This is a genomic window from Litchfieldella rifensis, assembly GCF_042646605.1.
GTDB classification, from domain to species: Bacteria; Pseudomonadota; Gammaproteobacteria; order Pseudomonadales; family Halomonadaceae; genus Litchfieldella; species Litchfieldella rifensis.
This window is the reverse complement of sequence record NZ_JBHRUG010000013.1, coordinates 23678-137882: the sequence shown is the minus strand read 5'-3', so window position 1 is coordinate 137882 and position 114205 is coordinate 23678. Positions and strand designations below refer to the sequence as shown.

The 114205-nt window shown below is 62.0% G+C and carries 104 protein-coding genes and 1 tRNA gene (1 of these 105 only partly in view); 69 read left to right on the top strand and 36 right to left on the bottom strand.

Annotated elements, in window-relative coordinates:
• The 3 genes from ACFOEV_RS06075 to leuA all read left to right on the top strand — a co-directional run.
• On the top strand, window positions 1-835 hold the 3' portion of the coding sequence (locus tag ACFOEV_RS06075; RefSeq protein ID WP_386772241.1) for a M4 family metallopeptidase. The gene continues 209 nt to the left of window position 1, outside the view; 835 of the gene's 1044 nt are visible here — the last part of the coding sequence; its start codon lies off the left edge, out of view; the stop codon is at window positions 833-835.
• Window positions 832-1167, top strand: coding sequence for a protealysin inhibitor emfourin (locus tag ACFOEV_RS06070; protein WP_386772240.1), 336 nt, complete (start codon window positions 832-834; stop codon window positions 1165-1167). Before ACFOEV_RS06075 ends, ACFOEV_RS06070 begins: the two co-directional genes overlap by 4 nt.
• Before the next feature lie 321 nt (window positions 1168-1488).
• Complete coding sequence (gene leuA / locus ACFOEV_RS06065; protein ID WP_386772239.1) at window positions 1489-3198, top strand: 2-isopropylmalate synthase; 1710 nt, start codon at window positions 1489-1491, stop codon at window positions 3196-3198.
• A 131-nt stretch (window positions 3199-3329) separates the two neighbouring features.
• On the opposite strand, the gene epmB is transcribed toward leuA, so the two are convergent.
• A complete protein-coding gene (gene epmB / locus ACFOEV_RS06060; protein WP_386772238.1) occupies window positions 3330-4391 on the bottom strand; it encodes an EF-P beta-lysylation protein EpmB in 1062 nt (353 codons plus the stop codon).
• 103 nt (window positions 4392-4494) lie between these two features.
• Between epmB and efp the strand changes: the two genes are divergently transcribed.
• Both efp and epmA read left to right on the top strand, forming a co-directional pair.
• Window positions 4495-5061, top strand: coding sequence for an elongation factor P (gene efp, locus ACFOEV_RS06055; protein WP_386772237.1), 567 nt, complete (start codon window positions 4495-4497; stop codon window positions 5059-5061).
• A 150-nt stretch (window positions 5062-5211) separates the two neighbouring features.
• Window positions 5212-6183: an EF-P lysine aminoacylase EpmA gene (epmA, locus tag ACFOEV_RS06050; protein WP_386772236.1), complete on the top strand. Its 972-nt coding sequence runs from the start codon at window positions 5212-5214 to the stop codon at window positions 6181-6183.
• Here epmA and asd read toward each other — a convergent pair.
• The 3 genes from asd to rsgA form a co-directional block, all read right to left on the bottom strand.
• A complete protein-coding gene (asd, locus tag ACFOEV_RS06045; RefSeq protein ID WP_386772235.1) occupies window positions 6167-7051 on the bottom strand; it encodes an archaetidylserine decarboxylase in 885 nt (294 codons plus the stop codon). The two genes, epmA and asd, sit on opposite strands and share 17 nt — an antisense overlap.
• Window positions 7052-7066: 15 nt before the next feature.
• Window positions 7067-7897, bottom strand: a complete 831-nt coding sequence (locus tag ACFOEV_RS06040) for a sulfurtransferase (RefSeq protein ID WP_386772234.1) — start codon at window positions 7895-7897, stop codon at window positions 7067-7069.
• A 75-nt stretch (window positions 7898-7972) separates the two neighbouring features.
• A complete protein-coding gene (gene rsgA, locus ACFOEV_RS06035; protein WP_386772233.1) occupies window positions 7973-8992 on the bottom strand; it encodes a small ribosomal subunit biogenesis GTPase RsgA in 1020 nt (339 codons plus the stop codon).
• 107 nt (window positions 8993-9099) lie between these two features.
• On the opposite strand from rsgA, the gene orn reads away from it, so the two are divergent.
• Window positions 9100-9693 (top strand): oligoribonuclease, encoded by a 594-nt coding sequence (gene orn, locus ACFOEV_RS06030; protein WP_386772232.1) that lies wholly within the window; start codon window positions 9100-9102, stop codon window positions 9691-9693.
• Between the two features lie 108 nt (window positions 9694-9801).
• Here the strand turns inward: orn and queG are convergent, their stop codons facing one another.
• Window positions 9802-10914 (bottom strand): tRNA epoxyqueuosine(34) reductase QueG, encoded by a 1113-nt coding sequence (gene queG / locus ACFOEV_RS06025; RefSeq protein WP_386772231.1) that lies wholly within the window; start codon window positions 10912-10914, stop codon window positions 9802-9804.
• Window positions 10915-11032: 118 nt separating this feature from the next.
• Between queG and ACFOEV_RS06020 the strand changes: the two genes are divergently transcribed.
• From ACFOEV_RS06020 to ACFOEV_RS05970, 11 genes are all read left to right on the top strand, one after another.
• Window positions 11033-12544 (top strand): NAD(P)H-hydrate dehydratase, encoded by a 1512-nt coding sequence (locus ACFOEV_RS06020; protein WP_386772230.1) that lies wholly within the window; start codon window positions 11033-11035, stop codon window positions 12542-12544.
• Window positions 12525-13028: a tRNA (adenosine(37)-N6)-threonylcarbamoyltransferase complex ATPase subunit type 1 TsaE gene (tsaE, locus tag ACFOEV_RS06015; RefSeq protein WP_386772229.1), complete on the top strand. Its 504-nt coding sequence runs from the start codon at window positions 12525-12527 to the stop codon at window positions 13026-13028. The genes ACFOEV_RS06020 and tsaE overlap by 20 nt, the downstream gene beginning before the upstream one ends.
• Before the next feature lie 92 nt (window positions 13029-13120).
• Window positions 13121-14530, top strand: coding sequence for an N-acetylmuramoyl-L-alanine amidase (locus tag ACFOEV_RS06010; RefSeq protein WP_386772262.1), 1410 nt, complete (start codon window positions 13121-13123; stop codon window positions 14528-14530).
• 158 nt (window positions 14531-14688) lie between these two features.
• Window positions 14689-16620, top strand: coding sequence for a DNA mismatch repair endonuclease MutL (gene mutL, locus ACFOEV_RS06005; RefSeq protein ID WP_386772228.1), 1932 nt, complete (start codon window positions 14689-14691; stop codon window positions 16618-16620).
• Between the two features lie 26 nt (window positions 16621-16646).
• Window positions 16647-17585 (top strand): tRNA (adenosine(37)-N6)-dimethylallyltransferase MiaA, encoded by a 939-nt coding sequence (gene miaA / locus ACFOEV_RS06000; RefSeq protein WP_386772227.1) that lies wholly within the window; start codon window positions 16647-16649, stop codon window positions 17583-17585.
• A 110-nt stretch (window positions 17586-17695) separates the two neighbouring features.
• Window positions 17696-17941: an RNA chaperone Hfq gene (gene hfq, locus ACFOEV_RS05995; protein WP_016418008.1), complete on the top strand. Its 246-nt coding sequence runs from the start codon at window positions 17696-17698 to the stop codon at window positions 17939-17941.
• Window positions 17942-17955: 14 nt separating this feature from the next.
• Entirely contained in the window at window positions 17956-19269 is a 1314-nt protein-coding gene (hflX, locus tag ACFOEV_RS05990) for a ribosome rescue GTPase HflX (RefSeq protein WP_386772226.1), read from the top strand.
• Window positions 19270-19364: 95 nt separating this feature from the next.
• Window positions 19365-20570, top strand: coding sequence for an FtsH protease activity modulator HflK (hflK, locus tag ACFOEV_RS05985; protein ID WP_386772225.1), 1206 nt, complete (start codon window positions 19365-19367; stop codon window positions 20568-20570).
• The gene (gene hflC / locus ACFOEV_RS05980) at window positions 20567-21460 is read left to right on the top strand and encodes a protease modulator HflC (RefSeq protein WP_386772224.1); all 894 of its coding nucleotides are present in this window, start codon (window positions 20567-20569) and stop codon (window positions 21458-21460) included. Before hflK ends, hflC begins: the two co-directional genes overlap by 4 nt.
• A 159-nt stretch (window positions 21461-21619) precedes the next feature.
• Window positions 21620-22801, top strand: a complete 1182-nt coding sequence (locus ACFOEV_RS05975; protein WP_386772223.1) for an ATP phosphoribosyltransferase regulatory subunit — start codon at window positions 21620-21622, stop codon at window positions 22799-22801.
• A 90-nt stretch (window positions 22802-22891) separates the two neighbouring features.
• Entirely contained in the window at window positions 22892-24190 is a 1299-nt protein-coding gene (locus ACFOEV_RS05970; RefSeq protein ID WP_386772222.1) for an adenylosuccinate synthase, read from the top strand.
• A 65-nt stretch (window positions 24191-24255) separates the two neighbouring features.
• On the opposite strand, the gene ACFOEV_RS05965 is transcribed toward ACFOEV_RS05970, so the two are convergent.
• The 6 genes from ACFOEV_RS05965 to ACFOEV_RS05940 form a co-directional block, all read right to left on the bottom strand.
• Complete coding sequence (locus ACFOEV_RS05965; RefSeq protein ID WP_386772221.1) at window positions 24256-27018, bottom strand: tetratricopeptide repeat protein; 2763 nt, start codon at window positions 27016-27018, stop codon at window positions 24256-24258.
• Between the two features lie 45 nt (window positions 27019-27063).
• Window positions 27064-28341: an alginate lyase family protein gene (locus tag ACFOEV_RS05960; protein WP_386772220.1), complete on the bottom strand. Its 1278-nt coding sequence runs from the start codon at window positions 28339-28341 to the stop codon at window positions 27064-27066.
• A 52-nt stretch (window positions 28342-28393) separates the two neighbouring features.
• The gene (locus ACFOEV_RS05955) at window positions 28394-29305 is read right to left on the bottom strand and encodes a polysaccharide lyase (RefSeq protein ID WP_386772219.1); all 912 of its coding nucleotides are present in this window, start codon (window positions 29303-29305) and stop codon (window positions 28394-28396) included.
• Window positions 29306-29375: 70 nt separating this feature from the next.
• The gene (locus ACFOEV_RS05950; protein ID WP_386772218.1) at window positions 29376-31055 is read right to left on the bottom strand and encodes a PilZ domain-containing protein; all 1680 of its coding nucleotides are present in this window, start codon (window positions 31053-31055) and stop codon (window positions 29376-29378) included.
• Between the two features lie 51 nt (window positions 31056-31106).
• Entirely contained in the window at window positions 31107-32672 is a 1566-nt protein-coding gene (locus ACFOEV_RS05945) for a glycosyltransferase (protein ID WP_386772217.1), read from the bottom strand.
• Window positions 32673-32682: 10 nt separating this feature from the next.
• A complete protein-coding gene (locus ACFOEV_RS05940) occupies window positions 32683-34032 on the bottom strand; it encodes a UDP-glucose dehydrogenase family protein (RefSeq protein ID WP_386772216.1) in 1350 nt (449 codons plus the stop codon).
• A 610-nt stretch (window positions 34033-34642) separates the two neighbouring features.
• On the opposite strand from ACFOEV_RS05940, the gene ACFOEV_RS05935 reads away from it, so the two are divergent.
• From ACFOEV_RS05935 to ACFOEV_RS05905, 7 genes are all read left to right on the top strand, one after another.
• The gene (locus tag ACFOEV_RS05935; RefSeq protein ID WP_386772215.1) at window positions 34643-35110 is read left to right on the top strand and encodes an SUF system Fe-S cluster assembly regulator; all 468 of its coding nucleotides are present in this window, start codon (window positions 34643-34645) and stop codon (window positions 35108-35110) included.
• A 54-nt stretch (window positions 35111-35164) separates the two neighbouring features.
• Window positions 35165-36607 (top strand): Fe-S cluster assembly protein SufB, encoded by a 1443-nt coding sequence (gene sufB, locus ACFOEV_RS05930; RefSeq protein ID WP_386772214.1) that lies wholly within the window; start codon window positions 35165-35167, stop codon window positions 36605-36607.
• Window positions 36608-36697: 90 nt separating this feature from the next.
• Window positions 36698-37450: a Fe-S cluster assembly ATPase SufC gene (sufC, locus tag ACFOEV_RS05925; RefSeq protein ID WP_386772213.1), complete on the top strand. Its 753-nt coding sequence runs from the start codon at window positions 36698-36700 to the stop codon at window positions 37448-37450.
• A complete protein-coding gene (sufD, locus tag ACFOEV_RS05920) occupies window positions 37447-38805 on the top strand; it encodes a Fe-S cluster assembly protein SufD (protein ID WP_386772212.1) in 1359 nt (452 codons plus the stop codon). Before sufC ends, sufD begins: the two co-directional genes overlap by 4 nt.
• On the top strand, window positions 38802-40043 hold the full coding sequence (locus ACFOEV_RS05915) for a cysteine desulfurase (RefSeq protein WP_386772211.1): 1242 nt from the start codon (window positions 38802-38804) through the stop codon (window positions 40041-40043). The genes sufD and ACFOEV_RS05915 overlap by 4 nt, the downstream gene beginning before the upstream one ends.
• Before the next feature lie 29 nt (window positions 40044-40072).
• Entirely contained in the window at window positions 40073-40636 is a 564-nt protein-coding gene (gene sufT / locus ACFOEV_RS05910) for a putative Fe-S cluster assembly protein SufT (protein ID WP_386772261.1), read from the top strand.
• A gap of 46 nt (window positions 40637-40682) precedes the next feature.
• Window positions 40683-41399, top strand: a complete 717-nt coding sequence (locus ACFOEV_RS05905) for a SanA/YdcF family protein (protein ID WP_386772210.1) — start codon at window positions 40683-40685, stop codon at window positions 41397-41399.
• 17 nt (window positions 41400-41416) lie between these two features.
• Here ACFOEV_RS05905 and ACFOEV_RS05900 read toward each other — a convergent pair whose 3' ends face one another.
• From ACFOEV_RS05900 to ACFOEV_RS05885, 4 genes are all read right to left on the bottom strand, one after another.
• Window positions 41417-41857: a hypothetical protein gene (locus ACFOEV_RS05900; RefSeq protein ID WP_386772209.1), complete on the bottom strand. Its 441-nt coding sequence runs from the start codon at window positions 41855-41857 to the stop codon at window positions 41417-41419.
• 110 nt (window positions 41858-41967) lie between these two features.
• Entirely contained in the window at window positions 41968-42879 is a 912-nt protein-coding gene (rimK, locus tag ACFOEV_RS05895; RefSeq protein WP_386772208.1) for a 30S ribosomal protein S6--L-glutamate ligase, read from the bottom strand.
• A 36-nt stretch (window positions 42880-42915) separates the two neighbouring features.
• A complete protein-coding gene (locus tag ACFOEV_RS05890) occupies window positions 42916-43353 on the bottom strand; it encodes an ATP-dependent zinc protease family protein (RefSeq protein ID WP_386772207.1) in 438 nt (145 codons plus the stop codon).
• Between the two features lie 12 nt (window positions 43354-43365).
• Entirely contained in the window at window positions 43366-44394 is a 1029-nt protein-coding gene (locus tag ACFOEV_RS05885; RefSeq protein WP_386772206.1) for a DUF3549 family protein, read from the bottom strand.
• Between the two features lie 332 nt (window positions 44395-44726).
• Here ACFOEV_RS05885 and ACFOEV_RS05880 point away from each other — a divergent pair, with 332 nt between their 5' ends.
• The 5 genes from ACFOEV_RS05880 to ACFOEV_RS05860 all read left to right on the top strand — a co-directional run bounded on the left by ACFOEV_RS05880 (window position 44727) and on the right by ACFOEV_RS05860 (window position 47900).
• Window positions 44727-45491 carry an amino acid ABC transporter substrate-binding protein gene (locus tag ACFOEV_RS05880; RefSeq protein WP_386772205.1) on the top strand — a complete coding sequence of 255 codons (765 nt, stop codon included), beginning with the start codon at window positions 44727-44729 and terminating at the stop codon, window positions 45489-45491.
• Window positions 45492-45511: 20 nt separating this feature from the next.
• Entirely contained in the window at window positions 45512-46186 is a 675-nt protein-coding gene (locus ACFOEV_RS05875; RefSeq protein ID WP_386772204.1) for an amino acid ABC transporter permease, read from the top strand.
• Window positions 46183-46938, top strand: a complete 756-nt coding sequence (locus ACFOEV_RS05870) for an amino acid ABC transporter ATP-binding protein (protein WP_386772203.1) — start codon at window positions 46183-46185, stop codon at window positions 46936-46938. The genes ACFOEV_RS05875 and ACFOEV_RS05870 overlap by 4 nt, the downstream gene beginning before the upstream one ends.
• A gap of 82 nt (window positions 46939-47020) precedes the next feature.
• On the top strand, window positions 47021-47353 hold the full coding sequence (locus ACFOEV_RS05865; protein WP_386772202.1) for a YqcC family protein: 333 nt from the start codon (window positions 47021-47023) through the stop codon (window positions 47351-47353).
• Window positions 47354-47399: 46 nt separating this feature from the next.
• Entirely contained in the window at window positions 47400-47900 is a 501-nt protein-coding gene (locus tag ACFOEV_RS05860; protein ID WP_386772201.1) for a gamma-glutamylcyclotransferase family protein, read from the top strand.
• 81 nt (window positions 47901-47981) lie between these two features.
• Here ACFOEV_RS05860 and ACFOEV_RS05855 read toward each other — a convergent pair whose 3' ends face one another.
• Complete coding sequence (locus tag ACFOEV_RS05855; RefSeq protein WP_386772200.1) at window positions 47982-48593, bottom strand: OmpW/AlkL family protein; 612 nt, start codon at window positions 48591-48593, stop codon at window positions 47982-47984.
• 304 nt (window positions 48594-48897) lie between these two features.
• On the opposite strand from ACFOEV_RS05855, the gene ACFOEV_RS05850 reads away from it, so the two are divergent.
• Window positions 48898-49188, top strand: coding sequence for a cyd operon YbgE family protein (locus ACFOEV_RS05850; RefSeq protein WP_386772199.1), 291 nt, complete (start codon window positions 48898-48900; stop codon window positions 49186-49188).
• A gap of 113 nt (window positions 49189-49301) precedes the next feature.
• On the opposite strand, the gene putP is transcribed toward ACFOEV_RS05850, so the two are convergent.
• The 7 genes from putP to ACFOEV_RS05815 all read right to left on the bottom strand — a co-directional run bounded on the left by putP (window position 49302) and on the right by ACFOEV_RS05815 (window position 56701).
• Entirely contained in the window at window positions 49302-50780 is a 1479-nt protein-coding gene (gene putP, locus ACFOEV_RS05845; protein ID WP_386772198.1) for a sodium/proline symporter PutP, read from the bottom strand.
• 138 nt (window positions 50781-50918) lie between these two features.
• The gene (putA, locus tag ACFOEV_RS05840) at window positions 50919-54110 is read right to left on the bottom strand and encodes a bifunctional proline dehydrogenase/L-glutamate gamma-semialdehyde dehydrogenase PutA (RefSeq protein ID WP_386772197.1); all 3192 of its coding nucleotides are present in this window, start codon (window positions 54108-54110) and stop codon (window positions 50919-50921) included.
• A 227-nt stretch (window positions 54111-54337) separates the two neighbouring features.
• A complete protein-coding gene (locus ACFOEV_RS05835) occupies window positions 54338-55147 on the bottom strand; it encodes an AraC family transcriptional regulator (protein ID WP_386772196.1) in 810 nt (269 codons plus the stop codon).
• A 120-nt stretch (window positions 55148-55267) separates the two neighbouring features.
• Complete coding sequence (locus tag ACFOEV_RS05830; RefSeq protein ID WP_386772195.1) at window positions 55268-55645, bottom strand: hypothetical protein; 378 nt, start codon at window positions 55643-55645, stop codon at window positions 55268-55270.
• A 55-nt stretch (window positions 55646-55700) separates the two neighbouring features.
• Window positions 55701-55774: transfer RNA gene (locus ACFOEV_RS05825), tRNA-Gly, on the bottom strand.
• Window positions 55775-56070: 296 nt separating this feature from the next.
• On the bottom strand, window positions 56071-56481 hold the full coding sequence (locus ACFOEV_RS05820; RefSeq protein ID WP_386772194.1) for a CBS domain-containing protein: 411 nt from the start codon (window positions 56479-56481) through the stop codon (window positions 56071-56073).
• Window positions 56482-56527: 46 nt separating this feature from the next.
• The gene (locus ACFOEV_RS05815; RefSeq protein ID WP_386772193.1) at window positions 56528-56701 is read right to left on the bottom strand and encodes a hypothetical protein; all 174 of its coding nucleotides are present in this window, start codon (window positions 56699-56701) and stop codon (window positions 56528-56530) included.
• Window positions 56702-56876: 175 nt separating this feature from the next.
• Here ACFOEV_RS05815 and ACFOEV_RS05810 point away from each other — a divergent pair, with 175 nt between their 5' ends.
• Complete coding sequence (locus ACFOEV_RS05810) at window positions 56877-57182, top strand: hypothetical protein (protein ID WP_386772192.1); 306 nt, start codon at window positions 56877-56879, stop codon at window positions 57180-57182.
• Between the two features lie 20 nt (window positions 57183-57202).
• The gene (locus tag ACFOEV_RS05805) at window positions 57203-57382 is read left to right on the top strand and encodes a YqaE/Pmp3 family membrane protein (RefSeq protein WP_386772260.1); all 180 of its coding nucleotides are present in this window, start codon (window positions 57203-57205) and stop codon (window positions 57380-57382) included.
• 52 nt (window positions 57383-57434) lie between these two features.
• Here ACFOEV_RS05805 and ACFOEV_RS05800 read toward each other — a convergent pair whose 3' ends face one another.
• Window positions 57435-59267 (bottom strand): sigma-54-dependent Fis family transcriptional regulator, encoded by a 1833-nt coding sequence (locus tag ACFOEV_RS05800; RefSeq protein ID WP_386772191.1) that lies wholly within the window; start codon window positions 59265-59267, stop codon window positions 57435-57437.
• A 306-nt stretch (window positions 59268-59573) separates the two neighbouring features.
• Here ACFOEV_RS05800 and ACFOEV_RS05795 point away from each other — a divergent pair, with 306 nt between their 5' ends.
• The 8 genes from ACFOEV_RS05795 (at window position 59574) to ACFOEV_RS05760 (ending at window position 68910) form a co-directional block, all read left to right on the top strand.
• Window positions 59574-60668, top strand: a complete 1095-nt coding sequence (locus ACFOEV_RS05795) for an ABC transporter ATP-binding protein (RefSeq protein ID WP_386772190.1) — start codon at window positions 59574-59576, stop codon at window positions 60666-60668.
• The gene (locus tag ACFOEV_RS05790; protein WP_386772189.1) at window positions 60661-61749 is read left to right on the top strand and encodes an ABC transporter ATP-binding protein; all 1089 of its coding nucleotides are present in this window, start codon (window positions 60661-60663) and stop codon (window positions 61747-61749) included. The genes ACFOEV_RS05795 and ACFOEV_RS05790 overlap by 8 nt, the downstream gene beginning before the upstream one ends.
• 4 nt (window positions 61750-61753) lie before the next feature.
• Window positions 61754-62617 carry a carbohydrate ABC transporter permease gene (locus ACFOEV_RS05785; protein WP_386772188.1) on the top strand — a complete coding sequence of 288 codons (864 nt, stop codon included), beginning with the start codon at window positions 61754-61756 and terminating at the stop codon, window positions 62615-62617.
• A gap of 10 nt (window positions 62618-62627) precedes the next feature.
• Window positions 62628-63431 (top strand): carbohydrate ABC transporter permease, encoded by an 804-nt coding sequence (locus ACFOEV_RS05780; RefSeq protein WP_386772187.1) that lies wholly within the window; start codon window positions 62628-62630, stop codon window positions 63429-63431.
• Window positions 63432-63446: 15 nt separating this feature from the next.
• Window positions 63447-63719, top strand: a complete 273-nt coding sequence (locus ACFOEV_RS05775) for a DUF2160 domain-containing protein (protein WP_386772186.1) — start codon at window positions 63447-63449, stop codon at window positions 63717-63719.
• A 218-nt stretch (window positions 63720-63937) separates the two neighbouring features.
• Entirely contained in the window at window positions 63938-65587 is a 1650-nt protein-coding gene (locus ACFOEV_RS05770; RefSeq protein WP_386772259.1) for an ABC transporter substrate-binding protein, read from the top strand.
• A gap of 83 nt (window positions 65588-65670) precedes the next feature.
• Window positions 65671-67179, top strand: a complete 1509-nt coding sequence (gene glpK, locus ACFOEV_RS05765; RefSeq protein ID WP_386772185.1) for a glycerol kinase GlpK — start codon at window positions 65671-65673, stop codon at window positions 67177-67179.
• 45 nt (window positions 67180-67224) lie between these two features.
• Window positions 67225-68910: a glycerol-3-phosphate dehydrogenase/oxidase gene (locus ACFOEV_RS05760; protein WP_386772184.1), complete on the top strand. Its 1686-nt coding sequence runs from the start codon at window positions 67225-67227 to the stop codon at window positions 68908-68910.
• Between the two features lie 31 nt (window positions 68911-68941).
• Here the strand turns inward: ACFOEV_RS05760 and ACFOEV_RS05755 are convergent, their stop codons facing one another.
• Window positions 68942-69403 carry a DUF6314 family protein gene (locus ACFOEV_RS05755; protein ID WP_386772183.1) on the bottom strand — a complete coding sequence of 154 codons (462 nt, stop codon included), beginning with the start codon at window positions 69401-69403 and terminating at the stop codon, window positions 68942-68944.
• 24 nt (window positions 69404-69427) lie between these two features.
• Here ACFOEV_RS05755 and ACFOEV_RS05750 point away from each other — a divergent pair, with 24 nt between their 5' ends.
• The 6 genes from ACFOEV_RS05750 to ACFOEV_RS05725 all read left to right on the top strand — a co-directional run bounded on the left by ACFOEV_RS05750 (window position 69428) and on the right by ACFOEV_RS05725 (window position 74571).
• Window positions 69428-70300, top strand: a complete 873-nt coding sequence (locus ACFOEV_RS05750; RefSeq protein ID WP_386772182.1) for a carboxylate/amino acid/amine transporter — start codon at window positions 69428-69430, stop codon at window positions 70298-70300.
• Window positions 70301-70370: 70 nt separating this feature from the next.
• The gene (locus tag ACFOEV_RS05745) at window positions 70371-71252 is read left to right on the top strand and encodes an NAD(+) kinase (RefSeq protein ID WP_386772181.1); all 882 of its coding nucleotides are present in this window, start codon (window positions 70371-70373) and stop codon (window positions 71250-71252) included.
• A gap of 1 nt (window position 71253) precedes the next feature.
• Window positions 71254-72258: a metallophosphoesterase gene (locus ACFOEV_RS05740; RefSeq protein ID WP_386772180.1), complete on the top strand. Its 1005-nt coding sequence runs from the start codon at window positions 71254-71256 to the stop codon at window positions 72256-72258.
• A 191-nt stretch (window positions 72259-72449) separates the two neighbouring features.
• Complete coding sequence (locus tag ACFOEV_RS05735) at window positions 72450-73307, top strand: rhomboid family intramembrane serine protease (protein WP_386772179.1); 858 nt, start codon at window positions 72450-72452, stop codon at window positions 73305-73307.
• Between the two features lie 176 nt (window positions 73308-73483).
• The gene (locus tag ACFOEV_RS05730) at window positions 73484-73735 is read left to right on the top strand and encodes a YeaC family protein (RefSeq protein ID WP_386772178.1); all 252 of its coding nucleotides are present in this window, start codon (window positions 73484-73486) and stop codon (window positions 73733-73735) included.
• A gap of 38 nt (window positions 73736-73773) precedes the next feature.
• Window positions 73774-74571 (top strand): DUF2797 domain-containing protein, encoded by a 798-nt coding sequence (locus ACFOEV_RS05725; RefSeq protein WP_386772258.1) that lies wholly within the window; start codon window positions 73774-73776, stop codon window positions 74569-74571.
• Here the strand turns inward: ACFOEV_RS05725 and ACFOEV_RS05720 are convergent.
• A complete protein-coding gene (locus ACFOEV_RS05720) occupies window positions 74550-75707 on the bottom strand; it encodes a CapA family protein (protein ID WP_386772177.1) in 1158 nt (385 codons plus the stop codon). The two genes, ACFOEV_RS05725 and ACFOEV_RS05720, sit on opposite strands and share 22 nt — an antisense overlap.
• A 153-nt stretch (window positions 75708-75860) precedes the next feature.
• On the opposite strand from ACFOEV_RS05720, the gene ACFOEV_RS05715 reads away from it, so the two are divergent.
• The 3 genes from ACFOEV_RS05715 to ACFOEV_RS05705 all read left to right on the top strand — a co-directional run bounded on the left by ACFOEV_RS05715 (window position 75861) and on the right by ACFOEV_RS05705 (window position 79487).
• Entirely contained in the window at window positions 75861-76856 is a 996-nt protein-coding gene (locus ACFOEV_RS05715) for a zinc-dependent alcohol dehydrogenase family protein (RefSeq protein ID WP_386772176.1), read from the top strand.
• A gap of 71 nt (window positions 76857-76927) precedes the next feature.
• Window positions 76928-78298, top strand: a complete 1371-nt coding sequence (locus ACFOEV_RS05710; protein ID WP_386772175.1) for a pyridoxal-phosphate dependent enzyme — start codon at window positions 76928-76930, stop codon at window positions 78296-78298.
• Between the two features lie 13 nt (window positions 78299-78311).
• Window positions 78312-79487: a cystathionine gamma-synthase gene (locus tag ACFOEV_RS05705; protein ID WP_386772174.1), complete on the top strand. Its 1176-nt coding sequence runs from the start codon at window positions 78312-78314 to the stop codon at window positions 79485-79487.
• A gap of 28 nt (window positions 79488-79515) precedes the next feature.
• Here ACFOEV_RS05705 and ACFOEV_RS05700 read toward each other — a convergent pair whose 3' ends face one another.
• From ACFOEV_RS05700 to ACFOEV_RS05690, 3 genes are read right to left on the bottom strand one after another with little or no spacing between them, the layout of a single operon-like run.
• The gene (locus ACFOEV_RS05700) at window positions 79516-79965 is read right to left on the bottom strand and encodes a hypothetical protein (RefSeq protein ID WP_386772173.1); all 450 of its coding nucleotides are present in this window, start codon (window positions 79963-79965) and stop codon (window positions 79516-79518) included.
• 20 nt (window positions 79966-79985) lie between these two features.
• Entirely contained in the window at window positions 79986-81083 is a 1098-nt protein-coding gene (locus tag ACFOEV_RS05695) for a hypothetical protein (RefSeq protein ID WP_386772172.1), read from the bottom strand.
• Window positions 81067-84096, bottom strand: a complete 3030-nt coding sequence (locus ACFOEV_RS05690) for a peroxidase family protein (protein WP_386772171.1) — start codon at window positions 84094-84096, stop codon at window positions 81067-81069. Before ACFOEV_RS05690 ends, ACFOEV_RS05695 begins: the two co-directional genes overlap by 17 nt.
• A gap of 175 nt (window positions 84097-84271) precedes the next feature.
• Between ACFOEV_RS05690 and ACFOEV_RS05685 the strand changes: the two genes are divergently transcribed.
• Entirely contained in the window at window positions 84272-85543 is a 1272-nt protein-coding gene (locus tag ACFOEV_RS05685; RefSeq protein ID WP_386772170.1) for a hypothetical protein, read from the top strand.
• A gap of 4 nt (window positions 85544-85547) precedes the next feature.
• Window positions 85548-88184: a hypothetical protein gene (locus ACFOEV_RS05680; RefSeq protein ID WP_386772169.1), complete on the top strand. Its 2637-nt coding sequence runs from the start codon at window positions 85548-85550 to the stop codon at window positions 88182-88184.
• Between the two features lie 157 nt (window positions 88185-88341).
• On the opposite strand, the gene ACFOEV_RS05675 is transcribed toward ACFOEV_RS05680, so the two are convergent.
• The 3 genes from ACFOEV_RS05675 to ACFOEV_RS05665 all read right to left on the bottom strand — a co-directional run bounded on the left by ACFOEV_RS05675 (window position 88342) and on the right by ACFOEV_RS05665 (window position 92666).
• Complete coding sequence (locus ACFOEV_RS05675; protein ID WP_386772168.1) at window positions 88342-90291, bottom strand: tripartite tricarboxylate transporter permease; 1950 nt, start codon at window positions 90289-90291, stop codon at window positions 88342-88344.
• Between the two features lie 82 nt (window positions 90292-90373).
• On the bottom strand, window positions 90374-91495 hold the full coding sequence (locus ACFOEV_RS05670; protein ID WP_386772167.1) for a Bug family tripartite tricarboxylate transporter substrate binding protein: 1122 nt from the start codon (window positions 91493-91495) through the stop codon (window positions 90374-90376).
• 55 nt (window positions 91496-91550) lie between these two features.
• Window positions 91551-92666: a 4-oxalomesaconate tautomerase gene (locus ACFOEV_RS05665; protein ID WP_386772166.1), complete on the bottom strand. Its 1116-nt coding sequence runs from the start codon at window positions 92664-92666 to the stop codon at window positions 91551-91553.
• Between the two features lie 150 nt (window positions 92667-92816).
• Here ACFOEV_RS05665 and ACFOEV_RS05660 point away from each other — a divergent pair, with 150 nt between their 5' ends.
• Window positions 92817-93719, top strand: coding sequence for a LysR family transcriptional regulator (locus ACFOEV_RS05660; protein WP_016416815.1), 903 nt, complete (start codon window positions 92817-92819; stop codon window positions 93717-93719).
• A 75-nt stretch (window positions 93720-93794) separates the two neighbouring features.
• Window positions 93795-94502, top strand: a complete 708-nt coding sequence (bluB, locus tag ACFOEV_RS05655; RefSeq protein ID WP_386772165.1) for a 5,6-dimethylbenzimidazole synthase — start codon at window positions 93795-93797, stop codon at window positions 94500-94502.
• A 56-nt stretch (window positions 94503-94558) separates the two neighbouring features.
• Here bluB and ACFOEV_RS05650 read toward each other — a convergent pair whose 3' ends face one another.
• Window positions 94559-94999 (bottom strand): YybH family protein, encoded by a 441-nt coding sequence (locus ACFOEV_RS05650; protein WP_386772164.1) that lies wholly within the window; start codon window positions 94997-94999, stop codon window positions 94559-94561.
• Between the two features lie 545 nt (window positions 95000-95544).
• Window positions 95545-96519, bottom strand: coding sequence for a GlxA family transcriptional regulator (locus ACFOEV_RS05645; RefSeq protein WP_386772163.1), 975 nt, complete (start codon window positions 96517-96519; stop codon window positions 95545-95547).
• Between the two features lie 111 nt (window positions 96520-96630).
• Here ACFOEV_RS05645 and ACFOEV_RS05640 point away from each other — a divergent pair, with 111 nt between their 5' ends.
• A complete protein-coding gene (locus ACFOEV_RS05640; protein WP_386772162.1) occupies window positions 96631-97470 on the top strand; it encodes an alpha/beta fold hydrolase in 840 nt (279 codons plus the stop codon).
• Between the two features lie 118 nt (window positions 97471-97588).
• Window positions 97589-98146: a cysteine hydrolase family protein gene (locus tag ACFOEV_RS05635; protein WP_386772161.1), complete on the top strand. Its 558-nt coding sequence runs from the start codon at window positions 97589-97591 to the stop codon at window positions 98144-98146.
• A gap of 61 nt (window positions 98147-98207) precedes the next feature.
• On the opposite strand, the gene ACFOEV_RS05630 is transcribed toward ACFOEV_RS05635, so the two are convergent.
• The gene (locus ACFOEV_RS05630; protein ID WP_386772160.1) at window positions 98208-98429 is read right to left on the bottom strand and encodes a hypothetical protein; all 222 of its coding nucleotides are present in this window, start codon (window positions 98427-98429) and stop codon (window positions 98208-98210) included.
• Between the two features lie 650 nt (window positions 98430-99079).
• On the opposite strand from ACFOEV_RS05630, the gene ACFOEV_RS05625 reads away from it, so the two are divergent.
• The 7 genes from ACFOEV_RS05625 to ACFOEV_RS05595 all read left to right on the top strand — a co-directional run bounded on the left by ACFOEV_RS05625 (window position 99080) and on the right by ACFOEV_RS05595 (window position 104562).
• Complete coding sequence (locus ACFOEV_RS05625; RefSeq protein WP_386772159.1) at window positions 99080-99289, top strand: hypothetical protein; 210 nt, start codon at window positions 99080-99082, stop codon at window positions 99287-99289.
• Window positions 99290-99535: 246 nt separating this feature from the next.
• A complete protein-coding gene (locus tag ACFOEV_RS05620; RefSeq protein WP_386772158.1) occupies window positions 99536-99682 on the top strand; it encodes a hypothetical protein in 147 nt (48 codons plus the stop codon).
• Window positions 99683-99901: 219 nt separating this feature from the next.
• Window positions 99902-100315 carry a nucleoside diphosphate kinase regulator gene (gene rnk, locus ACFOEV_RS05615; RefSeq protein WP_386772157.1) on the top strand — a complete coding sequence of 138 codons (414 nt, stop codon included), beginning with the start codon at window positions 99902-99904 and terminating at the stop codon, window positions 100313-100315.
• A 290-nt stretch (window positions 100316-100605) separates the two neighbouring features.
• Window positions 100606-100920: a hypothetical protein gene (locus ACFOEV_RS05610; protein WP_386772156.1), complete on the top strand. Its 315-nt coding sequence runs from the start codon at window positions 100606-100608 to the stop codon at window positions 100918-100920.
• A 20-nt stretch (window positions 100921-100940) separates the two neighbouring features.
• Window positions 100941-102149: a M24 family metallopeptidase gene (locus ACFOEV_RS05605; RefSeq protein ID WP_386772155.1), complete on the top strand. Its 1209-nt coding sequence runs from the start codon at window positions 100941-100943 to the stop codon at window positions 102147-102149.
• 107 nt (window positions 102150-102256) lie between these two features.
• Window positions 102257-103804 (top strand): BCCT family transporter, encoded by a 1548-nt coding sequence (locus ACFOEV_RS05600; protein WP_386772154.1) that lies wholly within the window; start codon window positions 102257-102259, stop codon window positions 103802-103804.
• The gene (locus tag ACFOEV_RS05595; RefSeq protein ID WP_386772153.1) at window positions 103804-104562 is read left to right on the top strand and encodes a creatininase; all 759 of its coding nucleotides are present in this window, start codon (window positions 103804-103806) and stop codon (window positions 104560-104562) included. Before ACFOEV_RS05600 ends, ACFOEV_RS05595 begins: the two co-directional genes overlap by 1 nt.
• A gap of 43 nt (window positions 104563-104605) precedes the next feature.
• Here ACFOEV_RS05595 and ACFOEV_RS05590 read toward each other — a convergent pair whose 3' ends face one another.
• A complete protein-coding gene (locus tag ACFOEV_RS05590) occupies window positions 104606-105469 on the bottom strand; it encodes a LysR family transcriptional regulator (protein WP_386772152.1) in 864 nt (287 codons plus the stop codon).
• A gap of 258 nt (window positions 105470-105727) precedes the next feature.
• On the opposite strand from ACFOEV_RS05590, the gene ACFOEV_RS05585 reads away from it, so the two are divergent.
• From ACFOEV_RS05585 to ACFOEV_RS05555, 7 genes are all read left to right on the top strand, one after another.
• Window positions 105728-107182: a sodium:solute symporter family protein gene (locus ACFOEV_RS05585; RefSeq protein WP_386772151.1), complete on the top strand. Its 1455-nt coding sequence runs from the start codon at window positions 105728-105730 to the stop codon at window positions 107180-107182.
• A 172-nt stretch (window positions 107183-107354) separates the two neighbouring features.
• Window positions 107355-107537: a hypothetical protein gene (locus ACFOEV_RS05580; protein WP_386772150.1), complete on the top strand. Its 183-nt coding sequence runs from the start codon at window positions 107355-107357 to the stop codon at window positions 107535-107537.
• A gap of 161 nt (window positions 107538-107698) precedes the next feature.
• Window positions 107699-109006 (top strand): serine hydroxymethyltransferase, encoded by a 1308-nt coding sequence (glyA, locus tag ACFOEV_RS05575; protein WP_386772149.1) that lies wholly within the window; start codon window positions 107699-107701, stop codon window positions 109004-109006.
• Between the two features lie 23 nt (window positions 109007-109029).
• Window positions 109030-110280, top strand: coding sequence for a sarcosine oxidase subunit beta family protein (locus ACFOEV_RS05570; protein WP_386772148.1), 1251 nt, complete (start codon window positions 109030-109032; stop codon window positions 110278-110280).
• Window positions 110281-110435: 155 nt separating this feature from the next.
• Window positions 110436-110789, top strand: a complete 354-nt coding sequence (locus ACFOEV_RS05565; protein ID WP_386772147.1) for a sarcosine oxidase subunit delta — start codon at window positions 110436-110438, stop codon at window positions 110787-110789.
• A complete protein-coding gene (locus ACFOEV_RS05560) occupies window positions 110786-113830 on the top strand; it encodes a sarcosine oxidase subunit alpha family protein (RefSeq protein ID WP_386772257.1) in 3045 nt (1014 codons plus the stop codon). Before ACFOEV_RS05565 ends, ACFOEV_RS05560 begins: the two co-directional genes overlap by 4 nt.
• Window positions 113823-114205 (top strand): sarcosine oxidase subunit gamma family protein (locus ACFOEV_RS05555; protein WP_386772256.1); only part of this gene is annotated, 383 nt, incomplete at its 3' end. The genes ACFOEV_RS05560 and ACFOEV_RS05555, both read left to right, overlap by 8 nt.

Genomic DNA, 114205 nt, shown 5'->3' with positions numbered 1-114205 from the left:
ACAGCGGACCCTGCCCGGCCAGTTGGTGCGTCGCGAGGGAGACGGCGCCAGTGGCGACCCGGCCATCGATGAAGCATACCGCTGGCTGGGGGCGACCTACCGGTTCTTCTGGGACGTCCTGCAGCGCCACTCCATCGACGGCCAGGGCATGGCACTGGTGGGGACGGTGCACTACGGGCAGGATTACGAGAACGCCTTCTGGGATGGCACCCAGATGGTTTTCGGCGATGGTGACGGCGAGCTGTTCAACCGCTTTACGATTGCCCTCGAGGTGGTGGCCCACGAAATGACCCATGGCGTGATCGAGCGCGAGGCGAAGCTGGTGTATGCCCAGCAGCCCGGGGCGCTCAACGAGTCGATCGCGGATGTCTTCGGTAGCCTGGTCAAACAGTACCAGCGTGGCGAAACCGCCGAACAGGCCGACTGGTTGATCGGCGAGGGGCTGTTCACCGAGCGGGTCGACGGGCGCGCCTTGCGTTCCATGGCGGAACCGGGCAGTGCCTATGATGACCCCGTGCTGGGACGCGATCCACAACCACGCCACATGGAGGACTATGTCGAGACCGAAGCCGACAATGGCGGCGTGCATATCAATTCGGGCATTCCCAACCATGCCTTCTACCTGGCGGCGATGACGCTGGGCGGCCACGCTTGGGAGCACCTGGGGCCGCTATGGTACGACACCCTGCTCGATCGGCGCCTGGCGCAGGAGAGTGATTTCACCACCTTTGCCGGGTTGACCCTCGACAATGCCCGACGACGCTTTGGTGCCACGAGTCGCGAGCCTCAGGCGGTGGCCGATGCCTGGCATGCCGTCGGGGTATTATTGCCATGACTCTCGAGCCACCAGTCCTGACCGCGTCCAGCGTGGTGATCATCACGCGCGAGGGGGGGCTGGCCCATTTCCCGGGGCTGGGCAGGCCCCGGCGAATCGCCTGCGCCGACTGCAGCGAAGTCCAGCGCCAGGCGCTGCAGCGCCTGCTGGTGGATATGGCACATCGTTGTGGCGGGGACAGACGGTCGGGCGGTGCCGACCGGCGCGTCTTCCGGATATGTCTCGACGAAGGACGGCAGGCGAGGCAATGGACGCTCGAAATTGCCGAAGAGCAGGCGCCCGATGCCTTGATCGCCTTGTGGAAGCGAGGCGAGGTAGGCACATCGAGCTGAACTCTCGCCCCCTTCGGCTTGACATCGAGGTGCTAGCCTGATTTTCTAAGGGCATGACCATGACATTTCATCACCTGAGCCTAGACCTACGACTACTAGCTGGCCGCTGATCGAGCCAGGCGATGTGGTGCGCATCGCATTTTCCAGTCAAGGGTAGCTGAGGTGTAAAATGTCCAAGTCCATATCGAGAGTCCAGTCGGGTCATCCCGTCAGCGCCAAACGTATCCGTCATTTTCCCGTCGACGCCCCGGCATGCCTCGTGCTGTCGGGGCGTCGCCGTATCCAACACTTGCCCCGCGTCCCGTCCAAGGAGTCCACGCCATGATGCTCAGCGATCCGTCCGTCAAATACCGCCCCTTCGTCGCCATCGATCTGCCGGATCGACGGTGGCCCGATGCGCGCATTAGCCGGCCGCCGCTGTGGTGCAGCGTGGACATGCGCGATGGCAACCAGGCGTTGATCGATCCCATGGACATGGAGCGCAAGCGGCGTTTCTTCGAGATGCTGGTCGAGATCGGCTTCAAGCAGATCGAGGTGGGATTCCCTTCGGCGTCACAGATCGACTTCGACTACGTACGTGAACTGATCGATAACGACCTGGTGCCCGACGACGTCACCATCCAGGTGCTGACCCAGGCGCGTCCGCACCTGATCGAGCGCACCTTCGAGGCCCTCAAGGGCGCCAAGCGCGCTATCGTTCACGTCTACAACGCCACCGATCCGCTGTTCCGCCGGGTGGTGTTCAACGTCGACAAGTCCGAGTGTGTGAAGATCGCCTGCGATGCCACGGCGCAGATCAAGCAACTGATGGCCGATAACCCGGAAACCGACTGGACCTTCCAGTATTCGCCGGAGCTGTTCACCTCGACCGAGATGGATTTCGCGGTGGAGATCGTCGAAGCGGTGATGGACACCTACGGCCCCAGTGCCGACAAGCCGATGATCGTCAACCTGCCGGCCACGGTGGAGGTCGCCACGCCCAACAACTACGCCGACCAGATCGAATGGTTCTGCCGCCGGGTCAAGAATCGCGACACCCTGATCGTCAGTGTGCATCCGCACAACGACCGTGGCACCGGGGTCGCCGCGGCGGAACTCGCGGTGATGGCGGGGGCCGATCGTGTCGAGGGCACCCTGTTCGGCAACGGCGAGCGTACCGGCAACGTGGATATCGTGACCCTGGCCATGAACCTTTATACCCAGGGCGTGCATCCCGAGCTCGATTTCTCCAACATCACGCCGATCATGCGCGAGGTGGAGCACTGCAACCAGTTGCCGGTACACCCGCGCCATCCCTATGTCGGCGACCTGGTCTTCACCGCCTTCTCCGGCTCTCACCAGGATGCCATCAAGAAGGGTATGGCCGAACGGCGTCAGCACCCCGACGCCATGTGGGACGTTCCCTATCTGCCCATCGATCCGCTGGACGTGGGTCGCAGCTACGAAGCGGTGATCCGCGTCAACAGCCAGTCCGGCAAGGGCGGCGTGTCCTACCTGCTGGAAAGCGAGCATGGCATCGAGCTGCCGCGGCGCCTGTCGATCGAGTTCAGCCAGGTGGTCCAGGAAGTGGCCGAGCGCACCGGCAAGGAGATCACCTCGCAGATGATCTTCCAGGCCTTCGCCGACGAGTACCTCGAGGCGGTCTCGCCCTATGCGCTGATCAATCATCGCCTGACGTCGGAGCCCGACAGCGCCCGCATCCATCTCGAGGCAACGATCGAGGAGGAAGGCAACCGCAAGACCATCAGCGGTGAGGCCAACGGTCCGCTGGCGGCCTTCATCAAGGCGCTGGCCGCCAATGGCGTGACGGCGGAGATCATCGACTATCACGAGCATGCCCGTGGCCAGGGGGCCGATGCCGAGGCCATCGCCTACGTGGAAGTGCGTATCGACGGCAAGGCAGTATTCGGCGTCGGCCTCGACGAGAGCATCACCAGCGCGTCGATGAAGGCGGTGATGAGCGCACTGAACCGTCATCTGGCGGCCAACCAACCGGTGGCGCCCAATGTCACGGCCAAGACGTTAGCCTGAAGTCATTAGCTATAAGCTGTAAGCTGTAAGCTGTAAGTAAACCCCATAGGTTGCGGCCTATGGGGTTTACTGTTTTCTGGCTTACGGCTTACGGCTTACGGCTTACGGCTTACGGCTTACGGCTTACAGCTCTAGAGCGGTGTCTTACTGGCTTCGCCGGGCACTTCGCGCACCAGGCGCGGCATCAGGAAGCCCGGCAGGCGCTGGCGCAGTTCCTCGACCAGGGTGCGCGCCTCGTGGTCGGGAACGTCGAAATGCGCGGCGCCGTTGACCGGGTCGAGCACGTGCAGGTAGTAGGGCAGGATGCCGGCCGCGAACAGGCGCTCGGAGAGCGCATGTAGCGCTGCCACGCTGTCGTTGATGCCGCGCAGCAGCACGCTCTGATTGAGCAGCGTCACGCCGATGCCCTGTAGCCGGCGGCAAGCGGCCACCACGGCGTCGTCGATCTCGTTGGCGTGATTGATATGCAGTACCACCACCTTCTGCAGGCGGGTGGCGGAGAGCCAGGCGAGCAGGGCGTCATCGATGCGATCGGGTATCACCACCGGCAGCCGGGTATGAATGCGTAGCCGCACGAGGTGATCGATCGCCTCCAGGCGGTCGAGGAGCCAGCCGAGTTGCCGGTCGCTGGCTGCCAGCGGGTCGCCGCCCGAGAGGATGACCTCAGTGATCGAGTCGTCGCCACGGATATAGTCCAGCGTGTCGTCCCACTGGACCCGCGATGGGGCATTCTCGTGGTAAGGGAAGTGGCGGCGGAAGCAGTAACGGCAATTGATGGCGCAGGTCGGGCTGGCGATCAGCAGCACGCGGCCGCGATACTTGTGGATAAGGCCGCGACGCGGCGTATGCCCGGTCTCTGCCAGCGGATCCTGGACGAAGCCTTCCACGGCATCGCCCTCCGCCGTCAGTGGCAGCACCTGCCTGAGCAGCGGATCGCGCGGATCGCCGCGACGGATGCGCGCCAGATAGGCTTCCGGGACACGCACCTCGAACAGGGCGTGTCCCCGTTCGGCACCGGGCAGCCAGGCGGGGTCGAGTGCCAGGCGTCGGCACAGTTCGCGCGGGTCGCGAAGGGCGCTGGCCAGCTGCGCTTGCCAGCCGCCTCGAGGCGTGGTCGGCAATATCGCCAGGGGCTCCTCACGGGGACTGAGTAAGGAGCCGGTCTGCACATTGGCGGGGCTTCGGGTTATCATGCGTGACACCAATCCAAGAGGCGAAGGGGGTTGTCCCTTCGTCGATGTATTCACGTGCGCGGCGTCCGTTCGAGTGGCCGCGCCCGGATATCAGTGAGGAATCATGGCGAGCTATTCTACCAATGAATTCAAGGCCGGTCTGAAGGTCATGCTCGATGGCGACCCGTGCGCCATAGTGGAAAACGAATTCGTCAAGCCGGGCAAGGGCCAGGCCTTCAACCGCGTCAAGCTGCGTAACCTGATGACCGGTCGTGTCTGGGAGCGCACCTTCAAGTCGGGTGAATCGCTGGAAGCCGCCGATGTAATGGACCTCGAGATGGAATATCTCTACAACGACGGCGAGATGTGGCACTTCATGAAGACCGACGGCTCCTTCGAGCAGTATGCCGTGGACAAGAAGGCCTTGGGCGACACCGAGAAGTGGCTTAAGGAGCAGGTGCCCTATACCGTGACGCTGTGGAACGATAACGCGATCAGCGTTTCACCGCCCAACTTTATCGAACTCGAGGTGGTCGAGACCGATCCTGGCCTCAAGGGCGACACCGCCCAGGGCGGCTCCAAGCCGGCAACCCTGTCGTCCGGCGCCGTGGTCCGGGTGCCGCTGTTCATCAACCGGGGCGAGGTGCTGAAGATCGATACTCGTTCCGGCGAGTACGTCTCCCGAGCCTAATGGTGGCAAGGCGAGCGGTAAGCTTGAAGTTATAAGCGGTAAGTCACCCCCTTAAAGCTGTTCCGGAGGTAAGTTGTAGCGGCTTACGGCTTACCGCTCCGAAGGCCACGCTTACCCGGCGTGGCCTTCGTCGTTCTGGAGGATCATGTCATGACCATCGATTGGCAGCCCACGGCCTCGATCGAGACCCTGCGCGAACGGGCGCGCCTGCTAGCCGAGGTGCGGCGTTTCTTCGCAGAGCGCGACGTGCTCGAGGTGGAGACACCGGTGTTGGGGCACGGCGGCAGTACCGACGTGCATCTCGACTCGCTGTCGCTGACGGCGACGACGCCCGCCGGGCGTGAGCGGCTATGGCTGCAGACGTCGCCGGAATTCCACATGAAGCGCTTGCTGGCCGCCGGAAGTGGACCGATCTTCCAGTTAGCCAGAAGCTTTCGCGATAGCGAAGTGGGGCGTCGCCACAATCTCGAATTCACCATGCTCGAATGGTACCGGCCGGGGTTCACGCTCGTCGAGCTGATCGACGAGACCGAAGCGCTGATCCGCCGCTTGTTGCCCGATCTCGGCCCGCGGCGGCTGCATCGCTATCGCGAGCTGTTTCGCCGGCACCTGGCCATCGACCCCTTTACGGCACCACTGGCGAGCCTGCGCCGCCTGGCAGGCGAACACGGGGGGCTGGACATGACCGGCGCCCTGCGCGACGACTGCCTGGATTTGCTGATGAGCCTGGCGATCGAGCCGGACCTGGGCGACGACGGGCTCGACGTGGTGATCGACTATCCGGCCAGCCAGGCGGCATTGGCCCGCCGGCACCGCGATGCCGAGGATGGTGCCTGGGTGGCGTCGCGCTTCGAGGCCTATGGGCGGGGGCTGGAACTCGCCAACGGTTACGACGAATTGATCGATGCCGATGAGCAGGCGGCGCGCTTCGTCGAGGACAATGCCCAGCGCCGTTGGCTGGGCAAGCCCGAGGTGGATGTCGACCAACGCTTGCTGGCGGCGCTCGACGCGGGCATGCCCGCCGGCTGTGGCGTGGCGCTGGGGATCGACCGCCTGATCCAGCTCGCCCTGGGCAAGGCGAGCGTCGCCGAAGTGATGGCCTTCGCTACCCCGCGCTGCTAGCGGCGTTGCCGTCTTGGTAGCGGATGCGCTGGATGGGCCCGACCCCGCCCAGCCGTTCGCCCATGCTGACCATGGAATCGATGCTGAGGTCGTCGAAGTCGACTTCGCGGCCAAAGCACATCACCACGGTGGAGCCCAGCTTGAAGCGTCCCATTTCGGCGCCCTTTTCCAATGTGATGGGCTCATCGAAGCGAATGCGCTGTATCTCGCCGGACAACGGCGTGATCTGCCCGGCCCATACGGTCTCGATGGCGGCGACGATCATCGCGCCCACCAGGACCATGGCCAGGGGGCCTTGCTCGGTATCGAAGATGCAGACCAGGCGCTCGTTGCGCGCGAACAATGCCGGCACGTGGTTGGCGGTGGCCCGGTTGACCGAGAAGATCCGGCCCGGCACATAGACCATTTCCCGGAGTGTACCGGCCAGCGGCATGTGCACCCGGTGGTAGTCGCGAGGCGAGAGGTAGACCGTGGCGAAGCTGCCCTGGCGGAAGGGGGCCGCACGGTGCACGTCGCCCCCCAACAGGGTGGTGAGCGAGTAGGCCTGGCCCTTGGCCTGGACCAGGGTGCCGTGGTAGGTACGCCCGTACTGCGATAGTGTGCCGTCGGCGGGCGATACCAAGCCGTCGCCGATGGGGCGCGCCTCGGCCTTCATGGCACGCGTGAAGAAGTCGTTGAAGCAGGCATAGGCCGTGGGGTCTGGTTCCAGGGCCTGGCTCATGTCGACCTCGAAGTGGCGGATGAAGGCCTGGATGAACAGATGCTTCAGCCAGGGGATGCGGCATTCGGCAAACTTGCCCACCAGGCGCGAGATCAGGTGATGGGGCAGGGGATACTGTATCAGGGCAAAGAGCTTGTCGCGGGTCACGTTCGGGGATCCATTCTATTTCTCTATCGGGGTATCGTCGCGGTTGCCCCATTCCTGCCATGAGCCGGCATAGGCGCGCATCTTCTCGAAGCCCAGCGCCTTGCCGACCAGCCAGGTGAGGCCGCTGCGGTGATGGCTCTGGCAGTGGGTGACGACTTCCATATCGGGAGTCAGGCCCAGCGCTTCGAGTTCCGTGACCAGTTCGGCATAGTCGCGGATGCGCAGGGCGCGCTCGCGGTCCATGGCATCGGTCCATTCCATGTTCACTGCGCCGGGGATATGCCCCAAGTGCTTGTTCCGGCCCTTCTTCCCGTCGTATTCCTCCTTCGAGCGGGCATCCCAGATGGCGAAGCCCTTTTCGCCCAGGCGCTCCTTGAGCTCGGTGCGGTCGATGAGGGCCTCGGGGTGCAGGTACTCGGCCTCGTAGTCGCTAGGCCGAGGGGCATGTTCAGTGGTGGATGTCTCGAGCCCCGCCGTACGCCAGGCATGGATGCCGCCATTGAGATAGGAGTAACGCTGGTGGCCGATCAATTCCAGGGTCCACAGCAGGCGCCCGGCCCAGCCTCCGCCTTCATCGTCATAGGCCACGACATGCGTATCGCGGGTCAGGCCCAGTGACGAGAACAATGCCGATAACGCGGCTTCGTCGGGCACGTCGTTGGGTACATCGCCGCTACCACACAGCAAGCGACGGTGGTCGAGGTAGATGGCCCCGGGCACATGGCCCTCGGCATAACTCTCGGCCTTGAGGGGCACGTCGATGATCAAGAGTTGCGGCTCGTCGAGATAGCCGGCCAATTGCTCGGGCTCGACGATCAAGGGCAGTAGGTTGTCTTCAGAGCTCATGGGACACTCCTCGCGAGTCATGCGGTAATGTCAGGGATAATGGCACAGCCGATGGCCAGCCTGCGAGCCACCGAGTCAACGTGATTCGTCGTCCAGGCTATCGAGGATCCGGCGGTAGCTGGCGAAGCGCTGCGGGTGGATGTCACCGCGCTCGACGGCGGCCAGCAGGGCACAGCCGGGCTCGGCACGATGGCGGCAGTCGCGAAAGCGGCAGTGGCCGAGATACTCGCGAAACTCGATGAACCCCTCGGTGACCTGTTGAGCGTCGAGATGGGTCAGGCCGAACTCGCGAATACCGGGGGAGTCGATCAGTTCGCCTCCGGCGGGCAGCGGGTAGAGGCGCGCAGTGGTGGTGGTATGGGTCCCCTTGCGTGAATCAGCGGAAAGGTCGCCGATCCTGAGAACCTGATCGGGCAGCAGTCGGTCGATGAGTGAGGACTTGCCAACCCCGCTCTGGCCGACGAATACCGAGGTGCGGCCGGTCAGTTGCCGGTGCAGAGGTGCGAGCCCGTCGACATGCTGGGTGGTGGTGGTGACCACCGGATAACCGAGTGCCTCGTAGCGCCCCAACAGCTCACGCAGTTCGCCGCCGCTGGCGGGCAGTAGGTCGACCTTGTTGAGCACCAGCACGGGCTGGATACCGGTGGCCTCGGCAGCCACCAGGTAACGGTCGATCAGGTTGGCGTAGGGAGAAGGCTCCACAGCGAAAACGATCAGGATCTGATCGATATTGGCCGCAACCGGCTTGAGCTGGCCACGCGCGTCGGGGCGTTCCAGCACGTTGTCGCGCGTGCCGCGTGCCACCACCACGCCGCCGCCATTGCCGCCTGCACGCCAGATCACGTGATCGCCGGTCACCAGGGCATCGAGATTGGCCCGCAGATGACAACGGGAGACCTGGTGGTCGGTGTCGTCCTGCACATCGAGCGTGCGGCCGAAGTGGGCGATCACTCGACCGGGGCGTTCCGGGCCGTATTCGCCGGCATCGAGCTTGTCCTGGTCATGCACATCGCGCCGGGCGGCGCGTTCGGCGCGCTCGGCCTGGATCTTCTCGATACGCCAGCGCTGTTGGCGGGATAGCTTGCGTTTGCTCATGCGGCCCCAAGGGTCTGTACAATGGTGGATATTGTAACTATCCCGGGCATGGCTGTCGCGATAGCGGCGGCGGATGGTCCGGCTTATTCACTCGAGGAGTCTTGCTCATGTCGGATGACCGCGCTGCCGTCCCCCGCCAGGATCTGCTGGTATGGATCGACTTGGAGATGACCGGCTTGGATCCCGCTTGCGAACGTATCATCGAGGTGGCCACGCTGATCACCGACAACCAACTGAATCTGATCGCCGAAGGCCCGGTGATCGCCGTGCATCAGCCCGATAGCCTGCTCGAGGCCATGGATGCCTGGAACCGGAAGACGCATGGGGAATCGGGGCTGGTCGAGCGAGTCAGGAACAGCCGCGTCGATACGGCGGCGGCTGAGCGTCAGACCCTCGAGTTCCTCAAGGCGCATGTGGCACCGGGAACCTCGCCGATGTGCGGCAACAGCGTGCATCAGGATCGCCGCTTCCTGGAGCGCGAGATGCCGGAGCTGCTGGCCTTCTTCCACTACCGCAATCTGGATGTCTCGACCCTCAAGGAGCTGGCCAAGCGCTGGAATCCTGCGGCTCTGAAGGGCTTCGAAAAGCGCAATACCCATCAGGCGCTGGACGATATCCGTGAGTCGCTGGCCGAGCTCGCCCATTACCGCCAGACGTTCCTGCGGCTGGAACCGCCGGAGGAGGACGAGGAGGAGCAATAGCCCCTACGGGGAGCGGTAAGCCTTAAGCTATAAGCTGTAAGAAAAATCTGGTTTATCAGGATGTTGTGGAAAGTTCTGGCTTACGGCTTACGGCTTACGGCTTACGGCTTATAGCTCACGGCTCACGGCGATCACTCGTTGGCGCTTGTCGCGCTGCCTGGCGAGCGCCCAGCGCACATGCTCGCGCACCAGGTCGGAGGGGTAGGCCAGGCGCGCCCGCAGGGCGGCCTCGACGCTTTCGCTCCAAGGGGCGTTGCCCAGCCCCACCGCCAGGTTGCGCAGCCAGCACTCATAGCCGATACGGCGGATGGCGCTGCCCGCGGTCTTGGCAAGGAATTCTTCCTCGCTCCAGGCGAACAGCGTCACCAGGTCGATACGGTCGAGGTCGTGGCGCGGCGCGAAGTCGTCCTCATCGCTCACTCGGGTAAAGCGGGTGAAGGGGCAGACCAGTTGGCAGTCGTCGCAGCCATAGACGCGATTGCCTATGGCCGCGCGGAACTCCTCGGGGATGGTGCCCGGCAGTTCGATGGTCAGGTAGGAAATGCAGCGCCGGGAATCGACGACCTTGTCGTCGACGATGGCCCCGGTGGGGCAGGCCGTGCGGCAAGCCGAGCAACTGCCGCAGTGTTCGGACTCGAAGGGTTCGTCCACCGGCAGCGGCAGGTCGGTGTAGAGTTCGCCGAGGAAGAACAGCGAGCCGGCCTGAGGGTTGAGCAGCATCGAATTCTTGCCGAACCAGCCAAGCCCGGCCTTCTGCGCCAGGGCGCGTTCCATCACCGGGGCCGAGTCGACGAAGGCCCGATAGCCGAAGGGGCCGACCTCGGCCTCGATGCGTTGGGCGAGTTGCGCCAGACGCTTGCGGATCAGCTTGTGGTAATCGCGGCCCAGCGCGTAGCGCGATACATAGGCCTTGTCGGGACGCCCCAGCACCTTGGTGGTTTCCACCTCGGGAGGCAGGTAGTCCATGCGCACGCTGATGATACGCAGCGTACCGGGAATCAGCTCGGCGGGACGGGTGCGCTTGCGGCCGTGCTTGGCCATGAATCCCATCTCGCCATGCCGGCCGGCCGCCAGCCAGCGCTCGAGATAGCGCTCGTGCACCTCGAGATCGGTGTCGGTGATGCCGACCTGCTGGAAACCCAGTTCACGTCCCCAGGTCTTGATGGTGTCGGCGAGTGCGTCCAGGTCGGTGGTATCGAGTGCGGTAGTGGGTGACGACATGGAAATGGAGTCGAAGGGCTCGCGCGTAAAAACCGTGAAAATGTAACGCAAGGCGTTTGGCGGCCGGGAAGAACACCCTACACTAGAAGGCATGTCGACGTCATATGCGGAGAAGCCGATGTTGGAGCCTTCGGGACGCCCCTTGTATCTGGCCGAGCAGGTGCGTGAGCTCGATCGACGCGTCATCGCGGGCGGTATCGAAGGATTCGCGTTGATGCAGCGAGCCGCCACGGCGGCCTATGATGCACTACGAGAACGCTGGCCCCGGGTGCGGCACCTGAGCGTGTTCTGTGGCAGCGGCAACAATGCCGGCGATGGTTATGTGATGGCGGCCCTGGCGGTATGCGATGGTCTGAGCGTGCAATTGATCGCGGTACGTGACCCACAGAGCCTCTCGGGCGATGCCGCACGCGCCCTGGAGATGGCGGAAAAGGCCGGGCTGCGTGTCCAGATCTGGCACCCGGAGCTCGACCTGGCCGGCGATGTGGTGGTCGATGCCCTGTTGGGTACCGGGCTGTCCGGTGAGGTGCGTGAGCCCTACCGGGGAGTCATCGAGGCGATCAATGCCAGTGGCAAACCGGTATTCGCCGTGGACATCCCCTCGGGACTCTCGGCGAACAGCGGAGCGGTCCTGGGGACTGCCATCGAAGCGACCCTGACGGTGACCTTCATTGGCGACAAGCCGGGCCTGCATACCGGGGCCGCCGTGGCGCATGTCGGCGAGCACCGGCTCGCCTCGTTGGGTGTCGATGTTCACCAGCATGCCGACGTCCCTCCGGTGGCCACACTGCTCGATGCCGGATTGGTCGACGCCTTGCTGCCGCCACGCCGTCGCGACAGCCACAAGGGCGACCAGGGACATGTGCTGGTGCTTGGCGGCGCGCCGGGGTTCGGCGGCGCGGCGTTGCTGGCGAGCGAGTGCGCGGCACGCCTGGGAGCCGGCAAGGTGAGCCTGGCCACGGCCCCCGAGCACGTGGCCGCGAGCCTGGTGCGCTGCCCGGAAGTCATGGTCCATGGCGTGCGTTCCGCCACCGAGGTCACGTCGTTGCTGAACGCTGCCGAGGTTCTGGTCGTGGGGCCCGGGCTCGGTCAGGGGGCCTGGGGGCAGGCAATGTTGCAGGTGGCGCTGGCGACGGACAAACCCTTGGTGGTGGATGCCGATGCCCTCAACCTGCTGGCCTCGTGGTGGTCGAGCCGGCGTCGTGACAACTGGATTCTAACGCCGCATCCGGGCGAGGCGGCTCGCCTGCTGGGATCCTCCGGGGCCCGGGTGCAGGCCGATCGCCTCGGCGCCGCCCAGGAATTGCAACGTCTTCGCGGTGGCATCGTCATCCTCAAGGGCGCCGGCACCGTGGTTGCTGGCCCCTCGGACGTCGGGATCTGTCCCTATGGCAATCCCGGCATGGCCAGCGGCGGCATGGGCGATGTGCTGTCCGGCATGCTGGGGGCTCTGCTGGCACAGCGCCTGCCCCTTGAACCGGCAGCTCGCCTGGGCACGATACTGCATGCGCGAGCCGCCGATATCGCCGCCGAAGCCGGTGGTGAGCGTGGTCTGCTGGCCAGCGATCTGGCATGCTATGCGCGACGATTGGCCAACCCGCGGAACGATGATGCAGGTGAAACTCGATGACGAGCAGGCGCATGTCGCCTTCGGTGAAGCGCTGGGAACGGCGTTGCAGGGGCGGGGCCAGGTCCACCTCGAGGGCGAGCTGGGCGCCGGCAAGACGACACTGACCCGTGGCGTGCTACGGGCCTATGGGCATCGCGGTGCGGTCAAGAGCCCCACCTACACGTTGGTGGAGCCTTATGAGCTGGGGGCGGTCCGGGTCCATCACTTCGACCTCTATCGGCTGGGCGACCCCGAAGAGTTGGAGTTCATGGGCGCGCGCGATCTGCTCGACAGCGACACTCTGTGCTTGATCGAGTGGCCGGAGCGCGGCGAGGGATGGTTGAGCGAGCCCGATCTGCACATTCATCTGCTGGTCAGCGATCGCGGGCGCGTGGCCAAGGTGCGCGCCATCAGCGAATATGGCACACAAGTATTGGCACGGCTGGCACCGCTCTGGCAGCACGCCGGCCAGGCTGTCGACAAGGAAGATCCAACAAGGCAATGAGTGGCATGTTCGAAACTGCGATATCCGCCGTTGCGCGGCGCAAGTCGTCGCCGCGCCTCGCCAGGCAAGGGGGGCTGCTGTCGCTATGGCTGATGGTACAGATGGCCTTGTCGAGTCTGGCGTCGGCGGCCGAGATCGATAATATTCGCCTGTGGGCGGCGCCGGATCATTCACGCCTGGTGTTCGACCTTTCGGCGCCAGCGCAGGCCGATGTCTTCACGCTCGACAATCCCGATCGCCTGGTGATCGATCTCGATGACAGCCGCTTGCAGGCCGACCCGGGGCGCTTGAATCTCGATGGCAGTGCCATCAATGCGGTACGTACGGGGATCCGCAATGGCAATGGCCTGCGGGTGGTGCTGGATCTCGATCGGCAGGTCGAACCGCGTCACTTCACCCTGGACCCCAACGATCAGTATGGCCATCGCCTGGTGGTGGATCTTGAATATCCCGGCGAGAGCGCCGTGGAGGATCCCATCGATCCCATCGAAGCAATGATCCGCGAGCAGGAAATCGCCGCCGAACGGGCGCATGTCGAGGCCCAAGCCAGCGGGCAGGCGGCGGATACCGTTACCGCCATGGTGCAGCAGCAGGCACAGCCTCATCCCAAGCGTGACATCATCATCGCCGTCGATGCGGGGCATGGCGGGGAGGATCCCGGTGCCATCGGGCCGTCGGGAACCCGTGAGAAAGACGTGGTCATGGATATCAGTCGACACCTGCAGCGGCTGATCAATGACACCGAAGGTTTTCGGGCGGTGATGATTCGCGACGGCGACTACTACGTGGGGCTGCGTCAGCGTACGCGGATCGCCCGAGAGCAGAAAGCCGATTTCTTCGTCTCCATCCATGCCGATGCCTTCTCCAGCGCCAGGCCCAATGGCAGTTCGGTCTATGCCCTGTCACAGCGCGGGGCGACCTCCGAGACGGCGCAGTGGTTGGCCAATAGCGAGAACCGTGCCGACCTGATCGGTGGCGTGGACGGGAGTCTCTCGCTCAAGGACAAGGACGAGGTGTTGCGCGGGGTGTTGCTGGACCTGACCATGACCGCCACGCTCAATGACTCCCTGGCCATCGGCGGTCAGGTGCTGGATAAACTGGGGCGCATCAATCGCCTCCACAAGTCGCGTGTCGAGCAGGCCGGGTTCATGGTGCTGAAGTCGCCGGACATTCCCTCCTTGTTGATCGAGACCGGCTTCATCTCCAACCCCGACGAGGAGCGTCGCCTGCGCGATCCTGCTCATCAGGCACAGTTGGCGGCGGCTATCCATGGTGGTCTGCTGGCGCATTTCGAGCGTAACCCGCCACCGGCGAGTCTGCTGGCCTGGCAGCGTGATCGAGGGCGCGGCAGTGCTCGCGACGAATACCGCATCCAACCCGGCGACACGCTCTCCGAGATTGCCGCGCGACACCAGATACCGTTGGCGCAGTTGAAGCAGGCCAACGAGATCAACGGCGACGTGATTCGTGTCGGGCAGGTGCTGCGGATACCGAGTTCATGAAGAGCAAGCGATTAGCTGTAAGCTATAAGCTGTAAGAAAAACCTGGTTTATCAGGGTTTTGTGGGAAATTCTAGCTTACGGCTTACGGCTTACGGCTTACGGCTTACGGCTTACGGCTTACGGCTTACGGCTTACGGCCTTGAGCTTTTTGGAGTGTTATGACAGACGGACGACGCATCCATATCCTCAATCCGCGTCTGGCCAACCAGATCGCTGCCGGTGAGGTGGTCGAACGGCCAGCATCGGTGGTCAAGGAACTGGCGGAAAATGCCATCGACGCGGGGAGCCGGCGCATCGAGGTCGAGCTCGAAAGCGGCGGCGCCCGTCTGATTCGCGTGCGTGACGATGGCTCGGGGATCGCCGAGGACGACTTGCCGTTGGCGTTGTCGCGACATGCCACCAGCAAGATCGAGTCGCTCGAGGACCTGGAAGGGGTCGCTAGCCTGGGGTTCCGCGGCGAGGCGCTGGCATCGATCAGTTCGGTATCGCGCCTGGAGCTGACCTCCAATGTCGAAGAGGATCCCCGCGGCGGCTGGCGGGTGGTGGCAGAGGGCCGTCAGATGGAGCCGCGGGTCAGTCCGGCGCCACACCCGCGAGGCACCTCGGTGAGCGTGCGCGACCTGTTCTTCAATACGCCGGCACGCCGCAAGTTCCTGCGTACCGAGAAGACCGAGTTCGGTCATGTGGAGGAGGCCTTCCGTCGCCTGGCGTTGTCGCGTTATGACATCGGCTGGACGCTGCGGCATAATCAGAAGACCCTGCATCAGTTGCGCGGGGCCGAGGATGCCGCTTCGCGGGAACGTCGTATCGGCGCCTTGCTGGGCAGCAAGTTTCTCGACAACGCCTTGCACCTCGACCTCGAGACCGGCGGATTGCGCTTATGGGGCTGGGTAGGGCTTCCCACGCATTCCCGGGCCCAGGCCGACCAGCAGTACTTCTTCGTCAATGGCCGGGTGGTACGCGACCGGCTCGTTGCGCATGCGATTCGCCAGGCCTACCGCGACGTACTCTTCCATGGTCGCCATCCGGTCTTCGTGCTCTATCTGGAGGTGGAGCCGAGCGTGGTCGACGTCAATGTGCACCCGACCAAGCACGAGGTGCGCTTTCGCGACGGTCGCCTGGTGCATGACTTCCTGTTTTCCAGCCTGCACCGGGCACTGGGTGAGGTGCGCCCCAATGCCGCGACGGCAGACGCATCGCCCGCGCCTTCGTTGGCGGTGGCGGGGCACGAGGAGACGCCGAGCGAGGAGGTTCAGCCGCGTTGGCAACAGCAGCCGATGGCACTGCGCCACGGCGAGCAGGAGGCTCGCCCAGGTGCCGACCGTGTCAGGCAGTTCATGGCGGGTTATCATGCCCTGCATCCCGATCACGAGGAGAGCCTGCTGACGCCGCAGCCAGCGGTACCGGGCGGCGGTGCCGCCGAGACGGCCTGGCGTGAGCGGCGACAGCATGCCGAGGCACCGCCGTCGTCATCTCCTGCACTGCCCGAGGACGATGCCACTCAAGCACCGCCGCTCGGCTATGCCGTCGCCCAGTTGCATGGCGTCTACATTCTCTCGCAGACAGCGCGCGGTCTGGTGGTCGTCGACATGCATGCCGCCCACGAACGCATCACCTACGAGCGCATGAAAGCCCAGGTTCACGGCGGTGCGCTGGAGGCCCAGCCGTTGCTGGTGCCGGTATCGCTGGCGGCGAGTCACTCGGAGGTTGCCACCGCCGAGGCCGAGCATGACGCCTTCGCTCGTTTGGGCGTGGAGCTGGATGTGGCCGGGCCGGAAACCTTGCTTGTTCGCCAGGTGCCGGCCTTGCTGGCCGATGCCGATGTCGAGCCGTTGATTCGCGACATGCTCGGGGACCTGGAGCGTTACGGACGTTCCGATCGCCTGGAGGTGCGCATCAACGAATTGCTTTCGACCATGGCTTGCCATGGTAGCGTACGCGCCAACCGTCGGCTGTCCCTCGCCGAGATGAATGCCTTGTTGCGCGATATGGAGCGTACCGAACGCAGTGGTCAGTGCAATCACGGTCGCCCGACCTGGACCGAGATGACCATGAACGAACTCGACAAGCTGTTCCTGCGTGGCCAGTGACCTTGAAATGACCCGCGAGGATGGTAATGGCTGACGCTCGACCACTGGCGATCCTGCTGATGGGCCCCACCGCGGCTGGCAAGACCGATCTGGCCATCGAGTTACACGAGCGGCTGGGATGCGAACTGATCAGTGTCGACTCGGCGTTGATCTATCGCGGCATGGATATCGGCACCGCCAAGCCCGTGGCCGAGGAACTCGCCCGTGCGCCTCATCGCCTGATCGATATTCGGGACCCGACCGAGATTTACTCGGCAGCGGACTTTCGCCAGGATGCGCTGCGCGAGATGCGGCAAATTACCGCAGGAGGCGGCATTCCGCTGCTGGTCGGCGGCACCATGATGTATTACAAGTGTCTGGTCGAAGGGGTGGCCGATCTACCTGCAGCGGACGCCGTAGTACGCGCCGAGCTCGAGACCATGGCCGAGGTCCGGGGGCTGGGAGCGCTGCACGACGAGTTGGCCCGGGTCGACCCTGTGTCGGCGGCTCGGATCCACCGCAATGATCCGCAGCGCCTGATGCGTGCCCTGGAGGTCTACCGCGTGAGCGGGCAGCCGATGAGCAAGCTATGGCAGGCGCAGCGCCCGGAAACCTTCCCTTGGCGCACGCTGTCGATAGGAGTGGCGCCCGCTGATCGAGGCTGGTTGCACGAACGCATCGCTCGGCGCTTCGGGCTGATGCTCGAACAGGGCTTCATCGAGGAGGTGGAGGCGCTTAGGCAGCGCGGTGATCTGCATCTGGGGCTGCCGTCGATGAAGTGCGTGGGTTATCGTCAGGTGTGGGAATACCTCGATGGCCATTACGATGCTGCCATGCTGAACCACAGAGGGATCGTGGCGACACGGCAGTTGGCCAAGCGCCAGCTCACGTGGCTGCGCAGTTGGCGAGAGATGGCGTGGGTGGACGCCCAGCGTGCCGACGCACTCGACGAGATCCTGAAAATCGTGCGCCAATGTGGCACTTAGCGTAAGATAGTCCTTTCGCTTGACGGGAATGTCGAGTCGTTGACGAAACATGCGCCACCCGGGTGGCAGAACAGAAAACATCTATCAAAGAGACAGTTAGGGAGAGCAAAATGTCCAAAGGGCAGTCCCTTCAAGACCCGTACCTGAATATCCTGCGCAAGGAGCGCATTCCGGTATCCATATTTCTGGTCAACGGCATCAAGTTGCAGGGGCAGATCGAGTCCTTCGATCAGTTCGTCATTCTGCTGCGTAATACCGTTAGCCAGATGGTTTACAAGCACGCTATCTCGACGGTGGTGCCGTCGCGTAACGTGCGTCTACCGGCCCAGGATCCTGCGGCAGTGCAGGAAAGTTGATCGTGAGGTAGTGATTGTTTTTTGAACGACCCGACGCCGGAGAGACGGCGGTCCTCGTCCATGTTGATTTTCAGGACGAACAAGAACGTGAAGATTCGGGAGAATTCCTGGAACTGGTGCGTTCTGCGGGCGCCGAGCCGGCCACCCTGTTGCAGGGTAGCCGGCATCGACCCGATCCTCGCACCTTCATCGGCAGTGGCAAGCTCGAAGAGTTGCAAGAGCTGTTGGCCATTCATCATGCCGAACTGGTGATCTTCAACCATGCCCTGAGTCCGTCTCAGGAGCGCAATCTCGAACGTGCGCTCAAGTGCCGGGTGCTGGATCGCACCGGCTTGATTCTGGATATCTTCGCCCAGCGCGCGCGTACTCATGAAGGCAAGCTACAGGTCGAGCTGGCGCAGCTTGAATACATGTCCACTCGCCTGGTGCGTGGCTGGACTCACCTCGAGCGCCAGAAGGGTGGCATTGGTCTGCGCGGTCCTGGGGAAACGCAGCTCGAAACCGACCGTCGCTTGCTGCGTGGGCGTATCAAGTCGATCCACAAGCGCCTCGACAAGGTGCGCAGTCAACGTAGTCAGAATCGTCGCGCCCGCGCACGAGCGGAGATCCCCAGCGTGTCGCTGGTAGGCTATACCAATGCCGGCAAGTCGACCCTGTTCAATGCCCTGACCGAAGCGAGGGTATATGCGGCCGACCAGCTTTTCGCTACCCTCGACCCCACGCTGCGACGTCTGGAGGTCAGGGATGTGGGGCCGGTAGTGCTGGCGGATACGGTCGGCTTCATTCGTCACCTGCCGCATAAGCTGGTGGAGGCCTTTCGCGCTACCCTGCAGGAGGCCGCCGAGGCCAGCCTGCTGGTGCACGTGATCGATGCCGCCGATCCCGATCGCGACCTCAACGTGACGCAAGTGCAGGCGGTGCTCGAGGAAATCGGCGCCAGCGAGGTGCCCACCCTGCTGGTCATGAACAAGATCGATCTGCTCGACAGTGCCCCTCGCATCGAGCGGGACGGCGATGGTCGTCCCGAGGTGGTGTGGGTATCCGCGCAACGGGAGCAGGGGCTCGAGCTTCTGGCTCAGGCCCTGTCGGAATGTCTGGCCGGCGATGTGCTCGATACGTGCGTGGCGCTCGCCCCGACACAGGGTCGGCTACGCGCCGGTCTGCACGAACTGGGGGCGGTGCGTGACGAAACCTTCGACGAGCGTGGTCGGACCCTGCTGGATATCCGCCTCCCCAGGCGCGATTTCCTGCAGCTCATGGCGCGGCTGGGCGAGAACGCCAATGATTATCTCCCCGCGGAGCATCGAGAGCGCCCCGTGTGGGAGTGACGGACGAAACATCGCAATCGATACTGTGATGCTCGATGACGTGCGTAGCCCGCGTCATTGATGCCTACGTATGAAACGCAGAGTGGAGAGGACGTATGGCTTGGAATGAGCCTGGTGGTGGCAATCAGCACGACCCCTGGAGTGGTGGTGGCCGGCGTGGCGGTGGTAGCGGGGGCGGTGGCGGCAATAACTCGGGGCCGCCCGACCTCGACGAGGCGCTGAAGAAATTTCAGGACAAGCTCAACAGGATGCTCGGCGGTGGCCGTGGCAAGCGTGGCGGTGGTGGCAAAGGCGGTGGAGGCCGTCGCAATGTCTTTGCCTTGCCAGGTTTGCTGCTCATCGTGGCGCTGGCGATCTGGGCGGCCTCCGGCTTCTACCTGGTCGACCAGGCCGAGCGTGGTGTCGTGCTACGCTTCGGCAAGTTCCAGCAGATCGTCACTCCGGGGCTGCACTGGAATCCTCCGCTGATCGACGATGTGCGCATGGTCAACGTGACTCGTGTGCGCTCGCTCAGCCAGACCCAGTCGATGCTGACCCGCGACGAGAATATCGTCGAAGTCGAGATCTCGGCTCAGTACCAGGTGGCGAATCCGCGCGACTTCGTGCTCAACGTGCGTAATCCGCAGTTGAGTATCGAGAACGCCCTCGACTCCGCCCTGCGCCATGTCGTCGGTGGCACCGACATGATCGAGATCCTCACCTCCGGTCGTGAGATCCTAGGCAGTACCGTGGCCAGCCGCCTGCAGTCCTATCTGGACAGCTATGGCACCGGCTTGAGTCTGCAAACCATCAACATCGAGTCCACGGCACCACCGAATCCCGTTCAAGATGCGTTCGATGACGTGATTCGCGCCCGTGAGGATCGCCAGCGGACCATCAACGAAGCAATCGCCTATGCCAATGCCATCATTCCGCAGGCCCAGGGCCAGGCACAACGCTTGATCGAGCAGGGCCAGGGCTATCGCGAGTCGGTGGTCGCCGAGGCCCAGGGCCAGGCCAACCGCTTCAATTCGTTGCTCTCCGAGTACCGCAATGCACCCAAGATCATGCGCGAACGCCTGTATCTGGATGCCATCAGCGAGGTGCTGGGCCAGACCAACAAGGTGCTGGTGGATGTCAGTGAGAACAGCCCACTGATGTACCTGCCACTGGATCAGTTGCGTTCCGGTAGCGCTGGGCGCAATGACCAGGCCACTGACAGTACGTCCGAAGAGAGTTCCGTCGACCCTCGTGCGCTCGAGCGCACGCGTAGTCAGCAGCAAAGCAGCAGCAGTGGCATCCGCAGGGAGGGCCGTCAATGATCAACAATCGTTCCTTGCTCATCGTTGGGGGCCTGGCCGCGGCTGCCTGGTTGGCTAGCAGCAGTCTCTACATCGTCGACGAGACCGAGCGTGCGGTGAAACTGCGCTTTGGCGAGGTCATCGAGGAAAATATCCAGGCGGGGCTGCATTTCAAGATCCCGATTACCCAGACGATACGCAAGTTCGACATTCGCGTGCTGACCCTGGATACCGATCCCAGCCGCTACCTGACCTTGGAACAGAAAGCGGTGATCGTCGACTCCTTCGTGCAGTGGCAGGTGGTCAATCCCACTCGATACTACGAAGCGACTGCCGGCGACGAGATGATGGCAGTGCGACTGATCCAGCCGCGGGTCGACGAGAGTCTGCGTAACGAGTTTGGCCGTTTGAACTTGCAGCAGATCATTTCCGAGCGTCGCGACGAACTGATGACGGGGCCGACGCAGGAGCTTGATAGGTTGCTGCGCGATGAGCTGGGGGTCTCGATCATCGACATTCGTGTCAAGCAGATCGATCTGCCGGAAGATGTCTCGACGGCGGTCTATGACCGTATGCGCTCCGAGCGTGAGCGGGAAGCCCGCGAATGGCGCGCCCAAGGGCAGGAAGAGGCCGAGCGGCTTCGTGCCAATGCCGATCGTCGCCATCAGGTGCTACTGGCCCAAGCCCGAGAACGTGCCGAGACACTGCGCGGTGAAGGCGATGCCGAGGCTGCTGCCATTTTTTCTCAGGCTTACCAGCAGGATGAGGAATTCTACTCGTTCTGGCGCAGTCTGAATGCCTATCGAACCAGCTTCGACGGTGATGGCAATATGCTGGTGCTGGAACCGTCCAGTGACTTCTTCCGCTACCTCAACAGCCCCGCGGCCCCGTCGACCAGCGGCGGTGAATGAGGTGATCGCCAAGTTGGGTCCCGGGGTTCATCCCGGGACCAAACATGATAGAATCCATCGACCGGGCGTGGCCCGGTTTTTTTGTGGCCATCGCTTTTGTGAACAGGGCTTTTGTGCAAGGGTCCTGGCAGGGCATTCATTTCAGGCAGGATAGGAAACATGACCATCGCTGACCGCTGGCTGCTTCCCGACGGCATGGACGAAGTGCTACCGCCCCAGGCGGCGCGCATGGAGGAGCTACGCCGGGCGCTGCTCGATCATTATCACCGCTGGGGCTACGATCAGGTCATGCCGCCACCGGTGGAGTTTCTCGACTCGCTGTTGACCGGCACCGGTACCGACCTCGACCTGCAGACCTTCAAGCTCACCGACCAGTTGACCGGGCGCATGATGGGCGTCAGTGCCGATGTGACGCCTCAGGTGGCGCGTATGGACGCCCATTCCCTGAAACGCCAGGGCCCGGTCCGGTTGTGCTACTGCACGACGGTGTTGCGTGCCAAGGCCGACCAGTATCAGGGGGGGCGCAGTCCGGTGCAGGTCGGCGTCGAGCTGTTCGGTCACGCCGGTCAGGAGGCCGACTTGGAGATCCTGCATTTGGCGCTGTCAAGCCTGATGGTGGCCGGGGCCCAGGAGATTCACCTGGCGCTGGGGCAGATTGGCATCTACCGTAGCCTGGTGCAGGCTGCGGATCTCGACGCCGAGCAGGAGCGGGCCATCTTCGACGCCCTGGAGCTGAAGTCACCCGCCGAGATGGCGGCTCGGGTCGCCGAGGGCGTTCGGGATCCGGCACTCGCCGAGATGTTTCTCGCCCTGATCGAGCTGCACGGCGGTCCGGACGTGTTGGTCAAGGCGCGTGAAGCCTTCGCCGAGGCTCCGCCCGCCGTAGGCGCAGCCCTGGATCAGTTGGAGGCGTTGAGCGCTGGGGTGAGGGCGGCCTATCCTGAGGTCGAACTGTATTACGATCTGGCCGAGCTGCGTGGTTATCAATATCACACCGGCATGATGTTCGCCGCTTATGTGCCGGGTTATGGACAGGCACTGGCCAAAGGCGGGCGCTATGATGATACCGGGCGAGCCTTCGGGCGTGCCCGGCCCGCCACCGGCTTTTCCATGGACCTCAAACAGCTCGCCTCGTTATCGGTGCAGGAGCCGCCCTGTGACGGCATCTGGGCACCTAGTGACGCGACGCCGGAGCTGGTCGAGGCAGTGGCCTCGCTACGCCATGCCGGCGAGCGGGTGGTGCAGGCCTTGCCGGGGCAACGCACCGGCCCGGAACAACACCGCTGCAATCGCCGCCTCGTTCACCAGGGGGGGCAGTGGCGCGTGGTGGCCTTGGAGTAGTGACGATAGAGCCTCTCGGGGATGACGTTCGTGACAAGGGCCGCGAACAACGATCAATGATTTGCAGCGCTGACGCAAGAGACGAGACCAATGGGCAAGAACGTAGTCGTACTGGGCACCCAATGGGGTGATGAAGGCAAGGGCAAGGTCGTCGACCTGCTCACCGAATCCGCCTCCGCCGTGGTGCGTTTTCAAGGCGGGCACAATGCTGGCCACACGCTGGTCATCGACGGCGAAAAGACCGTCCTGCACCTGATTCCCTCCGGCATTTTGCGTGCCGACAAGACATGCGTGATCGGCAACGGCGTGGTGCTGTCGCCGGAAGCCCTGATCAAGGAGATACGTGAGCTGGAAGCCAAGGGCGTGCCGGTGCGCGAGCGTTTGCGTTTGTCGCCGGCTTGTCCGTTGATCCTGTCTTATCACGTGCGTCTCGATCAGGCACGCGAGAAGGCTCGCGGTGTGGCCAAGATCGGCACCACCGGTCGTGGCATTGGTCCGGCCTACGAGGACAAGGTCGCACGTCGCGGCCTGCGCCTGGGTGACCTGCTGCATCGCGAGCGGTTTGCTTCCAAGCTCGGCGAGGTGCTCGACTACCACAATTTCGTGCTGACTCAGTACCACGGCGAGTCCGCGGTGGATTTCCAGCAGGTGCTCGATGAAGCCATGGAAATGGCCGAGGAACTGCGTCCCATGGTCTGCGATACCGTCAGCCTGGTACATGACCTGCGCAAGGCCGGCGAGAACATTCTCTTCGAAGGCGCTCAGGGATCGCTGCTGGACATCGATCACGGGACCTACCCGTTCGTGACTAGCTCCAATACCACGGCCGGCGGTACTGCCACCGGTTCCGGGGTCGGGCCGCTGTATCTGGACTATGTGCTGGGCATCACCAAGGCCTACACCACTCGCGTCGGCTCCGGGCCGTTTCCCACCGAGCTGTTCGACGAGTTCGGACGCCACCTGGCCGAGCGGGGGCATGAGTTCGGTGCCACGACTGGTCGTCCGCGTCGCTGTGGGTGGTTCGATGCCGTGGCTCTGCGCCATGCGGTGCAGATCAATTCGGTGTCCGGTCTATGTCTGACCAAACTCGACGTGCTCGATGGCCTGGAGACCATCCGCGTCTGTGTCGGCTATCGCAGCAAGGATGGGGAGGTACTCGATACCCCCGTGGATTCCGAGGGCTACGAGGCTATCGAGCCGCTCTATCAGGACCTGCCGGGCTGGAGCGAGTCGACCCTGGGCGTCAAACGCGTCGCGGACCTGCCGGCCAATGCCCGGGCCTATATCAGCTTCCTCGAGGAGCAGGTGGGTACCTCCATCGACATCATCTCCACCGGCCCGGATCGTATCGAGACCATCGTGTTGCGCAATCCGTTCGACACCGACTGACGGAGCAGCAATGGGCAGACAAACGAGCCGGCAGAGTGCCGGCTCGTTTGTCGTGGGCAGGCGGCCTACGAATTGGGGGAGGCCACGCCCACCTCACTGGCGGCTTTCACCGCGCTGTCATCCGTGAGCAACTGGCGCAGGGTCTCGAGGGCCAGATGGCTATCCCCCGCGATCACCTTGTCCAGCCATAGCAACGCCTGTTCGCGGTTGGCGCTTTCCAGCCCATTGGCCGACAGGTAGGCTTCGGCGAGCGCCAGGCGTGCGCTGGGGTGTCCCTGCGTCGCCGCCTGGAACAGGTAGTCGGTTCCCTGCTGGGGATCCTGTTCCAGGATCTCACCACGCAGGTACTCACGTCCCAGGGTTGCTTGTGCACTGGCATCACCCTGTTCGGCGGCATCGAGCAGCAACTGGTGACCGCGCTCGACGTCCTGGGCAAGGGCCTCTTCGCCACGCAGTAGCGCTCGTCCGAGACTGGACTGCGACGATAGGTTGCCGGCCTCGGCGGCTTGGCTCAGCCATCGCTCGGCCTGTTCCGCGTCGGGCTCGACACCGTTTCCTTCCAAATAAGCCTGACCAAGCAAGTGGGCGGCATGAGGGTTGCCCGCCTCGGCGGCGCCGGTCAGATACTCGAGCCCTTTCTCCACATCCTGTTCGACACGCTCACCCGCCAGGTAGGCTTCCCCCATTGTCAGCCTGGCACCACGATGACCGTTGGCGATGGCTTGCTGCAACAGGGCCAGGCCGCGTTCGGGGTCGGCCGGGACCAGTTCGCCCTTGAGCAACAGTTCCCCCAGGTCGGCGCTAGCTCCCGTGTGCCCACGTGCCGCGGCAGCTTCCAGATAATCGACGGCCTGGGCGGGATTGGAACCGTTGAGATACAGACGTCCGAGACTGGCCGAGGCGCCGGCGTGTCCGTCGCGATGGGCACGTTCAAGCCAGATTCTGGCCTGTTCGGGGTCGGCCCCGACGCCGTTGCCTTCCAGGAAGGCGCGGCCGAGGTCGGCCATGGCAGCGGGATCGCCAGCTTCGGCGGCCTCGATCAGCGCATGGATATCGCCACGCTCCCCCTGCTCTCGCTGGGTCTGTGTCAGGGCCTCGTAGGCAGACGGATGGCCGGCCCGATCGGCCATTTCCAGCCAGTATTGCGACTCGTCCAGGTCCTGGGGAACGCCCCTGCCTTCGCGAAAGGCGCGCCCCAGTACGACCATGGCGTAGGCGTCGCCCTGGCGAGCGGCCTCTTCCAACAGGGCACGCCCCTGGGATGGGCGCTGCTCGCGCAGCGGACCATTGAGATAGGCCTCGCCGAGCACGGTCATGGCGGTGGTATCGCCGGCCTCCGCAGCGTCTTGAAGCAGTTTTTCGGCCTGCGTCGGTTCGAAGGCCAGGACTTTGCCCTCGAGATAGGCTTCGCCCAGTTCGCGCATTGCGGTGGTCTGCCCCTGGTCGGCGGCCTCCTGGAGGAGATCCACGGCGCGCAGCGGGTCTTGCGCAACACTGCGACCCTCGAGGTAGACGCTACCCAGTTGTGCCGTGGCGTAAGGGTGGCCGAGTTCATGACCGCGTTGCAGGTAGTCGATGGCCAGCGGTGGCTGGGTCGGTACGACCTCGCCGCTGAGATAGACCTCGCCGAGTACCGCCAATGCCAGGCCATCATCCTGTTGTGCCGCTTGCTCGAGCAGGTTGATCCCACGCTGAGGGTTGGGCAGTAGCATTTCGCCACCCAGGTAGGCGCGTCCCAGGGTGACGCTTGCGTCGACGGAGCCCTTGGAAGCAGCCTCATTCAACCAGTGTTCGGCCCGGACCGGATCGGGCTGAACATTGCCTTCGCCCAGGAAAGCCTTACCCAAGAGGGCCATGGCCTCGACATCACCGCTTTCGGCGGCCTGCTCGAGCAGTGACAGACCGCGCTGTGGGTTGTTGGAGGCCAGCAGATTACGGCCGGCGTCGCGCAGTGCCGATGTATCGCCGGCCTCGGCAGCCTGCATCAGCCAGTGCAATTGACGTTCCGGCTGGGGGCCCAGCAGGCCATCCTGCCCATAGAGTTGTGCCAGCTCCTTCATTGCTGCCATGTCACCGTTGGTGGCTTGCCGCTCCTTGATGGCGGCGTAACGTTGTGCATAGGTTTTGGCCCGTGCGGGGTCTTCCACCAGCCAACCACCTGGTTGGTAACCTTCGGCCAGAGCACGCAAGGCGCTTGCATGGCCCTGCTTCGCCGCCTGCTGATAGAGATTGGCGGCCTTTTTCGGGTCGGCTTTGACATTGTTACCCCCGGTTGCCAGCAGCTCGGCGAGCATCAGCTTGGCATCGCGCCCCACCTCCGCATCGACCGCCTGGCGCAGGAGGTGGTAGGCCAGAACGTCGTTGCGTTGCACGCCGTCGCCTTCACGATACAGCTGGGCCAGGTTGAGGGAAGCATGGCCGCGAATCGATGAGGGTTGGCTGATGGCTTCGCCATAGAGTCGTGCCGCTTCGCGGGTGTTACGTTCGACACCGAGGCCCTGTTCATAGAGTTTGGCCATTTCATAATAGGCCGGCGGATAGCCCCAGCTGTTCATCATCGATTTCAGGCTCTCGATGGCTTCTGCATACTGGCCGGCTTCGATGGCTTGCTGGGCTCTGCCGATACTATCCCAGTCGATATCGGGTGTTGGACCACGGGAAAACCAGGCATGGTACTGCTCCGGAACCGGTGCGGTGGCGTGTGGGCCGCTGGGCGGTCCACCGGCGGTCGCACAGCCTCCGAGCCAGACCAGCAAGGCAGCGGTTGCCAGCCAACGGCCGGGGGGAGTGATGCCAGGGGAAGGGGAGTCGACTATCGGTGTCTTCATGGGGTTGCCTTCAGTGATGTTCGGTAGCCAGTGTCGTCTCCCTCATTACTGGGAGGAGAGGCCCTCGAATGCCGCCGCCTCGCGCTGTTCCTCGTCCAGGACGATATTCTGCTGTGCCTTGGGATCCATGAAGTACAGGGTCATATAGCCCCCGGCACTGCGGTTGTAAATCGGGCGCATGGTCTTGAGAAAGTTGGCGACTCTCGGGTCATGGAAGCGCGACTGATAGATCTCCATCCAGGAGAAGTACTGGTCGTCCTTGAGAAACCCCAGGTACTGTTCGCGGGGTGCCACCTCGCCGAGGACAGTGGGGTCCTCGAAGAGGTCCATGGCGAAGTCGACGGCATCATGGATCGTGCGTCCCTCGATACTCAGGTCGAAGATGTCGTAGCCCTGGCGAGCAATGACCTCCATGTTGGTGATCAGGTACAGCAGTGCGTAGTTCTGATAATGCGTAGCGCGACGCCCACGTGTTACCTCTCGCGGGAAGGCGCCTTCTTCGGTCATTTCGTGCAAGGCGGCATAGATGGCGCTGACGCCAAAGCGGAACAGTTCGTTGTCCTCGGTGAGCACGCCCACCATGCTGGCGTACAGGGCGCGTCGATAGAAGTGGTTGTTGCAGCAACTGTTCTCTTGGGCGCCGGGAATGGCCACGTGGCGGTGTGCCAGACGGCTGAGCCAGTCCTCGATACGCTCGCGCTCCTCGTGCATGCCGGTCAGGTCGGGGCGGACCGTCGAGTAGGCCATGGCCGCCGCGAAGATCATCGACTCCGTGGAGAACCAGGCCTGGGGATCCTTCGAGTCATAGTAGAAGTTCATCAGCGCATCGTTCGAGGCCCAGTGGTCGAGGAAACGGACCAGGCATTCGGCATAGTAGGGGTCGTTGCTCACGAGATAGGCGCCTGCCAGCTCGGAGACGCTGTCCTCGAACCGGAACAGGGGCTCCGAGGCCAGCTTCCACTGGTCCGGATTGGGGTAATAGCTCGGCACGCGCAGGCGGCTGGTGATAGGGGGAATCGCCAGTAACTGCTGACAGCTGGGGCCCAGCCGCAGTTGATCGATCCTCGTCAGCAACAGAGAGTTGTCGGTGCCCTGTAGCAGTGCCCGGCGCGCCTCGATGTCGAAGTAGGAGGCATCCGGGGCCGTGACGGTGTATTCGGAGAGATCCAGTGCCTCCCGTTCCTCCAGGGACATTTCCTTCTCGGCCAGCTCTTTCTGAGTCATCGCCGATGCCGATGAGGAGGCAGCGAGCAGCATTACCAGGCCTGCCACCAGGCTCAGACGAGAGAGAACCGACAATTCAACACTGCGTAGCAAGAACATGGGAGCCAGTGATTCCTGTGGTGATGCCGACGGTGGACGGAGCGGATCCGATTCAGGGGCCCGGCGCATAGAAGCGGAAGGCGGCGAAGTCGATGATCTGATCTCGAGGGGTTCGCCATTCCTCGCCATCGCCACCGAAGAAACTGGAAAACATCAGGCCGTCGATGGTGACGCTATCCGTGGTCCGGTAAACGATGCCGTTTTGTTCCAGCATCGGTGCGCCGTCGATCCACACGCGGGCCACGCCATTCTCCTGATCGGGGTCATTGAGGATGATCTCCTGCTCGATGGTGACCCAGCGTCCGGTGGGGAAGTGCCATAGGCCGCGTCCTACCGAGGCGCCGTAATCTTCTTCCTCGTCCTGGTTGACCACGTATTCGTAGAGCTCGCCCTGGCCATCCTCGCGCCACATGAAGCGCATCGAGAAGCCGTTCTCGCCATCGGCGGCGGTTCCGCCGCTGGGGCCTTCACCGCCGTACAGGCCCGGCAATTTGCCGCCCTTGACGAAATCGAAACCGGGTTCGAAGCGCACCCGGTATTGCAGGCAGCCCCGGTCGCTGGCCTGGAAGGCGGCTTCCTCGGTATAGAAGCCGGCGCCCCCCTCTTCGGTATCGCCGGGTGACGATGTGCCCTCGGGGTAATGCACCCGCAGACCCGGCTCGCCTAGCCCGGTAGCATCGGGTGGAAGAATCTCCACATTCTGTTCGGTGCCCCAGTCGCGATCGGTGCCGAAGCCCTGACGAATTGCCTCCTTGGCCGTTCCGTTCCCCGTTGCCGGACGTGGACTGGCGACCAATGGATAACGTTGGGAGCAGGCGGCCACTTGCGGTACGGCCAAGGCATCGTCCTCTTGGCTGTCGGCTTGTGCCGGGAGGCCCGTCGTTGCCGCGAGGAGGACAGAGGCGATGGCGAGACGACGGCTGGTGAAACAATGTGGTGCAGTCGTGGATGGCTGTCTGGGCATGGTTGTCTCCTTGGGTCGCGGCAACGATTGCCTGTTGCCGACGAGAGGGTGCTCGATACGGCGTCTATGCTCAGCCGGTTTCTTCATGGCCGCCCGTGGCCACGTGGAAGACCTGGCCGACGAACTGGGCCACGGCACGTCCGCCCTGCCAGATCCACTCTGCCGTGGCCCCCAGCAGCGGCGCCTCGGTAAAGCGAACGTCGACCGGCTGGCCAACGGCTTCGGCGGGCAAGGTGGTTTCCGGGACCAGCAACACGCTCGCCACGTTCTGCTGCTGTCGCACCCACCTGGGAAAACCGGCGCGGGGCTGGCGCTCGACATCGAGTGCCACGCTGCGTACCTTGGCGCGGATCGGCTCGGAGGCATGGGGCAGGGCGATATAGGCCATCTGATCGGGTTCGATGCGGGCGATGTCACGCATGTGCACCAGCGCCTCGACCAGGACGTCGTCCTCGTGGGTGCGGATCAGCGTCATGATGCGCTCGCTTTCGTTGATATAGGTGCCGTCGGCGCTACTCAATGCCCAGGCCACCAGGCAGTCGCAGGGACTGGTGATGTCGTTCATCGCCATGCGAGACTCGAGTGCGCTGATGCGTGAGTTTTCGTAGTCACGCGCGGTCTCGAACTGTTCGATACGCGCACGCGCGATCTCTGGCGAGGCGGTTTCGAAGCTCACCGTGTCACCACTCTGAGGTTGGGTCGAATTGACCAGGCTGACCTGCTCGGTACCGCCGGAGTCCAGGCTCTCCTGCAGGTTCTTGATCAACTGGTCGTTGAAGCGATGCGAGGCCTTCGCCAGGATCAGTTCGGATTCCAGGTCGCTGTTCTTCACTGAGGTCAGGTACTGGTCGCGTTCGACACTATCGCCGGCTTGCAGATCGTGCTCCTCCAGAATCCCCGAGCCGGGTGCGCGGATATCGATGCGCGGCGCCGTGACGGCGGCGAAGCTGGGCTCGATCAGCATGAAGTTGCGATAGGCCGTGGCGGCGGCCACCAAGGCCAGGATCCCGGCGGCCATGAACAGTGCCACATAGCGTCCCAAGGGCTTGGGTGGTCGCGTGTTCGAGGGCGGGGCGCCGTTTCGTGGACGACGCTTGCGGGGCGTCTGAGGGTCTTCGATGTCGACCAGGGTGTCGATAGTGGCGTAACGACCGCTGAGGTAGGCACGAATCACGCGCTGCAGCAGTTCCCGCTGTGGCGGTTCGATGGTGGTGATCTCGAAGGCCACCTTGTAGGTGCGCTTGCCCTCCTCCACCGGGGTGCAGCGCACGCAGCGGGCGTCGAGCGGCACATTGAGCTCCGCGGCCCCGGCTTCCAGCAATAGCGAGGCCGATACCACGCTGCCCGGCTGCATCGGGGCATCGCTATAGAGAGCAAAGCCGCCGAGCGATACGTCGGCGCCAGTCAGCACACGTCCATCGGCGAGCTTGACGTGGAAGGGTGGGGTCACACGCACATGCCGACGCTCGTCACGGCGTTCATGGACCAGCTTGTCGTCGGCCGGACGCGAGGCTGGATGCTGCCCGCCTGGGGAGCTAGGCGCTGGCCGGCGACGATAGTCGGGCTCGTGGCCATGCTCGGGTCCGCCCCTCAGGCCATGCTCGGGAGTGGGACGATGTGCGTGGTCCCCCACGCCTCTCTCGGCTTCGTGGGGCGAGGCGTGATGAGGGGTTGCCAGGGTGCGTCGCCCTCGCCCAAGGGTGGGCTCGGTACGGTTGACGCCGTCGGTGTTGGAATAGTGATCAGACATGAGTCTGCTTCTCCTAGTGCTAGCTCGTCTTCTGGGTGCCATGGGCGTCAATCAGGGAACGATCCCCCAGTCCTGCAGAATGGTCAGCGAGACAAGGTCGGGAGGCATCAGGACCCCCGTGGTGATGATCAGTACGAACAACATGCAGCTGACATAGACACCATGTATGAAGTGGCCCATGAGCCGTTGTCGACGAGCGGCCACGGGGTCACTGGGCTCCCCGGTGGAAATGCCCTGGCGCGACCATTTCTGACGGTTGAAGCGAAAGCTGACATACGTCTTGAGCAATGCCCCGCCGATCTGGTTGTAATAGAGCAAGGGAATCCACAGCAGGCTGAAACGTCCTCGTTGCCAGGCCAGGACCAGGGTGGCGAGGGTGCGCGTGAACAGGATCCACAGCAGGTAGGCGAAGATGAACGAGGGGCGCACGAACAGCGTTACCAGCAGGGCCACCATGGGACCGACCAGCGTGGTCCACATCGACAGCCGCTGGTCGACCAGGCTCCACCAGGTGAACATTCCCATCGGTCGCGGTCCCAATTGGATGGCCCGGTTGCTGGTGCGTAGCATGTTGCCGTACCAGCGGCGCATCAGCTCGATGGTCGAGGCGAAGAAGCGCTTGCGGTTGGGCAGTTCCTCGAATCCCGAGACATACACGTCGGGCAGGTAGATCATCTTCCACCCGCGTTTGAGCAGCCAGTACCAGGTCGACTTGTCGTCACCGGAGAGAAACTTGAAGTTGCCGAAGCGCCAGTGCTCGACATGGTCGCTCTCGACCAGTTCGATGAAACTCGGATCGGTCGCCAGTTCGGCGCGGAAGACACTGTAGCGTCCGGTCAGTACCAGCAGACGATTGGACAGCGACATCGAACTCATCACCAGATGGCGCTGGGCATAGCGCAGGTCATACCACTCCTTGGTGGCATCGCCGCCGGTGACGAGGGCGTTGTTGTTGGTGGTCAGGGCACCCAACGCCTCCTGGCACAGGAAGAATGGCAGCGATCGTTCCAGTGTGCCGGGCTCGAGGCGGATATCACCGTCCATCGACACCAGCAGCGAGCCTTCCGGGGGCATGCATCGAGAGATCGCGCGTAGTACCTCGGCCATGGCGGAGCGTTTGCCATCGCCTTTCTGGAACATGTAGCGGACCTCGACGTTGTCCGGCCAGCCGTTCTCGTCGAGCACATGGCTGATGACATCGACATCGGTGCGGTCGGCGATGGCAGCGAAGATGGTGGTCGGTACCCCATAGTCCCGGGCCTCTCGCACCAGCGCGTCATACACGGCGAAGGTGACCTCCGGCTCGATGCGGTAGGACGTACAGAGGACGTAGAGCGCGGGCGGCTGCTCTACCGCACCGATGGCGTCGGCCTCGGCTCGTAGCTGGGGAAAGACCCGGCGGTTGTACCACACCGAACGCAGTGCCAGGACGAACCACCAGGAATAGCGCCAGATGCCGATGGCCCCGATAACGAAGAAGAAGCTCTGCGACTCGGGCGAGAAGATATTGCGGGGCAGTTCCGCGATCAGCACGGTCAGCAGAGCGAGCCCCAGCAACAGAACCGTGAATTCCGTCACCCAACTGGCGGCGGAGGGTCTTAGCGATGAATGCGCCATCGGAATTCCCCTATATCACCGTGGCGGCGTGCAGGGAGTCTCCCCGGCCGATAGCGTAATAACGCAGGCCGGCCGCTTTGACGGTATCGGGATCGAAGAGATTGCGTCCATCGACCAGCACCGGGTGGTACAGTGTCTGGCGCAATGCCTCGAAATCCACTGCACGAAACTCTTTCCATTCAGTACAGATGACCAGGGCGTCGGCCCCCTCCAGTGCCTCGTCACGACGCCGGCTGAGCGTCAGGTCATCGCGTTGCCCATAGAGACGCCGGCACTCTTCGCTGGCCTCGGGGTCGTAGGCCTGGACTCTGGCGCCGGCAGCCCATAGCGCTTCCATCAGCGTGCGACTGGGGGCCTCTCGCATGTCATCGGTATTGGGCTTGAAGGCCAGCCCCCAGAGGGCGATATTCTTACCCCGCAGATCATGGTCGAAAGCCTGCGACAGCTTGTGGAAGAGTTGGCCTTTCTGACGCTGGTTGATCGTTTCCACGGCTTTCAGCAAATGCGACTCGTGACCGAGATCCCGCGACGTACGCGTCAAGGCCTGGACATCCTTGGGAAAGCACGAGCCTCCATAGCCGCAGCCTGGATAGATGAAGTGGTAGCCGATGCGCGGATCGCTGCCGATGCCATGACGGATCTGCTCGATATCGGCCCCCAGGCGTTCGGCCAGGTGTGCGATTTCATTGATGAAGCTGATCTTGGTCGCCAGCATGGCATTGGCGGCATACTTGGTAAGTTCGGCACTGCGTATGTCCATGAATATCAGCTTGTTCTGAAGCCGGCTATAAGGCGCATAGCACTCTTGCATGGCTTGCCTGGCGCGTTCGGAATCCGTGCCGACCACGATCCGTGCCCCTTTCGAGAAATCGTCGATAGCCGCGCCTTCCTTGAGAAATTCCGGGTTGGAGCAGACATCGAAGTCCTGTTCCACGCCGCGGGCCGAAAGGGTTTCGGCGATGGCGTACTGGACTTTCTCCGCCGTGCCCACGGGAACCGTCGATTTGTTGACCACGATCTTGTAGTCCTGCATGTGCATGCCGATCGTGCGTGCCACTTCCAGGACATGATGCAGGTCTGCGCTGCCATCCTCGTCGGGAGGGGTGCCGACGGCAATGAACTGGAGGAGCCCGAAGTTCACGGCTCTGGCCGCGTCGGTGGTGAAGCGCAGGCGTCCGGTCTTGAGGTTGTGATGAATCAGCGTTTCCAGACCCGGTTCATGGATCGGAACCTTGCCGTTATTCAGACGCGTGATCTTGTCGGCGTCGACATCGACACAGATGACGTCATGACCGACATCTGCCAGGCATGCCCCGGTAACCAGGCCAACATAGCCTGAACCAAAAATCGCGATCCGCATGTTGTGGCTCCTTGCTCGATAGCCGCTCGCAGCTTTGCGGGGCGCCAAGTGCAAGGCGTCCCCGGCTGATCAGGCAGCGAGACGGGCGAGTCCATTTGGATTCGAAGAACACTAAGATCTTAGCCAATATCATGCCGAACAGTGTTTCTAATGTCGTAAATCAACGAGTTAGCATATTTGTTTCGGTGTCGATGGCAAGGTGTTGGACGCTCAAAAGGGGGGATTGTGTCTCTATAAAGAGACACTATTGCTGAGGGGAGCTATAAGGCCGCTATAACAAGGCACTAGGCTGTCGCCATTTGGCAACAATGCCTCTTGGCATGTGAGATAATGCCTTGATTTCATTTGACTACTGACTTTGCTGCGATGCCGCGAGAAGATTTTTCAAGGATTTTTCCTAGCGTTTCCAGAGGTTATACCGTTCTGGCGATAATGTTTGCAAATAAGAATGATTGTCGTTTTTGATGCGAACGGCATCGATTGTGCTGCCATTCTCACCTGATCCGGCAGGAACGGGGTTGCCCTCTTCACATCATCTTCATACAGGACTAAAATGGTCCCCAATCGAAATGCGCGGCAAGGGAATGCCGAAGGTGAAGGAAGTGCTGGCATGTTGAAACTGTCCCGGTTAACCGATTATGCCGCTGTGGTGATGGCGCAGATTGCCCGTCACCCGGAGCAGCCGCATGCCGCCACGGAACTGGCCGAGGCCGTCCAACTGCCGCATCCCACCGTCAGCAAGACGCTCAAGATGCTGGTGCGTGCCGGCCTGCTGGAGTCCCAGCGCGGCGCGCAGGGCGGCTATCGCTTAGCGCGTTCGGCATCACAAATCACCGCCAGCGACATCATCAGTGCGATCGAGGGGCCAGTGGCGATGACCGAATGCAGCCATGCCGATGGCGATTGCGACCTCGTCGCCACCTGTGGCGTGGCCGACAACTGGCAGCGGGTCTCGCTGGCCGTGCGCACTTTGCTTGATAGCGTAACCCTGGCGCATCTGGCTCGGGACACGCCGATCAAACTGCCGGTGCAATTGCCCATACAAACCGTGACGCTGGCCGCCTCCAGCGATCTGTAAACGATATCACCCGAGCAAGGCTCGACCGTAACCGCCCGGGAGGGGAGAGACACCATGGCAAGTCAGGAAATGGAGCAGCTTGTCCGTCGCGAATATACCCAAGGCTTCGTGACCGACATCGAAAGCGATACCGTGCCGCCCGGCCTGGATGAGAATACCATCGCCTTCATCTCGCAGAAGAAGGGCGAGCCGGAATGGATGCTCGAGTGGCGTCTGGATGCCTATCGCCAGTGGCTGAAGATGACGTCGCCGTCTTGGGCGCATCTCGACTATCCGCCCATCGACTATCAGGCGATCTCCTATTACAGCGCGCCCAAGAAGCCGGAAGATCGGCCGCAGAGTCTCGATGAAGTCGATCCCAAGCTGCTCGAGACCTACGAGAAGCTGGGCATCCCGTTGCACGAGCGTGCGGCCCTGGCCGGTGTGGCGGTGGATGCGGTATTCGACTCGGTGTCGGTGACCACCACCTTCAAGGAGAAGCTGGGAGAGGCGGGCGTCATCTTCTGCTCGATCTCCGAGGCGATCCGCGATTACCCGGAACTGATCAAGCAGTACCTGGGCAGCGTGGTCCCCAAGGGTGACAACTATTTTGCGGCGCTCAACTCGGCGGTGTTCACGGACGGTTCCTTCGTCTTCGTGCCCGAAGGTGTGACCTGCCCCATGGAACTGTCCACCTACTTCCGCATCAATGCCGCCAACACCGGCCAGTTCGAGCGTACCCTGATCATCTGCGAGAGTCGCGCCCAGGTGTCCTATCTGGAGGGCTGTACTGCGCCGATGCGCGACGAGAACCAGCTCCACGCCGCGGTGGTCGAGCTGGTCGCGCTGGAAGACGCCTACATCAAGTACTCCACGGTACAGAACTGGTACCCCGGGGACGCGGACGGCAAGGGCGGCATCTACAACTTCGTCACCAAGCGTGGCGACTGCCGCGGCGATCGCTCCCGCATCAGTTGGACCCAGGTCGAGACCGGTTCGGCGATCACCTGGAAGTACCCGTCGTGCATGCTGCGCGGCAAGGACAGCGTCGGCGAGTTCTATTCCGTGGCGGTGACCAATGGCCGTCAGCAGGCCGATACCGGCACCAAGATGATTCATATCGGCGAGAACACCCGCTCCTACATCGTCTCCAAGGGCATCTCGGCCGGTCGCGCCAACCAGTCCTATCGCGGCCTGGTCAAGATCGGCCCGCGGGCGAAGAACGCGCGCAACTTCACACAGTGCGATTCGCTGCTGATCGGCGATACCTGTGGTGCGCATACCTTCCCGTACCAGGAAATCGGCAATAGTTCGGCGACTGTCGAACACGAGGCCACCACCTCGAAGATCGGCGAGGACCAGCTGTTCTATTGCCAGGCACGAGGGATCTCGGAAGAGGACGCCGTGAGCATGATCGTCAACGGCTTCTGCAAGGACGTCTTCCAGGAGCTGCCGATGGAGTTCGCCGTCGAGGCGGAAGCGCTGCTTAACGTCACCCTTGAGGGCGCCGTGGGCTGAGGCGTTATTGTGCTCGGTCACTCTGGGTTGGGTAGAAGTTCAATTTTGTGAGGGCGCCCCGGCGGCCCGTTGGAATCAAAGGTATCAAACATGCTCGAAGTTAAGGATCTGCACGTCACGGTGGAAGGCAGCGAAATCCTCAAGGGGCTCTCGCTGACCGTCAATGTCGGCGAGGTTCACGCCATCATGGGCCCCAACGGGGCCGGCAAGTCGACCCTGTCGGCGGTGATCGCCGGCAAGGACGGCTACGAGGTGACCCAGGGGTCGATCACCTTCGAAGGCCGCGATGTGCTGGAGATGGCGATCGAGGAACGTGCCCAGGCCGGCATGCTGATGGGCTTCCAGTATCCGGTGGAGATCCCGGGAGTCAAGAACGTCTACCTGCTCAAGGCGGCGCTCAATGCCCAGCGTGCCGCACGGGGGGAGGGCGAGATCCCGGCGCCGGAGTTCATGAAGCTGGTCAAGGAGAAGATCGCGCAGATGAAGATGGACGCCAGCTTCCTGCAGCGTGCCGTCAACGAGGGCTTCTCCGGTGGCGAGAAGAAGCGCAACGAAATCCTGCAGATGCTGGTGTTGCAGCCAAAGCTCGCCATGCTCGACGAGATCGACTCCGGCCTCGATATCGATGCCATGAGAATCGTTGCCGACGGGGTCAACTCGCTGCGAGACCCCGAGCGCGCCATCCTGCTGGTCACCCACTACCAGCGTCTGCTCGACTATGTCGAGCCGGATGTGGTGCATGTGCTGGTCGACGGTCGCATCGTCAAGAGCGGCGACAAGAACCTGGCACTGGAGCTGGAATCACGGGGTTACGACTGGGTAGTGGAGGACTCCGCCGCATGAGCGAAGAACAGACCTTTCTCGAGGCCCTGAAGGCACGCGAGGCGGCACGCGATGCCGCCGAGCCGACCTGGATCGCCGCACGGCGACAGGCAGCGAGTGCGCGCTTCGAGGCGGTGGGATTTCCCACCAAGCGCCATGAGGCCTGGAAGTACACCGATGTGCGCGCCATCTCGCGGGGCGAATTCGCTCTCGCCAGCGACGCCGAGTTTTCCAAGGCCACCGCCGCGGCGCTTACGCTGCCCATCGAGGCCTTGCGACTGACATTCGTCGATGGCGTGTTCTCCGCGGCGTTGTCGGATCTGACCGAACTGCCTCAGGGCGTGACCATCGAGCCGCTGTCGCAGGCGCTGGCGACCAATCATGAGGCAGTGGGGGCGGTGCTGGGACGTCTCACCGGCGTGGACTTTTCCCCCTTCGCTGCCCTCAATACCGCTTTCGCCGAGGAAGGGGCTGTGATTCGCCTGGCACCGGGAACGGTGGTCGAAAAGCCGATCATCGTGCAATTCCTGTCACGGGCGCATGAACAGCCGGTGATGAGCCACCCGCGAGTGCTGATCCAGGCGGGTGCCCGCAGCGAGGCCACTGTGCTTGAACACCATGTGGGCGAAGAGGGCGCTGCCAACTTCACCAACCTGGTGTCGGAGGCGTTGCTCGAGCGTGGTGCCATCCTGACCCATTACAAACTGCAAGAGGCCCCCGTGGGCGACCTGCACATCGCCAGCCTGCATGTCGACCAGGGCCGCGACAGTCGCTTCACCTCGTTCAATCTCAACCTGGGTGGCGCGCTGGTGCGCAACGATATCGTCGCCGACCTCAATGCCCAAGGGGCCGAGGCCATCTACTACGGGCTGTTTTACGCCCAAGGGCGCCAGCACGTCGACAACCACACGCTGGTCAATCACAATGCGCCGCATACCCTCTCCAACGAGAGCTACAAGGGCATCCTCGATGACCGCGCACGTGGCGTGTTCAATGGCAAGGTGATCGTCAAGCGCGATAGCCAGAAGATCGAGGCGCACCAGAGCAACGCCAACCTGCTGCTTTCCGACCGTGCCGAGATCGATACCAAACCCGAGTTGGAGATCTATGCCGACGACGTCAAGTGCTCGCACGGCGCCACGACCGGTCAGCTCGACGAGGAAGCCGTCTATGCCCTGAGGACTCGCGGCATCGACAAGCAGACCGCGAGGGGGCTTTTGACCCTGGCCTTCGCCGGCGAGGTGATGGAGCAGGTAGCACTCGATGCCGTGGCCGAGCGGGTCGAATTGGCGGTGGCCGGCAAGTTGCCCGAGCGTTTCAACCTGGCCGGGCTGGTAGAAGCCGCAGTGGCTCTCGGGGAGGAGAGTGAATCATGAATGCCCTCAAGGAGTGGACCCTGGATGTGGCCAAGTTGCGTGCCGACTTTCCGATTCTCGCGCGGGAAGTCCATGGCAAGCCGTTGGTCTATCTGGACAACGCCGCCACCAGCCAGACGCCACGCCAGGTGATTGCCACCTTCGACGATTACTATCGCCGCTACAATGCCAACATCCACCGGGGCTTGCACACCCTGGCGGACGAGGCCACGGCGGCTTACGAGGGCACTCGCGAGACGGTGCGGGTCTTCCTCAATGCCCGCGAGCGCCGCGAGATCGTCTTCACCCGCGGCACCACCGAGGCCATCAACCTGGTGGCCAACGCCTGGGGACGTGCCAATCTCAAGGCCGGCGATGAGGTGCTGGTGTCGCTCATGGAACACCACTCCAATATCGTGCCCTGGCAATTGCTTGCCGAGCAATTGGGTATTGTGGTCAAGGTGATTCCGGTGGACGAGCGCGGCGTGCTGGATCTGACCGCCTACCGCGACCTGTTCACCGAGCGTACGCGCCTGGTGGCGGTGAATCATGTCTCGAATGCCTTCGGGACCATCAACCCGATCCAGCAACTGGCCGCCATCGCCCACGAGCATGATGCCCTGATCCTGGTCGATGGCGCTCAGGCCGCTCCGCACGAGCCGATCGATGTCCAGACCCTCGATGCCGACTTCTATGCCTTCTCCGGCCACAAGGTCTACGGCCCCACCGGCGCGGGGGCGCTGTACGGCAAGGCAGCACTGCTCGAGGCCATGCCACCTTGGCAGGGTGGGGGGGAGATGATCAAGACGGTGTCCTTCGACGCTGGCACCTCGTTTGCCGACATTCCGCACCGCTTCGAAGCCGGTACGCCAGCGATCGCCGAAGTGATCGCGCTCGGCACGGCACTGAAGTGGGTGTCCGGGATCGGGCTGGAACTGATCGGCCGTTGGGAGCAGCAGTTGCTCGCGCATGCCACCGAGCGCTTGTCGACCATCGACGGTCTGCGCATCCTGGGCACGGCACCGCACAAGGCCGCCGTGGTGTCCTTCGTGGTCGACGGCGCCCACTCCCAGGATATCGGCTTGCTGATCGATCAGCTGGGGGTGGCGATTCGTACCGGCCACCATTGCGCACAGCCGCTGCTGACACATTTCGGTGTCGATGCCACCTGCCGGGCGTCCTTTGCCGCCTACAACACCCCCGAGGAAATCGATATCTTCGTCGAGGCGCTCGAGCGGGTGATCGGCATGGTTCGTTGAGCGGATCGGGAAGGAGAGTCATGACAGCCATGGTGCAAGTCGATAGCCTTTACAAGGGGCAGGAGATGCCACTGCAGCGGGACGTGGAGGTGATCTCCATCCCCTTCGGCAAGACCGTGACGCTGACCGAGGACAGTCTCGTTTCGGTCATGCAGGCCAAGGGCAGTTCGGTGAGCGTTGCCCATGAAGGGCGGCTGTTTCTGATCGAGGGTTCCAACCTCGATGCCTTGGGACTCGAACCCTTGCCGAAACCGACCTTGCCGGAGGATGCCAGTGAAGACGAGATCGAGCAGTTCGTCTGGGATCAATTGCGCACCTGTTACGACCCTGAGATCCCGGTCAACATCGTCGAGCTGGGACTGGTCTATGGTTGTCGTATCGAGCGTCTGTTGTCCGGCGAGCGTATCGTCACCATCCGCATGACGCTGACCGCTCCGGGGTGTGGCATGGGTGAGGTGATCGCCGCCGATGCGCGCAACAAGATTCTCGGTGCGCCGCAGATCACCAAGGTGCATGTGGAAACCGTCTTCGATCCGCCCTGGAGCCGGGAGATGATGAGTGAAGAGGCGCGGCTCGAACTAGGGATGTTCTAGGCTCGGCCGAAAAGTGGCGCGAGCCGGGCTGTGACGAGGAAGGTGAATGCGGCGAGTGCTGCAGAAAGTGCTGGTGAGGCTGTTGATGTCGCTGGGAGTGGTTGCGCTTCTGGCGACATTGCTGTCCGTGGGGGCCAACCTGTGGGTGCTGAGCCAGACCCAATCACGCATCGAACGCAACCTGCTGGAGTGCACCACCGCGCCGGTGGGCATCGTCTTCGGCACCTCGTACTGGAGCCGTGACGGCGGCCGTAACCCGCATTTCGAGGCACGCATGAGTGCCGCCTCGCGGTTGATCGGTGCGCGCCGCGTCGAGCACCTGCTGCTTTCCGGCGATAACCGCACACGCTTCTATAATGAGCCGGTGACCATGTGGCGAGATCTGCGCGGCCGGAACGTGCGCGACGAGGACATGACCCTCGACTATGCCGGCTTCAGTACCTTCGACACCCTGGCGCGCTCACGCAAGATCTTCGGTGTCCAGCGAGCGATGCTGATCACGCAGTCGTGGCACCTGCCGCGAGCAATGTTCATCGCCGATGCGCTGGGGCTGGAAGTCACCGGGTGTGCCGTACCGTCGAATCATGTGACAGGGGTATGGCGGCTGCGGGTCAGGGAATGGCTCGCGCGCATGGCGACCGTGGGCGACCTGTACCTTTGGCGGCGTCAGCCCCATTTCCTGGGCCCCGAGGAACCGCTGCAGATCGCCCCCTACCCGGCGCCACGGCCGCCACGTTACGAGACCCTCGACATGCTCGACTGACGTCAGGCGAAAGTGGATCAGCGCCGCTGTTTCTGCAGTCGGTAGAGTTCACGAATCAATGCCCGGCAGCCTTTCCAGCAACGCTCGAGAACCGGTTCGATGGGGTCGGGCAGGGGGTGGGTATATAGCGTGGCCATGGCCTGCATCAGCACGCGTTCCTGTTCGAGCAGTTCGCCGATCAGCACCTGACTGTCGTTACCGACGAAGCTCTTCAGGCGGCTCCACAGCCACAGGTAGTCGTCGCGCTCGACATCGGCGTCACGCGGTAACATGCGGAGGTGTTTCTTGGCCAGTTCCTGGAGCTCATGCATCGCTTCGCTGCGCGCCTCGTAATGCGGCTTCAATGTCTCGCGCAACGACGGGCGCAGGCGCTCGAGATTGTCCTGGAAATAGTCGAGACTGTCGGCCAGCGCTTCCAAGACGCTGTCCATCGCCACTTGGCGATTATCGAGAAACATGAGCGGTCACCTCCTCCGGTGACGCTGATTGTGCGGGGGAGAACACTGTTTTGCTACCCCTCGTGATCAATAAATTTGCTTTTTTGCAAGTTTGGTCGCTTTTGCGGCGATCACCCCTTGGGCTTTTTGGGAGGGGTCTTGCGCTGCGTGGCGGTATTCTTCTCGATATGTTCGATGATCAGTCCAGCGATATCCTTGCCCGTTGCCGTTTCAATGCCCTGCAATCCCGGCGAGGAGTTGACCTCCATGATTACCGGCCCGTGGTTGGAACGCAATAGATCGACCCCAGCGACTCGCAGGCCCATGGCCTTGGCGGCACGAATCGCCGTGGAGCGCTCCTCGGGAGTGATGCGAATGACACTGGCACTGCCACCGCGGTGCAGGTTGGAACGGAACTCACCGTCGGCGGCCTGGCGCTTCATGGACGCCACCACCTTGTCACCGATCACCAAGCAGCGGATGTCGGCGCCCTTGGCCTCCTTGATGTACTCCTGAACCATGATGTTGGCCTTCATGCCCATGAAGGCCTGGATCACGCTTTCGGCCGCCTGGTTGGTTTCGGCGAGCACCACGCCGATGCCTTGGGTGCCTTCCAGCAGTTTGATGACCAAAGGCGCGCCCTTGGCCATGGTGATCAGATCCGGGATGTCATCCGGAGAGTGGGCGAAGCCGGTGATCGGCAACCCCAGCCCCTTGCGCGACAGCAATTGCAACGAGCGCAGTTTGTCGCGCGAGCGGGTGATGCCCACCGAGTCGTTGAGGACATAGGTCCCCATCATCTCGAACTGACGCAAGACCGCACAGCCATAAAAGGTAACCGAGGCACCGATGCGCGGGATCACCGCGTCGAAAGGCTCGATTTCCTGCCCCTTGTAGTGAATCGAGGGACGATGCGACGCGATATTCATGTAGCAGCGCAGGGTATCCACCACCCGGGCGCTATGCCCGCGACTTTCCGCCGCTTCGATCAGCCGGCGGGTGGAATATAGGTTGCGGTTGCGCGATAGCAGGGCGATATGCATGTCTTTCTTCGTCCTCGGGGCAGTGGAGAGTGGGGATCAAGGTTCGCCATGCAGGAAAGCGGCACCCGGAGCGATCAGCAGGCGGCGCATGGCGCGCCGACCGAGCAGCATGGGGTGTCGCATATCGCGCCGGTCGGCCAGCGTCAGTTCCACGGGAAAGACCAGTTCGCCGAGCTCCATTTGGGTACGGATCACGTAACGCCACTCGTTCTGGCCATTGGAACTGGTGACGCGCCGGCGGTCATGCAGGTGCATCTTGAATGGGTGAGCAGGGCTCCCCAAACCGCCACCCCGTGTCACGAAGCTGACCCACACATGGCCGTCTTCCTCGAAGGACTCGATATCCTCGGCATGGAGTGCCGAAGTACGTGCCCCGGTATCGGCCTTGCAGCACAATGTCAGGCCGAGTTCGGGCAGGGTGACCATTTCACGACGACCGATCACGGCCTTGGCCTGATAAGGTAATGCTTTCATGGGATTGACTCGTCACTGACGGTGGAGTGAGGTGAGACGCCGGCCGATGGCCGAGTCCGCCGTGGCGTCGCGCAGACACATCAGCACCGGCAGACGCAGCCGGGGGATCAGTGCCAGGTCGCGGGCCAGGGCGAAGAAGTCCGCCTTGGGATGCTCGGCTGCGCGCTGCAGGAGCAGGGGTAAGCGGCGGTCGTCCTCGAGATGCTCCCAGCCCCGTGCCGCGATGGCGGCCAACAAATCGGGGCCACAGGCATGTGGATCGTCGAGCAGGTCATCGAACCAGGCGCCAACCTCGTCGGTGGGGCCGGCCCCTACGGCACGTACGCAGGCACACAGGGTTTCGAGGTCTCCCTGCTGGGCCGCTCGCTCACCGCGGCCGCGTAGCGCGCGTGTCAGAGACGACTCGACGGCCACATGCTCCAGGCAGTGGCAGAGGGCGTGCACGACCTCTACAGGCAGCTCGGGAAGCCGTGTCGCCAGCGCTGCGGCCTGGTGGGAGTCGTGACGCACGGCGAAGTCGGCGAGTCCCTGCAGGCCGAGCGCCGGCCATTGTGAGGCGTCCTGCTCGCCGGCGAGATACGCTTCGACCAGCTCCAGGTGCTGGCTGGCCGGGTGATCGAGATCGAAACTCGCCCGCGCATGCATCATGGCCTGATAAGGCAAGGGCGGCGTGAAAGCCAGCGGGTTGTCCTTCATCAGGTTGTCGACGTGACCGTCGTCCCGACCCAGATGCTCCACACTACGCCCCAGGGTTTCCAGCAGGCGCTGCAGAAAAGCGTCGCGAGGGCCTGGGTCGAGTTGCCCCTGTTCGTCCAGCGGTAGCGCCAGAAACCAGATCATGGGCTCGGGGGCGTCGCCGAGAGTGAATACGCAGGCCAGACGCGCCTGGCCCTGCCAAGGACAAGGCCAGGACTGCTCTCCTGTTTCGAAAGCGGCCAGGGTCGCAGGCGAGCAGGGCGTGACGCGCCTCCCCATATGGTAAAGAAGCACCTGGGCACCGCTGCGGATGAAGAAATCGTGGAGTGTGCGAATCGGCTGCATATCGTCTTCCCGGTCTTGAACCGCGCACTGTACCCCGGTGGCGGGCGGCTTGTCAGTAGCCTCGGCAAGCGTTCGCGCGATTGGCGCTCGAAAATGCTGGTCAAAAACTGAACGATAGTCGCCATGCCCCAGCAGTCCTCGACAAGAGACGCTTGTCCAGTGGTTATCCACAAGCTCTTTCAAGGTTTCTGTGAATCATGGCGGCCGTCGACAACAATGTCAGGCATAGCCAACGGCTATTAGCCAGCCTCAGTGTCAATCTCTAGGATATGTAACCAACTGGAATAAGTTTTATAATGCTTTATTCCTCGATAATCTTTGTTCACAGGAGAATGGCCATGTTGCGTTCCTTGTCTCTCGTGTTATTGGCGACAGGTGCCCTGGCATTGGGTGGAACCGCCCAAGGCGATGACGCGCCCCTCAAGGTGGGGATGTCCGGCAGCTATTTTCCTTTCACGTTTGTCAGGCAAGACGAACTGCAAGGCTTCGAAGTGGACGTGATGGAGGCGGTCACCGACAAGCTGGGCGTCGAGGTGGAGTTCATCACTGCCAACTTCTCGGGTCTGTTCGGCATGCTGGAGTCGGGCCGCATCGACACCATCGCCAACCAGATCACCATCACCGAGGAACGCCAGGCCAAGTATCTGTTCACCGAGCCCTACGTTTACGATGGCGCCCAGGTGGTGGTCAAGCGTGGCAATGACGATATCCACGGCGTCGAGGACCTGCGCGGCAAGTCGGTGGCCGTCAACCTGGGTTCCAACTACGAACAGCTGCTGCGTGAGTTGCCCTATGCCGATGAGATCGATATCCGCACCTATGAGCGCAATATCGAGCAAGACACGGCCCTCGGGCGCGTCGACGCCTTCGTCATGGACCGGGTCAGCGCCAGCCAGGTGATCAAGGAAACGCCGTTACCGCTGGAACTCGCCGGGCAGCCGTTTTCCGAGATCCGCAATGCCTTGCCGTTCCGCGATACTGAACAGGGCCGGGAGTTACGTGATCGGATCAATGCCGCGCTGGATGAGCTACGCGAGGACGGCACTCTGACATCGATTTCCGAGCGCTGGTTCGGTACCGACATCACGCGCCCCTGATGACAAGGAGCGCCTGATTCATGAGAGTGCTCGATATCGACTACATGCTGGGCCTATTGCCGGTGTTGTTGCGCTATCTGCCGCTGACACTGGAAATGGCGGCGGCGGGCATGGTCCTGGCCTTGGTGCTGGCCTGCCTGCTGGCGGTGGTGCGGGTGCTGGCGATACCCGGGCTGAACGCCGCGACGCTGCTGTTCATTTCCTTCTTCCGCGGCACGCCACTGCTGGTTCAACTCTTCCTCTTCTATTATGGGTTGCCGCAGTTACTGGCCTTCCTGACCCAGATCAACGGCGTCACCGCCACCATCATGGGGCTGACAATGCATTTTTCCGCCTACATGGCGGAGTCGATTCGCGCCGCCATCGTCGGGGTCGACCGCAGCCAGACCGAGGCGGCGCTGTCGATCGGCATGACCAATGGCCAGTTGATGCGACGTATCGTGCTGCCTCAGGCGACGCGTGTGGCGGTGCCGACCCTGATGAACTATTTCATCGACATGATCAAGGCGACCTCGCTGGCCTTTACCTTGGGTGTCACCGAGTTGATGGGGGCGACCCAGAAGGAGGCCGCCGGCAGCTTCCTCTATTTCGAAGCCTTCATCACCGTGGCGTTGCTGTATTGGGGAATCGTTGAACTGCTGGCCTGGGTGCAGCGGCGTCTGGAAGTACGACTGGGCGAGGCGTATCGGCGATGATCAAGGTACAAGGACTGATCAAGCGCTTTCAGGGTGTCAGCGTGCTCGATGGCATCGATCTGGAGATCCAGCAGGGCGAGATCATTGTGGTGATCGGCCCCTCGGGGACCGGCAAGTCGACCCTGCTGCGTTGCCTGAACTTTCTCGAACGTCCGGATGCCGGCTGGTTGCAGGTCGGCGATTTGAGCCTCGATGTCACGCGAGCGAAGAAGGCCGAGATTTTGGCCCTGCGACGGCGTACCGCCTTCGTGTTCCAGAACTATGCGTTGTTCGCCAACAAGACGGCGCTGGAGAACATCGCCGAGGGATTGATCGTGGTCAACCGCTGGACCAAGAGCAAGGCCCATGCCCGAGCGCGGGAGATCCTCGAGCGCATCGGGCTGGCCGACAAGGCAGACGCCTATCCGGCGTCGCTGTCCGGCGGGCAGCAGCAGCGGGTGGGGATTGGTCGCGCCATGGCTGCCCAAGCCGAGGTGATTCTGTTCGACGAGCCGACCTCGTCGTTGGACCCGGAATGGGTGGAAGAAGTGCTGGCCTTGATGAAGCAACTGGCTCGCGAGCGCCAGACCATGCTGGTAGTGACCCACGAGATGAGCTTTGCCCGGGATGTGGCCGATCGGGTGATCTTCATGGAAGGAGGGCGCATCGTCGAGCAGGGGCCGCCATCGCAGCTGTTCTACGCGCCTCATGACGCGCGTACGCGCGACTTCCTGCGCAAGATACTGGCTACCCAGGTGCCGCTGGTACCTTGAGCCTTGCCAGAACGTGGTGTCGGGGTGGTCAAGGTGGTGTCTAGCTAGGATAATGACACCATAGCCTATCCCCGGAGTCGTCATGAGTGTGTATCAGCAACTCGATGAGGCGCTGCGGCGCCTGGAAGCGACCATGAAGGCAGCCGACATGTGGCGGATGCCTCAGCCGACACCGGAGGCCTTCGACAGTGAGCAGCCATTCTGCGTCGATACCATGGAGTTGCCCCAGTGGCTGCGCTTCGTGTTCATCGCTCGCCTCGATGCCCTGATCGAAGCCGAAGCACCGTTGCCGGAAAACTGCCAAGTGGCGCCTGCTGCCGAGGTCTACCTCAAGCAATCGCAAGCCAGGCCCAGCACTCTATTGCTGGTGGTGAAGGCCATCGAGGAAGTCGATCGCGTCATCACCGAAAATTGATCGACCAGAAAACCGACCGTCACCGAGACGCAGTCAGCGACGACCTATGCCTTATTATTTCGCTTACGGCAGCAATATGAACCCGGCACGTGTCGAAGCACGAATCGGGGCCACGCGGCGTGCCATGGCCGGCGTCCTGGAAGACCACGAGCTGCGCTTCGACAAGGCGTCACGGATTCCCGGTATCGCCCATGCCAATGTGGCGAGCCGCCAGGGCGCGCGAGTGGAGGGCGCCTTGTTCCGGTTGAGCGAGCCGGCACAGATCGAGCTGATGGATCCTTACGAGGGCTATCCCCACGATTATCAACGCCAGCGTCGCACCATCGTGACTGCCGAAGGGGCGATCGAGGCCTGGGTCTATATCGCCGTCCCCGAACGGACGCGTCCCGCACTCAAGCCGGCGCGAGAATATCTCGCGCACTTGCTGGCCGGCGAGCCCTTTCTCAGCGCAGACTATCATGCCCGGCTGCGGGCGGTGGAAGCGGTCGATGGCCTGGACGATTCCATCCTGGCCATGCTCGGGTTGTCGCGCCATAGTCCCAGGTGACTGGTGGTATGACGACACGACAACGCCGGGCATAGGGCCCGGCGTTATCGTTCACGCGTGCGTCGACTCGACATCCTGTCGTTAGAAGCGGAAGGTGACACCACCACCGATGGTCATCGGATCAATCTTGGCGGTACCGATCTGGTCGCCATTCCTCCGCAGATCGGAATCCACATCGGCATAGTTGGCGAAGCCATTGAGCATGACGTTCTCGGTGACGGCCAAATCCAGGCCAACCTGACCCACGGCACCGAACGAGCGACGGGCGTCGATATCTGCTGGCTCACCGGAGATGTTGGTGTAATTGAGGCCGGCGCCCACGTAGGGCTGCACACGGGCGTCCAGGCCGCCCAGCGGGTAGTAGTTGACCATCAGGTTGACCGGAATGCGGTCAACGGTACCGAGATCCGCGCCACCAAGGCTCACGTCATGTTGGAACGATTCCGAACCGTTGAGCTCGACACCGAACTTGTCGTGAAACAGATAACCCAAGCCATAGGTAAAGCCGTTTTCGTCACTGATATCCAGATCCTGGCCCAGCGCCTCACCGTTGTCAGACTCGGGATTGACCTTGGCGATGCCACCGCGGACGAAGAAATCCCCGGCGCTGTAGCCATAGGCCATGGCGGCCTGAGTGGCGAAGACGCAGCTACCCGCGATGACCGCTGCAGAAATCCACTTGATCTTGCTCATCTGTCACTCCTTGATACGTCAGACGTACACATCAGGCCGGATGACCGGCTTTTGATTCGACAAGGCCAGTATAAAAAACAGTGTTTCCTAAGTCTCGTTAAAAATTGTTATCAACTCGATACGCATGTTGACCCCAAGATACCGGGATGCGATACAAAAGCTTTTGACTAAAGTCTGATATTGGATCATGTTGCCTTGTCTAAGAAATGTATAATTTTTATTGGGCAGAGTATGGATTCGCAGCGGGTTGGAAAATCTTCTTAACTGCAGGTGTAAGGGCGTGGTGGCACGGAAGGAGAGAAGGATGATGCGCTATGAATGGATACGTCGCTTGCCTTGGGCACCGCTGTTGTCGATGGTGATTTCGGCCACGCTGGCGCTCTGGTTGCTGTGGCGGCCCGATCTGCTCAGTACCTTGCCATTGCCGCTACGGTTGCCGCTGGTCGTGTTGGGAGCCTGGGCGCTGGGGGCGGGGTTCATGCACGGGCTAGGTCTGCAGGTCCGGCCGGGCTGGCCGCGTCGGTTGCTGGGTGAGCCGACGTGTTGGTGGCTGTTGGGCGTGTTTGCCTTGATCGTGTTATGGCGGGCTTTCTGACTATGCACCGTATCGATCGAACCCTCTCTTCTTGTGACATCGGCCAGCGCTTTCTACCCATGAAAGCGGGGCCACCCTCAGGTGGCCCCGCGATCCTCACATACCTGGTTGGCTCAAGAATGGCTCAGCGCATCGAACTCGGCAGTGATTTCGCTGCTGACGTCGCTGGTGGCCAGGCTCACCGCGACGATAGCGATATAGGCGAAGACGACGCCGGGCACGATCTCGTAGAGATCGAAAATGCCGCCGGATATTTGCGCCCAGAGCACCACGGTCACGCCGCCGACCACGATGCCGGCCAGGGCGCCCCAGGTATTCATGCGCCGCCAGAACAGTGCCATGATCAGTGCCGGGCCGAAGGCGGCACCGAAACCCGCCCAGGCGTAGGAGACCAGGCCCAGTACCGTGGAGTCCGGGTTCAGCGCCAGCACGTAGGCGATGATGGCGATGGCGATGACCGCGAAACGCCCCACCCAGACGAGTTCGTTCTGCGACGCATTCTTGCGCAGCATGGCCTTGTAGAAGTCATCGGTCAGCGCAGATGAGGACACCAGCAGTTGGGAGTCGGCGGTGGACATCACGGCGGCGAGGATCGCGGCCAGCAGCACCCCGGCGATGGCCGGGTGGAAGATGGCATTCACCATGACCATGAAGATGGTTTCGCCATCTCCCAGGTCGCGGGCCATGTAGACGCTGCCGAGCAGGCCGACGGCCATGGCGCAGACCAGGCACAGGGCCGACCAGGACACGGCGATGCGACGCGCAGTGGGGATATCGTCTTCGCTGCGGATGGCGGCGAAGCGCGCCAGGATGTGCGGCTGACCGAAGTAGCCCAGGCCCCAGGCCAGGGAGCTGACGATGCCCACGACGGTGAGGGCTTCACCGGTGGAGGCATCGGTGAACCACTTCAGCATATCCGGGTTCTCGGCAAGGATTTGCGCGCCGCTGCCGCCGAAGCCGCCGAGTTCGGTCAGGGCGATCACCGGCACGATCAGCAGGGCAACCGCCATCATCAGGCCTTGGATCAGGTCGGTCCAGGACACCGCCAGGAAGCCACCGAAGAAGGTGTAGGAGATGATCGCGAGCGTCCCGATTGTCACCGCAACGGTGTAGTCGAAGCCGAAGACGGTCTCGAACAGCTTGCCACCCGCCACCAGGCCAGAGCTGGTGTAGAACATGAAGAACATCAGGATGAAGACCGCCGACACCACGCGCAGCAGCTGAGTGTTGTCACGGAAGCGGTTGGCGAAGAACTCCGGCAGGGTCAGGGAATCACCGGACTTGAAACTGTAGACGCGCAGACGGCGAGCGACGACCAGCCAGTTCAGCCAGGTGCCCGCCAGCAAACCCACGGCGATCCAGCCCGCGGACAGGCCGCTGACATAGGCGGCGCCGGGCAAACCCAGCAACAGCCAGCCCGACATGTCGGATGCGCCGGCGGAAATCGCCGAGGTCCAAGGCCCCAGCGACCGCCCGCCGAGAATGTAATCGGAAAGGTTGGTGGTGCGTCGGTAGGCGATAACGCCGATGCCGAGCATGACCAACAGGTATATGGCAAAGGTAAAGCCAATGGTGAAGTCGTTTTGAACCATGGTCGTCTTCCTATCCTTCAGGGTTATTGTTGTCGAACGTCGAAATGACCCTGCCGCACTACAAGGAGCTTTCGCACGCTCCCGTCCAGACGAGATGCCATAGGCGGCATCCCGTCCAGACGGCCTGCCGTCCTGGGGTCAGTCATCTCCCAGGGCCAGTAGTGACGCGTTGCCGCCGAGGGCTGCGGTATTGATAGTCAGGGTCTTTTCGGTGGCGAAACGCAGCAGGTAGTGCGGGCCGCCGGCCTTGGGACCAGTCCCGGACAGGCCCTGACCGCCGAAGGGCTGTACCCCGACAACGGCGCCGATGATATTGCGATTGACGTAAACGTTGCCGACCCGGATCTTCTGCGCAATGGCATTGGCGAAGGATTCGTTGCGGCTGTGCACGCCGAAGGTCAGGCCATAGCGGCGATCATTGATCGAGTCGATGACCGCATCGATGTCCTCGGCCTTGTAGCGCACGATGTGCAGAATGGGGCCGAACTGCTCGCGCTCCAGGGTGTCGATGCCATCGATCTCAAAGGCCACCGGGGCGACGAAGGTGCCATGGCTGGTGTGCGCCGGGTCGAGACGGGTCTCCGCCACCAGGCGACCTTCCCCCTTGAGCGTCTCGATGTGCGCCATCAGGCCCTTGCGCGCGTCCTCGTCGATGACTGGCCCCACGTCGGTGCCCAGGTCGCGGGGATCGCCGACGTGCAACTCGTCCATGGCGCCCTTGAGAATCTCGATCACGCGGTCGGCCACGTCGTCCTGCACATAGAGTACGCGCAACGCCGAGCAGCGCTGGCCGGCACTCTGGAAGGCCGATTGGATGACGTCGGTAACCACTTGCTCGGGCAGGGCGGTAGAGTCGACGATCATGGCGTTCATGCCACCGGTTTCGGCGATGAGGGTCGGCAGGGCAGCGCCTTCACGGGCGGCCAGGGCGCGGTTGATGATCTGGGCGGTATCGGTGCCGCCGGTGAACACCACACCGGTGATGCGCGGGTCGGACGACAGCACGCTGCCGACGGTAGGGCCGTCACCGGGCAGTAACTGGACGACATCGCGCGGCATCCCGGCCTCGTACAGCAGCTCGATGACGCGATTGGCGACCAGCGAGGTCTGCTCGGCGGGCTTGGCCAGCACGGTGTTGCCGGCTACCGCCGCGGCGACCACCTGGCCGCAGAAGATCGCCACCGGGAAATTCCAGGGGCTGATGGCGGCGAAGACTCCCTTGCCACCGAGCATCAGCTCGTTGGACTCGCCGGTCGGGCCGGGCAGGGTGGTGGCGCCACCGAACAGCTCCTCGGCACGCATGGCGTAGTAGCGACAGAAGTCCACCGCCTCGCGGATCTCGTCGACGCCATCGGTGAGTAGCTTGCCGCCTTCGCGTGAACACAGCGTCATCAGTTCGGCCAGATGGCTCTCCATCAACCCGGCGAGACGACGGATGATGGCGGCACGTTCAGCGACCGGAGTGGCATCCCAGCGCGGGAATGCCGACCAGGCGGCGTCGACGGCCTTGGCGGCCTGCTCCCGGGAGGTCCATTGCACGCTGCCGACCTTGACCTTGCGGTCGAAGGGACAAAGCACGTCATGGCGCGCATTGGCGTCATCGGCGACGTCAAAGGCCAGCAGCGGTTTGGCGTGATACTCCTTGTCCATGAATGTCGCCATCTCGTCCATCAGGGGCTGGTACTGGCTATTGATGTTCAAGTTCACTCCCTTGGAATTCAGGCGGTTGGGCCCGTAGATATCCTTTGGCAAAGGAATCCTGTTGTTAGCATAGGTCTTGTACTGCTTGAGCGTTTCCACCGGGTGCACGCATAGCGACTCCACCGGGACGCGTGGATCCACCAGCTGGTGGACGAAAGAGGAGTTGGCGCCGTTTTCTAGCAGGCGACGCACCAGGTACGGCAGCAGGTCCTTGTGGGCTCCCACCGGCGCATAGATGCGGCAATAGGTGCCCTTCGGCGCACGCTTGAGGGCCACATCGTAGAGCGCTTCGCCCATGCCGTGCAGACGCTGGAACTCGAAGGGGCGGCCGGCCTCGTTGGCCAGCTCCAGAATGGTGCTGATGGTATGGGCATTGTGTGTCGCGAACTGCGGGAAGATGCGCCCACGGGTGTTTTCCGACAGCAGGAAGCGTGCACAGGCCAGGTAGGCGACATCGGTGCTGGCCTTGCGTGTGTATACCGGATAGCCATCGATCCCCAGCTGCTGGGATTCCTTGATCTCGGTGTCCCAGTAAGCGCCCTTGACCAGGCGCATGGGGATCTCGTCACCCTGCTGGTCAGCCAGGCGGTTGAGGTAATGCAGTACCGGTAGGGCGCGCGTGGCATAGGCTTGCACGACCAGGCCGAAATGGCCCCAGCCGCGGCAGGCATCACTCTCGTAGACCGCTCGGAAGACTTCCAGCGACAGCTCCAGACGGTCGACTTCCTCGGCATCGATGGTCATCGCCACGTCGAGCTCGCGAGCCATGGTGGCGAGCTGCTTGACACTGTCGACCAACTCGACGAGCACTTGCTCGCGGCGACCGAATTCATAGCGTGGGTGCAGGGCCGAGAGCTTGATGGAGATCGACGGTGCCGGTGTCTTGTCGGTAAGCGACTGGCTGGTCTTGCCGACGCTATGGATGGCGTTGGCATAGGAGTCGAAGTAGCGCCTGGCATCGGCACGCGTGCGTGCCGCTTCGCCGAGCATGTCGTAGGAGTAGGTGTAGCCCTTGTCGAACAGCGGCTTGGAGCGCTTCAACGCTTCATCGATGTCACGGCCCAGCACGAACTGCTTGCCCATGATCTTCATCGCTTCGTACATGGCGCGGCGAATCACCGGCTCGCCCATGCGGTTGACCAGCTTGTTGATGAAGCTGGCGGGTTTGCCGTCCTTCGGCTGGTCCATCTTGATGACACGCCCGGTCATCAGCAGGCCCCAGGTCGACGCGTTGACGAACCAGGACTCGCTCTGTCCGAGGTGAGATTTCCAGTCGGCGGGCCCCAGCTTGTCTTCGATCAGGGCGTCGGCGGTGGCCTTGTCGGGGATGCGCAGCATGGCCTCCGCCAGACACATCAACATCAAGCCTTCATGCGTGTCCAAGCTGTATTGTTGTAGCAATTCGTCGATGGAGTCCACCGCCGTGTCCATCTCGCGCACTTCGCGCACCAGCTCGGCCGCCTGGGCGGCGGTGCGCTTGAAGTCGGCCTCATCGGCGGACAGCAAGTCGACCAATTCGCCGACAAAGGTCTCTTCGTCGACCACATAGTGATCGCTGATACGGGCAAACAGCGTATCGAGGTCCTGCTGCCAAGTGGCATTGTCCAGCATATTGTTAGCATTGAGCATGTGACTACCCCATAGCGATTGGTGAGCGGGCCCCGATCGTTCACGTGGCCCACCCCCCAGTAATGATGACCTGAATGTAGGACGGGAGAGGGATGAGCGTCTTGCCGATTTCCCGGGAGGATTTGTCGAAAGGGCGGAAAGTTGGCCCACTGATTGAAATTTATAGACTTTAGTCTAGTAGTCTGGTGGGTTTGTGGATGGTCGACCAGTACTGGTCCGAAAGGCGCCTAGGAAATGGCCGGCAGGAAAGCGCCCTGGTGGTCGCTGTCGCGGCGCAGTTGACTGGGAGGATGACCGTAGGTGCGCCGGAAGGCATGCGACAAGGCACTCTGGTTGGCAAAACCGGTATGCGCGGCGATTTCTGACAGAGGAAGGCGCGTCGAGGTGAGCAGGCGACGCACGGCACCGAGACGCTGGCGAAGCAGGTATTGATAAGGCGTCAGGCCGGTCTGGGCGCGGAAACATTCGCTGAAATGCGCTTCGCTCAGGCAAGCCTGGCGAGCCAGGTCGGCGACCGTCAGGCGCTGGGCAAGGTGGCGCTGGATGAAGCGGTCGAGGGCCGGCAGGTTCAGCCGACTGTGGCCGCTGACCAGACGATCGGGGTGTAGACGGGCATACAGGCAGCCCAGAAAGGTAGCCGCCAGCAGGTCGCCTTGTCCCTGGCGTTGCTGCGGCTCCTGTTGATGATGTGGCTGACCGAGCTCTTGGGTCAGGAAGTTGAGATACGCTCGCAACGGCTCGTCGAGAGCGAAGAAGCGTGGGGCATCGAAGAGCCGGGAGAACTCATGATGGGGACCGGTCAACGGGGAAGCGTCGGCGGGCAGGTCGAGGATCAACTGCCGGTTCTCGCCGATGCCCTCATAGTAGTGCACGTGGTTGGCTGGCACGATGCACCCCGAGAGTGGAGCGATCGAGCCGCCCAGCCCTTCGATCTCGAATTCGGCATGCCCGGTGAGACCGATCACGATCTGGTGATAATCGTGGTCATGATGTCTGGTCGTATTGTCCAGCGGGATCAAGCGTATGGCACTGGGCATGCAATCACCTCAGGCGCGAAACATCCAGGGCGAATTCGAAACGTCCACCGATTGCGCCGGAACCGGTGGTGAACAATTTATATCCACATTGTAATGGGTTTGGCACGACAACGGCAGTTATCAGTCAGCGTCGTGGCCTTGTCGTTCGCGCAAGGCGGTGTGGGCCGCCAAGTGATCGCGCAGCGCCGCGAGCTCCTCTTGCCCTGCAGGGGACAGCAGCGGCTCGCCTCTGGCCGCCTTCCATGGCCGGCCGTGTTCGTCCATCAGGCGCTGTGCCCGACGTCGCACGTCCTCGAGATAGTCGTCGTGGCGCACCGGATAGCCGATGATGGTGTGCCACTCGGTCTCTCCCACGCTGCCATCGATCGCCTTGTCGAACAGGGCGAGCAGGTCCTTGGGCTCGGTGCGATAGCGAGGCGTACGAGACAATAACAAGATGCCCACCATGCCGCACAGGATCAGCAGGCAGACGGCAAAGACCAGCAGGAACAGCGCCATGACCAAGGCTCTTGAGGGGGTGGCAAGGGATGCACTGCATTGCCACCAGTACGACTGGAGCGGGTGAAGGGAATCGAACCCTCGTCTTAAGCTTGGGAAGCTTCTGCTCTGCCATTGAGCTACACCCGCAACGCAACGCGATGATAAAGAACTCGGGGCGGTTCTGGCAAGTCGGCGTCGGCAGAGGAAAATTTTTCTCGAACGGGTGAGAACTTTTTCGCTGAGTATGGTCATAGGGACATAAGCGCAATTTCACGAGTCGATAGCAGTCGCTCCAGAATTGTGTCTTATGCTCGCAGTTTCGATCCTTTAAGCCGTCATGTGGCGACACATGGCGGCTTTTTCTTTGCCTGACGGGTGGAGGTCGCGCGCGAACGGGCGCCGGCGCCTCCTGAGCGGTGCCGGGCTTCCTGCGCAATGGCCGGCTAGTGCGTGCCGCGCATCCTGAGAATCGCGCTGAGCACATCACGCCGGGTGACGATGCCTACCAGGCGTTCCTGCTCCACGACCGGATAGACCTTGGGCTTGGTGCCGAGCATCTCCTGTGCCAGGTCGGTGATGCTCTTGGTGGCAGGCACCGACAGTACTTCATGGCGCATCAGTTCCTTGACCAGGGGCGGTTCGTCGTTGAGGTAGGCGCTCTCCAGCACCTTGCCAAGGACATCCTGCTCGGAGATGAAACCGATCAAGTGATCGCGGTCATCGACCACGGGAGCGCCGGGCAGGCGGTGTAGCGCCAGCCCCTTGACCAGGGTGGTCACCGACGTATTGCCACTGACGCGGTAACAGTCACGAGACATGATCTCGCGAACGATGGTGGGCGCCTTGTGGGGCATGGCGGTTCTCCTTCTGCCAGAGGTCATGGCCAATATGAGTCGAGTGCTATGGCACCCACCATGGGGCTTGACCGCCGCGTCTGCCTTTCATGCTACGCTCGACGAAGGCCGGCCCCAGTCGCAGGTTGGCGTTGGACAGTGCGCTTTCGCCTACCGGCAGGCAATCACAGGCACCATAGCGTTTCTCGAATTCAGCATAGCCGAGTCCTACGGTTGCCATCTGGGGATCGCTAAACATTATTACCAACGGTGTGCGTTGCTGGCCGGGGTTCCGGGGAGGAACCGGGGGATGGTGTCTCGACTCGAAGGCAGTAGCCGGGCATAACGAAAATGCTGCGCCCGGCGCTAGGCGTTAGCGATGAAAGTGGCATGTGAATGACATGGGGAGGGGATCGATGGATGCGCGTGAATATCTGGCCAAGAAAGGCATTCAGCTCGATAAGGACAAGGACAGTGACAAGCCCAATACCCTGGAAGAGTTGGCCTGGTCGCGTGCGCGCGAGGCGGGGCAGCACCGCCCGAAGGCTGGCACTCCTCACGACTGGGAAGACTGGGAGCGCTATCACGACGAGTTGGCGGAGGGGGCCGACCAGTTGGTGCAGAAGATCGACCCCCAGGCCCATCTGCATTATCGGGCCGAGGAGGGGGGTGTCAGGCACTGGGAAGGCGAAAGCCCTCTGGCGCCGTCAAAAAAGCCTTGAACGCCACCGCCAGGCGAACGGTGGCGGCGAGGAGCGGCCGGGGGAATCCGCGTCGTCGCTGGTGGGTGCTTCTCCTGCCACCCGTCGGCGTCTATCGGCGGACCGGGCCGGGCTTTCATTTCTGGATCAGTGTTCTCTTGACCCTACTCGGCTATTTTCCGGGCATGGTGCACGCCGCGTGGCTCACCAGCCGGCGGTGACCCCTTCTCCTTCCAGATGTTGCAAACCGAACATCGCCGGTGAAAGCAAACGTCAGGTAATGCCCTGGTCCGGCCACCCCTGGGTCGCCTGGTCGTCCACAACACTTGCGTGGCGCTTCTCGGCATCTCGCAGCCACTTGTAGAGCGTGGTACGGCTGACGCCGAGCTCGCGGGCCAGCGACGAGACGTTGCCGTTATGCCGCGCCAGTCGTTCGCTCATGCTGTCGGCGGAAGGAGCCGTGCGAGTCACTGACGGCGGTAGCGACGCCCGTTGAGTAGCGGAAAGGGCCGGCAGGTGATCGATATCGAGCATGTTGCCGTCCGCGATGGCCATCCCCACCCGCAGCAGGTTTTCCAGTTCACGGATATTGCCGGGCCAGGCATGGGACTGGATTCGCGACCAGAGGGCGTCGCTCAGGCGGGGCGGCGGCAGTGGTGTGGCCAGATCGGAGAGTAGCGACATGACCAACTGGCGGAGATCCTCCCGCTCGCGCACGGGCGGCAACGGCAAGGATACCCCGCACAGACGGTAGTAGAGGTCGGCGCGGAAACGACCCTCGGCCACCTGCTCCTCCAGCGGCCGGTGAGTGGCGGCGACCAGTTCGATATCCACGGCATAGGCATCGGTGGCACCGAGTGGCGTGACCTGGCGCTCTTGCAGCACGCGCAGCAGACGTGCCTGAACCCCCAGGGGCATGTCGCCGATCTCGTCCAGGAACAAGCGGCCGCCATGCGCCTGACGGATGCGCCCGATCTTGCCGCGAGGATCCGCGCCGGTGAAGGCACCGCGCTCGTAGCCGAACAGTTCGGCCTCGACCAACTCGCTGGGAATGGCGGCGCAGTTGATGGCGACGAGGGGCATATCGGCGCGCTGGCTCGCCGCATGCAGAGCCCGTACGAAGACCTCCTTGCCGACGCCGGTTTCACCCTGGATCAGCATGGGGATGCCCGCATCCTTGAGGCGTTCGGCCAGCAGGATGGCGTGGTGCAGCTTGCTGTCACCCAGATCCAGCGCCCGCCAGGCGGGGTGCAGGGCAGCTCGCTGGTCCTGTGGGCGGCGAGGCGGCGATAGCCGGGCATGACAGAGCAAACGCCCGTGGAAGGTGATGTCCAGGCGGCCTTCCACGTGGGCCCTGGCCTCTCGCCAAGGGGTGCCGCATAGCTGATGCCAATGCAGGCGAGCCGGGATATGTTCGCCGAGGATCCAGCGAGCCCTGGCATTCATGGCTTGCAGCTGGCCGGCACTATCGATGATCAGCAGGCCCGCGCGCGGGCTGTCGAGATTGTCGGGAGAGTTGTTGAAGGTGAGTTGGTAGTGGCCATCGCCGTAGGCGTCGATCAGCCGGCGATTCTCCAGTTGCTGGGCCAGTACCTGGACGAACCCCTGGGTCCGGCTCCGCACTCGCCGCGGGTCGACGAACATGGCCAGACAGCCGTCGACATCGCCACGTGGATCGACCAGGGGAGCGGCGGAGCATTCCAGGTCCCGTAGCGCATGCAAGGAATGCTGCTTGCCACTGACGAAGGTCGGGAGTTGGTCATGCAGGCAAATGCCGATGGCATTGCACCCCAGTGCCGACTCGCTCCATGGCTGGCCGGGTGAAAAGAGTGGCCGGGCCGTGTCGGGAATCAGCTCACTCTGACCCCAGCTACGCAGCAGCACACCGTCCCGGTCGGTCATGACCAGGTAGCTTTTCCAGTGTTCGAGCAGTTGGGCGTAGTCGGCGACGATACTGCTTTCCAGAACCGACAGCACGGCATGCTCGTCCAGGCGTCGGCGCAGTTCGGAGCCGTGCAATGGGGATTGCTCGCCCATGGGCAGGTTCTGGCAGCGGCGCTGGGCAGCCTGCAGTCGTTGACGATGATGCACAAGCGATTCGCTCATCGGGAATACCTGGTGGCTGGCTTATTATTGATCCTGGATGTTCATTTGTGAACACAAAATGTTCATTTCTTCTGTCGTGACTGTTCACTACTTTACAGGAAGGCTAGCGAAAATCGCTATCATTTATCTTATACCAAGGTATAAGAAAGATAAAAAATAGTTTAATAACAGATGGTTAATATCTTTTTGGTCAATCGGTGGGCAAGGGGTGGCATCATTTTCGCAAATGAATAATCGTGTCGCCGCTCCCGTTCTGGCCTCGGTCACCGGGAGCCCATGCCCAACAACGATGACAACGAGTCCAGCATGTCTCTGACCCTTGAAAATGTCGATCATGTGGTCGATGGCGCCAGGCACATCAGCGAGGCCAACCTGGCGTTCGAGCCAGGTTCCTTCAATGTGCTCCTGGGGCGCACCCTTGCCGGCAAGACGACGCTGATGCGCTTGATGGCGGGGCTGGAGCCTCCGTCGCGGGGCCGCATTCTGATGAACGGTCACGATGTGACCGGGGTTCCGGTACGTCAGCGCAACGTCTCCATGGTTTATCAGCAATTCATCAACTATCCCAGTCTCACCGTCTTCGACAACATCGCCTCACCACTCAAACTGGCCAGGGTCGACCGTCAGGAAATCAAGCGTCGGGTCCGGGAAACCGCCGAGATGCTGCATATCGAGCATCTCCTCGACCGCTATCCACAGGAGCTCTCCGGCGGGCAACAGCAGCGCACCGCCATGGCCAGGGCGCTGGTCAAGGATGCCGACCTGGTGCTGTTCGACGAACCGCTGGTCAATCTCGACTACAAGTTGCGCGAGGAACTGCGCCTGGAAATGCGCAAGCTGTTTCAGGCGCGCAACACCATTGCGGTCTATGCCACCACAGAGGCCAGCGAAGCCCTGGCGCTAGGGGGCACCACCACGCTGCTGCATGAGGGCCGCATCATCCAGAGCGGACCGACGGAGGAGGTCTACGGGCATCCGTGCAATGTGACGGCGGCCGGGCTGTTCTCCGAGCCTCCCATCAACCTGCTGGATGTCCAGGTGCGTGGCGCGTCGGTGCATTTCGGCGCCGACATGTGTTTTGCCCGTCCCGCATGGCTCAGGGAACTCGAGGATGGTCGCTACCAATTGGGGGTGCGGCCGAGCCACCTGAGCCTGACCCCGCTGGCCGAGGACGATCTGGAATTCAACGTCACGGTGGATCTGGCCGAGATCAGCGGCTCTGAGACCTTCCTGCACGTCAGCAATCGCCACCTCAGCCTGGTGCTGCATCTGAACGGCATTCATGACTTCGACGTCGACGACTCGGTCAGGGTCTTCGTGCCCGGCAGCAAACTGGTGGTCTTCGATGCACAGGAAACGTTGATCAAGGCGCCACAGCGCCAGGGAGGTCACCATGGCTGAAATCAGTTTGCGCAACCTGGCCCACAGTTATCTGCCCAATCCCGTCCGCCCGGAAGACTACGCGATTCGCGAGATGGAGCATGTCTGGAAGCAGGGCGGGGCCTACGCCCTGCTGGGCCCTTCCGGCTGCGGCAAGAGCACCTTGCTCAACATCATCTCGGGCCTTCTGCAACCCTCCATGGGCGAGGTGCTGTTCGACGGCAAGCGGGTCAACGAGCAGCCTCCCGAGGCGCGCAATATCGCCCAGGTTTTCCAGTTCCCGGTGATCTACGACACCATGACGGTGTACGACAACCTGGCCTTTCCGCTGCGCAACCAGAAGTGCGATGAAGCCCATGTCCAGGCCCGGGTCATGGAAGTGGCCGACATCCTCGAGTTGCAGCCCATGCTGCACCGCAAGGCGAAGCAACTGACCGCCGATGAGAAGCAGAAAGTGTCCATGGGGCGTGGGCTGGTGCGCGATGACGTCTCGGCCATTCTCTTCGATGAGCCGCTGACGGTGATCGACCCCCAACTGAAATGGAAACTGCGCCGCAAGCTCAAGCAGATCCACGAGAAGTTCAACATCACCATGGTCTACGTGACCCACGATCAACTCGAGGCCTCGACATTCGCCGACAAGATCGCGGTGATGTATGAAGGGCAGGTGGTGCAGTTCGGCACACCACGTGAACTCTTCGAGCACCCCGCGCACACCTTCGTCGGCTACTTCATCGGTAGCCCCGGCATGAACCTGATCGACGTCGAGCTCACGCCGGGCGGCGTGAAGTTCGGCAGCACCGAACGTTCGCTTTCCGCAGACCAGTATCGGCGTCTCGAAGCGCGAAACGGTGCTCGCCTGGTGCTGGGCATTCGTCCCGAATTCGTCGTCCAGGCCTCCGTCGACGATGAGGATGCCATGCCGGTCGAGGTGCGTTTCGTCGAGGACCTGGGCACTTATCGCATTGTCGATCTCGACCTGGGTGGCCGCGATATCAAGATGCGTATCGAAGAAGACGAACCCATCCCTCAGGGAACGACCTGGATTCGTTTCCCCGATGCCTGGGTGAAATTCTACGCCGACGATTTCCTCGTGGAGTAAGGCCATGACCAAGATACACAACAATCGGGCCTGGTGGCTGGTGCTGCCCGTGCTCATCATCGTGGCGTTCAGCGCCATCATTCCTCTGATGACGGTGGTCAACTACTCCGTTCAGGATATTCTCGACCCCCGCACGCATTTCTTCGTCGGCACCGAGTGGTTCGAGGAGATATTGCGCGATCGCGACCTTCACGCCGCGCTCGGTCGCCAGTTGTTCTTTTCGGCATGTGTGTTGCTGATTCAGATCCCGCTGGGGATTGCCGTTTCGTTATGCATGCCATCGCGTGGCATCTGGGTTCCCGTGTGTCTGGTCTTGCTCGCCCTGCCGTTGCTGGTGCCGTGGAACGTGGTGGGGACCATCTGGCAGCTTTTTGCCAGGCCCGACATCGGTCTGGCAGGCGTGACCCTCAATGAGTTGGGAATCGTCTACAACTATACGCGCGGCTCCTTCGATGCCTGGTTCACCGTACTGATCATGGATGTCTGGCATTGGACCTCGCTGGTGGTGCTGCTGTGCTACGCCGGTTTGCAGGCGATCCCCGATGCCTACTATCAAGCGGCGCGCATCGATGGCGCTTCGCGCTGGGCCGTGTTCCGCCATATCCAGCTGCCACGCCTCAAGGGGGTGCTGCTGATCGCCGTGCTGCTGCGCTTCATGGACAGCTTCATGATCTATGCCGAGCCCTTCGTCCTGACTGGGGGTGGGCCAGGAAACAGCACCACCTTCCTCAGCCAGTACTTGACGACCATGGCGGTGGGGCAGTTCGACCTCGGTCGTGCCGCGGCATTCTCGCTGATCTATTTCCTGATCATTCTCCTGCTGAGCTGGGTGTTCTATACGCTGATCACTCGCTCGGAAAAAGCTTGAGGTAATCGCCATGCATTTCAAGACACGTTTCGTCGGAATCCTGGCCTATATCATTTTTCTGATGCTTCCCATCTATTGGCTGATCATCATATCCGTGCAGCCGAATGGTGAGATTCTCGGTGGCTTCAATCTATGGCCGGAAACGCTGACCTTCGATAATTACATCAAGATCTTCACCTCATCGACCTGGTATTGGGGATATCTCAATTCCCTGACCTATGTGATTCTGAATACCGCCATCTCGCTGACGGTGGCCTTGCCCGCGGCCTATGCCTTCTCCCGGTTTACCTTCACCGGTGACAAGCACTTGTTCTTCTGGCTGTTGACCAACCGTATGGCGCCTCCGGCCGTCTTCCTGCTGCCCTTCTTTCAGCTCTATTCCAGTATCGGGTTGTTTGATACCCATATCGCCGTGGCGCTGGCACATTGCCTGTTCAGCGTACCGCTGGCGGTATGGATTCTCGAAGGTTTCGTTTCCGGGATTCCCAAGGAAATCGATGAAACGGCCTATATCGATGGTTACAGCTTCCCGCGTTTCTTCCTGACGATTTTCCTGCCGATGATCAAGGGGGGAATCGGTGTCGCGCTGTTCTTCTGCTTCATGTTCAGTTGGGTCGAGCTGCTGCTGGCCAGAACCCTGACATCGGTGGATGCCCGCCCTATCTCGGTGGTCATGACGCGCACCATCAGTGCCTCGGGTGTCGATTGGGGCCTGTTGGCAGCCGCCGGTGTGCTGACGTTGATCCCCGGAGCGCTGGTGATCTGGTTCGTGCGTAACAACCTGGCTCGTGGCTTTGCCCTGGGCCGCGTGTAAGCGAGGAGAAACGATATGCAGTGGATGGTATGGACGACACCGACGGCGCTGTTCTTCGCCACCATCGCCTTGATCCTGGTGAGCATGACGGTCTGGCACGAGCTTTCGCCCAGCATTGAACGTCGCGGCTTCCTACCGCTGTCGACGACCCGTGGTGACCGCCTCTTCATCGGGCTTTTGAGCAGTGCCTATTTGCATCTGGCGTGGGTGGGAATCACCGACTTTCCGGTGTGGGTCATGACGCTGATCTGCGTGGCATGGCTCATCGTGATCATCCGCTGGGGCTGAGGAGTCGCAGCGGTAACGAGGTAGGCAGGGGTCCGCGCTGCCCCGGCCGAAGACAGTGGACGATGGCGCAATCGATGCCTCGGCTGTGCATTCGCCGAGACAATAACAAGATCGGAGGTTTGACGATGTTGAAAACACACGCCAAATGGGTCGCAGGATCCGGTGTCATATCACTGGGCCTGGCGGTCGCGTTCGCGGCAACGGCGCAAGAAGACGATATGGCCCAACGCATGGCGATCGCCGAACGCTGGGTGGACGAAGAGTTCCAGCCCTCGACGCTCTCACGCGAGGAACAGCTGGAAGAGATGCGCTGGTTCATCGAAGCCGCACGTCCCTACCGCGGCATGGAGATCAATACGGTCGCGGAAAGCATCACCACGCATGCCTTTGAATCCGAGGTGATGGCCAGGGCCTTCTCGGAGATCACCGGGATCAATGTGGAGCACTCGATCATCCAGGAGGGCGATGTCGTCGAGCGCCTGCAGACGGAGATGCAGTCGCGCAGTCCCATCTACGATGCCTACATCACCGATGCCGACCTGATCGGCACCCACTTCCGTTACGACGTGGTCCTGCCCATCGAAGACTACATGAACGGTGAGGGCGCCGACATCACGCTGCCGACCCTGGATCTGGACGACTTCATCGGCCTGGATTCGGCACGCGATCCGAGCGGCAAGCTCTATCAACTGCCCGACCAGCAATTCGCCAACCTCTACTGGTTCCGCTACGACTGGTTCCAGCGTGAGGACCTGCAGGATCAGTTCCGCGACATCTACGGCTATGAACTCGGCGTGCCGGTCAACTGGTCGGCCTACGAGGATATCGCCGAGTTCTTCACCGAGCATGTCGGGCAAATCGATGGCCAGCGTGTCTTCGGGCACATGGACTACGGGCGCCGCGATCCGTCGCTTGGCTGGCGCTTCACCGACGCTTGGCTATCCATGGCAGGCGCGGGGGACAAGGGACTGCCCAACGGTGTCCCGGTCGACGAGTGGGGCATTCGAATCGACGATGAGGGCCACCCGGTGGGTTCCAGTGTCGCGCGTGGCGGAGCCACCAACAGCCCGGCGGCGGTGTATTCGCTTAGCAAGTTCATCGAGTGGCTGGGCAAGTATGCGCCGCCCGCCGCCTCCGGCATGACCTTCTCCGAGGCGGGACCGGTACCGGCGCAGGGCAATATCGCCCAGCAGATCTTCTGGTACACCGCGTTCACCGCCGACATGGTGGGCGAAGGGCTGGCGGTAACCGATGACCAGGGCAACCCGCTGTGGCGCATGGCACCGTCACCGCATGGCGCTTACTGGGAAGACGGCATGAAGGTCGGTTATCAGGACGTGGGTGCCTGGACGCTGATGAAGCATACCGAGGCCGACCGGCGTGCCGCGGCCTGGCTGTTCGCGCAGTTCACGGTGGCCAAGTCGACCTCGCTGAAGAAGACCCATGTCGGCCTGACGCCGATTCGCGAATCCGACATTCGCCACGAGTCCTTTACCGAGCGCCAGGCCGAGTTGGGCGGGCTGGTCGAGTTCTACCGCAGCCCGGCACGGGCCCTGTGGACCGACACCGGTATCAACGTGCCCGACTATCCGCGCATGGCGCAATTGTGGTGGGCCAATGTGTCGGATGCCATCAGCGGCGAGCGGACCCCGCAACAAGCCATGGATCAGCTGGCTGAGGAGCAGGACCGCGTGATGGAACGCCTCGAGCGCGCCAACGTGCAAGCCAACTTCGGGCCGCGCCTGAACGGGGAGGAAGATCCGGAATACTGGCTCAGCCAGCCGGGCTCGCCCAAGGCCAAGCTCGACAATGAAAAGCCCCAGGGGATTACCGTCTCCTATGACGAGCTGATCCAGTCCTGGCAGTGATGCCCTTCCCGTAACGCAAGCAAGGAGCCTCCTCATGGCCGGTGCTCGCCGGGCATGAGGGGGAGGTCCGAGGTGAGAAAGGCATGAAAAACGGCTATGTACTAGCGATCGATCAGGGGACGACCGGCTCGACGGTGCTCGTGTTCGATCATGACGGCGCGGTCAGGGGCAAGGCCTATCGGGAGTTTACCCAGCATTACCCCAAGCCGGGCTGGGTCGAGCATGACGCCCTGGAAATCTGGGAGGTGACGCTCCAGGTCGCGGAGGACGCCCTGGCGCGGGCGGATGTCCAAGCCGAGGCGCTCGTCGCTATCGGCATCACCAACCAGCGGGAAACCGCCCTGTTGTGGGACAGGCAGACCGGCGAGCCGGTCCACCGGGCGATCGTCTGGCAGGACCGTCGCACCGCCGCCTTGTGTGACGAATTGCGCGAGCGTGGACTCGAGCCGCTCTTTCGCAACAAGACCGGGCTGGTCAGCGATCCCTATTTTTCCGGTACCAAGGTTCGCTGGTTGCTGGACAATGTCAGCGGGCTGCGGGAGCGGGCGGAGCAAGGCGAGCTCGCTTTCGGCACCATCGATGCCTGGCTGGTGTACAAGCTGACCGGCGGGCGAGTGCATGTTACCGATGTCTCCAATGCGTCGCGCACGCTGCTGTACAACATCTTCGAACTCGAGTGGGATCCGGAGCTACTGGAGATCCTCGACATCCCCGCCGCCATCCTGCCCGAGGTCAAGCCATCGTCGCATGTCTATGGCGAGACGGATCCCGAGGTCTTTTTCGGCGCCAGCGTTCCGGTGGCGGGAATCGCCGGCGACCAGCAGGCGGCGCTGTTCGGCGAGGCCTGTTATGGCCAGGGCCTGGCCAAGAACACCTATGGCACGGGCTCCTTCGTGCTGATGAACACCGGGACCCAGCCGGTGACCAGCCAACGCGGCCTGTTGACGACCATCGCCTGGGGAGTGGGCGACGAACCCGTGGAGTACGCCCTGGAAGGGGCCATCTTCGTCACCGGTGCCGCCGTGCAGTGGCTGCGCGACGAGTTGCAGATCATCGCCAATGCGGCGGATACCGAACACCTGGCGCTGTCCCTTCCCGCCAACGACAACGTCTACTTCGTGCCGGCGCTGACGGGGCTCGGTGCCCCCTATTGGGATCCCTATGCCCGCGGCACGCTGTTGGGGATAACGCGAGGTACCAGCAAGGCGCATATCGCGCGTGCCGTACTGGAAAGCATCGCCTATCAGACCCGCGACGTCGTGGAGGTCATGGTCGCCGAGTCCGGGATCCCGCTCAAGGAACTGCGTGCCGACGGCGGCGCCTCGGTCAATACCTTCCTCATGCAGTTCCAGGCCGACACCCTGGGAGTGCCGGTCAAGGTGCCGCGCATCACCGAGACCACGGCCCTCGGGGCCGCCTACCTCGCCGGGCTGGCCACCGGCTTCTGGAAGGATCGTGCCGAGATCGATGCCAAGTGGCAACTCGCCCAGTGCTATCGCCCGGGCATGAAGGAGAGCGAGCGCGCTGCCCTCTACCGACGCTGGCACAAGGCCGTGGAGCATGCCAGGGCTTGGGATGCCGCGCTGGAATGAACCGCCTCCGCCGCGACCTCCATCACCACTGCAATGGGCACCTACATGCAACTGCGCAAGAGCAATCTCGACAAGCTGTCACGCCGGGAATTCGACGTCCTGATCGTTGGCGGTGGCATCAACGGCGCCGCCTCGGCAGCGGCCTTGGCCGGCAAGGGAGTCAGCGTCGCGTTGATCGACCGCGGCGATTTTGCGGGCAGCACCAGCATGCACTCCTCCAACCTGGTCTGGGGCGGCATCAAGTACATGGAGAGCTACGATTTCGCCCTGGTGCGCAAGCTGTGCAAGAGCCGCAATCATCTGATCAGGAACTATCCCTCCACGGTGCAGGAAATTCGCTTCCTCACCACCATCGGCGAGGGGTTCCGCTATCATCCGCGCTATCTGTGGGCCGGCACTTGGCTGTACTGGCTGATGGGTAGCGGCTTCACGCGGATTCCCCGCTTCCTGACGCCTTCGCGCATCAAGGGCAAGGAAGCCATCATCGATGTCACCACCAGTGTCGGTGGCTTCGAGTACTCCGATGCCTATCTGCATGACAACGATGCGCGCTTCGTCTTCAATTTCATTCGTAGCGCCCTGGACCGGGGCTGCGTGACCGCCAACTATGTCGAGTCGCGTGGTGCGCGTCGGGAGGCGGGTGGCTGGGTCACCCAAGCGCGGGACATGGTGGATGGCTCGACCTTCGAGATTCGCTCGAAGGTGCTGATCAATGCCGCCGGTCCCTATGTGGACGAGCATAATGCGCTGACCGGACAGCAGACGCAGCACCAGCATGTCTACTCCAAGGGGATTCACCTGATCGTGCCGCAGCTCACCAGGAGCAAGCGTGTGCTGGCCTTTTTCGCCGACGATGGGCGACTGTTCTTCGTCATCCCCATGGGGCGCCGTACCTGCATCGGCACCACCGATACCCGGGTGGACAGCCCCGAGGTGCATGTCACCGAGGAAGATGTCCAGTTCGTGCTCGACAACATCAACAAGCGTCTTAGCCTTTCCCAACCGCTCGGCAGGCGGGACATCATCGCCACCCGTTGCGGGGTAAGGCCCCTGGTCGTCAAGAACGGTTCCGGCGGCGACCGCGATTTCCTGCAACTGTCGCGCAAGCATGCCATCGACGAGGATGCCTCCTCGGCGCATATCAGCATCTTCGGTGGCAAGCTTACCGACTGCCTCAACGTGGGAGACGAGATCGTCGAGGCGGTGCGTCGGTTCGGTGTGGGTGTCCCCTATCCGGACTATCGGTGGTATGGAGAGCCCCCCCGGCAGGTACGCGACGAATTCTTTCATCAGGCACGCCTGATGGACCTGGATGGCCTGACCTCCGCAGAGGCTTCCGAGGCGTTGAGCACCCGCTTGTGGCGACGCTATGGCATTCAGGCCCTCGACATGCTGGAGGAGATACGCGAAGACCCTCGCCAGGCGGAAGTGCTGATCGAGGGGACCGAATACCTGCGTTGTGAGATTCGGCAGGCCGAACGGCGTGAAATGGTCACCAAGCTGGAGGATTTTCTGCGTCGCCGCTCGAAGATCGCCCTGGTGGTGCGGAGCGACGATATCCGCAGGTCGCCGGGGTTGAAGGAAGCCTGTGAAATCCTGTTCGGTGACCGGGCGTCCGAGAAGTGGGAGGAGTATTTCGCCTGGCAGGCCGAATCCGCCTCCTCGGAAGTGCTCAGTGCCGACGCGCATGCCGACAATCCGGCGCACTCCGAGACCCTCAAGTGGGAGTGAGTGTTCCCCGCGTCGGGACTGGCTCGTGCCGTCAAGCGCGGCGATAGCGATACCGCAGCGTTTCCTCCTTGCGCGGTCCGGTAATGCGCCACTGTAGATCGAAGCCATCGGCCAATGGCGTCAGCCGTGCCTGGTAACGGTCGGCTCCGCAAAGGTGGGCGTCGAGGCTGAGCAGGTCGCCGGACGCGTCGTCCATGCCCAGGTCGAATAGCCATACCGCGTGGTCGGCGCCACGGCGCTCGTGGAAGAGCCGCAAGCGGTCCGTCGAGAACTCCCAGCGGTAGACATTGGTGAAGGGCACCTCCCGGGATTGACCCGTGGGCAGGAAGTGTCCGCGCTCGAAGAAGCGCACGGTATCGCCTCGGGATTCCACCTGCACGCTACCGTGGCCATGCCCCGACCATCCGCTGCGCGAGGCCGTTCCCGGGCGAGAGGAGAAATCCACTCGGTGAATTGTCGTCAGCAGGGGCTTGAAGCGTATAATTGCCGTCAACTTTTTGTCTCTCTGGAGTTCACCATGGGCTATCTGGTCGGTGTCACGGCGCTGTGGGCCTTTTCGTTCTCGCTGATCGGCGTCTATCTGTCGGGGCAGGTGGACAGCTATTTTGCGGTGCTGGTACGCATCGGCCTGGCGGCCCTGCTGTTCGTGCCCTTCCTGCGCCCGCGCCTGCTGGATCGCCGCCACAAGCTGGCGCTGATGGCTGTCGGTGCCATTCAGCTCGGCTTGATGTATGTCTTCTTCTATCAGTCGTTTCTACTGTTGTCGGTACCCGAGGTATTGCTGTTCACTATCTTCACGCCGCTCTATGTGACCCTGCTCGATGACGCCCTGGTGGGTCGCTTCACGCCATTCTACCTGCTCACGGCGGCGCTTGCCGTGGCCGGCGCGGCGGTGATTCGCTATCAGGGCGTGGACAGTGGCTTCTGGTTGGGCTTCCTGGTGGTGCAGGGCGCCAACCTGTGCTTCGCCTTCGGCCAGGTCGCCTACCGCCGTCTGGCCCCGCGGCTTCCCGACGGCTTGCCCCAGCACAGCGTGTTCGGCTGGTTCTACCTGGGAGCGCTGGCGCTGGCGGTGGTCGCCTTCGGCCTGTTCGGCAACCTGCAGATGCTGCCCACCACCGGCGTGCAATGGAGCGTGCTGGCCTGGCTGGGGCTGGTGGCCTCCGGGCTGGGCTATTTCCTGTGGAACAAGGGCGCCACCCTGGTGGATGCCGGCGCCCTGGCGATCATGAACAACGCCCTGGTTCCCGCCGGACTGCTGGTGAACCTGCTGATCTGGAATCGCGATGCCGACCTGCCGCGGCTGGCCCTGGGAGGCGCGATCATCGTCGCCTCGTTGCTGGTCAACGAGTGGTGGGTCAAGCGTCGGCAGGCCGCATCGGTGGCCTGAAGGCCATCGGTTTGCCCGGGCGCGAGCGACCCCGCATAATGGCCAGCCTCGATGGGAGAGGCTGAGGTACATGACATCCTTCAAGAATATCGGCCTGATCGGCCGGTTGGGCAGCGCCAAGGTGGTCGAGACGCTCAAGCGGCTGATTCGCTTCCTCGATGCCGGCGGCTATCACGTCATCATCGAAGAGCGCACCGCCACCGTGCTGCTCGATCACGGCCAGCAGGAAGCCAGCCGGCGCATGCTCGGCGAGATCTGCGACCTGGTGATCGTGGTCGGTGGCGATGGCAGCCTGTTGGGTGCGGCGCGGGCCCTGTGCCGCACCGGCACGCCGGTGCTGGGCGTCAATCGCGGGCGCCTGGGCTTCCTGACCGATATCTCCCCCAGTGAACTGGAAGACAAGGTCGGCGAGGTGCTGGCCGGGAACTACGAGATCGAGGAGCGCTTCCTGCTCGACGCCGAGGTCTATCGCGACAACCTCCTGGTCGGTACCGGCGAGTCCCTCAATGACGTGGTCGTGCACCCCGGCAAGGCCGTGCGGATGATCGAATTCGAACTGTTCATCGATGGCCAGTTCGTCTATACCCAGCGTAGCGACGGCCTGATCATCGCCACTCCCACCGGATCCACCGCCTATGCGCTCTCTGGCGGAGGCCCCATCGTGCATCCGCGCATCGATGCCATCACCCTGGTGCCGATGTTTCCGCATACGCTGTCGAGTCGACCGATCGTCGTCGATGCCAGCAGCGAGATTCGGATCCATATCGGCGAAACCAACGAGGCCTATCCCCATGTCAGTTGTGACGGCCAGACCAAGGTGGTGTCCAAACCAGATGACGTTCTCTATGTACGCCGCAAGCCCCAGCGCCTGAAGTTGCTGCATCCTTACGGGCACAACTTTTACGAAGTCTGTCGCAGCAAGCTCGGCTGGAGTAGCCGGCTGGGAGAGTGAGGTGACCATACGCTCCGAGAGCGAAGGCTACGACCTGATCGGCGATGTGCACGGTTGCGGTGCCGCCCTGGCGGCGTTACTCGAGAAACTCGGCTATCACCAGCGGGAAGGGGTCTATCGTCATCCGCGGCGCAAGGCGATCTTCCTGGGCGACCTGATCGATCGCGGACCGCGTATTCGGCTGGCGGTGAACATCGCCCGGCGCATGGTCGAGGCGGGGGAAGCCCAGATCGTGATGGGCAATCATGAATACAATGCCCTGGCCTACTGCCGGCGTGCCGTGAGCGGTTCGGGGCGTGAATGGTTGCGCGAACACAGCCCCCGCCACAATCGGATCATCAAGGAAACCCTGGAACAGTATCGTGACCATCCCGCCGAATGGGACGAGGCGTTGAACTGGTTCATGGAGATGCCGCTGTTTCTCGAGTTCGAAGGCTTTCGCGTGGTGCATGCCTGCTGGGATCGGGCCTTGATCGACGAATTTCGTCGCCATTATCCCGATGGCCGCATGAGCGATGCCTTCCTTCAACAGTCGATCGTGCCGGGCAGTTTCGCCTTCAAGGTTCTCGATCGCCTGACGCGTGGCAGCCATATTCCCCTGCCCGACGATGTCGAGATCCATTCCGGCGACGGTTTCACGCGGCGCAGCTTTCGTGCCCATTTCTGGGCCCGCAACCCCCGGACCTATGGCGATGTGGTGTTCCAGCCCGACAATCTGCCCGGCGATCTGGAACTGCGTCCGCTCAGCGACGAGGAGCGTGCCCGACTGAGCTATTATGGGCCCGACGAACCGCCGCTTTTCATCGGTCATTATTGGTGCGAAGGCATTCCGGCCCTGCCGGCGCCGAACATTGCCTGTCTCGATTACAGCGCGGTCAAATTCGGTCGGCTGGTGGCCTACCGCTGGAGCGGGGAATCGCGGCTCGATGCCAACCATTTCGTGTGGATTCGGGTGCCGCATGACGAGCTGGCCAGACCCAGGCCATGGGAAATCGATTTCGACTGATGGTAGGCGTCTGGTGCCCCAGGCAGGGCTTTACCGGGCGCTTCCAATCGATACAAAATATTACACAATTTTTCGTACCGGACGTGAACTCAGCGTCGCTGTCGCCATCAGAGTAAGTGTTCCCTTGAATGATCCCTTGCTCTTATCCGGCGGCCCCCTCCGCCGGATTTTTCTTTTTTAAGGGAGATGTCATGTACAAGGTGCTCATGCTGCCCCGCGACACCGACACCCGCCCTCTGCGGCAGGCATTGTGGGCACATCGCATTGGCCATCGATTCACCGAGAACGAGGACGGCTATACGCTGTGGTTGGCCGATCCAAGACAGCATGACGAGTTGATGCAACTGCTCGAGCGCTGGCAGCGTGGTGAGCCCCTGATATCCAAGTACCAGCGGCGCCATCGTCAACTGACCGGCTCACCGCTGGCGAAGCCTTTCGCGATCGCCCCGGTCACCGCCACGTTAATGGCCCTGTGTCTGCTGGTATTCGCGTTGATGGCGGTACTCGGCGATCTGGTCATCGCCTTGATGACCATCGTGCCGGTGGCGGTGGTGGGGGGCAGCCTCAGCCTGGGCAGCCTGGGGGAGACCGTGGCCTCGGGACAGGTCTGGCGGTTGATTTCACCGGCGTTCCTGCACTTCGGCTGGATGCACCTGATCTTCAATATGCTGTGGCTGTGGTACTTCGGGCGTCAGATCGAAGCACTACACGGGAGTCGGCGCATGCTGGCGCTGTTCGGCATCAGCGCCCTGGGTGGCAATCTGGCCCAATACGCGACGGGAACGGTGCTGTTCGGCGGCATGTCCGGGGTCGATTTCGCGTTGCTCGGCTATGTCTGGCTGATGTCGCGCCGCGCCCCGCAAAGCGGCTTCTTCGTGCCACAGATGCTGGTCGTGTTCATGCTCGGTTGGATGGTCTTCACCATGACCGATTTCGCCGCTGCGGTCGGCTTCGGCAATGTGGCCAACGAGGCACACCTGGGGGGACTGGCGGTTGGCTTGGTGATGGGCTGGTATTACAGTAGCCGCGCTAAAGGAAGCACTGACTAAATGCCTACGCGGGCTAATCGCTGCGTTGCGCGGTGCCGAAGCGTCGGACCGTCGGAATCCTCACATATACCGCATATGCTCCGGTTCCTGTGCTCCGTGCGCCTTGCGCTTCACACCGCTCGTCGATTTATTCAGCGCTTTCCAGACAGGCTTGATGCACGGTAAAGGACGAAACGATGAGCGAAATGACCTTCGACAGGATGATCCAGCAGATGACCCCGGCCATCCATGAAAGCCTCAAGCAGGCGGTGGCGCTGCGCAAATGGCCGGACGGCCGGCGGCTGAGCGCCGAGCAGGTCGAACTGTGTCTGGAGGCCGTGATCAAGTACGAGGCCGAACACGACGTGCCGCCAGAGCAGCGCGTGGGTTTCCTGGAACGCACGAGTTGCGGCAGTGACGGCGGGGACGATATCAAGTGGGTGAACTGATCGACACCTCGTCCGCCCTGTATGGTTGCCTGCGCAAGATGGCCATCGAGCCGGGACAGGGCGGTGAGCCGGCCCGCTATACGCTGCTCGCCGGCGAGCAGCGTGTGGATCTCAATGCGCGACTGGGGCAGCCGTTGACGTTGACCTACACCGGGGCGATCGCCTGCACCCACTGCGGCCGTGCCACCCGGAAGAGCTTTGCCCAGGGCTACTGCTATCCCTGTTTCAAGACGCTGGCCCAGTGCGACACCTGTATCGTCAAGCCCGAAACCTGCCATTTCTTCGCCGGCACCTGTCGTGAGCCGGCATGGGCCGAGCGTCACTGCTTTCAACCCCATGTGGTCTACCTAGCCAACTCCTCGGGACTCAAGGTCGGCATTACCCGCAAGAGCCAGCTCCCCACCCGCTGGCTGGATCAGGGCGCCGTTCAGGCCCTGCCGATCCTGGAAGTCGACACCCGCCAGCAGGTGGGGTTTGCCGAGGTGCTGTTCAAGGAGGAAGTGTCCGACCGCACCAACTGGCGCACCATGCTCAAGGGCGAGGTCGAGTCCCTGGATCTGGTCGCCGAGCGCGACCGCCTGCTGGCGCGTCTGGAAGGCGGGCTGGCCGGACTGCGCGAGCGTTTCGGCGGCGACGCCATTCGCGTACTCGACGCCGCGCCGGTCACGCTCGACTACCCCGTACTGGAATATCCGCGCAAGATCGTCTCGCATAATTTCGACAAGGCCCCGCAAGTCGCGGGCACCCTGCTGGGACTCAAGGGGCAGTACCTGATCTTCGACACCGGCGTGATCAACCTGCGCAAGTTCACCGGCTACGAGGTGGCGGTGGCTTGAGCATGTTGCCAGCGCAGGCGATTGTCCCTATCCACGGTCAGGGGCGGGCTACCGGGCCGACGCTCCTGGGTCAGGGTATCCCGCAGCCAGTGCGCCTCGTCCTCGCTGACATGCTCCAGGGCGAAGTGTCGGCGGCGTAGCGGCGTCATCCACAGGGCGCCTGGCGCCTCCCGGTCCAACTGCCAGCGACAGAAGATCAGCAGTGCCAGATCGGGGTGGAATTCCTCATGGCCGCCGATACCCTCGTAGTCGTTGATCAGGTCGCCACAGCCATAGAGAATCGGCTTGCCCCGGTAGACTTCCATGCCGCGAGGGTGATGGGAGGAGTGGCCGTGGATGATATCGGCGCCGGCATCGATCAAGCGATGGGCCAGGTGGCGATGGGTGGCGGGGATCTCGTAGCCCCAGTTGCTGCCCCAATGGACCGACATCACCGCGATGTCCCCGCGGCCCTTCTCGGTCTCGATGCCCCTCGCCAGCGCCTCGACCTCGGCTGGGCTGTCTTCATGGACCAAGTGGACACCTGCCTGGGAGCGCGTGGCCTGCCACTCCTCCGGGATGCCGCTGTCGGTCAGGCCGAAGCTCCAGACCAGTACCTTCCCCCCGCTGGCGAGTGGCAGGCGGGCCGGCCGGGAGGCATCGGCCAGGTTCTCTCCGGCGCCGGCATAGGCGATGCCGCTGCGCTCGAGCACAGCAAGGGTTTCCTCGAGCCCCGCATAGTGCCAGTCGAGCACATGATTGTTGGCCAGGGTGCAGCACTGGACGTCGGCCGCCCGCAAGCAACCGATATTGTCGGGATGCATGCGGTAGTTGATCCCCTTGTCCGGCCAGGGAGTGGCATGACGGGTGACAGCGGTCTCCAGGTTGATCAGGCGAATCGCCGGCCCGAAGCGGGCCAGCTCGGCCAGTGCGTCGCCCCAGATATAGTCGAAGGGGGCCGGCCGGAGGACTTCGCCGTTGGCACGCTCCGCCAGGCGCACATAGTCGCGGGCATCGCGCACGAAGGGTTCGTAGAGTTCCGGGCTGGCGGGATGCGGCAGGATCTGGTCGATGCCGCGCCCGGTCATCACGTCACCCGTCAGCATCAGCGTCACGCTCTGCTCGGTATCGGGCTCGGCCTGCGGCTGGGTAGTCATGACGACGCTCCTCGCGGTCTTCGCTAGCGACCGCCTTGTCACCAGAGTTGCTGTCCACAAGTACAGACCATCACACGACATTTCTCACATCCCCCGGGCTTGTGACAGGAGCTATGCTGGATCATGGGCAAGGTAAAGACGATGAGGGGTGGCATGAGCGACGAGATGCGGGCCATGCGCCTGGAAACGGTCGGTGCGCCCTTGGTCGTGCAACGTATCCCCCGGCCGCATGCGGGGCCCGGCGAGGTGCTGCTGCGCGTCCAGGCCTGCGCCGTCTGTCGCACCGACCTGCATGTGGTGGATGGCGAACTGCCCGATCCGCACTTGCCGCTGGTCCCGGGCCACGAGATCGTCGGCGAGGTGGCGGCCCTGGGCGGGGGCGTCACGCGTTTCGCCCTTGGCGACCGGGTCGGCGTGCCCTGGCTGGGCTGGACCTGCGGCACCTGCGAGCATTGCCTGGCAGGGCGCGAGAACCTCTGCGCCCAGGCACAATTCACCGGCTATACCCGCGACGGCGGCTATGCCGAGTATTGCGTCGCCGATGCGCGTTTCTGCTTTCCGATCGCCGGCTATTCCCCCGAAGCCGCAGCCCCGCTGTTGTGTGCCGGCCTGATCGGCTATCGCGCCTATCGCATGGCCGGCACCGACGTTCACCGGCTGGGACTGTACGGCTTCGGCGCGGCTGCCCACATCCTCGCCCAGGTGGTCGTCGCCAGGGGGCAGGAGCTGTATGCCTTCAGCCGCCCCGGCGATGACGACGCCCAGGCCTTCGCTCGCCGCCTGGGGGCGGTATGGGCGGGGGGCGCCGATCAGACACCACCGGCCAGGCTGGACGCCGCCATCATCTTCGCCCCGGTGGGGGAACTGGTTCCCGTCGCACTCTCGCATGTGCGCCCCGGCGGCGTGGTGGTCTGCGGTGGCATCCATATGTCGGATATTCCCGCCTTTCCCTATCGCCTGCTGTGGGAGGAGCGCTGCCTGCGCTCGGTGGCCAACCTGACGCGTCGCGACGGTGAGGAATTCCTGGCCCTGGCGCCCGAGATTCCGGTCACAACCCAGACCCGCGGTTACCCGCTGGAGCAGGCCAATCGGGCGCTGGACGATTTGCGCGCCGGGCGGCTCACCGGTGCGGCGGTATTGCTTCCCTGAGGACGGCGCTCTAGAAGACGTCGGGGCATCTACACTGATCATTAGGAAGCGCCATATTTTCGGAGGAGCCGATGCAACCTCGAGCGAATGCCATGGCCCTGATCGGCAACACGCCGATGGTGCGGGTCGCCACTATGGACACCGGCCCCTGCGAGCTCTACCTGAAGCTGGAGAACATGAACCCGACCGGTTCGGTCAAGGACCGCATCGGGCTGTCGATGATCGAGGCCGCCGAGGCCTCGGGCGAGCTCAAACCGGGCGGCACCATCGTCGAAGGCACCGCCGGCAATACCGGGCTTGCCCTCGCGTTGGTGGCGCAGCAGAAGGGCTACCGCGTGATCCTGGTGATCCCCGACAAGATGAGCCGCGAGAAGATCTTCCATCTCAAGGCCATGGGAGCCGAGGTGGTGATGACGCGCTCGGACGTGGCCAAGGGCCACCCCGAGTACTATCAGGACAAGGCGGCGGCCCTCGCCCGGGAGATCCCCGGGGCGATATTCATCAACCAGTTCGGCAACCCCGCCAACCCCCTGGCCCACGAACGCGGCACCGGCCCGGAGATCCTGCACCAGATGGACGGGCGCCTCGACGCCGTGGTCTGCGGGGTGGGCTCGAGCGGCACGATGACCGGTCTATCGAGGTATTTCGCCAAGGCCGCCCCCGAAGTCGAACTGGTGCTGGCCGACCCCGAGGGCTCCGTGCTGGCCGAGTACGTGCGTAGCGGGCACCTTGGCACCAAGGAGGGGAGCTGGCTGGTCGAGGGCATCGGCGAGGACTTCATTCCCACCATCGCGGACCTCTCGCGGGTCAGCCAGGCGATCACCGTCTCCGACAAGGAGAGCCTGCTGTCTGGCCGCGAACTGCTGCGTTGCGAGGGGCTTCTGGGCGGCACCTCCACCGGCACCTGCTTAGCGGCGGCGCTGCGCTACTGTCGCGCCCAGACCCAGCCCAAGCGGGTGGTGACCTTCGTCTGCGATACCGGCAACAAGTACCTGTCCAAGATGTACAACGATCACTGGCTGGAGGATCAGGGCTTCATCGAGCGGCGCCGGTACGGCGACCTGCGCGACCTGATCCGGCATCCCTATGCCGAACACGACACCGTGGTGGTGGGGCCAGACGAACCGCTGACCACGGCCTACGCGCGCATGAAGCTCTACGATGTCTCCCAACTCCCGGTCATGCAGGATGACCGGCTGGTCGGCATCATCGACGAATCGGATGTGCTGATGGCGGTGTACGGCCACGAGGACCATTTCAAGTCGCCGGTGCGCGAGGCGATGATCACGCAACTGCAAGAACTCAGCCCCGGCGCCAGCCTGGACGACCTGGTGGCGGTGTTCCAGGAGGATCACGTCGCCATTGTCACCGAGGGCGACAGCTTCCATGGCCTGATCACGCGGATCGACCTGCTCAATTATCTGCGGCGCCGGATCGACTGAAGGAGAGATGGAGATGAACGACGATAACAGGGACGGGCGAGACCGGTTGGCGACCCGGGCGATCCATGCCGGGCAGGCGCCGGACCCGAGCACCGGGGCCATCATGACGCCGATCTATGCCACCTCCACCTACGTGCAGGCCAGTCCCGGCCGGCACCAGGGCTTCGAATACTCGCGCACCGGCAACCCTACGCGGTTGGCGTACGAGCGCTGCGTGGCGGACCTGGAAGGGGGCACGGCGGGCTTCGCCTTCGCCTCGGGCATGGCGGCGACGGCCAGCGTGCTGGAACTGCTCGATCACGGCAGCCACGTGATCGCCATGGATGACCTCTACGGCGGCTCCTACCGCCTGTTCGAGAACGTCCGCCGGCGGAGTGCCGGGCTCGACTTCGGCTTCGTCGACCTGAGCCGCGAGGATGCCCTGGAAGCCGCGCTGCGCGACGACACCCGCATGCTGTGGGTGGAGTCGCCCACCAACCCGCTGCTCAAGCTCGTCGACCTGCAACGCGTCGCCGACTTCGCGCGTGATCACGGCCTGCTCAGCGTCATGGACAACACCTTCGCCACGCCGGTGCTGCAGCGGCCACTGGAGCTCGGCTTCGACATCGTGGTGCACTCCGCCACCAAGTACCTGGGCGGCCATTCCGATATCGTCGGTGGCGTCGCCGTGGTCGCCGACGATGAGCTCGCACAGCGGCTGGCCTTCATCCACAACTCCGTCGGCGGCATCGCCGGGCCGTTCGACAGCTTTCTCGCCCTGCGCGGGCTGAAGACCCTGGCCCTGCGCATGCGCCAGCACTGCGAGAATGCCCGCGCGCTGGCCGCCTGGCTGGACGCCCACCCGGCGGTGGAGCGGGTCATCTATCCCGGCCTGGCCAGCCATCCCCAGCACGACCTGGCCAAGCGCCAGATGAGCGATTTCGGCGGCATGGTCACCATCGTGGTGCGCGGCGGCGAGCCGGCGGCACGGCGTGTGCTGGAGCGCTGCCGGCTGTTCGCCCTCGCCGAAAGCCTGGGCGGAGTGGAGAGCCTGATCGAGCATCCCGGCATCATGACTCATGCCTCCATACCCGCCGAGACCCGCGAGCGACTTGGCATCGAGGATGGGCTGATCCGACTCTCGGTGGGGATCGAGGCGGTCGATGATCTGATTGCCGACCTGGATCAGGCGCTGCAGACCACGGGGTAGGGCGACGACCGCCGTCGCGGCCAGGCCCCTATGGCTGGCATTCCAGGGCGAAATCCAGCACCCGGGTCTTGCCCAGCCAGACCTTGCCCAGATAGACGCCGGGTTCGATCTCGCGGATCTCGTCGCGCACGGCCCGGAAGAAGAAGGAGGTGCGGGAGTAGTCGATGACGATGGTGTCCTTGCCGTCCATCCAGCTCGGCGCCCGATAGACCTTGGCCACCACGAAGCTGAGGCCCAGCGGCGTCACCTTGTTGACCAGTACCCCGGCCGAGCCATCTTCGGCGAACAGGTCGAAGACCTTGCCCTGCCAGGCGAACAGCCGGGCGAAGGTGGCGAAGGCCCGGGCGAAGGCACTGCCGGCGACGATGGGGGTGCCGCGGGTGTCGCCATTGGGGATCCTGCCTGGCTCGGCGCGCCGGTAGAGGTCGTCGAGCTGTTCCCGGGTCATGCCCAGCCATTGCTGCACGGTGGCGCTCATCGCATTTTGCTCCTTTGCCGTCAGGGTCCCTCGGGCGGCGAGAGAGCCGCGTTGTGGGTGGTGCGAAACTCGCCGACTTGCCGATAGAGATCGCCCCTCATCCGGTTGATGCCCCCCAGGGGGCGATGTGCCGGATGAGTGTTCCAAGGGTTGAAGGTCATGTCGTCGCAGTCTCTCAAGGCCTGCTCATCGGTTACCGATTGGCGCGGCAGGGTCAGGCGGGCCACTTCTTCGAAGGGCGAGGTCTCCTCGTCCCAGGCCACCGAGGCATCCTCGATGGGCATGCTGTCGGGGTCGGTCTGGAACTGCACCATGAACGCCAGGCAGGCTTCGCCGCTGTTCAGCTGCGCTTCCATGGCATGGCGCAGGTAGTCCGGGTCGTCACCCGCCGGGCCGGCAGCATCGCCCTCTGGTTCGCTGTTCATCGCATCACAGGGGCGTACCGAATACTTCACCGCCGAGGTCTCGTCCTCGCCGTAGCGATAGGGGGTGGTGCTCCAGTAGGGGATGGCCAGCAGGCTGTCGGGCTGGCTGCGTGCCCGCCAGGCGATCCACAGCGAGCGTGGGTGGGGATCGAGCGGGTTGACGAAGTACCACCACAAGCGGTCGTTGGCCACGGCCGCCACGAAGGCGTGGAAATCCTCCGGCGTGCCGGCGAACAGCGCCGGGTGGCTGTTCAACAGGAAGTCCTGGCGGCCGGCCGTGCCGTCGACACCGGTCGCACCGTTCACGCCGGAGAGGCGGATCGACAAGCCGCGCAGATCCTTGTCCCGATCGTCCCGAACGGTGGCATTGGCGAAGCGCAGGATGGCCGCGTATTCGCCCGCTTCGGCGAACATGCCGTGCGCCAGCCGCTCCTCCAGCTCGGGAACGTGGAAGGTGGCGACGGGGCAGGCCACGGTCTTGGGCTGATTGAAGCGCGGGATGGGCGTGTCAGGATGCGCGTTCCGATGCTCCTGGGCGAGTGCCAGGATCCGCTGCGTCATCGCCGCCTCGATGGCCGCCTCGTTGAGCGCGACGCGTTCCTCGCCGAGGCCGAGCTGGGGGGTGTCGTCACAGCCCGTCAGCAGCGTCAGCCACAGGGCCGTCGACAGTGCACGCTTACTCGGCGAAGGCATCATCGTTCTCGGCCCCCGGCCGCGGGACCCAGTCCAGCGAATAGTAGTCGCCCCGATCCCGTGCCCAGGGATCGAAGACGTTGACCACCGGCTCGAGCTCCGCAGTGAGCTCCGGGACCGTGCGTTGCAGTACGCGCTTCATCGGCGACACCGGCTGGCGGTGGCCATTGGGCTCGCCTTGCTCCATCACCACGCCGTCGGGGCCGTTGTTCATCACCCACTCGTGGCCGAGCTGGGTATAGAACTCGGGCCGGAAGCTGGAGGTGAAGAAGCGGTCGCTGAACAGGCGGCGCGAGGCGTTGAGGATGAACACCACGAACTGGGTCTCGGAGATGGCGTAGCCATGCGGCCGTACCGGCTCCGCCAGCCAGCCGACCACGGTATCCACGTCCTCGATGTTGTCCACCAGGCTGCCGTCGGGATGCCCCAGGCAGTCGTTGGGGTAGTGGCCCTCGGCGTCACGGTAGGCATGGGAAATCACCAGGCTGGCATCGCACACGTGCTGGCCATAGATCTCGCGCATGCGGGCCGCCATCTCTTCCTGGCGCTGGCGCTCGGCGGAGCCTTCCGGCAGGGTGGTGTCGACGAAATCGTCGAAGCCGGTCAACTGCCTGAGTCCGTACTGGCGGCGAAACTCGTTGAAGCGCGGCACGCCGCGTTCGCGGTCGCGGATGATGTCCAGTGCCGCGATATCCAGTCTGCTCGACTCGGAGCCCAGGTGGCCCATCGCCAGGTTCTGCAGGAACTGGCCATGATTGCCCAAGGTTAGCAGGCCCAGGCGCTGACGGCCCATGCTCAGTGCCCAGTCGGCGAGACCTTCCCGGCGCAGCATGTCGCTGGCACCGGCACGGAACCCTTCCAGGGCCGGGACCTTCTTGTCGATCCGGTTGGGGTCATCGAGATCGCGCACCTCCAGCAGGTCGGGGACCAGCGGATGCAGGCGATAGACGGTGATGAACTCCTCGGGGAAGTTGAAGGGGGAACCGAAATGATTGGTTCCGCCGTTGACATGCTCCGGATTGTCCAGTGACCAGATATCCTCGCGCTGGCCGGTCAATTTGGCGAACACCGAAGCATCCTCGTAACGCTGGCTGCCCATGCCGAAGATGCCGGGACCGGCCGCCAGCACCGAGTACCAGGCGTTGGCACGACGCTCGTCGCCGGAGTCGCGCAGTCGTTCGAGTACGCGCGCCAGGGCGTTCTCGACGAGGGGATGCTCGTCGAAGAGCCCGCTCCAGTTGGAGTTCATGCCGCGATACAGGGGTTCGTCGTAGAGCAGTTGCGGCGTCCATTCGATGGTGTGGATCTTGGCGATCATCGCCGAGACCACCAGGCGAGCGGCCTCGAACAACTCGTCGTCGGTGACGTCCGCGTAGCGAATCACCCGCTCCGGCTCGGCTGGGTCACGCAGCCCGGAATCCGCCTCCGGGGTGGCGGCGGCGCGCTCGCGGAAGGCCTCGACGAAGGCATTGTGCTCACGGGCGAAGACGTTGTGGTAGAAGGCCACGCCGACGGTCCAGTTGTCGGGAAAGGCGGTGGCGGCCTGATTCGACCAGGCGGGGTGGAGGTAATCGCACGCCTCGCCCTCGGCGGCATTCTCGCAGCGGGGACCGAAGCGCGGCAGATAGCCTTGGCCATCGACCTCGCTGGACCGTCCCCGCAGTGGGGCGAGCAGCAGGCGGGCGGGGTCCTCGGGGTCGCGCTTGACGCGCGTGGCACTGACGTCGTCGTAGCCATAGAGCTGGGAGGCATCCCACCAGGCGGTGACGGTATTGCGGAAGGTGCGGTGAGCGCGCTGTTGGTAGGACTCGCCCTCATGCTCGAAGCTCTCGGCCGGCGTGTGTTGTGCCACCAGGCTGCGCTGGAAGGCGTCGCCGGGGCGGCAGCCGAGCGCCGTTGCCTCGTCGGGGGAGAGGTCGCACCCCACCGGGTGCAACCCGGAGCGGTCGTTCTCGCCTTCCTCCAGGTGCGAGAACCAGTCGTGGGTCATGAACTGGATCCAGAACGCCGCCAGCACATTGAAGAAGGGCGCCTTGTGGTAGTCGCAGTGGGCCTCGGGCGAGTGGCCGGGCAGGCCCTGGCCACGGTTGCATCGGTCCGGCTGCGACTGCTGGCGGGTAAACAGCAGGCGGCTGATGCGTTGCGGGTCCGGGGTCATCAGGTCGAGACGGTCGCCGTGGCGGGCCTGGGTCAACGCGGTATGCCCTTCGTCGGGGAAGGTCTCGTCGAACTCGACGTTGCGGGCGAACAAGGTGTCGGTCGAGCCCATCAACGGATTGCGCAGGTCGTTGCAGATCCCGGTCAGGGTGCGATGGCGAATCAGTTCGCCCTGGCATCGCTGTTCGCCATCGCCGCCCACCGCCTGGTAGTCGGGATGGCCCGATGGCAGGCGCATGGCATCCCAGCGGGTCAGGGTGGTACCGGGCTGGCCATCGCGGCCCTGGACATACTCGCGGTAGGTGTAGTTGTCGAACAGGTTGAACTTGATCAGTTCGACCCGCTGGTACTCCAGGTCCAGCAACGCGCCGTCGATCCCTCGGTCGTTGGGGTTGAGGTGCACCCGCTCGCCGAGCCCGCCGACCAGGGAGCGAATCCAGCCGTCGTCGTAGTTGGCGTTGCGTGAGGCACCATCGCCGGTGGCCCAATAGGTTTGCCAGTCCACCCAGGGGGTATCGTGCCGATGCGCTTCCAGGGCGCGCTGCCCGCCTCGGCAATGGGCGGTGTCCTGTTGCACCTTGCCGAGGAAGCGGTCGGCTCGGTCATCCGGTACGTCCCGAAGGCCACCGGCCACCAGGCGCTTGCAGGCCCGCAGTGATGCCCAGGTCTCCAGCCAGGTGGGCTGGTCCGCCTCGGGGTGAGGAGGGGAGTCCTGCGCGCTGGCCAGCGTAGCGCCGGATGCCGACAGGGTCGAGAGCATGGCCGCCAGCATGAGGTGGCGCCAGCCTGGACGGGCAAGTGAGCGGGACGGGGGCTCGGAAACGGGGCGTGTGGCGCCCAGAAGCGAAGGTGACATACCGGCTGATCTCCCTGCGAAGCGTCCCGAGGCGCGGGCTCCAAGTGGAGGCCCGTGGATCGGCGATGAGACTTGGGTGAGTATAGTCAACGGTTTTCTTACGCTGCCATGTCAAAGTCTGACTAGACTCCTAAGAGCCGACGCTTGAGCAAGGTCTGGAATGTGGGATGGATCGATGATGAGACAGTCAGCACTGAACGTGGTCATGGAAGTCCGTCCCGGGCATGAGGCGTCGCTGCAGGCGTTGCTCGAGCGGATGCGCCAGGACCCGGGCGGCAATGACATCCTGCCCTTCGAGCGACTCGACAAGGTGCATTTCGCCCGCTGGGTGCTGTTGCCCGAGGCCTATCGCCGGGCGGGGCGACGCTATCCCCCCCAACTGGTGCTGACCGCCAACCTCGATGGCGATATCGACGCCCATCTCGCCGAGATGGCCGCCGTCGGCGGTCAGGGCTTGAACGAACTGCTCGGCCATTGCCGCGATTTCCCGGCGCAGGCGGGAGCCGAGCAAACGCGGCGCTATCTGGCCGACCATCAGCATCGAGTGGGCGCCTTCTACGTCAATACCCTGGGCCGAAGCGTGGCCCAGGTGAGCCTGGAAGCCCGTCTGCACCATGCCCTGCAACGTTACCTGGACGAGAAGGAGTGGCAGGGGCTCCCCGCCACGGCCATCCGCCAGGCACTGATTCGCTTCGTGGGGTCACGAGACGAGTTGTGCGATGCCCTGACACCGGCCTCGGGACCCGGTCGCTGGCGCTGGTTGCAGGGCTGGTCGCTGTTGGCTGGCGTGGCACTGGTCGGTCTGGCCCTGGCCGTGCTGTTGCTGCCCTTGACCCTGCTGACGGTGCTCGTGCTGCGCCTGCACGAAATGGCCAATAGCGTCCACAACCGCCGCCCGCGTGACGAGCATGTCAGCACCCTCGAGGCCGACGAGGACCAGGGCGTGCACAACCAACTGTCGGCGGTGGGACTGATCCAGCCCGGCCCCTTCCGGCGCGTGCTGCTGCATGTGGCCCTGTGGCTGCTGCAGCTCGCCGTGTCGTGGGTCTTCTATCGCGGCAAGCTCGCCGAGATCGACACCATCCATTTCGCGCGTTGGGTGATCATCGACAACGGCGCGCGAGTGTATTTCTTCAGCAACTTCGACGGCAGCCCGGAGAGCTACCAGGACGACTTCATCGAGCGGGTCGCCTTCGGCCTCAACCTGGTGTTCAGCAACGGCGTGGGCTGGCCGCGTACGCGCTATCTGCTGTTCGGTGGCGCCAACGACGAGCAGGCCTTCAAGGCCTACTATCGCGACCACCAGATTCCCACCGCAGTGTGGTACCAGGCGCCCGCCTATGCCGGGCTGACGGCAGTCAATGTGGCCAACAACGCGGCCATTCGTGCCGGCCTGTCGGGTGCCATGAGCGAGGCGCAGTGTCGCGCCTGGCTGCAACGGTTCTGATGCCATGTCAGCTCGCGACGAACATCTCGATCTCGACGATATCCAGGGTGTCGTGCTCAGCGGCTACGGCGAACTGCCCCAGGCGAGCTTCGTGATGCTGGCCTTCGGCGATCCCGAGCTGGCCCGGGGCTGGGTGGGCAGGACGGCGCAAGGAATCGCCAGCGCCGCGGTTGGCCGCCCGCAGGGGAGCAGCCGCGTGCATCTGGCCTTCACCTGGCCAGGCCTGGAACATCTGGAGCTTTCCTGGCAGGCGCTCAAGGGCTTCTCCCGCGAATTCCGCGAGGGCCTGGCGGGCTCGTCGCGGCGCAGCCGCATCCTCGGCGACAGTGGCGACAGTGCCCCCGAGCAGTGGCGTTGGGGCGGGCCGGGGGGCAGCGTGATCCATGCGCTGCTGATGTGCTATGCCGCCACGCCCGAGGCACTCGAGGCGCTGCTGGCCGAGCAGCGAGAGGCCCTCGCCGAGGCTGGCATCGAGGCGTTGGAGACCCTGTCCAGCCAGCCGCTGCCCGGGGGCAAGGAACATTTCGGCTTTCGCGACGGCATCTCGCAACCCAAGCTGGCCGGGGTCAGCACGAGCCAGGACGAGCGGCAGCGGGTGGCGCCGGGGGAATTCGTCCTCGGCTACCCCAACGCGCGCGACCAGCTCACCATGCGGCCGATGGTCGACCCCATCGAGGATCCCGACGACCTGCTGCCGGAAGTGACGCTGGACAGCGACCTGCACGACCTGGGGCGCAACGGCAGCTATCTGGTGTTCCGCCAGCTCAGCCAGGACGTCCACGGCTTCTGGTCGTGGCTCGATGCGGCCACTCCCGATGGCGAGGCGCGGCTGGCGCTGGCGGCGAAGATGGTCGGGCGCTGGCCCGGTGGCGAGCCACTGGTCAAGGCGCCGCAGCAGCCGGCGGGGGACGGTACCGACAACGATTTCGGCTACCACCATGAGGATGCCGAAGGGCTCAAGTGTCCCCTGGGCGCGCATATCCGGCGCACCAATCCGCGCGACATGCTGCCACCCAAGCCGGGCACGGAGGACTCGCTGGCGATCAATCGCCGCCATCGGCTGTTGCGTCGTGGCCGAGCCTACGGACCGCCGCTGGCGGAGAGCCTGACGCCGGACGATCTGCTGGCCGCCGCCGACGACGGCGCGGAACGCGGCCTGCTGTTCCTGTGCCTGAATGCCGATATCAGCCGCCAGTTCGAGTTCGTCCAGCAGACGTGGGTCAACAATGCCAACTTTGCCGGCCTGTATGCCGACAGCGATCCGCTGATCGGCGCGCGCGGTGAAGGACAGGCGACCTTCACCGTCCCTGCCGAGCCGGTGCGACAGCGCTGCCATGACCTGCCGCGCTTCGTGCAGGTGCGCGGCGGCGCCTACTTCTTCATGCCGGGCCTGCGGGCGCTGCGCTACCTGGCCGCATCGCCGCGCCGTCTGACCAGCGCCGTCAGTGCTCCGGCCATGCCGGCGACGCTGCTGCCGGATACCTGGTGGCTACGCAGCGCGCGGGGGCTCAATGTCGCCCTGGAGACGGGCATCGGTGTCACCCGGCGCTTTACGCGACTGCGCAACGTTTTCGACCGTGCCTTCCAGCAACCCGCCACCGATGCCGTGCAAGGCATCATTCTGCGGCGGCGACGCCGGCACGCCATCGACGCCGACCTGGCCATCGCCGCAGAGCGACGGTTGGCCGGGGAAGAGGAAGTGACCCGGCGCATCACCGAACAGATGACCGCCTTCCTGCTGCGTACCTATCGCCAGGGCACCGCCGAGCGGGCCGGCAACACCAAGACCTATGGCCTGCTCGAGGCCGAGTTCGAGGTGCTCGAACTGCCCGACGACCTGCGTATCGGCCTGTTCCGCGAGCCGCGTCGTTTCGACGCCTGGGTACGCTTCGGTGGGCCGGGGCCGCGAGTGACCCCGGACATTCGCAACAACGGCGTGCTGAGCCTCGGCGTCAAGCTGAGCGGCGTGCCGGGCGAGACGCTGCTCGACGACGAGGATCACACCCAGGACTTCTCGGGAATCAGCGCACCCACCTTCACCACCCCGGACGTGTTCGAGAACGCCAAGCTGCAGCGCTTGATCGGCGTCGGGCTGCCGGTGTGGTACTTCCTCAATCCCTTCGATTCCCACTATCTCGACATGCTGCTGCAGGCACTCTACGCCAAGGCCCACGGCAGCCCCTTCGAAGCCAGCTATTGGAGCTGCGTGCCCTATCTCTACGGCAAGGGGCGGGCCGTCAAGTACCGCTTCGTGCCGCTGCTGGCGAGCCAATCGCGAGTCCCGTTGCCGGCCCCGGACGATTACCTGCGCCTCGCCATGCTTCGCACCCTCGACGAGGTCGAAGAGGTGGTCTTCGAGATGCGCATCCAGTTCCAGGAAGACCCGGTGACCATGCCCATCGAGGACGCCTCGGTGATCTGGACCTCGCCGGAGATCCCGGTGGCACGATTGCGCATTCCGCGCCAGACATTCGCCACCCCCGAGCGCGACCGGCTGGCCCGCGAACTGACCATCAACCCCTGGCATGCGCTGCCCGAGCATCGCCCCCTGGGCAACCAGAACCGCGCGCGCAAGCAGATCTACTACGAGACCTCACGCGTCAGGCAGCGCATCAACGGCGAGGAGCATTTCAAGCCCTGAACAACCTTCTTACCCATCAATGCAAGGGTACTGATGTTGGAGCGGCTTTAGCCGCGATTGATAGGCGTGATTGGTGGAATTCTCCAGGGAATGCGAGGCTGGCACGATAGATCGTGCCAGCCCTTGTCTGTATAGGACGTATCTGCCAAAAGGGGACTCAGCCAAATAGCCAAGGATCGATCAGACCGCTCGGGTACGTCAGGGTAAGGAACTGAGCCATTCCGAGCAGGAAGGCTGTGACTCCCAGTGACATACCAGCGGCGGTCCAGGGCTTGAGCCTGGCGATGGCCACCAGGAACGTTAGGCAGAACAGCGTCGCCGCGGTGATGAAGCCGAGCGTCAGCATGATCGCTACCAGAGCGAAGAACCCTGCCAGCCAGGCTACCTGCTGCCGTAGCGGCTGATGCTGCCACTCGGGGCGACGCACCAGACAACGTGCAATCTCCAACAGGCAGGCAATCCCGAGTATTGCAATGGCCAGCCGGGGCATGATGCCTCCGATCAAGGACAGGTCGGCGACATCCATCCAGGCAAAGGCGGCGGTGCCGAGCAGCGCGACGAAGAGCACTACGTCGATGGCGCCCAGGGTCGGGGGCTCGGCGCGAGCCGTCGATGCAGCTCCTACCGAATAGGTCTGGCGACGCTTGGACCACAGTGAACGCAGCATGGGAATGAAGAGGGCCGCGAGGATAAGGGAACCGATGATCAACACGCCGGGACGTTGGAACGCATCGGCCCCCTGGAACTGGACCGCCTGATAGAAATAGCTCTCGGCTCCCGGGGCCAGTACGAAACCGATCAGGAATGCTGGGCGTGACCAGTTTGCCTGCTTGAACAGGACTCCCAATACGCCGACCGCCCCCAAGGCGAGCAGGTCACCTGTGGCACGGGTGGCCTGGAAGGCTGCGAACATGATCAATACTGTGATCAGGGGCGCCAGTATGGCAAAGGGTACCCTCGTCAGGCTGGCCACTGGGCGAGCAAGAACCAGACATAGCGCGGCCCCCAGAATGTTGGCCAAGGCCAGCGACCAGATGATGGTGTAGGTCAGATCCAGATGGGTTTCGATCATTCCCACCCCGGGCTGGAGGCCAAGCAGTAGCAAGCCTCCCAGGAAAACTGCAGCGGTGCCCGAGCCGGGGACGCCGAACAGCAGGGTCGGTACCATGGCACCGCAAGCGCAGGCGTTGTTGGCGGACTCCGGGGCGATAACGCCGCGGATGTCCCCCTGGCCGAACTGCGACTTGTCCTTGGCACTTTGCACGGCATGGCCATAGGTCAGCCAATCCACCACTGAGCCGGCCAAGCCAGGAATCGTGCCCACCAGGCTGCCGATACCGGCGCAACGTGCCACGAGTCCACGTTGCTGACCGACATCGCGGATCCCTTGTCGCCAGCCTTCACCAAGCCTGCAGGGTTCGCTGGCGATTGCGCCGCGTTTGACCAGCAGATCGATGATTTCCGGTAGCGCGAAGATCCCCAGACCGACCACTACCAAAGGCAGGCCGTCATAGAGATAGTCGAGGCCGAGGTTGAGGCGAAATTCGCCGGTGGCCGGAGCCATGCCGATGGCGCCGATCAATAACCCTAGGCCGCAGGCGGCAAGCCCCTTGAACAGGTCGCGACCCGAGAGCACTGCCACCATCGACAGGCCGAGCAGTGTCAGCATGAACAGCTCGGAGGAGGAAAAGGACAGTACCAGGGGGCGGGCGATCAGGATGAAGCCGGTCAGGACAATGGCACCAATCAGGCCGCCGATCATCGACGACAGGAAGGCACTGGACAATGCCCGTGCCGCCTGGCCGCGCTTGGCCAGGGAAAAACCATCGATCACTGTCGCCTGGGAGGCACTGGAGCCGGGAATGCCCAGCAGCACCGAGGCGAAGGTATCGCCGGTGGGAATCACGGCGACAAGCCCCATCAGCATGCCCAGGGCGACAGTGGGCTCCATGCCATACAGAAAGGGCAGCAACAATGACATCCCGGCAATGCCGCCCAGACCAGGAATGATGCCGACGACCAGACCGACCAGTACCCCCACCATCATGTAGAGCAGGTGGGACACGGTGAAGAGATGTCCCAGGCTGGAGAAAAGGATATCGAACATGGCGTGTGGCTCTCGTGTTGTGTAGGAGAGTGGAGCCCGGGGACCACCGGCCCTTGCGGGTCCGGCGGAACCCCGCGTGGTGTCAAATCTCGACGCCGTGCTCCGATTTCAGCCAATCGGCGAGCCATTCACGCGTAGCAGCATCGATGGACATGGCATCATCGAGGTGCCGCTGGACGGTGTCCCCGATGACCGGTGTATAGGGGCCCAACTGTGCAGCCGCTTCCTGCTTGAACTGCTCGGTATCGACGAAGTCGCGGGCCACTTGACGGTAAGTATCGATCAGGGCTTGAGGGGTATCCTTGGGCACCATGATCAGCTTCTGAAGGGCATAGCCGGAGGCGAAGAACTTACGAAATGCCTCATAGGCATTGCCCGACGGTGCCTCGCCGTTGAGTTCCTGATAGACCTCGTTGAAGGTGGGTAAATCGGGAAAGGCCGGGTCGCGGACAATTTTCCCTTCATCGTTCAGGACCCCGAGCGAGAACAGTGGTACGGCCTTGCCGGCTTTTACCAACGGCGTCACATTACTCAGGTAGGCGGAAGTGGTCTGGAAGTCGATGTCGGCTTCGCCGCGTTCGAACGCCAATCGGCCCTCTCCTCGGCTACGCATGCCAAAGACGGCCTGCACGTCGGCACCCAGCATGTCCAAGGCGATCAACACCGGCAATTCGACGCCAGTCGGGTTCTGCGCTGCCAGCTTGACCGGCTGTGCCAGCATGGCCTCGAGGGCCGTCTCGGCATTTTCTCCCAGGCTGGGTTGGGCATAGACGACGCCACCCGTGGGTGTGGCCAAGATTGGAGCCCACTCGCTGTAGTCATAGCGCACGCGGGGATCGTCCAGCATGGCGGGGTACTGGGTCGAGGCCGACGTGCCCAGCCAGTCGCTACCGTCTGACTTGGCGCGTACGGCGAACAGGTTGGCACCATTGATGGAGCCACCGCCGGGAACGTTGTCGATCATGATGGTCGGCTCTCCCGGCAGCTGTTTGCTGAGCCAGGGCGAGAAGAAGCGTGCCCACACATCGGTACCTCCACCGACACCAAAGGGGATGGTCCACTTGATGTTCCCCGGCACTTCCTCCTGTGCCAAGGATGCCGTGGAAGAGAGCAGGCCGATACCGGTGACAGCCAGTCCGAGAATGGCCGCTTTCTTGAGGCGGCCGAGAGAAGCCTGAAACGTTGTCGGTTGTATATGTTTCATGGCGAGACTCCTTGCTTGTTGTCGTGGTTGGGAGGCCTGGTTGAGCTAGCAACACTCAGCCGACCGGAGAGGTCAATACATCTCGAGTGGACGAATAAAAGATTGTCCCGCTCATGATCTTTCTGGCGGTGCGAATCAGGGAAACACGGGCAATATCATGGGGATCGCCGTGACGATGGGCGATGTCGAGATCGATATACCCGGAAGGGTGCTCGAGCCTGATCTGCGACAAAGGACCGCCCGATGCCAAGCGACCAGCGCCAACGGCAATGCGGTTGGCGATAGTGCCGGGTAGGCTGACCGCTGAGGCGACAGCAATCGCGCCAGTGACGGCGATTGCCTTGTGACAGCGGTGGGGGACGAAGTAACGAGTGCCCAACGTGCTGGTGGCATCTCGAGGAGGGGATACCAATACCGGCTTGGGTAATACGCCTTGGCTGACATCGCCCAGGCCCATATATCTGCCAGCCTGACGCCGGATGGTCTCGAGCCTCTCGAGCAAGGCGGCATTACCATCCAACTCGGCGGGCGACTCCTTTCCGCTAAGTCCAAGGCTTTCGGCAGCAATCATCAGGATTGGCGTTGCTGCGTCGAGACAGGTAACCGGGATGTCCCCGATGGTGTCGATGGCCTTGCCGGTTGGTAGCAGAGCGCCGGTCTTGGTACCGACGATATCCAGAAAACTGAGCTGAATGCCTGCGGCGCTTCCCGGTACACCACTGATACGGGTGTCGCCCTCATAGCTGATTTGGCGTCCGGGGGTTGGTACATGGCACTCGATCAGGCGCTGTGTGTTCAGGTTGCGAACTCGCACGATGGTCTTGCCATCCCGAGGTTCCACCAATCCCGTTTCGATCGCATATGGGCCAACCGCTGACAGCATGTTTCCGCAATTCGGATTGAAATCGACGCGCCGGTTGAAGACGTCGACCTGGGCAAACAGGTAGTCGACATCGGCTTCCGGGTGGGAGGAACGTTCCACGATGGCGACCTTGCTTGTCAGAGGGTCGCCCCCGCCGATGCCATCGATTTGCAAGGCATGACCCGAGCCCATGAGGCTGAGCAGTATCTCGGCTTGTTCTTCCTGCTGAGAAGGGAGATCGCTCATTCGCAGGAACGGCCCCCTCGAGGTGCCACCACGCATGATCATGCAAGGAATGCTGTTCATCATCGTTTTGTCATTCCACGTTGGGAGATCGTGGTGACAGCATGTCAGTGGTCGTTTGATGTCTCAAATGCAAATATATATCTGAATTAATGTGTAAAATGGATTAATGTGCTAGTGTTATTGATATCCCTTGTTTGATGCAAGAATACTGGCATGCTGCATAGACTCGAGTTCCTTGATCTTCAGGCATTTATCCAGGTTGCTGAGTTGGGTACGTTCCATGAAGCGGCGCAGCGCCTGCATTTATCCCAACCTGCTTTGACACGCCGAATCCAGAAACTGGAAGAGTTGCTGGAAGTGGAACTGCTGGAGCGAACCACTCGCCGAACCCGCCTTACCCCGATTGGAGCGGATTTTCTGCCTCGTGCACGGCGCATGATCGAGGAGTACGAATCGTCGATACAGGGGATTCGTGAGTTGGCCACGCATCAGAAGGGCACTGTGACCATCGCCTGCCTGCCCACGGCGGCCTTCTATTTTCTCCCCAGCGTGATTCGTGTCTTCAGCGAGGCCTGGCCGGGTATTCGCATCCGGATTCTTGATGTCAGTGCCAATGAAGGATTGGAGCGTGTCATCAACGGCGAGGCGGACTTTGGCATCAACATGTACAGTGCGCAAAGTTCAGATGTATCGTTCACTCCCTTGCTGCGTGATCCCTTTGTCCTGGCGCTCAGGTCCGACCACCCCTTGGCAGCAAAGGAGCGCATCGAGTGGTCGGATCTCGAGGAAGTACGGCTGATTACCGTCAGCCGCGACAGTGGCAATCGTACATTGCTCGACAATTCCCTGGCCGCGGAGGGAATTCGCTTGAACAGCTTCTATGAGGTTCAGCACCTATCCACGTCGCTTGGCTTGGTCGAGTCGGGACTCGGTGTCGCGATCCTTCCCCAGATGACTATGCCCGGGCCGGATCATGAAACTCTTTGTTCCCGTCAACTGCCGGAGCCGAGAATCCAGCGTACGATCGGGCTGGTCAGAAGTCATTCCCATAGTCTGTCAAGCACGGCTCAGTTGTTTATTGACCTTCTGCTGGAACACTGGGGAGACTCGATGTAAAAGCGCAGATCGCTCGGCTGTAAGGCAAGTAGGGTGGTTTTTTCCGATGATTCTCAACACGAGCAACAACTATCGATGAACACGTCCGACAAAGGTTTTTCCGAGGCTGAACGGAACGGGCTTTACCGCGCCATCCGTGAGCGGCGTGATGTGCGGTCGCAATTCCTGTCCGATCCGATCCCACCCGAGGTCCTTGTGCGACTTCTGCAGGCGGCGCACCATGCTCCCTCGGTAGGGTTCATGCAGCCATGGGATTTCATCGTCATCGATAGTCTCGAGGTCAGGCAGGCGGTCAGAGTGATTTTCGAACAGGAGAATCAGAAGGCCGCCGAGAACTACGCCGGTGAACGGGCGGATCTCTACCGCCACCTTAAGCTCGAAGGTATCCTCGAGAGCCCCACCAATCTTTGCATCACATGCGATCGGCGCCGCGGCGGCCCTCATGTCCTGGGACGCAACACCATCCTGGAGACGGACCTTTTCAGTGTCTGCCTGGCGGTCCAGAACCTCTGGCTTGCGGCCCGGGCCGAAGGGATTGGCGTGGGCTGGGTGAGCATTCTGGACCAGGAACGGTTGGCAGAGACCCTCGAGCTTCCGGATGAGGTATATCCGGTCGCCTATCTATGCCTTGGTTACGTCAGCGAGTTTCTCCCACGGCCGGAGCTCGAGGCCAAAGGCTGGCGCTCTCGGTTGCCGATTCATGAGCTTGTCCATGGAAATGGTTGGGGCCAACCGCTGGAGGATGGCCCACTAAAGATTGCGCTGCACGAGCAAGAGATGTAGCTACCCAACCCGATCGCCAACCGCAGCACCTTCAGGCCATCGCGCTCGAGGACGCTTTAGTTGAAGGTATGCACCTTCAACTGCAGGCTGCCATCGTCCTGTTTCTCGAAGACGTGCGTCGCTACCCCGCTGAAGGTCGCTGGTGCGCCCGCGTCATCTGTGCCCTGGGCGGACCACTTTGCGCTCGACACGATCAGCCCCCCCTCGCTGGTAACCCCAATCAGCTCAAGCTTGTGCTCGGTCACGCCGTTTGCGAACAGACCGGCGAAGAACTCTTCGACCCCCACGGGTCCCTGGATGATGTCGTGGTTCGCCGGCAGGAATAGTGTGTCTTCGGTATAGAAGGCCGCAAGGCTCTTGGCATCGGACTCGTTGAAAGCAGTGTCCCATTCGGCGTAGGCGGCGCTGACGTCCTCCTCTAACGATCCGGCCTGGACGGTGATCGGCATCAGAAGTGCGATGCAGACGGCAAGTGTAGCGATGCGTAACGGTGTCATGGCTGACTCCTCGAACGTTGCCGCAGAAGCCTTGATCAGGTCGGCTGTCGGCATGGCATCGGCAGCTGTAGCGAGATCCCACAGCGGTGGTATAGTGCGGCAGGAAGTAGCAATTATTATAAACAATCTGTAACTAGTGTGCGCACATTTTTACATAGTTAATTTGCGTTGCTAAAGTTAATGAAAAGTTTGCCATCTACTGGTCTTAAAGGCCTAATGAAAATTAACTGGTTATGATGACTGTAAATCCCTGGCAGATCACTCTTACGGATACTGCATAGGGGAACCCTCAGCAGGGTGATGATTATCGTAATAGTCATGTCTACTGGGTCGCCAAGGCATGCTGTACTTGCGCACTGAAAAATACAGGATAATATAATTAAATGAATAATTACTCACATGCGCAAGCCAATGGCGATCATGGTGTGCACTGAAAACCGCGTTCCAGAATTACTTGTCCGTCATTTATGTTTCATTGCAATGCCCAACTCTTGAGCCTCGCCATGTTGGTCAGAAGGCTCATATCATCTCGAGCGAATCAACTGTTACCCGGCCGCGAAGCGCTGGCGGTATTCTCCTGGCGGTAGACCGACGATCCGTGCGAACACCTTGCGAAACGACGCTGGATCCTGGTAGCCGACCTCCCAGGCAACGCTCTCGACAGAAAGGCGACTGAACTGTAGGAATTCTCGCGCCCTCCCGACACGGAGCCTCTGGCAGTACTCTGATGTCGTCATGCCGGTGGCTTTGTGAAACCGGCGTTGAAACGTCCTTTCCTGTAGCCCCGAGATGCTCGCAAGCTTGCCAAGCGCTATGTCCTTGGCTTCGGTCTCTTGCAACCAGTGCTGCACTTTCAGGATGGCTGCATCGCCATGCAACAGTTTCGGCGAGAAAACACTGTAAAAGCGCTGCTCGCGCCCTGGAGGGTCGACCAGCAGGATGCGTGCCGTTTTTACCATGATATTCGGCCCCAGAAAGCGGTCGAGCAGCTTGAGGCCGAGATCCGTCCAGGCCATCGCGCCTCCAGCCGTGATGAGGTCGCCGTCATCGATGATGAGCCTGTCGACATCGAGATGCACCTTTGGGAAACGCGATTGGAACTGCTCCTCGTACAGCCAGTGTGTCGTCGCCACGCGTCCGTCCAGAAGTCCCGTCTCGGCCAGCACGAAAGCTCCTGCACATACGGAGGCCAAGGTGCCTCCTGCAGCATGGTGCCGCCGCAGCCAGTCGCTATAGGGGGCGGCAATCTCAGGCGTCGCAGGCTCGCCCAAAGAGGGTGGCACGACCAACACCGAGGGAGAGCCATCCTTCTCCGGCATCGTATCGAAGACCCGGCTGGGCAGCGCTTCAGAAGTCTCCTGCCGCCAATGACTGACCCGAATGGCTTTGCCGGTCGACTCTGCCTGAGGCACCGCGAACCGGTTCGCGAGCTCGAGCAGGTCTGTCATGCCGAGAACAGCCGAAAGCTGGGCTTCCGGATAGAGCAAAAGACCAATCTCGATCGGGTAGTTGGTGCTCATGTGTCGTAATCGCCCCTGATTATGTCGATATCGACAATGGTCAAGTCGACTACCGGAGGGCGATGATGTCAAGACGCTTCGACGAGCTTCACTCAAAGGAGGCAACAGACCATGACCGACATTGCCTATCAAACGATCAACATCGACGGGCTGGAGATTTTCTATCGGGAAGCGGGGGCGGCGGGCTCACCGAAGCTTTTGTTGCTTCATGGCTTCCCCAGCTCCAGTCATATGTTCCGCGATCTGATTCCATTGCTTTCCGACCGCTTCCATATCGTTGCGCCGGATCTGCCGGGATTCGGACAATCCGACAATCCGAAGGTCAACAGCTTCGATTACATCGCGGATACGATTGAGCGCTTCACCGAGATCATCGGCTTCAAACGCTTCGCGATTTATGTCTTCGACTACGGCGCGCCGATCGGTTTCCGACTGGCTATCCACCATCCGGAACGTATCACCGGAATTATCTCTCAGAATGGCAACGCCTATGCCGAGGGACTGAGTGATGGCTGGAACCCAATTCGCGCGTATTGGGAGAATGCCTCAGATGAGAACCGCGAAGCACTACGCAGCGTGATTACACTGGACATGGCCTATTATCAATACACGCATGGCGTGCCAGATGTTACCAAAGTCTCTCCTGACGGCTATACGCTCGATGCTTACTACCTGAATCGCCCTGGAGCTGATGACATCCAGCTCGATTTGCTGGGTGACTACAAGACTAATGTTGCACTCTACCCTGAGTTCCAGAAATATTTCCGCACCCACAAGCCACCGTTTCTGGCAGTGTGGGGGAGTAATGACCCGTTCTTCCTTCCCCCGGGGGCCGAAGCCTTTAAACGCGATATTCCTGACGCCGAGATTCTATTCTACGACTCCGGTCATTTTGCTCTGGAGACACATGCAGAGGAAATCGCGGTGGCCATTCGAAATTTCTTCTCCTGAGATTCAAGGCTCAATGAAATTATCATCGATACAAAAAGTATCGAATCATCGGCTTAGTTAAAGTCAAACAAGACAGCTATCAAGCAGACATGTTTTAAATTCAGACAAAGGAATAGATATGAGTCAACGTGCCATTATTGTCGTCGATATTCAGAATGAATACTTTTCCAACGGCAAGTTGCCGCTGGTAGGTATTGAAAAGGCAGCAGTGAATGCAGCTGCGGTCATTGAACACGCTCGTTCGACAAAGGATTTGATCATCCACGTTCGACATGAGTTCACCGATCCGGATGCGCCATTCTTCAATCCCGGCACAGAGGGGGCAGAAATTAACTCGGTTGTTGAGCCCCTGAAATCGGAAACGGTTCTCCTGAAGCATTATCCCAACTCGTTTCTTGAGACGGGCCTGAAAGAGATGCTGGATAAGCAGGGTATCGAAGAGGTCGTGGTCATTGGCGCCATGAGCCACATGTGTATCGACGCGACCAGTCGGGCGGCCTCGGATTTCGGCTATAAGACGACCATCATCCATGATGCTTGTGCCACGCTCGATCTTGAATTCGACGGAACGACAGTTCCAGCGGCTCAGGTCCACGCTGCGATGATGGCAGCCTTGGCCTTCGCTTATGGCACGGTGACAACCACAAGCGAACTTATTGCAGGAGGAACCCGTTAGGCAGAATTGGAGAATGCCCCATCAACCATCAAACCCGTATACCGAACAGAGTCAGCGGCATTCAGTGCTGCCTTGGCTTGGTGTATAACTCAAGCACACGCTGACCGTTCACCCATGCGGTCTCATCTTTAGCCAAGGCCTGACGGATGCCGAGCGCCTGTTTCTCTGTCACCTCGAAAAATGATTCGTGCTCTGTTTCGACATAAGGATAATCGAGGATGGCTCCCTCGTGGGTGGCAGAGATCTCCCCTCGGGTGAGTTGACGAGCGTGCCTGATGACCATCGTTGTCTCCTACCTGCATGGGCGCATTATGCTCAGAGTATGGACCGTAAGTGGCGGTTTTCCATGCTGTTGGTAAGTCAGAGAAATTGAATATGAACCTGCGACCTCTGCAAGCCCGTCGGCGCCTCCCCGTTATTGGCTCCCGCCGTCCGGGAGTTGGCCTCGAAGCCCAAGACCACAGGCACTATCGAATGGTCTCACTATTGTTTTTTTCCTAATAACTACACACGCCCCCTCATTCTGGTCTAATCTGATATGTAACAAAATGTGTGAAATTGTTTCTCGGGCTTGAGGGAGGCGACAGCTGGCATCCCTCCAAGCTTGGAAAGGGGAAGCGAAAACGTGCTGCTTCGTGGCGGTAGCGTGCCAAAGCGCATCCTCGGTAAGGACTCTACTGGCCGAGGTAATCTTGACCAATCCGGAAATGGCCGCGAAATCGCCGGCTGTTCTTGCCTTCGGGGTGACGGCAGGGTGGTTATTCTTCAATCTCAGCTTCTTCCTCCTTCGCCAAAGGCAGTCATGAGGCGTTCCGGAGCAAGGTGCTGCGGGGCCGCGCGAAGCCCCCCGATCAGACCAGATCAAAGCCAAGGCAAGCGCGCTGTCGTGAACTGGAGCATCCTGGCGCTGATGCGCCTACAGAGGTGATCACCATGTACTGGAGCAAGATCCACGCCGACTGTTGGTGCAACGAGTTCGGTGACGAGATCCACCGCTACGAGATCCTGGACGACGAGGACCAGTGCCAGGTCGAATACCATATCCACCGCGCAGGCGAGCATTTGCCCTGGAGCGGCAAGACCCACACGCTGGACGAGGCTCAGCGTCAGCTGCAGCACGGCCACGATACGTTGATGGCATGAGCTAGGACACGGAGTTTCCGCTGCTGCGAGTGGGCATGCTGCCTGTAGCATAGCCACCCCCGAACAGGTATTTGTTCAGTGCTTCCCTAAGATTGTCGTCAACACTAAGCCCTCTTCGGAGGGTTTTTTATTGTGAGCGTGGCGCTTGCCATGAGGCGAATGCTTTTTCACCAGTCAGGGCACGATAAGTCGATAATCATACGGGCGGTCTAATCTCTGTTATGAGAATGGAACAAGGAGGTACCAATGGCCTTGTCGTTCAAACCGCTAACCAAGGCAACTTGGCGCGACTTCGATGCGCTATTGGGCGCCTACGATGGTTGCAAGGGTTGCTGGTGCCTGCACTGGCGCCTGTCATTTGCCGACTGGAAGAAGCAACAAGGCGAGGCATGATGCCCGCCGGGAAGCAGGTGAAGTGGCACCTGAACGGGGTTAATCAAAGATTGCTTGCACGGGCCGGGCAGTGCTTATCGTAGTATTCTCTTGTCACGCTCTCGAGAAATACCGTAAAGTCGAACGAAGTAGAGTCCTTCCCCGCTTTGTGGGGAGGGGCTTTTTAGTTGGTTGATAGCCTTTGTTAATAACCCGTTGATTGGGATCGAGGAGAGAATCATGTCATCACGCCCATCCCTGATTATCAATCGTCTGGATGCTGAACGGCTTCAACGCTTGATCGAAAATGCCGATGACAAGGACTGGCCTGTAGCGGAAGCCTTGGAAGACGAGCTTTTACGCAGTGAAGTCGTGGATCCTGAGCAGGTGCCCAAGGATGTGGTCAGCATGAACAGCCGCATCCGCTTCACCGATCTGGTGCGCAAGCGTCAGTTGACACGTACGCTCGTGTACCCACATGCCCTTGCAAGCACCGAGGATGCTATTTCGATACTGGCTCCTATTGGAGCCGCTCTGCTGGGCTTGCGGGTGGGAGATACCATTGACTGGCCGCTGCCCGATGGAAGTGTATCCCAGTTGTATATCGATGCCATCCTCTGGCAGCCGGAGCAGCATAAACAGTTTCACCGCTAGGAACCCATGGCAGCCTTCGAGTTCACGTGTCAGGTGCCGACACCAGCGCTTTGGACTCGGGTTGGCCATTCCATATTCTGTCCTCATGCAGTCGAGTCGAGATACCCTGATACTGGGGTAACGCCGGGCGCGCGGTGTTTGCTCGACTGCGGGATTATTCTCTCATCTCATATCTAATCCATTGAAAAATATGCCCATTGGTCGACCCAATGGGCACATTTGGACTTGTAATTTGCTCTCGAGTCACTCCATGCCGATAGTTCGTCCAGTAACCAGGCGGTGGAGGCCATATGAAGAACTGGACACTGATTCTTAGAGCCAAGAGATCGGCTCCCGCCGGCATGATGCCCAGAGGACTGAAGAAGGAAATTTCCTCGATGCTCCGAGTAGAAGGATCCTACGCCATCAACCTCTCCGGTGTCAGATTGATTAGTTTCGACTTGATGGTCAAAGATGATGAGTTTTTCCATATAACCCGAGTTATCAGAATTCTCGAAGAGCGCTATAAGCTCGCGCTGTTCGAGTTTTCAGAGAAAGACTCATCGGCTAATGCCGATGGCGTTTCGATCAAGGTCGGGTCCAAACCTACCTTGAAAGTTGCTTAACCAAAGCACAGGAGAACAACATGCAACTTCCTTCCCTCATTGAAATTCCCAACGGCGAAAAGATCGTCCCCACATTCTCTGATGAAGAGATGCGGCGTCGTCTCGATAAATTGCGCAGCTATATGGCTGAGCATAGCGTTGATGCTGTGGTTCTAACTTCCTATCACAATATCAACTACTTCAGTGACTTCGTGTACTGCAAGTTTGGACGGGATTACGGCCTGGTGGTGACCCAGGACAACTTCACCACCGTGACGGCCAACATCGACGGCGGGCAGCCGTATCGGCGTAACCGCCTAGGCGATAACATCGTCTATACCGACTGGCAGAAGGACAACTTCTTCAAGGCCGTCAAGCAGCTCTGTGAAGGCAAGAAGCGGGTCGGCGTCGAGTTCGACCACCTCACCCTACAGAACCAGCAGAAGCTACTCGATGCCCTTGGCGATGTCGAACTGGTCGATATCGGCGTGCCGACCATGAAGATGCGCATGTTCAAGTCGGACGAGGAGATCGCCTTGATCCGTCAGGGAGCGCGTATCGCCGACGTGGGCGGTGTCGCGGTACGTGATGCTATCGCCGCCGGCGTGCCGGAGTATGAGGTGGCACTGGCTGGCCAGCGGGCCATGGTCCGCGAGATCGCCAAGACCTACCCCAACGGCGAGTTGATGGATACCTGGGTCTGGTTCCAGTCCGGCATCAACACCGATGGCGCCCATAACCCGGTGACCAGCCGCCGAGTGAAGCCAGGGGATATCTTGAGTCTTAACACGTTCCCGATGATCTCCGGCTACTACACAGCCCTGGAACGGACCCTGTTCTGCGAATATGCCTCTGATGAGCATCTGCGGTTATGGGAAGTGAATTGCAAGGTACACAAGCGAGGTCAGGAGCTGATCAAGGCCGGCGTACGTTGTTGCGACATCGCTCACGAGCTCAATGATATCTTCGCCGAGCATGATCTTCTGCAGTACCGCACCTTCGGCTACGGCCACTCTTTCGGCACCCTGAGCCACTACTATGGCCGTGAGGCGGGGCTGGAGTTGCGTGAAGACATCGAGACGGTACTCGAGCCCAACATGGTCGTCTCCATGGAGCCGATGATCATGGTTCCGGATGGGCGCCCCGGGGCCGGTGGTTACCGCGAGCACGACATCCTGGTGGTCAATGAGCACGGAGCCGAGAACATAACTGCATTCCCGTATGGCCCGAACCACAACATCATCAAGTAGCATCCAAGGGGGCATGGCCCCCTTTTTGCACAAGAACAATGACTATAGGAGTGTTCGGTATGGTCCTTCACTCAGGCCCCTTTAGGGGGGTGAATCCACTGGTTACCATGGTATCAGTACTGATCATGGTCGCCTTTATATCCCTTGCCATACTCTTCCCCGAGGCAGCGACGGGGCTGATCGACAGGGGAAGAACCTATGTGACCTTCTATTTCAATTGGTGGTATGTCGGCCTGGCGGCGAGCTTCCTGATTTTCCTCCTGGCCCTGGCTTTCAGCAAGTATGGGCGCTTGAAGCTGGGAGAAGAGGATGAAAAGCCGGAGTTCGGCTACTTTACATGGTTTGCGATGCTGTATGCGGCCGGCCAAGGCATTGGCATTATCTTCTGGTCCATCGCTGAGCCCATCATGCATCTCTCGCACGGGACACCATTCTCGTCGGCGGTAGGCAACGGAGAAGCCGCAGATGTCGCCATGCGTCTCGCCTACTTCCACTGGGGACTCAATGCCTGGGCCATCTACTGCATCGTTGCCCTCGGCCTGGCCTTGATGGCCTATCGATATGGTAAGCCACTGAGCATCCGCTACACGCTCTATCCAATCCTGGGGGAGAAGGTCAATGGGTGGATTGGTAACCTCATCGATATCATTGCCGTCTTTGCCACCCTTTTTGGTATCGCAACCTCTCTGGGGCTGGGTGTTCAGCAAATCAATTCTGGTCTTAATTATCTATGGGATGTGCCTGTCAATAATCTGGTGCAGGTCACGTTGATCGGCGTGATCACCGTTCTGGCACTCATCTCGGTTCTCACGGGACTGAAGCGGGGTATCAAGTATCTTTCGCAGGCCAATATGTGGCTGACCTTCCTGCTGCTCGCCTTCTTCTTCATCTTCGGCCCGACGCGTTACATCATCGGCGGCTTTCTGGACTCCGTGGGTGACTATGCCAGGTCGGTGATTCCCCTGAGCTTCTATACCGGCAGCAATGTGACCGCAGCGAATGGTGCCGAGTCATGGCAGGACTCCTGGCAGGGCTGGTGGACCGTCTTCTATTGGGGATGGTGGATGTCCTGGGCTCCCTTCGTTGGGGTCTTCGTGGCGAGGGTCTCGAGGGGCAGAACCATCCGTGAATTCATCCTCGGCGTGGTAGGGGTTTCATCCCTGCTCTCCTTTGTCTGGCTATCGGCCTATGGCGGCACGGCGATCTACGAGGAGCTGTTTGGCAGCGGGGGCATTGCAGACGCCGTCGCCAACGATGTCTCTCTGGCGCTCTATGCTACCTTCACGGCCATGGACGTTGGCATCGTCGGGGTGCTGGCCGGATTCTTCGGTACGGTGCTGGTAGCAACCTACTTCATCACTTCGTCTGACTCGGGAACCCTTGTCATTACCACCATCCTCAGTGAGGGGGATCCGCACCCGCTTTCCAGGCACCGCGTATTCTGGGGTGTCATGGAGGGGGCCATCGCAGCCGTACTGCTGCTGGTGGGAGGCGCCTGGGCGTTGTCGACCCTGCAGACTGCCGCCATCCTGTCGGCATTGCCCTTCTCGGTGATCATGCTCCTGATGGCCTATTCGATTCTGCGAGCCGTTCAGAATGATAGCTACTTTCGCCAGCAATACTCGGTGAAATCTTTTGCGGGAGAAAAGGGTTGATGAAGAAGGTCAAGCTAGCGGAAATGGACTGGGTGTCCTATCACGACAGGGTGAAGGATGGGAGATGCAAGATAGTGATGCCGGTGGGCGCTATCGAACAGCATGGACCGCATATGTCCCTGAACCCTGATGTACTGATTCCGGAACATATTGCCTGCCGGGTCGCCGAGCGTAGCAAAAATATGCTGGTCGCTCCCCCGATTGCCTATGGCTACAAGTCGCAGGTCAAGTCGGGAGGCGGGAACTTCTTCCCGGGGACTACCTGTGTCAGTGGTCGCTCCCTGGAGGAGTATGTCTATGATGTGATTCTCGCCTTCCTGGAGCACGGGAACCGGGAGTTTCTCATTATCAATGGGCATTTCGAGAACTCCATGTTCCTGGTCGAAGCGGCCGACCGTGCCGTGAAGTACGCCAGGCTGTCAGGGATAGAGCTGAAGGTGGTCCTGCTCTCCTATTGGGACTTTATCAGTGAGGCTACCGTCAAGAAGGTGTTCCCCGATGGATTCTCAGGGTGGGCGGTCGAGCATGGAGGCGTGCTGGAAACCTCAATCATGCTGAGAATTCATCCCGACTTGGTGGACATGTCGAAGGTGGTCGATGTTCCGCCTGCGGAGTTTCCACCCTACGATGTCTTTCCTCCCGATCCGACCTGGGTGCCGAGTTCAGGGACCTTGTCGTCCCCGTCGCAGGCGACATCCGAAAAGGGAGAATGGATACTCGCTGAGTGTATAGAGAAGATTGCCGAGACGTTCTCCTGAGCATGGGGGCATTGTCAGCCGTGAGGCTCCGGCAATGCCCCCTTTAGATATTGGCCAGTCCGGAGCGCAGGAAGTCAAGCACGTGGCGGGACGCGATGTTGAGCTCCCGCTCCTTGTAATATAAACCGATGCATACTCTTTCCAGCTCGGGAAGGCTCTTGGAACTGGCAGCATGCTTCAGGTGCTCGGGAATCACCGATTTCGCCATTGCGGTTATGCCGAGCCCCTCCTCGACGGCGGAAAATATCCCCAGCAGGCTGGTGCTCGTATACATGAACCGGCAAGGATGGTGGTGCTCTTGTAGGGACTCTTCCATGATGGAACGGTAGACACACCCTTGGGGATAAGCGATCAAGGGAATAGGATCATCATATCCGTCGATAAGTCGACTATCCTTGTAAACCCATTCCAGGCTTTCCAGGCGGTAGTCGCGAGAGTCTCTCTCATCATTTACCTTGGCTCGCTCCATAGCCAAGGCAATATCATAGTAACCCTTCTGATATCGCTGGAGTATCACCTTGCTGATTTCACTATCAACTTCCACGATAATGTTTGGGTATACACGAGACAGGTTTCGTAGCGCCTTGGGGAGAAATGCCAGTTCGAAGTCGTTGGGTATGCCGAGTCTAACTTTACCAGATACATTGTCTCCCCTGATCTTGGCGATGATCTGATCGTTTATCTCAAGGATCTGACGTGCAGCTTCGTAGAGATATTCACCATCCTCGGTTAGCTCCAGGCTCGAGCCTCTCAGGAAAATCTTGGTGTTCAGGATCTCTTCGAGTTTCTTCACCTGAAGGCTGATGGCCGGTTGTGAGCGGCCAAGAAGTTCGCCTGCACTGGTGAAGCCTCCCAAGTCCTTGATGGTTACGAATGTCCTCAAGAGATCTGTTGGGATGTTCTTCATAATTGCCTCATTGACATGTGTGATGCCTGCATTTGCTTTTCAAATTGGTTGCATGAAGAATCATAAAATACCTTGATGAATGACTTTGAGCAAGACCTCCATCTTGTTCTTGAAATTAATCAATAATAAAAGGATGAAATATGGATTCCTGGGTGTTAATGACCTTCTTAATATTGACAGTCTACATGATTGTTCATGCCGGGGCGGCCTACTTATGCCGAGAAATAAAACGAAAGAGACAAGAGGGGTAATGCAGCCGTGGATTCATTCAAGCTGTTCAACTGGGGCCTCCTGATACTGACTTTCGGTCTATTGATATTCCTGGGCTATCTATCATCGAAAATGATGAAGAGGGGGGACGAAGGGGGATTCCTTGTTGCTGGGCGCTCCTTGGGTGCCTTCGTTGGTGCAGGCACCATCGTGGCGACCGGCTTCAGCGGATGGGGCTTCATGGGATCACCCGGCGTTACCTACCAGTTCGGGGCGATCGAGGTGCTCGGGAATTTCTTCTTCGCCCCTGCCATGATGATCGCCGTGTTGTACTTCGCCCGCTTTCTGCAGCGTAAGGCGGTCGACATGGGTAGCAATACCATTCCGGAGTATATTGCACAAATCCACGGCGGCGGGACCATGGGACGAGTGGTACAAGGGGTCGCAGCCTTCATCACCATCATCTTGTTGCTGGTCTTCCTGACCAGTCAGATCAAGGCGGTCGGGCTGCTGGGAGCCAGTTGGCTGGGTATCGAACTCAATCAGAGCGCTTCCCTCATGGTCGGTGTCATCATCATCTATACCATGCTAGGAGGGCTCGCCGCAGTGGCATGGACAGACACGGTGATGGTATGTGGTATGGCGCTCGCTGCGGTAATAATCGTTGTCCAGCTAGTTACATCGGTGGACCTGTCGTCCTGGGAAGCCTCACTGAATGCCATCGACCCGGAGCTGCTCAATCCAACTACCGGTGCCCACTACGGCGATCATCCTGGCACGGTATTCCTGGTGCTGCCTTATGCTTTTCTTTTCGCCGCGGTGTTGCCGTTCATGGCGATTCGATTTCTAGCCTTCAAGCCCGATGTCAAGCTCCACAAGGTCGGCATATACGTGGCCATTCTTGGTGCCCTATTGAGCCTGATACCGCTCGTCGGCTTGTATGTCAGGATGCAAATGCCGGAATTGGCCGACCCGGACAACGCCATGCCGGTCTATCTCGAAAATTTCATGCATCCCGCCCTGCAGGGTATCATTACGCTCTTCATCATCTTTGCCATGAAGTCCACAGCGAATTCGTTGCTGCATACCGTTGCCTCTGCGACATCCCATGACATGAGACTGGCACTGTTCAAGGACTCGATCAGCAGCGCAACGTTGGCACTATTCATCAATCGTGCGGCTGTTCTCGGGCTTGGCATAGTGGCACTGTTGATGATGCTCTACGCACCACCCTTCATGCTGTCCTGGCTAGGGATTCTCGGCACAGGCACATTGTTGGCCAGCATGATTGGTCCGGTGTTCATATCGACCTTCTGGCAAGGTTCGCCCTGGGGCGCACTGGTGGCCATGCTGGCCGGATTTGGCACCAGTGGGTACATGATGCTCTTTGCGGATGTCGGCTGGCTGATCGGGCCACTCACAGGGTGTGTCGTCTCCTCAGCTTGCTATATTGTGGTTTCGCTACTGACGCCACGTCCTGCCTTCCAAAAACTCAGTGTTTGATATGGTTCTGCTACGGTCGGCGTCATGTCGGCCGTAGTTGCTTTGTGTCCAGTGACAAAGTAGCTCAATGTCAAGTGTGAAGTTATTGATACAGAAGGCCTCGGAATAGTTTGAAACTTGGGCTGACATAAGCCCTGTTCCATGCTGCAATGGTCTCAATCTGATTGCCTGTGTGCGCACCACCCTCTGCGACGGCCTGGCTGATGGTTTTCGCACCATTGCTGTCAAGGAGTGCATCGGAGATCGTGTGCCGGGTGCCGTGGCCTGGAATCTCTTCGATATTGATGCCAAGTTCGCTGATGTCGAATCCGTCGATCGCTGTGTGGATTATCTGAATACCGTTGGCAAGAACTGACGTTATCGACTCTAGCAAGAGCGAGCTCCCGGGCTCGCTTTTGTTTTTATGAATTTTCAACTTATCGCCGCATAAGCATTTCAAATTTGTCCTGATCATTGGCGGTCGATAACTTCCTCGATGAGGCTCTCGAACTCTTATTCAATAACAAGGAGCAACTTATGCCTAATGCACGCCTTCATGACTTTGATCCCCAAGTAGCCGCCGCCATCGCCGACGAGGTAGCGCGACAGGAGGCACACATCGAGCTGATCGCCTCCGAGAACTACACCAGCCGCGCTGTGATGGAAGCCCAGGGCACCCAGCTGACCAACAAGTACGCCGAGGGCTATCCCGGCAAGCGCTACTACGGCGGCTGCGAGCATGTCGACGTGGTCGAGCGTCTGGCCATCGAGCGCGCCTGCGACCTGTTCGGCGCCGATTACGCCAACGTCCAGCCGCATTCCGGCGCTCAGGCCAACGCCGCGGTGTTCATGGCACTAATCAAGCCGGGCGACACCGTTTTGGGTATGAGCCTGGCGCATGGCGGCCACCTGACCCATGGCGCTGCACCGAACTTCTCCGGTAAGCACTACCATGCGGTGCAGTATGGCCTGAGCCCCGACACCAGCGAGATCGACTACGAGGAAGTCAAGCGTCTGGCACGCAGCCACAAGCCCAAGCTGATCATCGCCGGCTTCTCCGCCTATTCCCGGGTGGTCGACTGGCGGCGCTTCCGTGCCATCGCCGACGAGGTCGGTGCCTACCTGATGGTCGACATGGCCCATGTCGCCGGCCTGGTCGCCGCCGGCCTGTACCCCAGCCCGCTGCCGCATGCGCATGTGGTGACCACCACCACCCACAAGACCCTGCGCGGCCCGCGCGGTGGGTTGATCCTCTCCGCCCACGGCGACGAGGCGCTGTACAAGAAGTTGAACGGTGCCGTGTTCCCGGGCCAGCAGGGCGGCCCGCTGATGCACGTGATCGCGGCCAAGGCGGTGGCCTTCAAGGAGGCCATGAGCCAGGATTTCGTGCGCTACCAGACCCAGGTGATCGCCAATGCCAAGGCCATGGCCCAAGTGTTCGTCGAGCGTGGCTTCGACGTGGTCTCCGGGGGCACCGATGACCACCTGTTCCTGGTGTCGCTGATCCAGCAGGGCGTGACCGGCAAGGACGCCGACGCGGCGCTGGGCCGGGCGCATATCACCGTCAACAAGAACACTGTCCCCAACGACCCGCAGAGCCCCTTCGTGACCTCCGGGCTGCGCCTCGGAACCCCGGCGGTGACCACCCGCGGTTTCGATGAGGCGGAGTGCGCCGAACTAGCCGGCTGGATCTGCGACATCATCGATGTCTTGGCCGAGCGCCGCAGCACCGACGCGGTCGAGGACGAGGTGCGCGAGAAGGTGGCCGAGCTTTGCGAGCGCCACCCAGTCTCTGGCACGGCATCGGTCGGCACCGGCGCGGTTAGCGAGACGTCCCTCGCCTGAATCCATCCGTCAGGAGAATCCGTATGCAACGTTATTCAGGCTTCGGGCTGGTCAAGCACGCGCTGAGCCACCACGAGAACTGGGAGCGCCAATGGCGCAATCCCACGCCCAAGAAGCAGTACGACGTGATCATCGTCGGCGGCGGCGGCCATGGTCTGGCCACCGCCTACTACCTGGCCAAGGAGCACGGTATCCGTAATGTGGCGGTGGTCGAGAAGGGCTGGCTGGGGGGCGGCAACACCGCCCGCAACACCACCATCGTGCGCTCCAACTACCTATGGGATGAGTCAGCGGCGCTCTACGAGCACGCGATGAAGCTGTGGGAAGGGTTGTCGCAGGACCTCAACTACAACGTGATGTTCTCCCAGCGCGGTGTGATGAACCTGGGGCACACCCTGCAGGACATGCGTGACATCCAGCGGCGGGTCAACGCCAATCGTCTCAATGGCATCGACAGCGAGGTGCTCACGCCCGAGCAGATCCAGGAGATCGTCCCGGTCATGGACTGCTCAAAGAACGCTCGCTACCCGATCCTGGGTGCCTCCTGGCAGCCGAGGGCCGGGGTGGCCCGCCACGATGCCGTGGCCTGGGGCTATGCACGGGCTGCCGATGCGCTCGGCGTCGACCTGTTGCAGAACACCGAGGTCACCGGCTTCAAGATCCGCGATGGCCGCGTTTACGGGGTGCACACCAACCGCGGCGACATCGAGGCGAAGACCGTGGGCTGCGTGGCGGCCGGCAACTCCGGGGTGCTGGCGAAGATGGCCGGCTTCCGGCTGCCGCTGGAGTCCCATCCGCTGCAGGCGTTGGTGTCCGAGCCGCTCAAGCCGATTCTCGACACCGTGGTGATGTCCAACCATGTCCACGGCTACATCAGCCAGACCGACAAGGGCGACCTGGTGATCGGCGCCGGCATCGACGGCTACAACGGTTATGGCCAGCGCGGCAGCTATCCCACCGTGGAGCACACCCTGCAGGCCATCGTCGAAATGTTCCCGATCTTCTCGCGGGTGCGCATGAACCGCCAGTGGGGCGGCATCGTCGACACTTGCCCGGACGCCTGCCCGATCCTGTCGAAGACGCCGGTCAAGGGGCTGTTCTTCAACTGCGGCTGGGGCACCGGCGGCTTCAAGGCCACGCCGGGCTCGGGCCATGTGTTCGCCGCGACCCTGGCCAAGGGCGAGATGCATCCCCTTGCCGCGCCGTTCAGCATCGATCGTTTTAATACCGGTGCCCTGGTGGACGAGCATGGCGCTGCCGGCGTAGCTCACTAACCAGGATCAGGTCCAGAACAACATCAGCGAGCGGGGAAGGGGCCAAGCAAGGCGTCTTTTTCAGGGATGAAAAAGCCGAGCGTCCAGGGATGGATTCATAGCGTCCTTGCGGGGCCCTTGCCGCGCTAGCGATCTCCTCGAGGAGAACAAACACCATGTTTTACATCTACTGCCCTTACTGCGGCGAACACCGCGAGGAAGAGGAGTTTCACCCCAAGGGTCAGGCACACATCATGCGGCCCGCGGACCCCGACGCCTGCTCGGACAAAGAGTGGGGCGATTACCTGTTCTTCCGCGACAACCCGCGCGGTGTCCACCATGAGTTGTGGGTGCACGCCGTCGGTTGCCGCAAGTTCTTCAATATCACGCGGCACACGGTGACCTACGAGATCCTCGAGACCTACAAGATGGGTGAGCAGCCGTCGATCACCGCGGAGACGTATGCGCCCGCAGCGACACAGCCGTCCGCGTCGGAAGAAGCCGCAAAGCAAGCAGGAGTCCGGGCATGAGCCAGCAACAGCCGAATCGTCTTCAAGCCGGTGGTCGCATCGATCGTTCCCGTCGTCTTAGCTTCACCTTCAATGGCAAGCGCTACCAGGGCCATGCCGGTGATACCCTGGCCTCGGCCTTGCTGGCCAACGGGGTGGACATCGTCAACCGCAGCTTCAAGTACTCGCGGCCGCGCGGTATCGTCGCCACCGGTGCCGAGGAGCCCAATGCGCTGGTCCAGCTGGGCAGCACCGAGGCGGCCCAGGTGCCTAACGTGCGCGCCACCCAGCAAGCGCTGTTCGACGGCCTCACGGCACAAAGCACCAACGGCTGGCCCAACGTACAACGGGATGTCATGAGCCTGGTCGGCAAGCTGGGCGGACGCTTCATGCCGCCCGGCTTCTACTACAAGACCTTCATGGCGCCGGCCTCGATGTGGCTGACCTACGAGAAGTTCATCCGCAAGGGCGCCGGCCTGGGACGCAGTCCAATGGAGCGCGATCCCGACCAATATGATCATCTGCATCAGCACTGTGACCTGCTGGTGATCGGTGCGGGACCGGCTGGCCTGGCCGCGGCATTGACGGCGGCGCGCAGCGGGGTCCGGGTGATCCTCTGCGACGAGCAGGAGGAGATGGGAGGCTCACTGCTGGACAGCCGCGAGCTCCTTGACCACCGGCCCGCCGCCCAGTGGGCTGAGCACGTGATTGCCGAGTTGTCGGGGTTTGACAACGTCACTCTGCTGCCGCGCACCACCGCCAATGGCTACCATGATCACCACTTCGTGACGCTGCACGAGCGGCGCACCGAGCATCTCGGCGAGACGGCTCCCATCAAGGACGGGCGGCGCCAGGTACGTTCGCGTATGCATCGTGTTCGCGCCGGTCAGGTGCTGCTGGCCACCGGCGCCCACGAGCGGCCACTGGTCTACGGCAACAACGACGTGCCGGGCAACCTGCTGGCCGGTGCCGTGTCCAGCTATATCCGGCGCTACGGGGTGGTGCCGGGGCAGAAGCTGGTGCTCTCCACCACCAACGATCACGCCTACCGGGCGGCCCTGGACTGGGAGGAGGCCGGTCGCGAGGTGGTGGCCATCGTCGATGCCCGCCCCTCGCCGGATGGCGAACTGGTCGAGCAGGCCCGCGCCCGCGGCATCCGGGTCATCCCCGGCAGTGCCGTGCTCGAGGCCAAGGGAGGCACCCGCGTGAGCGGCGCCCTCGTCGCTACCATCGACGCCGACGCCTTCAAGGTCACCGGCCAGGCCGAGACCCTGGCCTGCGATACCATCGCCAGTTCCGGCGGTTATAGCCCGGTGATCCACCTGGCGTCGCACACCGGCGCCCGGCCGACCTGGGACGAGGCGATCCTCGGCTTCGTGCCGAGCCTGGTCAAGGGGGTGCACGCCGCCGGTAGCGCCCGGGGGGTGCATGATCTGGCCGAAGGGTTGGCCGATGGCATCGCCATGGCGTTGCGGGCGCTGGATACCCTAGGCCGCCCGGCCAAGGCCATCGCGCTACCCCAGGTCGATGTCCGCCGGGAAGGAGCCGCCTGCGCGCTCTACCAGGTGCCTCACGAGAAGCCGACCCTGCGTGCGCCCAAGCAGTTCGTCGACCTGCAGAACGACGTCACCGCGGCGGCCATTGAGCTGGCCACCCGCGAGGGCTTCGAGTCCATTGAGCACGTCAAGCGCTACACCGCCATGGGCTTCGGTAACGACCAGGGCAAGCTTGGCAACATCAACGGCATGGCCATCGCCGCGCGCTGCCTGGGACGTACGATTCCCGAGGTGGGCACTACAGTGTTCCGTCCCAACTACACGCCGGTGACCTTCGGCGCCATCGCCGGTCGTCACTGCCGTGAGCTGTTCGATCCCGAGCGCTATACCGCCCTGCACCAGTGGCACGTGGAGCACGGTGCCGAGTTCGAGGACGTCGGCCAGTGGAAGCGTCCCTGGTACTTCCCGCGCCAGGTGAACGGCAAGCTCGAAACGCTTGACGAGGCGGTGGCTCGGGAGTGCCTGGCCGTCCGCCAGGGGGTAGGTGTCCTGGACGCTTCGACCCTGGGCAAGATCGACATCCAGGGGCCAGACGCTCGTGAGTTCCTGGGCCGTATCTACACCAACAAGTGGGCCAAGCTGGCTGTCGGGCGGGTGCGCTACGGGCTGATGTGCAAGGACGACGGCATGCTGATGGACGACGGTACCACCAGCTGCCTGGGTGAGAATCACTTCCTGATGACCACCACCACCGGCGGTGCGGCCGGGGTGATGGAGTGGCTGGAACTGTGGCACCAGACCGAGTGGCCGGAGCTCGAGGTGTATTTCACCTCGGTTACCGACCACTGGGCGACCATGACGGTGACCGGGCCGGATGCCAGGAAGTTATTGTCGGAAGTCACCGACATTGACCTGGACAAGGATCAGTTCAAGTTCATGGACTGGCGTGAAGGGAAGGTCGCTGATGTACCGGCACGGGTCTTCCGCATCTCCTTTACCGGCGAGCTGGCCTACGAGATCAACGTCCAGGCCAACTACGCCATGCACGTGTGGAAGACACTCTTCGAGCACGGCGACAAGTATGGCCTGACGCCCTACGGCACCGAAACCATGCACGTGCTGCGCGCCGAGAAAGGGCTGATCATCGCCGGCCAGGACACCGATGGCTCGGTGACTCCGGAAGACCTGGGTATGCAGTGGGCAATCGGTTACGACAAGCCGTTCTCGTGGATCGGCAAGCGTGCGCTGTCGCGCCCCGACACCAAGCGCAGCGACCGCAAGCAGCTGGTGGGGCTCAAGCCCAAGGATCCCAAGGTGGTGCTGGAGGAGGGCGCCCAGATCGTCTTCGATTCGAAGCATCCGATTCCCATGCCGATGGTTGGCCATGTGACCTCCAGCTATTACAGCGCCATTCTTGGACACGGCATCGCTCTGGCAGTGGTCAAGGGCGGCCATCACAAGATGGGCGAGACCGTCTATCTGCCCATGGCGGATGGACAAGTTCACGAGGCCGAAATCGTTAGTAATGTCTTCTACGATCCCAAGGGGGAGCGCCTGCATGCCTAATTCGGTTGCCCAAAACATCAAAACCTTCGATACGCACCCCGAAATATCGGTGGCGGTCGAATCGCCACTGGCCTACTCGTACCAGCGTTCCAAGGCTCCGACTCCGGCTTCTGACGGTAGGAGAGGGGCTGTATTGCGCGAGCGGCCATTGCTCGGCCACTTGATCCTGCGCGGCGGTACTATCGTCCTCGACGAAGCGCTGCGTGAGGAGTTGGGGATCACTCTGCCCGGCCAGCCCCAGGGGCTCGCGCTCGATGCTTCCGGCGAACGCTCCATCCAATGGCTGTCGCCCGACGAATGGCTGGTCATTGTCCCCGCTGGCGAGGAGTTCGAGCTAGAGAACCGCCTGCGTGCACGTCTCGGCGATGCCCACTT

Excerpts from the sequence above, each read along its gene's own strand:
- ACFOEV_RS05965 (WP_386772221.1), bottom strand. The coding sequence starts at position 27,018 with ATGAAGACACCGATAGTCGACTCCCCTTCCCCTGGCATCACTCCCCCC.
- ACFOEV_RS05625 (WP_386772159.1), top strand. The coding sequence starts at position 99,080 with ATGTACTGGAGCAAGATCCACGCCGACTGTTGGTGCAACGAGTTCGGT.
- ACFOEV_RS05865 (WP_386772202.1), top strand. The coding sequence starts at position 47,021 with ATGAGTGTGTATCAGCAACTCGATGAGGCGCTGCGGCGCCTGGAAGCG.
- ACFOEV_RS05955 (WP_386772219.1), bottom strand. The coding sequence starts at position 29,305 with ATGCCCAGACAGCCATCCACGACTGCACCACATTGTTTCACCAGCCGT.
- ACFOEV_RS05735 (WP_386772179.1), top strand. The coding sequence starts at position 72,450 with ATGTACAAGGTGCTCATGCTGCCCCGCGACACCGACACCCGCCCTCTG.
- ACFOEV_RS05640 (WP_386772162.1), top strand. The coding sequence starts at position 96,631 with ATGACCGACATTGCCTATCAAACGATCAACATCGACGGGCTGGAGATT.
- ACFOEV_RS05875 (WP_386772204.1), top strand. The coding sequence starts at position 45,512 with ATGAGAGTGCTCGATATCGACTACATGCTGGGCCTATTGCCGGTGTTG.
- ACFOEV_RS05950 (WP_386772218.1), bottom strand. The coding sequence starts at position 31,055 with ATGTCTGATCACTATTCCAACACCGACGGCGTCAACCGTACCGAGCCC.
- sufD (WP_386772212.1), top strand. The coding sequence starts at position 37,447 with ATGAGCGAAGAACAGACCTTTCTCGAGGCCCTGAAGGCACGCGAGGCG.
- ACFOEV_RS05745 (WP_386772181.1), top strand. The coding sequence starts at position 70,371 with ATGACATCCTTCAAGAATATCGGCCTGATCGGCCGGTTGGGCAGCGCC.
- glpK (WP_386772185.1), top strand. The coding sequence starts at position 65,671 with ATGAAAAACGGCTATGTACTAGCGATCGATCAGGGGACGACCGGCTCG.
- ACFOEV_RS05695 (WP_386772172.1), bottom strand. The coding sequence starts at position 81,083 with ATGCCTTCGCCGAGTAAGCGTGCACTGTCGACGGCCCTGTGGCTGACG.
- ACFOEV_RS05705 (WP_386772174.1), top strand. The coding sequence starts at position 78,312 with ATGAACGACGATAACAGGGACGGGCGAGACCGGTTGGCGACCCGGGCG.
- ACFOEV_RS05780 (WP_386772187.1), top strand. The coding sequence starts at position 62,628 with ATGCATTTCAAGACACGTTTCGTCGGAATCCTGGCCTATATCATTTTT.
- ACFOEV_RS05935 (WP_386772215.1), top strand. The coding sequence starts at position 34,643 with ATGTTGAAACTGTCCCGGTTAACCGATTATGCCGCTGTGGTGATGGCG.
- ACFOEV_RS05610 (WP_386772156.1), top strand. The coding sequence starts at position 100,606 with ATGAAGAACTGGACACTGATTCTTAGAGCCAAGAGATCGGCTCCCGCC.
- hflC (WP_386772224.1), top strand. The coding sequence starts at position 20,567 with ATGATCAACAATCGTTCCTTGCTCATCGTTGGGGGCCTGGCCGCGGCT.
- ACFOEV_RS05565 (WP_386772147.1), top strand. The coding sequence starts at position 110,436 with ATGTTTTACATCTACTGCCCTTACTGCGGCGAACACCGCGAGGAAGAG.
- ACFOEV_RS05810 (WP_386772192.1), top strand. The coding sequence starts at position 56,877 with ATGGATGCGCGTGAATATCTGGCCAAGAAAGGCATTCAGCTCGATAAG.
- ACFOEV_RS05785 (WP_386772188.1), top strand. The coding sequence starts at position 61,754 with ATGACCAAGATACACAACAATCGGGCCTGGTGGCTGGTGCTGCCCGTG.
- miaA (WP_386772227.1), top strand. The coding sequence starts at position 16,647 with ATGGCTGACGCTCGACCACTGGCGATCCTGCTGATGGGCCCCACCGCG.
- sufC (WP_386772213.1), top strand. The coding sequence starts at position 36,698 with ATGCTCGAAGTTAAGGATCTGCACGTCACGGTGGAAGGCAGCGAAATC.
- ACFOEV_RS05620 (WP_386772158.1), top strand. The coding sequence starts at position 99,536 with ATGGCCTTGTCGTTCAAACCGCTAACCAAGGCAACTTGGCGCGACTTC.
- ACFOEV_RS06040 (WP_386772234.1), bottom strand. The coding sequence starts at position 7,897 with ATGAGCTCTGAAGACAACCTACTGCCCTTGATCGTCGAGCCCGAGCAA.
- ACFOEV_RS05775 (WP_386772186.1), top strand. The coding sequence starts at position 63,447 with ATGCAGTGGATGGTATGGACGACACCGACGGCGCTGTTCTTCGCCACC.
- glyA (WP_386772149.1), top strand. The coding sequence starts at position 107,699 with ATGCCTAATGCACGCCTTCATGACTTTGATCCCCAAGTAGCCGCCGCC.
- ACFOEV_RS05900 (WP_386772209.1), bottom strand. The coding sequence starts at position 41,857 with ATGTTTCTCGATAATCGCCAAGTGGCGATGGACAGCGTCTTGGAAGCG.
- putP (WP_386772198.1), bottom strand. The coding sequence starts at position 50,780 with ATGGTTCAAAACGACTTCACCATTGGCTTTACCTTTGCCATATACCTG.
- ACFOEV_RS05970 (WP_386772222.1), top strand. The coding sequence starts at position 22,892 with ATGGGCAAGAACGTAGTCGTACTGGGCACCCAATGGGGTGATGAAGGC.
- ACFOEV_RS05820 (WP_386772194.1), bottom strand. The coding sequence starts at position 56,481 with ATGCCCCACAAGGCGCCCACCATCGTTCGCGAGATCATGTCTCGTGAC.
- ACFOEV_RS05595 (WP_386772153.1), top strand. The coding sequence starts at position 103,804 with ATGAAGAAGGTCAAGCTAGCGGAAATGGACTGGGTGTCCTATCACGAC.
- ACFOEV_RS05670 (WP_386772167.1), bottom strand. The coding sequence starts at position 91,495 with ATGAAACATATACAACCGACAACGTTTCAGGCTTCTCTCGGCCGCCTC.
- ACFOEV_RS05710 (WP_386772175.1), top strand. The coding sequence starts at position 76,928 with ATGCAACCTCGAGCGAATGCCATGGCCCTGATCGGCAACACGCCGATG.
- ACFOEV_RS05690 (WP_386772171.1), bottom strand. The coding sequence starts at position 84,096 with ATGTCACCTTCGCTTCTGGGCGCCACACGCCCCGTTTCCGAGCCCCCG.
- ACFOEV_RS05915 (WP_386772211.1), top strand. The coding sequence starts at position 38,802 with ATGAATGCCCTCAAGGAGTGGACCCTGGATGTGGCCAAGTTGCGTGCC.
- mutL (WP_386772228.1), top strand. The coding sequence starts at position 14,689 with ATGACAGACGGACGACGCATCCATATCCTCAATCCGCGTCTGGCCAAC.
- epmA (WP_386772236.1), top strand. The coding sequence starts at position 5,212 with ATGACCATCGATTGGCAGCCCACGGCCTCGATCGAGACCCTGCGCGAA.
- ACFOEV_RS05815 (WP_386772193.1), bottom strand. The coding sequence starts at position 56,701 with ATGGCAACCGTAGGACTCGGCTATGCTGAATTCGAGAAACGCTATGGT.
- ACFOEV_RS05680 (WP_386772169.1), top strand. The coding sequence starts at position 85,548 with ATGTCAGCTCGCGACGAACATCTCGATCTCGACGATATCCAGGGTGTC.
- ACFOEV_RS05725 (WP_386772258.1), top strand. The coding sequence starts at position 73,774 with ATGGCCATCGAGCCGGGACAGGGCGGTGAGCCGGCCCGCTATACGCTG.
- ACFOEV_RS05860 (WP_386772201.1), top strand. The coding sequence starts at position 47,400 with ATGCCTTATTATTTCGCTTACGGCAGCAATATGAACCCGGCACGTGTC.
- rsgA (WP_386772233.1), bottom strand. The coding sequence starts at position 8,992 with ATGAGCAAACGCAAGCTATCCCGCCAACAGCGCTGGCGTATCGAGAAG.
- ACFOEV_RS05870 (WP_386772203.1), top strand. The coding sequence starts at position 46,183 with ATGATCAAGGTACAAGGACTGATCAAGCGCTTTCAGGGTGTCAGCGTG.
- bluB (WP_386772165.1), top strand. The coding sequence starts at position 93,795 with ATGAACACGTCCGACAAAGGTTTTTCCGAGGCTGAACGGAACGGGCTT.
- ACFOEV_RS05800 (WP_386772191.1), bottom strand. The coding sequence starts at position 59,267 with ATGAGCGAATCGCTTGTGCATCATCGTCAACGACTGCAGGCTGCCCAG.
- ACFOEV_RS05885 (WP_386772206.1), bottom strand. The coding sequence starts at position 44,394 with ATGCAGCCGATTCGCACACTCCACGATTTCTTCATCCGCAGCGGTGCC.
- ACFOEV_RS05635 (WP_386772161.1), top strand. The coding sequence starts at position 97,589 with ATGAGTCAACGTGCCATTATTGTCGTCGATATTCAGAATGAATACTTT.
- tsaE (WP_386772229.1), top strand. The coding sequence starts at position 12,525 with ATGCAGGTGAAACTCGATGACGAGCAGGCGCATGTCGCCTTCGGTGAA.
- queG (WP_386772231.1), bottom strand. The coding sequence starts at position 10,914 with ATGTCGTCACCCACTACCGCACTCGATACCACCGACCTGGACGCACTC.
- ACFOEV_RS05715 (WP_386772176.1), top strand. The coding sequence starts at position 75,861 with ATGAGCGACGAGATGCGGGCCATGCGCCTGGAAACGGTCGGTGCGCCC.
- ACFOEV_RS05835 (WP_386772196.1), bottom strand. The coding sequence starts at position 55,147 with ATGCCCAGTGCCATACGCTTGATCCCGCTGGACAATACGACCAGACAT.
- epmB (WP_386772238.1), bottom strand. The coding sequence starts at position 4,391 with ATGATAACCCGAAGCCCCGCCAATGTGCAGACCGGCTCCTTACTCAGT.
- ACFOEV_RS05675 (WP_386772168.1), bottom strand. The coding sequence starts at position 90,291 with ATGTTCGATATCCTTTTCTCCAGCCTGGGACATCTCTTCACCGTGTCC.
- ACFOEV_RS06070 (WP_386772240.1), top strand. The coding sequence starts at position 832 with ATGACTCTCGAGCCACCAGTCCTGACCGCGTCCAGCGTGGTGATCATC.
- ACFOEV_RS05795 (WP_386772190.1), top strand. The coding sequence starts at position 59,574 with ATGTCTCTGACCCTTGAAAATGTCGATCATGTGGTCGATGGCGCCAGG.
- rnk (WP_386772157.1), top strand. The coding sequence starts at position 99,902 with ATGTCATCACGCCCATCCCTGATTATCAATCGTCTGGATGCTGAACGG.
- ACFOEV_RS05600 (WP_386772154.1), top strand. The coding sequence starts at position 102,257 with ATGGTATCAGTACTGATCATGGTCGCCTTTATATCCCTTGCCATACTC.
- ACFOEV_RS05770 (WP_386772259.1), top strand. The coding sequence starts at position 63,938 with ATGGCCCAACGCATGGCGATCGCCGAACGCTGGGTGGACGAAGAGTTC.
- ACFOEV_RS05645 (WP_386772163.1), bottom strand. The coding sequence starts at position 96,519 with ATGAGCACCAACTACCCGATCGAGATTGGTCTTTTGCTCTATCCGGAA.
- sufB (WP_386772214.1), top strand. The coding sequence starts at position 35,165 with ATGGCAAGTCAGGAAATGGAGCAGCTTGTCCGTCGCGAATATACCCAA.
- leuA (WP_386772239.1), top strand. The coding sequence starts at position 1,489 with ATGATGCTCAGCGATCCGTCCGTCAAATACCGCCCCTTCGTCGCCATC.
- ACFOEV_RS05650 (WP_386772164.1), bottom strand. The coding sequence starts at position 94,999 with ATGACACCGTTACGCATCGCTACACTTGCCGTCTGCATCGCACTTCTG.
- rimK (WP_386772208.1), bottom strand. The coding sequence starts at position 42,879 with ATGCATATCGCCCTGCTATCGCGCAACCGCAACCTATATTCCACCCGC.
- ACFOEV_RS05940 (WP_386772216.1), bottom strand. The coding sequence starts at position 34,032 with ATGCGGATCGCGATTTTTGGTTCAGGCTATGTTGGCCTGGTTACCGGG.
- ACFOEV_RS06020 (WP_386772230.1), top strand. The coding sequence starts at position 11,033 with ATGTTGGAGCCTTCGGGACGCCCCTTGTATCTGGCCGAGCAGGTGCGT.
- ACFOEV_RS05850 (WP_386772199.1), top strand. The coding sequence starts at position 48,898 with ATGATGCGCTATGAATGGATACGTCGCTTGCCTTGGGCACCGCTGTTG.
- ACFOEV_RS05590 (WP_386772152.1), bottom strand. The coding sequence starts at position 105,469 with ATGAAGAACATCCCAACAGATCTCTTGAGGACATTCGTAACCATCAAG.
- ACFOEV_RS05830 (WP_386772195.1), bottom strand. The coding sequence starts at position 55,645 with ATGGCGCTGTTCCTGCTGGTCTTTGCCGTCTGCCTGCTGATCCTGTGC.
- ACFOEV_RS06010 (WP_386772262.1), top strand. The coding sequence starts at position 13,121 with ATGGTACAGATGGCCTTGTCGAGTCTGGCGTCGGCGGCCGAGATCGAT.
- ACFOEV_RS05720 (WP_386772177.1), bottom strand. The coding sequence starts at position 75,707 with ATGACTACCCAGCCGCAGGCCGAGCCCGATACCGAGCAGAGCGTGACG.
- ACFOEV_RS05685 (WP_386772170.1), top strand. The coding sequence starts at position 84,272 with ATGATGAGACAGTCAGCACTGAACGTGGTCATGGAAGTCCGTCCCGGG.
- ACFOEV_RS05630 (WP_386772160.1), bottom strand. The coding sequence starts at position 98,429 with ATGGTCATCAGGCACGCTCGTCAACTCACCCGAGGGGAGATCTCTGCC.
- orn (WP_386772232.1), top strand. The coding sequence starts at position 9,100 with ATGTCGGATGACCGCGCTGCCGTCCCCCGCCAGGATCTGCTGGTATGG.
- efp (WP_386772237.1), top strand. The coding sequence starts at position 4,495 with ATGGCGAGCTATTCTACCAATGAATTCAAGGCCGGTCTGAAGGTCATG.
- ACFOEV_RS05960 (WP_386772220.1), bottom strand. The coding sequence starts at position 28,341 with ATGTTCTTGCTACGCAGTGTTGAATTGTCGGTTCTCTCTCGTCTGAGC.
- sufT (WP_386772261.1), top strand. The coding sequence starts at position 40,073 with ATGGTGCAAGTCGATAGCCTTTACAAGGGGCAGGAGATGCCACTGCAG.
- ACFOEV_RS05975 (WP_386772223.1), top strand. The coding sequence starts at position 21,620 with ATGACCATCGCTGACCGCTGGCTGCTTCCCGACGGCATGGACGAAGTG.
- ACFOEV_RS05945 (WP_386772217.1), bottom strand. The coding sequence starts at position 32,672 with ATGGCGCATTCATCGCTAAGACCCTCCGCCGCCAGTTGGGTGACGGAA.
- ACFOEV_RS05570 (WP_386772148.1), top strand. The coding sequence starts at position 109,030 with ATGCAACGTTATTCAGGCTTCGGGCTGGTCAAGCACGCGCTGAGCCAC.
- ACFOEV_RS05560 (WP_386772257.1), top strand. The coding sequence starts at position 110,786 with ATGAGCCAGCAACAGCCGAATCGTCTTCAAGCCGGTGGTCGCATCGAT.
- ACFOEV_RS05750 (WP_386772182.1), top strand. The coding sequence starts at position 69,428 with ATGGGCTATCTGGTCGGTGTCACGGCGCTGTGGGCCTTTTCGTTCTCG.
- ACFOEV_RS05855 (WP_386772200.1), bottom strand. The coding sequence starts at position 48,593 with ATGAGCAAGATCAAGTGGATTTCTGCAGCGGTCATCGCGGGTAGCTGC.
- putA (WP_386772197.1), bottom strand. The coding sequence starts at position 54,110 with ATGCTCAATGCTAACAATATGCTGGACAATGCCACTTGGCAGCAGGAC.
- ACFOEV_RS05790 (WP_386772189.1), top strand. The coding sequence starts at position 60,661 with ATGGCTGAAATCAGTTTGCGCAACCTGGCCCACAGTTATCTGCCCAAT.
- ACFOEV_RS05880 (WP_386772205.1), top strand. The coding sequence starts at position 44,727 with ATGGCCATGTTGCGTTCCTTGTCTCTCGTGTTATTGGCGACAGGTGCC.
- hflK (WP_386772225.1), top strand. The coding sequence starts at position 19,365 with ATGGCTTGGAATGAGCCTGGTGGTGGCAATCAGCACGACCCCTGGAGT.
- ACFOEV_RS05905 (WP_386772210.1), top strand. The coding sequence starts at position 40,683 with ATGCGGCGAGTGCTGCAGAAAGTGCTGGTGAGGCTGTTGATGTCGCTG.
- ACFOEV_RS05760 (WP_386772184.1), top strand. The coding sequence starts at position 67,225 with ATGCAACTGCGCAAGAGCAATCTCGACAAGCTGTCACGCCGGGAATTC.
- ACFOEV_RS05890 (WP_386772207.1), bottom strand. The coding sequence starts at position 43,353 with ATGAAAGCATTACCTTATCAGGCCAAGGCCGTGATCGGTCGTCGTGAA.
- ACFOEV_RS05700 (WP_386772173.1), bottom strand. The coding sequence starts at position 79,965 with ATGAGCGCCACCGTGCAGCAATGGCTGGGCATGACCCGGGAACAGCTC.
- ACFOEV_RS05665 (WP_386772166.1), bottom strand. The coding sequence starts at position 92,666 with ATGATGAACAGCATTCCTTGCATGATCATGCGTGGTGGCACCTCGAGG.
- ACFOEV_RS05730 (WP_386772178.1), top strand. The coding sequence starts at position 73,484 with ATGAGCGAAATGACCTTCGACAGGATGATCCAGCAGATGACCCCGGCC.
- ACFOEV_RS05605 (WP_386772155.1), top strand. The coding sequence starts at position 100,941 with ATGCAACTTCCTTCCCTCATTGAAATTCCCAACGGCGAAAAGATCGTC.
- hfq (WP_016418008.1), top strand. The coding sequence starts at position 17,696 with ATGTCCAAAGGGCAGTCCCTTCAAGACCCGTACCTGAATATCCTGCGC.
- ACFOEV_RS05660 (WP_016416815.1), top strand. The coding sequence starts at position 92,817 with ATGCTGCATAGACTCGAGTTCCTTGATCTTCAGGCATTTATCCAGGTT.